This is a genomic window from Amycolatopsis sp. NPDC041971 (genome assembly GCF_055588925.1).
Window position 1 is genome coordinate 62,878 of the sequence record NZ_JBVJCE010000007.1, and the last position, 82,250, is coordinate 145,127.

Sequence of the window (82,250 nt, forward strand, 5' to 3'; positions counted from 1 at the left end):
ACCCCTCCCCTCCCCCCCCCCCCCCCCTCCCCCCCCCCCCCCCCCCCCCCCCCCCCCCCCCCCCCCCCCCCCCCGCGCCGACTGGCCGAGTTTCCCTTGAGAGGCAAGGGAATCTAGGCGGTCCGGAGACCGCCGTCAGAGAAGATCGCGAAGCCGGCGGAGGTCCTGCTTATGCGGGCAGGAGGAAGCGAACCTTCGGGCACCGCACTTCTTTCCGCGTGCAGTGGGAACAATGTCGCGGGAAATGGTTCTCCGGTGCGGAACGCGGCCGTCGAACAGCGGTAGCAGCTGGAAACCAGGCCCTCGGGCGGCCCCACCGTCGGGAGGATCCGCTTCCGGTGCTCACCCCGCGGTCCTCGCCGGTCGACGGCAAGACCTACCGGCTTCCGCTGCACGAGGGCGCCGTCCCTGACCAAGGGGAATCGAAGATGGGCTAGGCTGTACTCAGATGTTCTCAACATCTGAGTTGCCCATCCAAACGTCTCCGAACGGAACTGGTCCGCATGCGAGTACTTTTCGCCAGCCTTGCGTCGGTCGGCCACACCTATCCGCTGATCCCCCTCGCCGTCGCCGCCAGGGACGCCGGGCACGAAGTGCATTTCGCCGCGGGCGAGCACGTCCACCCGCCGCTGCTCAGGAACGGGCTCCGGCCCTTTCGCCCGGCGGATTCGTTCTACGAGATCTACGCCGAGGACCTCGAACCGGAACTGGCCCGGCTACGGCCCGACCTCGTCGTGCACGAATGGGGACTGCCGGGGGCGGCCGTCGCCGCGGAGCGCGCCGGAATCCCCGGCCTCTGGCACGGGTTCGGCCGCATGATCCCCGAAGGCATCGGGCTCCAGCAGCCCACGCGGGCCGGCGGCGCGCCTGACCGGCCACATCTCGACATCTGCCCGCCGTCTTTGCAGGACAAGGGATTCCTCGCGACGGCCGAGCGCATCGCACTGCGTCCCGTGCCCTATTCCGAACCGGCACCACGCGTCGAAGGGATCACGCGGCCGCTGATCTACCTGACGCTCGGGACCGCGTTCGGCACGCCGGAAGTACTCACCACGGCCATCGAGGGGTTGGCCCCGCTCGGCGCACAGGTCGTGGTCGCCGCCGGACGGGTCCACCCGGCGGAACTCGGCGCCGTGCCGGACAACGTCACGGTGCGGTCGTGGATATCGCAAGCGGAGCTGTTGCCGCACGTCGACGCGGTCGTGCACCACGGCGGCAGTGGCACGACCCTCGGCGCGCTCGCCGTCGGCGTCCCGCAGCTGGTCCTCCCCCAGGGAGCCGACCAGTTCGCCAACGCCGAAGCCCTGGTGGCCGCGGGCGCCGCGCTGAGCCTCCAGCCCGGCGAACTCAGCGCGGAGGCGATCACCGAACACACGCGGAGTCTTCTGCCGCACCACGGAAACACCGAGCATCGCGACGCGGCCCGTGCGATCGCCGGGGAAATCGCCCGGATGCCCTCCCCCGACGAGGTCGCCCGCGACCTGCCGAAGTGGGGCCGAGCCTAGGCCCGCCGCGTGTCGTCCGCCGGATCACGCGTGTCGTTCAGCGGATCACGCGTGTCTTCCGCCGGATCACGCGTGTCTTCCGCCGGATCACGCGAAACCGCCACCCGCGCACCGGCAGTCGACACCTAAGACACCGTTGGCCCTAACGCGCCAAACCCCTCACGGCGCCTCAGAACCCGAAGAGCTCCTGCGGTACTTCGTGCTCGTCCGGCCAGGTCAGCCAGGCGACGTCGGTCGGGCCGATGGCGCAGTTGGCCACCCGCCAGGACCGCGCGTCGTCGTCGACGTTCGTCTCGCTCTTCTTCTTGAGCAGGGCGACGTAGACGTCGGACATGACGCCATCGGCCCGCTTGTTCTCGTAGACGGTGCCGGCGTAGTACGCACGACCGGCTTCGGTGCCGCGCATCGTCCCCTGCAGGAACACCCAGGGACCGAGCCGGTCGAGCTGTTCCACGGCGACCCGGACCCGATCACCGAACTCCTGGTCGAGCCGGGCGGTGGCGGCCTGGAGTACCGCCTCCCGGACCGGGTCGCCGGGATTCAGCGACACCGGAAAGGGTCGTGCGGACGGGGTGTACATCTAGCTACCTCCCACTGGCGGGGCAGCGACGCGGCCGACGACGGCGGCCGCGTCAGCTTGCCCGGTGACGCGCTGGCGTTGTGTCGGATCAGGTCGGCGGGGTGAGGATCTTCACGAGGCCGCCACCGCCGCCCATGCTGATCTTCTGCGAACCGTCGGGGTTGACGTTGTTCGAGCCGATGAACTGGCCGTCACCCGCGTACAACACGACGTGCCCGCCGTTGTTCGAGATCACCACGTCGCCCGGTTTCGCTTCGGAGAGCGGCACGGACTTCCAGCCGTCCGCCTCGAGGTTGGCCGACAGACCCGCGACCGAGGCACTGGCCTGCCCCTTGTCGATCAGGCCCGCCGCCTCGAGACAGCCGGAAACGAAGTTCGCGCAGTTGACGTTGTTGGGCACCCACGACTGCATGGCGGGCAGTTCACCACTGCCCTTGAGGTCGCCGGCGTTGCGGCCGAGGAACCTCTCGGCGATCTTCGCCGGGTTGTCCCCCTGGGCGTCGATCGGTTTGGCGGGCCTGCCGTCGCCCTGCACCCCGGCGACACCACCGCCGCCGCCTCCGCCACCACCACCACCGCCGTCCCCGCCCCCGTAGCTGGGCGTGCTGCTCACCCGGGAGTCGACGGGCTTGGCGTTGACGCTCGACGCCGTGGTCTGGCCGTCATCGGCGGGCACCAGCTCGAGGAAACCGCCCTCGATCTCGAGGCCCAGCGGCTTGAGGAGATCGTCGATCTGCTTCTCGGCCTCGTCCAGGGCCCGCTCGATCTCGTCCTTCTTGCCGTTCGAGTCTTTTTCGTTGAGCTGCCGGAGCCGCTCGATGTCCGACGCGGCGGCGGCGATCTCGTTTTCGTTCTCGGAACCGTTCTTCCGACGCCGGGCCGAGTCGATCAGCTTGCGATTGTCCGCGTCCTTGTCCTTGGCTTCCTGGGCGAGCTGTGCGACCTTCTTCTTGACCTCGTCCAGGATTTCGGAGACCCGCTGGAGGATGTTCTTGGCCGCCTCGGCCTTGTCGCTGACCTTGTAGCTGGCCTTGCCGAGCTTTTCGAGGTGCTCGGCGACGGCGTCGGCGTCCTTGCCTTCCCATTCGCGCAGCACGTCGTCACGGAAGAGCTTGAGATCGTCGCCGAGATCGTTCGCCCTGGTGGCCGCGCCGCCGACCTTCCTCGCCTGGTCGTTGACCGCGCTCGAATTGAGCTTCTGCGCCTGCTGGGCGTGTTTGTCGATGGCGTCCAACGACTTCGGGCGGTCATGCGACGGGTCGTCGAGTGTGCTCGGATTCCGCTCCGCGGTGGTCATCGGTAAATCCCCCTGCTTCCCGTCTCAGTCCGATCAATCCCGCTCGCGGGCGCCGCCGCGGAGGGTGTGGACACCCGCGGCTTCGTCGTTCCGCATCCGCTCGGCGGCGTTGGCCAGCGCGTTCGACGCGGCGTCGACGAGCTTCACGGCGGCCGCCAGCTCGGCGTTCACGCCGCGGTGGAACCCCTTCATCGTGGTCCCCGTGCTGGCCGCGTTCTTCAGGTCGCCGAACGCGCCTCCGGGATCGCCGTCGCCCAGGTCCTTGCCCGTCCCGCTGAAGCCGTCCTTGAGCCCGCCGACCTTCTTGGCCAGCGCGGCGATCTGCTCTGGATCGAATCGGCGAGTCATGAATGATCCCTCCAGTCCCGGCGCCTGCGCGCGTGCTTGCCTGACCCACACTGTTCTACCGCGCACCTTATGAGTTCACACTCACCCGTGCGCGTCGTTTCCCGAAACGCGATGACGCCGTTCGTGTACATCGACGCATCGGGCCGCGCGGTGGTTCCCGGAAGATTTCCGTATCCGGTCCACGCGTGTCGACGACGCCCTCGGCGGGAGGATCTTACCCTCCCGGCCCCCGCTGACCACGGGATGCCGAGCCGGGTCCTGACCCGGCCGGGTCACCGGAAGAACTCGTTTCCCGGATGTTCTTCGTCCCCGACAACCGCGGCGCCGGTGGCGACGTCGACAACCACCTGCGCCATCGTCGGGGGCATCGTCGCCGCGCGCGGGGGCGTGCCGCAGTCGTGGCAGGTCGCTTGCGAACCGCTCCCGGGGGGCGGGCCGGAGTCCTAGACCAGGCCGAGTTCGCGTGCCCGGACGCCCGCCTGGAAGCGGGATTCGGCGCCCAGCGCGGCCATCAACTCGGCCACCCGGCGCCGGTAGGTCCGCACGCCGAGGCCGAGGGTCCGGGCGGCGGCTTCGTCCTTGACACCGCTGCCGAGCAGGTCCAGCACCGCGGGCGCGAGCCGCCGGATCTCGGCGACCTGCGCGTCGTAGACGGCGAGATCGGTCGCCGATCGCCAGGCCGTTTCGAACAGCGACATCACCCCCTGCACGGTTTCGGGCTGGGTGATGACGCTGTAGCCGCGTTGCCCGGCGGTGAGGTCACCGGCCAGGATCACGAGCCTGCCGTCCATGATGATCGTCTCGTTGACGTCCTCGGTCGAGACGCGGATCTGCGCGCCGAACCGGCCGCTGACCCGGGCCAGCTCCTGCGCGGAGGCCGAGTCGAGCAGCAGACCGGCCCGGTAGATCTTGCGGATCCGCAGCTCGCCGGACCGGCGCTCGGTGGCCGCGGTGAGCTCGTCCGGCCGCCGACCCGCCACCCAGGTCGCGAGGTCGTTGGCGGCGCACGCCAGCTCGGTCACGGTCGAGAACAGATGCCCGACCCGGCGGAACAGTTCTTCTTCGCCGCGCACGACGGTGACCGAATCGCCCGCCCTCGTGAGGCCGTCACCCGTCCGCATGGCCTCGATACTGCCCCAACCGCACGGCTCGCGACCAGGTGGCAGGTTGTTGCCATTTCCTGACCACCGGCGGGCCCGTCACGACGCTGATGGGTATGACGAACCTTCACGACGACGCGGGCACCTGGCGGCTCGGCGACCTCACCGTCAACCGCGTCGGCCTCGGCGCGATGCGGTTGACCGGGATGCCGTGGGACGAGAAGCCCAAGAGCCGCGAGGACGCGATCACGGTCCTGCGCCGCGCGATCGAACTCGGTGTCGACCACATCGACACCGCTTCGTTCTACTTCACTCCCCAGCGGTCGGCGAACGAGTTGATCAGCACCGCGCTCCAGCCCTATCCCGAAGACCTCGTGATCACCACGAAGGTCGGCGCGGGCCGCTCCCGCGACGGCGAGTTCTCCTTCGCGCGGCCGGATCAGCTCCGCGGCCAGGTCGAAGAGAACATCCGGCAACTCGGCCTCGACCACCTCGACGTCGTCAACCTGCGCTGGGGCTCCGGGATGGGCAAGGAACGCGGATCGCCGGCCGAACACTTCGGCGCGCTGGCCGACCTGCGCGAGGCGGGGCTGATCCGCCACCTCGGCGTCTCCAACATCGTGGCGGACCAGCTGACCGAGGCGAGGACGATCGCGCCGGTGGTCTGCGTGCAGAACCGCTACGGCCTGGCCGACCGGGAAGACGACGCCCTGGTCGACCTGTGCGCGGAGCACGGCATCGCGTTCGTGCCCTTCTTCGCCGTCACGACCTCGTTTCCCGGCGATCCCACGCCCGGCTCCGTTCCGGGCGAGGCCGAGATCGCGAAGGTCGCCGCGGCACACGACGCGACCCCGGCGCAGATCCGGCTCGCCTGGACCCTGCACCGCGGCGAGCACGTGCTCGCCATCCCGGGCACCGGCGATCCCCGCCACCTGGAGGAGAACGTCGCGGCGGGCGGCATCCGGTTGAGCGACGACGAACTGGCGCTGCTCGACACGGTCGGCCGCGGCGGGCGAGAGTGAGCGGTCGGTCCAGGTGGTCGTGAGTGGCGATTCGGGCTAGAGCCAAGAGGGTTTCAAGTACCTGCTGCGGGTGGGTCCGGACGCCGCCTTGAGCCTCAGTGGCACCACCAGCCATGGCGGCGCCCGGTAGGTCCCTTTCCCAGTACATGAAGGCCCCCTTCCTTGCGCCTAGGTACAGGAAGGGGGCCTTCATGTACCTCACCACGCAGTAGGTGCCTAGAGAGGGCTCGCTAGAACCTGAAACGTTACTCACGACCCGCTGTACCGAGGCCTCACCGGCGGATGCGGTGGTCCACGGCGACCCAGTTCGTTTCCCAGGTCGTCCCGCCGTCGGCCGAGAACGCCTGCTCGAATTTCGCCACGTCCGGACCGTGGCGGACCACGAGGAAGCGCACCTTGATCGGACGGTCGCCGATCCGGTCGTCGCCGTGGAACTCGCCGACACCGTCGCGGAAGCCGCCGTAGACCGCCGGGGTGAGCAGACCGTCGCGCATGTTGACGAAGGTCAGGCTCCACCGCCGCGCCTGGGGTTCGTACAGCCGCAGGTTGAGCGCGTCGATGCGGCCGTGCGGCCCCGAGACCGCGAACTCGAGGACGTTCGCCCGCCGGTCCATGAGCGGGCGCACGGTGCTGGTGCCGTCGAACTGGAGCCACTGGTCCGCGGAGTCGGACAGCGGCTCGGCGAGCACCCGCACCGTGGACCGCCAGGTCCCGATTTCCCAGTCGAACGCCCGCTGCCCATCGGCGCTCGAAGCGACCGAAGCGACTGAAGCCGCGGGAGAGACCGCTGTCGCGATCAGCATCAGAGCCGAAAGGCCCACTGTCAGGATTCGTTTGTATGGCACGGTCATGGTCCGACTATCCGAGCGGAGGACGGCCATGAACAAGAAGGCACCTGCGGGTAACCTTTCGCGTCCCAACCCGCTGCCCGGCTGTCCGATGGCCGCGGCGTTCGCCGCGATCGGCGGGAAATGGAAGCTGACCCTGCTGTACTGGCTCGCCCACGGCGAGTCCCATTTCGCCGGTCTTCGCCGCCGGGGCACCCCGATCACACCCAAGGTGCTGGCCGAACAGCTGCGCGAACTCGAGGCCGACGGTCTCGTCGAACGCGTGGTCACCGGGCCGGTCCCGGCGCGCGTCATCTACCGGCTCACGCCCTACGGGGCCACGGTCCTGCCCGTGGTCGAGGAGGTCCGGGTCTGGGGTGAGGCGCGTCTCCGGCGCACCCAAGGCGACGCCGCGCCGAACACGGCGATGGGGTGCGCCGAGGCGATCAGGTAGTCACTTCGCACCGGCCCGGCGGGCGGCGGTCGCGGTGGCGAGGGTCTGGAAGACCTCTTGGGTGGCGGCGAGGTCGATGCAGGCGTCCGTGATGGACTGGCCGTAGGTGAGCGGCCGGTCGGGGTGGAGGTCCTGGCGGCCCGCCTGGAGGTTGGATTCGAGCATGACCCCGACGATGCCGCGCTGGCCGTTTTTGATCTGTTCGGCGATCTGGCCCGCGACGACGGCCTGCCGGAGATGGTCCTTGCGGCTGTTGTCGTGGCTGGCGTCGATCACCACACGGCGCGGCAGGCCAGCGTTCTGCAGGGCGGTGAGCGTTCCCCGGACGGACGCGGGATTGTGGTTGGGCGCGCTGTTGCCGCCGCGCAGGACGACGTGACAGTCGGGGTTGCCGACGGTGTGCAGGATGGCGGGCAGCCCGCTGGGGTCGACACCGGGGACGACGTGCCGCGCCTCGGCGGCACGGATCGCGTCGACGGCCACGGTGACATCACCGTCGCGTCGGTTCTTGAAGCCGACCGGCATGGACAGGCCGCTGGCCAGCATGCGGTGGTTCTGGCTTTCGACGGTGCGGGCGCCGATCGCGCCCCACGAAACGGTGTCGGCGAGATAGGCCGGGATCGTGGTGTCCAGCCACTCGCACGCGGCGGGCAGCCCGCCCTCGGCGAGTTCGAGGAGCAGATCCCTGGCGATGCGCAGGCCGCGGTTGACGTCACCGGTGCCGTCGAGATGCGGGTCGTTGATGAGCCCTTTCCAGCCGCCGATCGTGCGGGGCTTTTCGAAGTAGACGCGCATGACGATCAGGAGGTCGTCGACGAACCGGCCGGCGAGGGCGGCGAGGCGGTCGGCGTATTCGAGGGCGGCGGCGGGATCGTGGATGGAACAGGGCCCGGCGATCACGAGCAGCCTGTCGTCCGTGCCGTCGAGGACGCGGAGGACGTTTTCCCTGCCTTGCCGCACCGTGTCGGCCGCGGTGGCGCCGAGCGGCAGTTCGTGGTGCAGCAAGGCCGGGGTGACCAGCGGGACCATACGGTCGATGCGCTGGTTGTCGAGTTCGACCGCGGCGATGGTTGTCATCACAGATATCCAGGGTTTCTGCCGGTACCGGGCGGGAGGGAAAGCCGGGATTTCCCTCCCCCGGACGGCGGTCTCGGGTGAATGAAGAAGCAAGCTGGAGAAAAGCCCGGCATCACTCAAGTGAGGAGATTTCCCTTACCCGGAAAATCTCCCACCATCGTTCACGCGAAACAATGGTGAAAGCCCTGTCCAACCCGATTCCCGCTGATTCAGCGGCCGGTCCAGGTCGGATCCCTTTTCTCGGCGAAGGCACGGGCTCCTTCGCTCGCGTCGGCACTGCACCGTCGACGTTCTTCCCACGGATAAGAGGTTTTGAACGCCTCTTCGAGCGGAAGGTCGAGCGAGCGCAGCGCGGCCTCCTTGATCGCGCGGACCGAAAGCGGAGCGGCCCGAACGAGGCTGTCCGTCCATTCGGCGACGCATCGATCCAGTTCGGCGAACGGTACGACCTCATTCACCAAACCGTGACGAAGCGCCGTCGCCGCGTCCATTCTGCGCCCGGTCAGCAGATATCCCATCGCCACTTTCTGCGGAAGCTGCCGCGGCAACCGGAACACGCCGCCCGCGCCGGCGATCAGGCCGAGACGGACCTCCGGCAACGCGAAGACGGCATCCTCGGAAGCGACCACGATGTCGCAGGCGAGCACCAGTTCGAAACCGCCGCCCAACGCGTAACCGTGCACCCGGGCGACCACCGGTTTGGACAGGGTGAACCGGTCGGTCAGCCGGGGATGCCCCGGCTGACCACCACTGCCGAACGTCGAGGCCTCGACGCCTTCCTCGGTCAGCCGCGCGCGTTCCTTGAGGTCCTGCCCGACGGAGAAAGCGCGATCTCCCGCGCCGGTCAGGACCACCACCCTGATCTCGTCGTCGGCTTCGACGTCGTCCCAGATCCCGGCGAGTTCCGTATGCATCCGCCGGTCCATGGCGTTCAGCACTTCGGGCCGGTCCATCGTGACGTAGGCGACGTGGTCCTTTTTCTCGTAGCGCACCCGGGTCTCACTCATCGCGAGCCCACCGCGAAACCGTCCACCTTGCCGATCACGTCCGCGCCGTAGACGCGCAAAGCCTGCTGCAGCGCGAATTCGGCCAGGTACCGGCGGAATTCCTCCGGCGGTTCCTCGGCGAGGTTCAGCATGCGCCGGTTGGCCACCACGGCTTCTCCTTCGAGCCGCGCCAGCGCGTGGTCGATCGCCGCGTCCATCTCCTCCGGCGGGACGACCTCGTCGACGATGGACCTCGCGTCCGGTTCGTCCGCCCGGAGCCGTCGTCCGCCGAGGATCACCTGCCGGGCCACCCGCGGCCCGGCGATGCGGGAAAGCCGGAAATTGGCCGCGCCGGGGATGATCCCCTCCTTCGCCGCGGGCAGGCTGAGGTACGCGTCGGACGCCGCCAGCACGTGGTCGAAGACCAGGAGGAGCTGGGTCCCGCCGCCGATGGCGAAGGAATCGACGGCCGCCATCCAGGGCTTGTCGGTCGACCGCGACCGCCACGAGCAGTCCGTGAGCAACCCGCGGAAGATCTTCTGGAGGTAGCCCATTTCCCGCCGCAGAAGGAAATCGACGAGCGGGATGTCACCGGAGCTGAGCTTCTTGAGGTTGATCCCCGCGCAGAACACCCGGCGCCCCGCGTACCGCGGATGACTCATCACCCCACCCCGCAGCAGTCCCACCCGGACGGCCGGATCGAGCAGCACCAGGTCGACCGCGGTCTCCATGTCATCGACCTGCTGGACGTCCTCGGCGTTCAGGCAGTCGTCCCGGCACAGGGTCAGATACGCGACACCGTCCCGGCGTTCCAGCCGGACCGCCTCCATCCGCAGGACACCGGTCTCGACGAACTCGGGCAGCAGCCGCAGCGCCCTGGTGGTGGGCCGCAGCATGGCGTCGAGCAGATGCGGACCGGCCTTCGGCGCGCGCAGGATCCCGCGCAGGAAGATGCCCTGGTCGATCTCGCGGCCTTCCTTCTCCGCCTGCGGACGCGACCGCTCGGCCGCCATCTGCTCCTCCGACGGCACCAGACCGGGAAAGGCGAGGGCGGCCGCCCGGACGAGTTCGCCGATGCGCAGGTACCGCGTCCGGCCACCGGTGAGTTCGTCGTAGATCTCTTCGGCGTGTGCCTCGACGAAAGCCGTGCGCGAGGCACGGACGTCGTCGTCGACCCGGTGGGCCTCCCCCGCCAGGGCCCGGAGATCGAGCCCTGGCGAATGCGTTGTCACGACTTGGCTTCCCGCCGCAAGGCCCGGTCGGCCGCCGCCAGGTGGGAACCGAGCGCCTCCTCGAAGGTGGTCGAGCCCGCTTCGAAGATCAGCTGACGGCGGATCGCCGTTTCGGGTCCGTCCGTGACCCGGGACAGCTCGGCCAGCGTCTTCGCCGGGTCGTCGGACACCTCGTCGATCAGGTCGAGGGCGAGCGCGCGATCCGCCTCGATCGGGGTGCCGACCAGCACGGCCCGCCGGATAGCGGCCGCACCCGCCTGCTGGGTGAGCCGGTAGAGGCTCATCCCCGGCCAAGCACCGCCGCCCGCCCAGGCGAGCCGCAACCGGGTCCCCGGCTCGGCGATCCGGATGTCGGCGGCGAGCAGCAGATCCAGTGCCATTCCGGCACATTCGCCCGACGACACCGCGACGGTGAGCCTGCCGAGCCGTTCGAACCGGCGCACGACACGCTCCCATTTGGAGACCAGGCCGACCGCCAGTCCCTTCGTCCAGTCGGCGGGCGGGGCGCCCGTGACGTGGACGATGACCGGTCCCGGTGCACGCTGGTCCTCGGCACGGTCGCAGAGACCGTCGATCTCCTCGACCGCCGCGGCGGACAGCGGTCGGGAGCCGTCGAAGCGCAGCACCGGTTCGCCCTTGATTTCGTTCCGCGTCACCATTGGATAAGCGCCATTTCGATTGTGGAGCCAGGCCCCATGGTCATGAGCACGCCGTAGTCCCCCGGGCGGGCGACGTCTTCGTCGGCGAGCCGCTCGTAGGAGAAGAGGAAGGAGCCGCTGGAGAGATTCCCGTAGTCACGGAGCACACCGGTGGTGTGGCGGACGTCGTGCCGGCTCAGGCCGAGGTTGACGACGACGGCGTCGATCACCTTCTTCCCGCCGGAGTGCACCAGCCAGTGGCCGATGTCGCTGCGGCGCAGGCCCGTCCCCGACAGCAGCCGGTCGATGACGATTTCGGCGTGCGCGCCGACCACGTAAGGAATCTGCGGGTCGAGGAAGAAACTGAACCGGTCCTGGTCACGGTCCCAGTCGTAACGCATCGCGTCGACGGCGTCGGTGATGATGTAGCTGGCGAATTTCAGGACGCGCGGACCCGGCACGCGTCCGTCGCCGGAGATGAGCGCGAGAGCCGCGGATCCGTCGCCGAAAAGGCTGTTGACCACCGCGGTCCGCATGGTGCCGTCGAGGGCGTAGGCGGCGGAGCACGCCTCGCTGCACAGGACGACGCCGAGTTCGCCTGGATGGGCCGCGGACCAGCCCGAAACCACGTTGAGCGCGTTCAGTCCGGCGTTGCAGCCCATGCCCACGATGTCCGAACGGCTGCAATGCGGGTCGATGCCCAGCTCTCGGATGATCAGCGCGCTCAGCCCGGGGGTCAGGAAACCGGTCGAGGTGACACAGCACAGGTGACGCAGGTCCGAAAGCGTCGCTCCGGCCGACTTGAGACAGGCTTCCAGCGCCCGGCAGCCCATGTCGACGGCGATCTTCTTGTGCTTGTCGAGGAGGTCACCCTGCGGTTCCGCCGCGCGGGCGCCGCCGGGACCCTCCGGCGGCAGGGTGAGGAAACGCCGATCGATGGCGCTGTTGAGGAAGACCGAGCGGATCTTCGGATCCTCGATGTCGAGGATTTCGAGAAGGTCGGATTGCGAGTAGGACGATTCGGAAACCGCGGTCCCCACACCGGCGAACCTGGTGATCTCGGTGAGTCCCGTCAGTGCGGAAAAGTCCTCGGCTGATTCGGCGAGAGCAGTCATCGATACATCCATCCCCAAGTTCGCAACTTGCTTCGAAGGAGCTGCTTGAACTGCGCAGCGGACATCGATCTCACCTTTCTCTGTTCTCGTTTCGGATAATGGTCCGTGAAGGACTCCTTGAGGGACTCTGGGTCCCTCAAGGAGTCCTTCACGGACAGGGAAAGTCAGGCGGAGAGCGGGACTCCGGACAGCCGCCGCTCGATCTCGCGGCTGGTGGCGTAGTCGGGCAGCAGGCCCCGCTCCCGCGCTTCGGCGAGTGTGATGGCCACCCGGTCCCGATCGGACAGGATCGGGTCGACGCCGGAGTCGATGGGCAGGCCCAGTGCGGGATCCAGTGCCGAGAGGGCGAGTTCGTTCTCCGCCACATAACCCCCGGAAAGCATGTAGGACATGACGGTGTCGTCCTCGAGCGCGACGAAGGCGTGGCCGACACCGACGGGGAAGTACATCGTCCGATGGGCCTCCTGGTCCATCAGGACCGCGTCCCACTTCCCGAACGTGGGCGAGCCGACCCGGATGTCGACCACGATGTCCAAGGCCTTGCCGCGGGCGCAGTAAACGTACTTCGCGATCCCCGGCGGAGTCACGGTGTAATGGACGCCGCGCACCACGCCTCGTTTGGACAAACTGTGGTTCGTCTGCGCCACGGGAAAAAGCGGTCCGCCGTGGGCCTCGATGAAGGCTTCCTCCTGGAACGGCGAGATGAACAGGCCCCTGTCGTCCGGGAAGACGCGAGGGGTGAATTCGAGCGCTCCCTCGACGGCGAGTTTACGTGCTTGCACAGCTGCTCCTGTGGTTGGCGTGGTCAGAGGTCGGACAGCACTTCGCGGACCGCGTGGATGACCTTGTCCTGCAGGTCCGGGGAAAGCGCCGGGTACATCGGCAGCGAGAAGATCTCGCCGGCCAGCTTCTCGGTGACCGGCAGCGAGCCGGTCTCGTAGCCGAGGTGGGCGAACCCGGTCATGGTGTGCACGGGCCACGGGTAGCTGATGTTCAACTGGATGTCGTACGCCTTGAGCCGCTCGAGGATCTCGTCGCGCCGGGGATGGCGCACCACGTACACGTAGTACACGTGCTCATTGCCGGGAACGGTCCGCGGAAGCTTCAGCTCGGTGTCGCCCAGACCTTCGACGTAGCGTTCGGCGACAGCGCGGCGGCCCGCCGTGTACGCGTCGAGCCGCTTGAGCTTACGCCGCAGGATCTCGGCCTGGACCTCGTCCAGACGACTGTTGTGGGCGGGTGTCTCGATCGTGTAGTAGCGCTCTTCCATGCCGTAGTACCGCAACCGCCGCAGCCGCCGCTCGACGTCTTCGCGGGAGGTGATGGTCGCGCCACCGTCGCCGTACGCGCCGAGCACCTTGGTGGGATAGAAGGAGAACGCGGCCGCGTCCCCGGTCGACCCCGCGATCGTGCCGTTCTGCCGGGCCCCGTGCGCCTGCGCGCAGTCCTCCAAAATGGACAGTCCGTGCTTCGCCGCGAGCTCCGTCAGCGGAGCCATGTCCACACACTGCCCGTACAGATGCACGGGCAGCAGGCATTTGGTGCGCTCGGTGACCGCGGCGGAGACCTGGCTCGTGTCCATCAGGAAGTCGTCCTCGCGGACGTCGACGAAGACCGGGGTGGCGCCGGTTCCGTCGATGGCGACCACGGTCGGAGCGGCGGTGTTCGATACCGTGATCACCTCGTCGCCCGGACCGACACCCAGCGCCTGGAGGCCGAGCTTGATGGCGTTCGTCCCGTTGTCGACGCCGACACAGTGCCCGACCCCGTGGTACGCGGCGAACTCCTCTTCGAAGCCGCGCAAGCTCGCACCGAGCACGAGCTGCCCCGAGTCGAAGACCGTCTCGACCGCATCGAGCAGGTCGAGCCGCTCCTTCCCGTATTCGGCCAGGTAGTCCCAAACGCGCGTGGTCATGAGCGAGCCTTTCCGTGAACTGGGGTGGTCAACGCGGCGACGGTGCGGCGCACGCCCTCGGACAGCGAGATCTCCGGACGCCAGCCGGTGATCGTCCGGAAGGAGGTGGAATCGATGGTGATGCTGCGAAGATCCGTCGCGGGCGCGTGGGACGGTGGTTCCACGCAGGTCACCTCCACCGGGCTCTTTCCGGTGTGCTCGGCCATCTCCTTCGCCACGAGCCGGAACACCTCGCCCAGCCGATCGCCCCGGCCGGCACCGATCAGCCAATGCCCGCCCACCAGGGAATCCGGGCTGTCCAGTGCCGCGGTGAACGCCTTCGCGACGTCCTCGACGTGGATCAGATCGCGTCGCACCGTCCCGTCACCCCAGATGGTGAGCGGCAGGCCTTCGAGCGCTCGCCGCGCCATGGCGGACACGACACCACGATCGTGGTTCGCCCCTTCCGTCGCGGTCTCACCGAAGATCGTCGGCAGCCGAAGGCTGATACCGCGCACCCGGCCATCGGCGGTGGCCTTCTTGAGGAGCTGTTCGGCCTCGAGCTTCTGCACGTCGTACGGAGTCGCCGGATGATCGGGCTCGCTCCCGTCGAGTGGTTCCCGTGGTGGCACACCGACCTGCGAGGTGGTACCGCCGAACACCACCAGCGGAGGCGTCCCTTCGCCACTTCCGAGGACATCGACGAGGTCCCGCAGCACGCCGACGTTCACGCGTTCGCCACCCTCGGTCTCGGCCGCACGCCAGCCGCCGTCTCCCAGTAGCAGGTAGACGACGGCGTCCGAACCCGCTACCGCGTCGGCGAGCGCCGCCCGGTCGGTGAGGTCGGCGGTGACGACGGTGGTTTCCGCTCGGCCGGGCGCGGGGGTGAAGTGCTTGCGCGCCACCGCCCGCAGCCGGATCGGCCGCCGGGCCAGTTCGCGCGTGACGGCCGAGCCGATGAAGCCCGACGCGCCGAGAACGGTGATCAGCTTCACGTCACGCACCTCCGTGCGGTTGTGCGGTCAAGGCGTTGATACACGCCAGGAGTGTGCGGGCCTCCACGTTGACGTAGTGCCCGTGCCGGGTGAGCGCGGTGAGCTGGGCCGGCGTGACCCAGGCGTAGCCGGGCGGCGGATCGGCCGTGTCGTCCGCCTCGACCACGAGATAGCGGGCCCGCACGTTGAGAAAACGGCCGCCTTCTTCGGAATGTATCGCCTCGTAGAGGATCCGCGACCGTGGAGCGGCCAGGACGGTGTCGAGGAAGAGCGGGCGGTCCTCCGCCGGCAGGTGCGCGTAATTGTGGGGCGTGCACTGGACGGTCGGCGCCAGCTCGACCGTGTCCACGAAACCACCGTCGACCCTGGCGTGCACGAGAACGTGCGGCACACCACCGATTTCGCGCACGAGGAACGCGACGACGCCCGGCCCGACGGATTCGAGCAACGGCTGGGTCCAGCTGATCTTCTCGCGGTTGCCGCCTTTCACCGCCACCGCCAGTACCTTGAAGTAGCGGCCGTCCTCGTGCTCGATCGCTTCGACACCTTGCTTCCAGCCGCGGACGTCCTTGAGCGGAATGCGGCTGGGACGCACGTCGTGGCGCGAACGCTCGTTCGTGAACCACGACAGGAGCTGGACGTCGGAGAGCACCGCGCCGGGAGCCGGGTCATGGTAGGGAAGACACGACAACACGCTCCGCGCGTTCATGTTGATCGTTTCGTCCTCGTACATCAGCTGCGCGATCTGGCCGAGGGTGAGCCAGCAGAAGTCGTCCCACTTCGGCACGTCGTCGAGGGTTTCGACGATCATGTTGCGATTGCTCTTCCGGAAGAACCAGGAACCCTGTTCCGCCTGGAGGACGTCGACGATGACCCGGTCGGGGTCGGGCGGGGCGAAGTACTCGATCAGTTTGACGTTCGTACCGCCGTGCGCCTTGGTGTAGTTGCTGCGGGTGGCCTGCACGGTCGGCGAAAGCTGCACCAGATTGGGGTTTCCCGGCTCCATCTTGGCCTGCATCAGGAAGTGCAGGACCCCGTCGAACTCCTTGCCGAGAATGCCGAGGATGCCTACCTCGGGCTGTTTGATGACCGGCTGCTGCCACTCGCGGTAGGGGCCGTCACCGTGCGGACCGTCTTGCTCGATCACGTGCAGGCCTTCGATGGCGAAGAACCGTCCGCTGCTGTGCACGAGATTGCCGGTCCCGTCCTGGAACCCCCACTGGTCCAGCTCCGCGAACGGGATGTGGTCGACGTGGAAGACGTTGGCCGCACGGCGTTCGGTGATCCACGCGCGGACGTCTTCGGTCCGCATGTGCACTCCGTCCGTGGTGGCCGCCGACAAGGCGATGCGATCGGCGTGGCCGCGATCGTCACGCGGGCGCACCGAGGGAGGTGGTACCAGGCGACGCAGCATCAAAGGACTTCCCGTCATCGCGCTGCTCCATGTCGTCGATCGGTCATTGGCCGGCACTGAGGAGAAACCGCGAGGGTCTCCCTGAGCACCGACGGAAGTCCCGGGCGCGTCACCGCTACGTCAGCCCCCATGCCCCGGCAAAAGGTAGCTTCGGACGCTCGCGAAGGTCCAGTTCGTCCAATTCGCTTTTCCGGATTCGGCCCGTGTGATCGGCGCTTGTTCGACGTTCTGGTTTCGTTGTCGTCCCTCCAGTCACGTGTGCCGTCCCTCAAAACACGCGTGCGGCGAGCAGGATCACGGGAAACTAGGGAATCTGTTCTTTCTGGTTCGTCGCCGTTTGCGTGCTCCAAGCCCGCTGTTCGGTCTCCCGCACTTGCTCCTCGGCGGTCTGCTCCAGCCTCTTCATCGCGAACCGCAGGATGGGCGGGGCCATCAGCGGTGTGACGATGGCGACGAGGATGACGATCGTGTAGATCTCCACGCCGAGGATGCCCAGCCGCAGACCGACGGTGGCGACCATGATCCCGATGACCCCGCGCGCGTTCAGCCCGGCGCCGAGCGCCAGTCCCTCCCACTTGTTCAGGCCGCTGATCCGCGCTCCGGCGTACACGCCGACGAACTTGCCGATGATGGCCAGCGCGAGCACCACGAGTCCCGTCAGGAGTACCTCTGGGCGGATGAGCGCGGTGAGATCCATCCGCAGCCCGGCCGTGGCGAAGAAGAGCGGTGCGAACACCGAAAGGACGACGGTGCGCAGGGGCGCGAGCTTGACCGGGTCCACCTTTCCCGCCGTACCGATCAGGATGCCGCAGATGAAAGCCCCGAAGAGGGCCTCGAGACCGAGGGCGTGCGTACCGGCCGAAGCGAGGAGGAGCAGGGCGACAACGACACCGACGGTGGCCCAGGGACCGTCGGATTGGCCTGCCATGCGCAGCGCACCCCGTGCCAGCGGCCTGCCGAGGGTGAGCGCGAAGACGACGATGGCGATCAGACAGGCGAGGGAAACGAGCACGGTGCCTGCCGTGACCGCCTGCACCGCCATCGCGCTGACGACGGACAGCAGTAACCAGCCGAACACGTCGTCGATCATTCCCGCGGCGAGCGTGAGCTGTCCGACATTGCGGTGCAACAGGTTCATGTCGATGAGGGTCTTCGCGATGACGGGGATGGCGCTGACGCACATCGCCACGCCGAGGAAAAGAGCGAAGACGGTGACGTCGGTGCCGTCGGGAATCAGCACCCGCGGCAGGACGAAACCCGCGCCGATACCGAGGCCAAGAGGAATGATCAAGCCGCCGAAGCCGACGCCCGCGGCGGCACCGAAGCGCCGCCGGACCATGCGCATGTCCATCTGCATACCGGTGAGACCGACCAGCAGCAGGACACCGATCTGGCCGACGGCGTCGAGAAGGTGGTACTGCTCGGCGACCGCCGGGAACAGCCAGCCGTGCAGCCCCGGTGCGGCCCACGCCAGCAGCGAAGGGCCGAGAATCACCCCGACGAACAGTTCGCCGACGACAGCGGGCATCCCGAACCGGGCGGCCAGGCGCCCGAAGACGACGGCGAGCAGGAGCAGCAAACCTGCCTGGAGCAAAAAGATCAGGAGACTGTGCGCGGCGATCGGGGCGATCGGCGCGGGAAGTGAGAGAAGCACCTTCCTCCTTCAGGGAAGGTCCACCGCGGAGACACCCGGCATGTGGTGGACACGAACAGAACAATGCGGCGTTCGCCATCGGGAAAGCCCGTCCGCGGCGGAGCCGTCAGCCGTACCGGACGACCCGGGTGCCCAGCCGCCGGGCCGCGCTCAGCGAGTCGCAGCCCGCCAGGCCCATCGCGTTCCGGAGTTCGACGGCGAGCAGGTCGAGCACCTGCCGGGCGCCCTCTTGGCCGTCCGCGGCCAGCCCCCACATGACGGGCCGCCCGACCAGCACCCCCGACGCTCCGAGCGCGACCGCCTTGAGCACGTCCCCGCCGGTCCGGATCCCGCCGTCCAGCAACACTTCGCAACCACCGGAAACCGCGTCCGCGATCTCTCCCAGCATTTCGATCCCCGGGACGGCGCCGTCCAACTGACGGCCTCCGTGGTTGGACACCACGATTCCGGCGGCACCCGCGTCGACGGCGCGGACGGCGTCCTCGACCGCGAGGATCCCCTTGAGTACCACCGGAAGGTCCGTATGCGCACGGACCGCCTCGACGGATTCCCAAGTGGCCGGGGCGAATTCACGCGCGGTGTGGTCGGCGACGGCCGAAAGCCCGTCGGTACGGCGATGCGCGGCCGCACCGGCGTCGAAGTTGGCCGCCGTCACCGATTCCGGCAACGCGAAGCCGTTCCGCATGTCACGCAACCGCCGTCCCATCCACGGCACGTCGACGGTGAACACGATCGCCTCGCAACCGGCGTCCTCCGCACGGCGTACGAGCTCCAGTGACCGCTTTTCGTCGCGCAGCCAGTACAGCTGGAACCACGGCCGCCCACCGACGGCCGCGATCTCCTCCAGCGGAACACTGCTCAGGGTGCAGATGGTGTACGGCACGCCGGCGTCCCGCGCCGCGCGTGCCGCCGCGAGCTCCCCTTCGGGATGGAACAACCGCTGGTACGCGACCGGCGCGACCGCCACGGGGAGTGCGGCGCGCCGGCCGAGAACCTCGGCCTCGGTGGTGCCGCCGGTCAGCTCGCGCAGCATCCGGGGGATCACGAAGATCCGCTCCAGCGCGGCGCGATTGGCCTCCAGCGAAGCCTCGGCCCCGCTGCCCCCGGCGAGAAAATCCCAGATCTCGCCGGGGAGGGCCGTCCGTGCGGCACGTTCGAGGTCGTCCAGGCAGAGGTGGGTCATCGCCGGGCGGGGCCGAGCTTGCTCTGCCCGGTGCGCTCCAGCTCGACGGCTTCGTACAGGGCCTTGATGTTGGAGCTGCCGAAGGTGCCGGCGCCCTGGCGCTCGATGATCTCGAAGAAGATCGTCTTACGCGGATGCGTGGAAGCGGTGAAGATCTGGAACAGCTGCCCGCCGTGGTCCTCGTCGGCGAGCAGTTTCGTCTCGCGCAGATCGTCCAGCGAGTGCGTCTCCAGCTCGATCCGCTCACCGAGCAGGTCGTAGTAGGTGTCCGGCGTCTTCAGGAATTCCACGCCGCGCGCGGCGAGCTCCTTGACCGCGCGGACCGCGTCCGGGCTGGTGAAGGCGATGTGCTGGACGCCGGAACCGTGGTGCTCCTTGATGAAGTCGTCGATCTGGCCGGGGTCGGCGGTCTTGTCGGGCTCGATCAGGGTGAGGGTGACCGCCCCCGAAGCGCTCTGCACGACGGTGGAGTTCATCGCCTGGGCACCGACCATGATGTGCTCTTCGAAGATCTGCTTGAACCCGAGGGCACGCTCGTAGAACGCCACCGTGGGGCCGAGATCCCCCGCGTTCAGGCAGACCGCGAAGTGGTCGATCTCCCGCAGATCCACCCCTCCCTTGCCGCGGGAGGCTTCCTCGGTGGTGTCGTTCTGGATCAGGGTGTGCACGACATCGCCGAAACCGCTGACAGTGGCCGTGACGACCGAGTCCGCGCGCTTCTCCGGCTCGCGGATGGGCTCCGCACCGCCCTTCACCGCCGCTTCGAAAGCGGCGGCCACGTCGGGAGTGCGCAGCGCGATGTCGGCCACCCCTTCGCCGTGGGTCTGCAGGTACGTGGCCCCTGGGTGGCGGTCCGACAGCGGCTCGGTGAGGACCAGCGTGATCGCGGCGTGCCGCAGCGTCACGCCGCGGTGGTCGGCCGACCGGTCGGTGGCGACGACGGAGAAGTCGTACCTGTCCATCCAGCCGGACGCGGCCGCCTCGAGGTTGGCCACATACATTTCCACATGGTCGATCTCGAAGTTCTGCGTGGTTTCTTGAGAAGACAAGACATTCCTCCGTGGAATAGATGTAATCCTCGATCACAGGATGACGCGAAGCCATTTCCGCATCAACGTTGTCCGCTTGACACTTCCGTCGACTTCCGTCCACTTCGGACGGAGGAGGATCAGCGGCCGGTGAACCGCACCGGAAGTTCCCGGTATCCCTGCACGACGACCGCGCGCAGCCAGGCCGGCTCCTTCACCATCTCCACCCGCCAAACCCGCTCGGCCACTTCCCGCAGCACGACCGCCAGTTCGAGGCGCGCGAGCGCGGAGCCGAGACAGTGGTGCATGCCGTGCCCGAAGGCGATGTGCCGGTTGGGTTTCCGTCCCGGCCGGAACGTGTCGGGATCGTCGAACACGGCGGGATCCCGGTTCGCGGCGGGAAGCCACGCAACCACCGGCGTGCCCGCTTCGAGGTCACGGCCGTTGATCGTGACCTCTCCGGTCGTCACCCGCAGCACGTGCATCGCGGGCGAGGTCCAGCGCAGCACCTCGTCCACGACGGTGTCGACGTCCGCGCTCCCGTCCCGCACTTGTTCCAGCAGTCCGGGGACGGTGGCGAAAGCATGCACCGCACCGGTGATCGCGTGCCGCGTGGTTTCGTTGCCGCCGATCAAAACGTTGTCGCAGTTGAGCAACACGTCGTCGATCGAGAGCTCGTCGTCGGACAGCAGCGTGCTGACGAGGTCTTCGCCGGGGCTCGCGCGGCGCGCGGTGATCAGTTCGTCGAAGTAGACGAGGATTTCGGTGTGCGCCTGGCGCGGCGTCATCCCGTCGAACAGTTCGTCCTCGCCGCCGAACGCGTGATTGGTCAGGTCGATGAGCATGTCCTGGTCCTCGGCGGGTACACCGAGGATTTCGCAGACGACGGCGGCGGGGATCCGCGGGCCGATCGCGGCGGCGACGTCGCACACCTCGCCCTCGGGCACTTGGTCGAGTACACCGCGCACTTCGGCGCGCACCCGCTCCGAGAGCTTCCGGGCGGACGACCTCGAAAGCAGCGGCCCGACCAGTTTGCGCAGTTTCCGGTGCTGATCCTGTTCGGAGACCACCATCATCTGGCCACCGGAGTTGTCGGGATGGGCGCGGTCGAAGCCGATCATCATTCCGTACTCGGAGGTGAACGGGGCGGAAGGGCCGAGGACCGCGGCACACGCCTGATGCGAGAACACCGACCAGAAGCCGCTGGGTGAGCTGCCCGGTTCACTCCACACCATCGCGTCTTCCGCCGCGTACGCACGCCACCGGTCGTGCCGGTCCAAAGTCGTGTACAGGTCGGGATCGCCGAGGTCGACGGCTGCCGTCGTCTGCATGAATGGTCTCCAGGTCAGGTTTGGGCGCCGTCGAGCACCTTGGCGAGCCGTGCCACTGTCGGCGCGTCGAAGAACGCCTGCACCCTCAGCCGGATCTTCAAGCGTTCCCGGATCCGGCTCACCAGCCGGGTCGCGAGCAGTGAGTGACCGCCGATTTCGAAGAAGCTGTCTTCCACGCCGACGCTGCTGACGCCGAGCACTTCGGCGAACAGTTCGGCCAGGATTATTTCCGTGGGGGTGAGCGGTTCCCGGCCCGCCGCGCGTCCCGCGTGCTCCTCTTCGGGAGTGGGCAGGGCGACCCGGTCGATCTTGCCGTTCGGCGAGACCGGCAGACTCGGCAAGCCGACGACCACGTCGGGCACCAGGTATCCGGGCAGTTGCTCGCGAAGCGGCGGCAGGAGTCGTTCGACGGGCACGCGTTCGCCGCCGGTGCCGACCACATAGGCGACGAGCCTGTTCTCGTGTTCGGTCACCACCGCCTGGGCCACGCCGTCCACCGCCAGCAGGGCGGCTTCGACCTCACCCGGCTCGATCCGGTGGCCGCGCACCTTCAGCTGGTCGTCGACCCGGCCGACGAAGACGTACTGACCGTCCGGACGCGTCCGCACCCGGTCCCCGGTGCGGTACATGCGCTCCCCCGGGCCACCGAAGGGATCCGGCAGGAACCGCTCCGCGGTCGCGGCCGCTCTTCGGAGGTAACCGCGGGCGAGGCCCGGGCCCACCGTGTACAGCTCGCCGACCTCTCCGTTCTCGACGGGCTTCAGCCGGTCATCCAGGACGTAGGTGCGGACACCGGTGATCGGCCTGCCGATCGGCGGTGTCTCCTCACCGGTCAGGGGTTCGCTCGCGGTCACCGCGACGGTGGCCTCCGTCGGGCCGTACGCGTTGATCATCACGCGGTCCACGGCCCAGCGTTTCGCGACCGGGGCCGGGCACGCCTCGCCGGCGACCAGGAGGGTCAGTCCCGCGGGCAGGCCGCCCGCCTCCTCCAGCGGTGCCAGCGCGGACGGCGGCAGCGTGACATGGGTGATGCGCTGGTCGCGCACCAACCGGGAGAGCGGCTCTCCGGGGACCAGGTCCGGCGCGGAAGCCAGGACCAGGCAGCCACCCGCCTGCCAGATCGGCCAGAATTCGGCGACCGCGGCGTCGAAGCTGGGCGAGGCGAAGGCCAGCAACCTGCTCTCCGGCCCCAGTTTCTGACGGCGCACGTAGTCGTCGGCGAGGTTCGGGATCCCGCGGTGCGTGACCAGCACGCCCTTCGGCCGCCCCGTCGAGCCCGAGGTGTAGATGACGTACGCGGGTTGGTCCGGACGCAACGGGCCGATCCGGTCCTGGTCGTCCAGGTTCGGCACGGACCCGCCCGGTTCCCGTTCCACACTCAGTACGACGGGGGCCCCCGCCACATCCTGCCCTGGCAGGCACAACAGGCAGTGCGCCGCCGTGTCGTCCAGCATCTGCCGCCTGCGTTCCTCCGGATAGTCCGGGTCGACCGGCACGTACGCGGCACCGGCCTTGTGCACGGCGAGGATCGCGATGACGAACTCGATCGACCTCGGCATCGCCAGCGCGACGAGCCGCTCCGGACCGACACCGTGCGCGACGAGGCGCCGGGCGAGCCGGTTGGCCTCCCCGTTCAGCTCGGCGTAGGTGAGCGTGGTGGTGTCCATCGCCACCGCCGGACGATCCGGCAGCACGGCTGCGGTCGCCTCGAACAGGGCGGGTGTCGTGGCCGCCGAAAGGACGGTCATGCGGTCTCTCCCAGTGTCTCGCGCGATTCGGTGCGGAGGAACCGGAGCAGCTCGCGGTTCACCGCTTCCGGGTTCTCCAGGTAGCCGAAATGCCCGCACTCGGGAATCGTGCGGTAGGTCGCGCCGGGGATCGCCGAGGCCAGTTCCAGCCCGGCGGCCGGTGGCGCCACGAGGTCGTGCTCGAACGAGACGACGTGACAGGGCACCTTGATCGCACGGTAGGCGTCGAGGCGATCCGGCAACGCGCTCAGCAACAACTGGGCCCGGACGCCCGGGCCCCAGGATCCCGACGCCGCGAACAGGTCCATCCAGTCTCCGGCGAGATCGTCGTCGGCCAGCGTCGCGGGCCCGAGGTTGTGCATGGCGCGGACAGCGGCGAGGAAACCCGGCGGCAACTCGATGCCCTGTTCGATCAGCTTCGCCTCGCCCTCGGCGAGCTCCCGCTGGACGAGACTGCTCTTGCCGCAGGCCGCCATCAGCACGACCGAATGCAGCAGTTCCGGATGGGCGAGCGCGACCTCTTGCGCGATGTACGAACCCATCGACGTCCCGATCACGCGACACGGCACCGCGTCGAGAAAGTCGATCAGGGCGGCCACATCCGCGACGAGATCTTCGATGGTGAACCCGTCCGTGCCGTCGTCGCTCGGCGGGATCCCGCGATTGTCCATGGTGATCACGCGGAAACCGGCGGCACGCAACGCGGGCACCTGATGCAGGTCCCACACCGAACTCGGCGCCCCGGTGCCGGTCAGCAGAAGAACGGGCGGGCCGTCACCACAGTCGTTGTAGGACAACCGGATCCCGTTCTCGGTTGTCATCAGCATGATGCTCCTCCGGGAATATGGCTGCTGTGCCGCGATTCGGTGGCGAGGCGGCCGGAGGTCACCGAAACCGTCCCGGCGAAAGTGTTTCCCCTCAACGGTCGCGTCCTCCCAGATGCCGTGGCGCGTATCCGACCGTACCTTCAGAGATCGAGTGTCCGGAGGATTCGGCGATGGACAACCTGAACGCTCTCGGGAAAGGGGACCGATTCACGGGAACGATCCCGGCGTCCACGGCCTTTTCTTGACACCTCAACGGCGTATGGAAATCCTAGTATTCATGGATTCAAACGGTCTGTCCACTCACTTGAACGTGGAAACGCTGCACGGATCGCTCACCGATCCGGCCATCTCGTCGATGAACCTGCTCAACGAGCTGATCGACGAATACCCTGTGGCCATTTCCATGGCGGCAGGCCGGCCGTACGAAGAGTTCTTCGACATCCGGCTCATTCACGAGTACATCGACGCTTATTGCGCCCATCTGCGCGATGATCGGAAATTGGACGAGGCCGGGGTGACCCGCACTCTCTTCCAATACGGCACCACCAAGGGCGTCATCGCCGATCTCATCGCCCGGAATCTCGCCGAGGACGAGAACATCGACGCCGCCCCCGAATCCGTCGTCGTCACGGTGGGCGCGCAGGAGGCCATGTTCCTCGTCCTCCGCACACTGCGCGCGGGCGACCGCGACGTCCTGCTCGCCCCCGCCCCCACCTACGTCGGCCTGACCGGGGCGGCGCTGCTCACCGACACCCCCGTGTGGCCGGTCCGCTCGACCGAGAACGGCATCGACCCGGACGACCTCGTCCTCCAGCTGAAGCGCGCCGACGAACAGGGCAAGCGGGTGCGGGCCTGTTACGTGACCCCGAACTTCGCCAATCCCACCGGCACCAGCATGGATCTGCCGTCGCGCCGCCGTCTCCTCGATGTCGCCGAGGCGCACGGAATTTTGCTCCTGGAAGACAACGCGTACGGCCTGTTCGGCTCCGAGCGGCTCCCCTCGCTGAAGTCGCTCGACCGGTCGGGCTCCGTGGTCTACCTCGGCTCCTTCGCCAAGACCGGCATGCCCGGCGCCCGGGTCGGTTTCGCGGTGGCGGATCAGCGGATGGCCGACGGCGGCCTGTTCGCCGACCAGCTCTCGAAGCTCAAGGGCATGCTCACGGTGAACACCTCCCCCATCGCGCAGGCCGTGATCGCCGGGAAGCTCCTGCTCAACGACTTCAGCCTCACCAAGGCCAACACGCGGGAAATCGCCATCTACCAACGCAATCTTCAGCTCACCCTGAGCGCGCTCGACCGTGCCCTCGGCTCGTGCGCCGGCGTCGGCTGGAACACCCCGACGGGCGGCTTCTTCGTCACCGTCACCGTCCCGTTCGTCGTCGACGACGAACTGCTGGAAGTCGCCGCCCGCGACCACGGCGTGCTGTTCACCCCGATGCACCACTTCTACGGCGGCAAGGGCGGATTCCACCAGCTTCGGCTGTCGATCAGCCTGCTCACGCCGGAACTGATCGAAGAGGGCGTCGCGCGGCTCGCGGCGCTCATCACGCCGCGGCTCCCCTGACCTGCCAGGGGTAGTTGTGAAGGGGCTTCCCTCGCATGCGATGCGAGGGAAGCCCCTTTTCGCGTTACCGGCGGTGAAGGCGGCGCCTTCCGCACCTTCCCGAGTACATGAAGGCCCCCTTCCTGTACCTAGGCGCAAGGAAGGGGGCCATCATGTACTTCACTGCGAGCCCCACGAACGCGAAGCTCGGGTTCACCTCACGCGGAGCCTGAGGCCGGCCCCGCGTTGGCGTCGAAGGAGTCGCCCGCGTAGTCGGAGTCGAGAACGGAGACGGAGTACGCGGCGGGCGCGGCGAGCATGGCCACGACACCGATGACCAGTCCGGCCTTCACGAGCGTGGTGGAGGCACCCTTGGCCACTCGCGCCAGCACCAGCACGACGAGGGCGACCACGCCGAGCGCGAGCGTTCCCCATTTCGCCCACGGCAGGAAGTTGGGGTAACCGGACCACAGCCAGGCACCCCAGGCCAATTCGGCCGCGAGCGCGAGCGGCAGGAGCCACGCCTGCCTGCCGCCACCCTGGTACGCCCGCCAGAACATCACGATGCCGAAGGCGGAAAGCGCGGCGATCGCGGGTGCGAGAGTGGCCACGTAGGCGGTGTGCGCGACTTCGCTCGCGCTGAAGACGACGGTGAAGGTCGCCAGCCACACACCCCACATCACCAAACCGCCGCGCACCGGGTCGGCACGTTCGGCCCGGCGCCGCCACCAGAGCCCGCCCGCCAGTGCCAGCAACGCGAGCGGGAACAGCCAGGCGATCGCGACACCGAGGTGGCCGTCGAACAACTTGTACCAGCTGAACACCGGGTCCACCCGGCTCGCGACCTTCGAGGGGTCCTCCGGAGGCGGTGGCTCACCGCCCGGCCCCACGATCACATCGCCGTTGGGCAGGACCATCACGTCACCCGGCCTCAGCTTGCTCGGGTCCCGTCCCGCCGGGCCCGGTCCCGCCTGTCCCGGTCCGGCTTCACCAGGCCCCGCCTGTCCCGGTCCGGCTTCACCAGGCCCCGCCTGACCCGGGCCCGCTTCACCCGGTCCCGCCTGACCCGGGCCCGCTTCACCCGGTCCCGCCTGACCCGGGCCCGCCTGACCCGGCCCCGCCTGACCCGCTTCACCCGGCTCGCCCTTCGAGCCGCGCAGCTTCGACCGGTCCAGCGGATTGTCCGGCGGACCGAGCACCGGCGGTCCGGCCATCCGGCCGGTGGGAGGCAGCGCACCGGGGACGTTGATCCCCACGCGCCCGAGACCGTTGTAGCCGAACACCATGGCGGCCGCGCTGTTGTTCGTGGTGCCACTGACATAGGGCCGGGCGCTGGCCGGTGTGAAGGTGTAGAGCGCGATCCACGACAACGAAACCGCGAGCGTCACCACCCCGGCGATCGCCACGTGCTTCACCCGGCGGCGCAGTTCGGTCGGCGCCGTCAGCAGGTAACCGATCGCCAGCGCGGGCAGGATCATCCACGCGGTGATCATCTTGGCCTGGAAACCCAGCCCCACCCAGACACCGGCCCAGAGCAGCGACCGGAGCCGTGCTTCCAGGACGGCGCGCTGGAACGCGTCGGCCGCCAGCACCAGGCACATGGTCAGCAGGCCGTCCGCCATGCTGTGCCCGAACATGGACGCGGCGACGGGGGTGAAGGTGAGGATCGCCGCGGCGAGCAGACCGGGGACCACGCCCGCCCATCGCCGCACGACCCGGTACATCACCAGCACCGAGATCACCCCGCCGATCACCTGCGGCAGCGCCAGCGACCAGGCGTGAAAGCCGAAGATCTTGGCGAAGACGGCCTGTACCGCGAACGAGCCGCCGAGCTTGTCGAGCGTGGCCGTCGCCTCCGGGTCCACGGCGGCGTAGAAGAACGCCTTCCAGCTCTCGGACATGCTCCGGACGGCGTCCGAATACAGCGGCGCGTAGTCGACCCGCGGCAGATTCCAGGCGTAGAGCACCGCCGCCACGAACGCGATGCCCAGCAGGGTGGGCCGGGCCCATGACGGCTGTCCGGGCGGCGAACGCCAGAGCATCCAGCGGGGTGATCTGTCGTCGGGCACGGGATCCGGGCTCGGCGACGGCAGAACGGTGAGTGTTTCGGACATTCAGCTACCTCCTGGCACGATACGGCGCCCGTGGCCGTACCGACTGATCAAGTTCTTCGGGTGGTGCGGTCTCAGCTGTCGTCGCGAGAGACGACAGGCCAGGTCGTTTCGCGATAGCCGCCGTCCGGCGAGGTCTTACGAGCATGCCCGTCCAACTGATCGAACAGATCCTTTTGCGGCCCGTTGAGCATCAACATCTGCGATGAATAGAGCTTCAGCGCTTCGAATTTCCGCGTCCGCGCCTCGGGTTCGACGGAGCCGGAATCGGGGGGACCGAGTCTGAATCCCGCCGGCAGTTCGGCCGAGCCCATGCCGAAGACCGCGTGGGGAAGGTCTTCCCACAGCCGGACAGGAACATCCTTCTCCGCCGCGACGAACAACGCGGCGTCCCGCGTGATCTCGTTGTCGACATGATGGCTGATGGCCGCACAGGTGGCGATCAGCGTCGGCTCGAACTCTTCGACGACCGCTTCGATGTCGTCCTTGACCGCGGCGAACAGATCCGGGTCGCTCTGCGAGGTCTGCCTGCTGATCGCCAGCTTCTTGCGGCCCTCCACGTTGTCGGCCAGCCATCGGCCGTCCGGGAGCTTGCGATAGATGGCGTCGAGGAATCGGCCGTGCCGATGACCGACCCCCAGCTGTTCGAGCGCGGCGATGTCCTCGTTCCGCCGGTGCAGCGGTGCGTCCTCCTCCGGCGAGAGACCCCAGATCGAGTGCATCCGCTCCGCCGCCGGCGAGTAAGGAGGCGCCGCCGTACCGGCGAACACCGTATGGACGGTCACTTCCGCACCGTCCTGCACCGCCTGCGCGAGGCCGGCTCCGAAGGACAGGACGGCGTCGTCCAGATGAGGGGAGATCGCCAGTAGCCGGAGGTCTTGAGACATAGCGTCACTTTCGCGTCAGCGGTGCCACGGGACAACAGGTGAAATCTGGACGGACCACCGGCCACCGGCCGGATCGGTGTGGTCAGAAGGAAACGGCGGCCTTCTCCCGGCTGACCGCGTCCAGCAGCCGGTCCGCGGTGACGGCGGCCCCGTCGGTGCGGATCGTTCCTGCCACGGCAGCCGCCCTCGCCCGGGTCTCCGGGGTGAGGGCTCCGGCGAGCGAGGCCGACAGGGATTCGAAGGTCGGGGCCGGACCGTCGTGTGCCACACCGATTCCCAGTTCGGCCACCCGGTCGGCGTAGTACGGCTGGTCCGTGTGCCGGGCGATGATGATCTGGGGAGCGCCCGCTCGAGCGGCCACGTGCGTCGTACCCGCACTGCCGCCGTGGATGACGGCGGCCACCCGGCCGAACAGGACCTGGAGGTTCACTTCGTCGACGGCGAGACAGTCGGCTCCCTCGTCGGGAAGGGCCAGTTCGGCCCAGCCGCGGGAAAGGATCACCCGGTGGCCCTTGGCACGGATCGCCTCGATGGCCGATGTCGCGATGTCCCCGGTCCCGATCGCGGTCGTGCTGCCGAAACCCACGTACACCGGCGGTGTTCCGGCGTCCAGGAACGCCTCGACCTCGGCGGACAGGGGCCGTTCGTCGGGCAGGATCCACGAGCCGGTCTGCACGGCGTCGATACCCGGCTGCAGCGGGGCGAGGACCGGGTCCGTCGCCAGCCATGGCCGATCGGTGTAGCCGTAGTCGAAAAGATTCTCCAACGGAGCCAGGCCGACCGAAGCCCGCCTGCTGTTGAGAGGGCCGGCGAACCGCTCGTAGAAGCGCTCGTGGCGCTGCTCCCACAGCACCCGATTGTCGGTCACGCCCGGCGTGGTCCGCTCGTCCAAGGGCGGCGCGAAGTACGAGGACGGCAGATAGACCGGGCTGTAGGCGGCGTAGTGGTAGGGGATGCCCAGCTTCTCGGCCACCGAGCGCACGGAGGCCGCAGCCGCCATCTCCCCGGTCGCGACCACCACGTCGAAGCCTTCGGCGGCCGCCGGGACGCTGTCGAACTGCATGTCGATCGCCTCGGCCGCGAACCGGCGCTCGTCCTCAGGCGACGGCGGCGGCATCCCTTCCTGCAACATCACCCGCTGCTTCACGCCGACCGGCACATGGGCGACACCGGTTTCCGCCAGCCGCTCCGCCGCGGGCGGCGGGGCGCACACCCGCACCTCCACGCCGCGTTCCCGCAACCGAACCGCCAGTGCCACCAGTGGTTCGACGTCTCCTCGTGATCCGCACGTCGACAACAACACACGCATTTCGCACCTCTGTTCCGATGGGTTTTCGACCGGGCCGTCCGGCGGTGTCCGTCAACGACCTTGCCGCTTGTACAGCGCTTGCCAGAGGTAGCTCCACGGCTGAGCCCATTCGTCGGCGACGCACGTCCAGCCGTCACCCGGCAGATAGGCCTCGACGTACTTCCGTGCCTGCGCTTCGACGGCCCGGTTGTCGTGGATGTCGATGATGTCCGTCAGCAGGCCGGTGCTCAGGGCGAGCGCGACGGCCTCCTCGCCTCGCGCGTGCGAGTCCAGGCTCTTGTCCAGGTATTTCCCCACCGGGTTGTTCACGTAGAAGTGACGGCACTGCTGGTCGATGAGGGCGAGGTACGACCGCACCGTCTCCGCGCTCATCTCGGCCATCGAGTCGATGTTGAGGCAGAGGTCGAAGTTCCGGTCCGCCAGCGTGCTTTCGATCTTGTCCACCGGCACGAATTCGACCTTGCCGTACTGCTCGTCGGTCAGTACCGCGGCGAGGTACTTCCGCGACAGTTCCAGTGTGTTCGGCAGATCGACGATGCAATACCCGGTGATCTCGTGGTTGGAGATGATCGCGTGGGCGGTTCGCCCATACCCGGCGCCGATCTCCAGCACCTCGGCCTCGTCCAGGTCGACCGCTTTCGCGATGAACTCCAGTTCCAACGCGGCCCGGAGGTAGTCCAGGTCCACCTGCTCGCCGTGATAGGTCACCGAAATCGGGTCACCCACCTCGCGATTGCGGATGCGGGTCAGTCCCGCCCACGCGTCCTGACTCAATCGGCCCGCCAGACCATAGATCAGCGTCTTCAGGAAACGCACACCGTTCGTCCGCACGTTGACCAGCGCGAGCCGGTAGTTGACCTCACTGTTCTTGAACCCGGCCAGATCGGCGATCATCTCCTGGTTGAGGTGTGCTTCACCGATCTGCTGCCACATGGTGCTGGCTTCATACGTTCGGGTGGCGTTGTCCGGTTGATCGATCATGGCCGGTCTCAAACCTTCCTCAAGGGATGAAATGGAAGCGAGGTCGTCGGGTAATGGTTCACCCGGGAACGGACGTCTTCTCCCGCTTGACCGCGTCGAGCAGCAGTTCCGCGGCCACGGTCGCCCCGTCGGTGCGGATCGTGCCCGCCACGGCCCCCGCCCGGGCGCGGGTTTCCGGCGCCAAGGCGATGGTGAGTGCCGCGGACAGCGAGTCGAAGGTCGGGACCCGGCCTTCGTGTGCCACACCGATGCCCAGTTCGGCGACCCGGCCGGCGTAGTACGGCTGGTCCGCTATCTGAGGAACCAGAATCTGGGGAACGCCCGCACGGGCGGCCACGGTCGTCGTGCCCACCCCGCCGTGGTGGACGACGGCGGCCACCCGGCCGAACAACAGCTGTTGGTTGACCTCTCCGATGGCGAGGCAGTCTTCCTGGTCGTCGATCAAGGCCAAATCGGCCCAGCCGCGAGAAAGAACCACCCGGCGGCCCTGGGCACGGATCGCCTCGATGGCCACTTTCGCGGCGTCGGCGGGAGCGTGCAGGCTCCCGAAACCCACGTACACCGGCGGTGGCCCGGCGGCCAGGAACGCCTCCAATTCCGCGGAAAGCGGCCGTTCGTCGGGCAGGGTCCACGCGCCGGTCTGCACCGCGCCGAGGTCCGTCGGTTGCAGCGGGGCCAGTACCGGGTCCGCCGCCACCCACGGCTGATCGGTGTAGCAGTAAGCGAAGATGTCCTCCACCGGCGGCAGGCCGATCTCGGCCCGCCTGCCGTTGAGCGTGTCCCCGTATCGCTTCTGGGCACTCCGGTTGTTCCGGTCCCACAGCGCCCGGATGTCGGTGCCCTCCGGGGCGGGCGGCTCGCCGATGGGCGGCGGCGGCGCGTAGTACGGCGACGGCACGTAGATCGGGCAGTGGAAGGCGTAGAAGTAGGGAATGCCCAGCTTTTCCGCCACCGACCGGACGCCGACCGCCGCGGGCAGCAGACCGGTCGTCACCACCGCGTCACAGCCCTCGGCGGCCGCCGGGATCTCGTCGAACTGCACGGTGATCGCTTCGGTCATGAACCGGGCCATGTCCTCGCGCGACGGCGGAGTCTTCCTGTCCGCCTCCGGACGCACCGAGCGGCCGACCGACACCAGCGGCAGACCGAATTCGGCCACCCGGTCCGCGGAGTCCGGAGGGGCGCACATCCGCACTTCCGTGCCGAGTTCTCGCAGCCGGACCGCCAGCGCCATCAGCGGTTCGACGTCCCCGCGGCTACCGGACGTCGACAACAAGACACGCATCACCTGGTTCCCCGTTCCGTAGGTTGTGGCACGTCACGCGGGAACAGCGGGCTTTTCCCGGCCCGCCGCGTCGAACAGCTCCGCCGCGGCCACCGTCGTCCCGTCGGTGCGGATCGTGCCCGCCACGACCGTCGCCCGTGCGCGGGTTTCCGGGTCCAGTGCCGTGGTGAGCGCGGCCGACATGGCCTCGAAGGCCGGGATCGGACCCTCGAGTGCCACACCGACGCCCAGATCGGCCACCCGGTCGGCGAAGTACACCTGCTCCACGACGTTGTCGATCACGTTGCGCACCACGATCTGCGGGACGCCCGCTTGCGTGGCCACGTACGTCGTGCCCGTGCTGTCGTGGTGGATGGCGACGGCCACCCTGGTGAAAAGCTTCTGGAGATTCACTTCGCCGACGACAAAGCAGTCGGCGTCGTCTTCGGGCAGGACCATGTCGGCCCAGCCACGGGAGGCGACGATCCGGCGGCCCTTGGCACGGATCGCCTCGATGGCCACCTTCACAGCGCCGGCGGTCGTGGCTCCGGACGAGCTGCCGAAACCCACGTACACCGGCGGCGGGCCGGCGGCCAGAAACGCCTCCAGCTCCGCGGGAAGCGGCCGTTCGTCCGGCAGGATCCACGCGCCGGTCTGCCTGGCGTACCGGCCGCCCGGCGGCGGAGCCAGGATCGGGTCCGTCGCCAGCCATGGCCGATCGGTGTAGCCGTAATCGAACAGATTCTCCACCGGTGGCAGGCCGATCCCGGCCCGCCCGCTGTTGACCACGCCACCGAAATGCTCGTCGGCGCCCTGGTTGTACAACTTCCGCCGCGCGGAGTCGTGCCACGACGGCAGATGGTCCGGAGACCAGACGGTGTAGAAATAAGGGATGCCCAGCTTCTCGGCCACCGAGCGTACGGCGACGGCGGCGGGCAGCAGACCGGACGCCACCACCGCGTCACACCCCCCGGCGGCCGCCGACACCTTGTCGAACCACTCGCCGACCACCTGGGTGACGACTTCGGGCGCACCGGGTGGCGGTTCGCCGGGCTCGCGTGCCCCCGCCCGCACCGGACGGCCGACCGGCGTCATCGGCACACCGACCTCGGCGCACCGCTCCGCGTAGTCCGGCGGCAGGCACATCCGCACCTCGGCACCGAGTTCCCGCAGCCGAACCCCCAAGGCCACCAACGGTTCGGTGTCCCCGCGAGAGCCGCACCCCGAAATCAACACGCGCATTTTCGCATCCCCTGTTCCCTCCGATCACGGCCTTCGGCGCACCATCCGAACCGCGGAGCCGTCACACGGGGTGATGCGGCAGCCACTTCATCCCGTCGGGCGAAGTGACCAGCCCGCCGGGGAAGAGCGGCACCTCGGGCTCCGCGTCCTCGCCGAGCAACGCCTTCATCTGCACCTGGCCCGCTTCCTGCATCGCCTGCTTGACCACATGCGACTTGAACATCGGCACCATGTCGTCCCCGTCGCCACCGGCCATCTCGTCCACGGCCGCGGCGAATTCCGCGCTGCGCTCGGCGATCCGGTTCGCGGCGGTCAACGCCGTCTCACCGGAGGACACGCCGCCGATCAGCTCGACGAACGACTCGATCTCGGTGTGCTGGTTGTTCGTGACCTTCTTGGCCTGCCAGAAATACGATTCCTCGTTCACGTTCATTTGATAGAACGACACGAGGAATTCGTAGAACACGCCGTACTCGCGGCGATACCGCGCCTCGAACTCGTTCAGCACGGTCTTCTCGTCCAGGTCGCCCGCGAGGACGCTGTTGATCGACCGGGCCGCGAGCAGCGCGCTGTAGGTCGCCAGGTGCACGCCGGAGGAGAACACCGGGTCCACGAAGCACGCGGCGTCGCCGATCAGGATCATCCCGGGGCGCCAGAAGGTCGTCTGCTGGTACGAATAATCCTTGCGGACACGCAGTTCGCCGTACTTGCCGGTGGTCACCCTGGTCGCGTTCGCGAGGTACTCCGAGATCATCGGGCACTCGGCGATCAGCGCGTTGAGCGCTGCTTCCCGGTCACCCTGGATCTTGTCCGCGTCCTCCCGGCGGACCACCGCGCCGACACTGGTCAGCGTGTCGCTCAGCGGGATGTACCAGAACCAGCCGCTGTCGAAGGCCACGCTCAGGATGTTGCCCGAAACCGGCTCCGGCAGCCGCTTGCCGCCCTCGAAATACCCGAACAGGGCCAGGCTGCGGAAGAACTCCGAATAGGTCCGCGTGCCACCGACGTGGGAGTACAGGCGGCTCTTGTTGCCCGACGCGTCGACCACGAAACGCGCCGACACCTCACGCTCATCGCCATCGGGGTCGGTGTACCGCAGCCCGGTGACGCGCTCGCCCTCTTCCACCACATCGTTGACCGCGCACCCCTCGCGCACGACCACGCCCTTGCTCTTGGCGTTGTTCAACAGGATCTGGTCGAACTTCGCCCGCTCGACCTGATAGGCGTGCGACGTCGAACCCGCCATCTTGGCGGAGATGCCGAAGTGGAACGTCCACGGCTCCGGACGGGCGCCCCAGCGGAACGTGCCGCCCCGCTTCAGCGGGAAGCCGGCGTTGGCCAGCTCGTCCGCGACGCCGAGCATCCGGCACACCCCGTGCACCGTGGCGGGCAGCAGCGACTCACCGATCTGATACCGCGGGAACACCTCTTTTTCGAGCAGCAACACCCGATGCCCCTGCATGGCGACGAGGGTGGCCAGGGTCGAACCACCCGGCCCGCCGCCTGCCACGACCACATCGAAATCTTCCACCGACATATCCCACCATTCCTCGATCGAGTGTCAATTCGTTGTGGCTGCCGAACATCTCTGTCTGCCGTCCGCTACCAGATGACCGGCACCTGATCAGGGCAGTCGACGAACGCCTTGCGAAACTTCACTTCTTCGATGGGCACGGCCAGCCGCAGTCCCGGGAACCGGCGCCACAGGGTCTGATAAGCCATCCGCAGCATCGACCTCGCCACGGCCGCGCCGATACAATAATGGATTCCGTGCCCGAATCCGACGTCCGAAACCGAATCCCGGTTCGCGTCGAATACATTGGGATTCGGCGTCAGTGCGTCATCCCGGTTGGCCATGAGAATGGAACAGAGGACATAATCCCCCGCTTTGATCAGCTGACCGTCGATGACCACGTCCTTGATGGCGAGGCGTGGATTCGGCTGCTGAACGGGCGACAGATAACGCACCAGTTCGGCGACCACGCGATCGGCCTTGTCCGGGCCCGCCGAAAGCAGCGGTATCTGGTCGGGATTGTCCAGCAGCGCGACGACCCCGAAGCCGATCATCCCGGCGACGGTTTCGACCCCACCGAGGATCAGCGCCGTGCACAGGCCCTTCAGTTCCTCGTCCGTGACGTTGTCACCGTGTTCCCGGACCAGCATGCCGAGGAATCCCTCGTCCGGATCCTTCCGCTGCCGCGCGATGAATCCGTCCAGGTACCGGTTGAACGCCGCACTGTCGGCCGCCCTCGCCTTGAGCCCCCGGCCCAGATCGACGTTCCGCCTGAGCCGCCGGACGAACTCACGCCGATCGTCGCGCGGGATGCCGAGCAGTTCGCACAGGACACCCGCGCCGACCGGATCGGCGAACAACCCCTGGAGATCCGCGGGCGGGCCCTCGGCCTCCACCATGTCGAGCCGATCGTCGATGAGGCTTTGGATCGCGGGTTCCATCCGGCGGATCCGGCGGAGGGTGAACTCCGGCGTCAGCATCCGCCGCAGACGGGTGTGTTCCGGCGGGTCATAAGTCGATATCTGCCCGACGAACTGGGACTCGACGTGCGCCCCGGACTCCCCTTGCGTGAACCGGGGACGCGTCGAGAAATTCTCGTGATCACCCAGGATCTTGCGGACCACGTCATAGCCACCGGCTTGCCAGACATAGTCCCTGCCCAGCTGAGCGGACGCTTCCCCGACGATGCGGAACAGCGGGCCGTGCGCCCGGAGGTCGAAATTGTCCTCATGCGGATCGCACTTCGTCCTCATTTGGAAGTTCGCCGGCTCCCGCAGGAGTGGCGCGGCCTGATCGATACCGTTCCCCATGTCGAGTGGAAGCTCCTTAACTGACCGCGAGTGCGCTTCGGCCTTATCGACCCGACCCGTCGTCGGCCCCAGTTTCATCGGTTGTCGAGCGGAGGTCCAGCGCCTCGCGTGGACGACCCGGCCGTCCGGAAACGGCCGGGGGCGATCACCACGCGACCATCAGCGAGGTCAATCCGTACGCGGGGGTGGTCAGGCGGAACATGTTCTCCTGATCCGGATCCGCGAGCTTCAGGGTGGGGAAACGCTGCCACAGCATGGTGTAGAACGTGCGCAATTCGAGGCGGGCCAGCGCGGCTCCCAGGCAGTGATGGATGCCGTGGCCGAACGCGACATGGGAAACGGGCTCGCGGGTGACGTCGAGACGTTCCGGATCAGGCGTCAGTGCGGGGTCACGATTGGCCGCGGGGAGGGAACAAATGACGCTCTCCCCTCTTTTCACCACCTGGTCCCCGATGGTGACGTCCTCCTTGGCGATCCGCGGCGTCGGGGCATAGGGCACCGTCAGATACCGGATCAGCTCGTCGACCGCCCGTTGTGCCGATTGCTCGTCGCCCCGGAACGCCTCGATCTGCTCGGGATGCCGCAGCATCGCCAGCACGCCCAGCCCGATCATCCCGGAGATGTTGTCGTCGCCGGCCAGCATCACCTGAACGCAGAAGCCCCTCAGCTCCTCGTCCGTGGCCTCGTCACCGTATTCGGCGACCACGGCTCCGATCAGCCCCTCGCCCGGGTCCTTCCGTTCCCTGGCGATCATCGCCAGCAGATAGCGGGAGAACGCTTCACCCGCGGCCGCGCGCCTCTTCTGGCTTCGGGCGGGGTCGAGATGCCCGTGGCACAGCTGCATGAACATGACGCGGTCGTCGCGCGGCACCCCGATCAGCTCGCACAACACGGCACCGGGGACCTCGTCGGCGACGAGTTCGATCAGATCCGCCGGCGATCCCGCCTGTTCCATGGCATCGAGACGCTCGGACACGATCTGTTCGATGTAGGGCCGCAGGCGCTGCATCTTGCGCAGGGTGAAACCGGGCGTCAGCTTCTGCCGCAGCCGCGTGTGCTCCGGCGGGTCGTAGTCCATCAGGTTGCCGACCAGCTCGCGCGGCCGGAAGATCCCTGCCCCGCCGATCTCGTCCCGCCGGTCCCAGCGGCGCCGGGTGCTGAACGTCTTGTGATCGCCCATCACCTGCCGCACGACGGCGTGCGTGGTGGCCATCCAGGTCGTCACGGCGTCCGCTCCGGAGCCGACGGTGACCTCCGTCAGCGCTCCGGCGGCGAGCAGTTCGTCCGCCGGGTCGAGACCCTGCCGCCGGATGTGGACCGGACGCGAATCGTCACCACTCAAGGGAAAAGCTCCTCTACTACGAGACATGGGCCAGGGGCTTGTCGAGCCGGACCACCCGTCACGGTCACTGTTCCTCGGTACATGAAGGCCCCCTTCCTTGCGCCTGGGTACAGGAAGGGGGCCTTCATGTACGTCCACCATCCGCCGGCACTACCAGTCGAGCAGGAGGGCTTCCACGTCGAACGGCGGCGGCCCCAATTTGATCTCCCGCTCCGGTTCGGCCCGCTTCAACGTGGGAAAGCGGTGCGTCAGCGCCGGAATCGCCACCTGGAACACCAGCTCGGCCAGCGGCCTGCCGAGGCAGTGGTGGATGCCGTGCCCGAACGCGACATGCGCGGGCTTTTCCCGGCCGATGTCGAACCGGTCCTCCTCGCCGGGGAAGTCGCGGCGATTCGCCGCCAGGAAAGAAGGTGTGACGGCGTCGCCCGCCTTGATCGGGCAGCCGCCGATGTTCACGTCCTCCAGCGCGACGCGCGGAGTGGTCTTCTCGTCGCTGGTCAGATACCGGACCACCTCGTCCAGCCAATCCGGGACGGTGTCCGGCTTTTCCCGCAGCAGGGCGAATTGCTCGGGGTGTTCGACCATCAGCCACGCGCCGGCCGCGAGGAAGCGGGCCACCTGATCCCCGCCCGCCCCCATGACGAACGACGCCACACCGATCAATTCCGCGTCGGTGATGTCGTCGCCGTGTTCGCGCACCACCACACCGAACAGATCGTCGCCGGGAGCACGGCGCGTGCGGCTCACGACCTGGTTCATGTACGTCCAGAACTTGTTCCCCGCCGCCACGCGCCGTTTGCCCGACCGCTCGGCCCGGCTGGCGTGCAGGGCACGCGACAACTCCACCTGGTCGTCGCGGGGAATGCCGAGGAAGTCGCAAGTCACCGTCGTCGCGATGGGCCAGCCGAACCGCGGGACGAAGTCGACCGGGCCACCGGTGGCCTCGATGGCGTCCAGTGTGGCGTCGACGATCTTCTCGACCTGCGGCCGGAATCCCTGTATCCGCCGGATGGCGAACGGGGACGTCACCATCCGGCGCAGGCGCGTGTGCTCCGGCGGATCGTATTGGGTGAGGAAACCGGGGAAGGTGAAGCCCGCCGCGGTTCCGCCGTAAAGCAGTTTGGCGCTGAATTTGTCCGAGCCGAGGACCTGCCGGATCTCGTCGTACCCCATGGCGAGCCAAGCGGTCCGTCCTTCGGGCGCGTCTTCGACGCCCAGGACGGCCATCGGGCCGTTGGCCATCAAAGCGCTCAGCTCGGGCACCGGGTCGAAGCGATCACGCCGGTGGATCGCCAACCCCAGATCGACGTTGATCTCCTCGAACGTGCCACGGACGACGTTGTTCTCTTCGATCACTGCACAGGTCCTTTCGCCTCGCCCAGCCACCGGAAGCGGAACGGGTGTTCAGGCCGGTCGGACGAGCGTCGAGCCCGTCCAACCGGCCGCCTTGAGCGGCTGGACACCTTTTCAGGCGCCGACTTCCTGGATGAGGCTCTTCGGCCGGAGATCGGTCCAGTTCTCCTCGACGTAGGCGAGGCACTCCTGACGGCTCGCCTCGCCGTGCACGCGCGTCCAGCCCGCGGGCACCTCCGCGAAGGTCGGCCAGAGGGAGTGCTGCCCTTCTTCGTTGACCAGCACGAAAAAGGAACCGTCTTCGTTGTCGAATGGGTTGGTCATCGTTGTGTCCTTTCACGTTCCGGCCGGGACCGGAGTTTCTCGGCGACGATGGGTCCAATCTGGGCCAGCGCCGCGGGTTGCACCATGTCGTAGTGGTTGGACGGGATCTCGTGAGGCTCGATGGCCCCGCTGGTGAACTCCTTCCAGCCGGCTTTCGCCACCGGGACGGGCAGATGGCCGGGACGGTCGACGGTGGCGATGAAGAGCAGGATGTCGGCCGCGGAGGGTGAAGTGGTGTGGCGTGGCCCCACCTCCCAGAGGTTGCGCATGACCGCCTCCAGCCGCGATCGGGCGCCCGCTCCCTTGACCAATTGCCCCGCGAGGTCCAGGTCCTGCCGATTCCGTTTTTCGAGCGCTTCTTCGTCACGCGCGGCCTGCTGGCTCGGCGTGCCGGTCGCGTTCCGTCCCATGTAGACGGGATAGGCGTCGAGCAGGGCGAGCAGACCGACCTCCTCCCCCGCCGCTTCGAGCAGGGTCGCGATCGCCTGCGCGATACGCCCGCCGAGAGACCAGCCGAGGAGGTGGTACGGCCCGTTCGGCTGCACGGCGCGGATCTGCTCGAGGTAGTCGGCCGCCATCTCGTCGACGCTGCCCGGCAGTGGTTCGGTCCGGGCCAGTCCTCGCGCCTGCACGCCGTAGACCGGCTGATCCGAGGGCAGATACCGCAGCAGTGGCTCGTAGTTCCAGCTCAAACCGCCGCTCGCGTGGACACAGAACAGGGGCGGGCGGTCGCCGCCGACCCGCAGCGGCAACAGGATCTCGAAGTCACCCGTCCTCACCGCGGCGGTCGACCGCCGTCGCTCGCCCACGACCACCAGGGTCTTGGCCGGCGTCTTGCGGGCGAGCAGGCCCGTGGGCAGCATCTGGTGCCCCGGCTGCCCGAACGGACAGAGCACGGTGGGCAGCTCGGCCGTTCCCGCGTCCACCGCTTGCCCCGTGACGTACAGATCGCCGACGGCCCCGGGAGCCACCGGGTTCAGCCGCTCGTCGAGCAGGAGGGCGCCGAGCGGGCCTTCCCCGGCCAGGCCCGCGACCACCGCCGGCACCGCGCCGGACCACCGCGCCGGTGCGATCACCGGACGGCCGCGTTCGGAGTCGTCGAGGAAGATGTCCAGGTCGCTGATCCGCCGCTCGGGATTCTCCGCCACCTGTTCCAGGACGCGGACCAGTCGCCTGGCCACCGATTCGGCCGTGGCCTCGTCGAACAGGTCGGCGGCGTACCGCAGGGTGCCGTCGATGCCGCCCTCGTTGTCGTCGTCGTCGAAGCGCTCGGTGAGCTCGAACGCGAGATCCAGCTCCATGGCCTCGGTCCCGCCGGGTTCGACATCGGTGCGCAGGGCGGGCAGTTCCGCCGCGTCCCACGACCCGAGGCCTTCCTCGTCCACCCACAGGCCCACCTGGAACACGGGATGCCGGGAGAGCGAGGCCGGCAGGTCCAGCAGCTCGACGACCCGTTCGAAGGGCACGTCGGGGTGCTGGGCCGCGACCTGGGCCGCTTCTTGGACCCGGGAGACGACCTCGAGGAAGGTCGGGTCGCCCGAGACGTCCGTACGCAGGGCGCGCGGCTGGGCGAACGGCCCGATCATCGGCTCGAGGTCGATGAGGTCCTCGTCCCTGGGCAGCGTCGTGCCGATCACCAGGTCCTGGCCCGCGCCGAAGCTGCTCAGCAGCATGGCGAGCGCGGCGTGCACCGACTGGTGCGTGTCCGCGCCGAGCCGCTCCACCGCCCCCGTCAGCCGGGCGTGCGCATCCGCTTCCAGCGGCACTTCGACCGATTCGGTACGCCGCGACGGGACGGCGGGCCGCGGCCGGTCGAACGGGAGCACCGTCTCCCCGTCGATACCCGCCAGGTTGTCCCGCCAGAAGACGACCTGCTCGTTGGTCAGGCTGCCCGGCTCGTCCTCGTCGGCGAGCAGCCGCCGCTCCCAGATCGCGTAGTCGGCGAACTGCAGGGTCAGCGGCGCGCGCTCCGGGACCCGGTTCTCGCGACGCGCGCCGTACGCGGCCGCCAGGTCCCGGAAGAACACGTCGATCGAGTCCTCATCGGTGAGGATGCGGTGCACCCGCAGGTGCAGCACGTGCTCCTTCTCCGAAAGCTCGAAGAGATCGCACCGCCAAGGCACCTCCCGGGTGAGATCGAAGACCAGCTCACGCTGCTCGGCGAGCAGCCCGGGAAGGGCCTCCTCGGTGGCGGGCACCGGGGTCAGCTCGACCGCCAAGGCGTCCTGGATGTGCTGGTGGACGCTCTGCGCGTCCCCGGGGAAGGTCGTGCGGAGGATCTCGTGCCTGGCCGCGACGTCACCGAGCGCCGCCGCCAGCGCGGGCACGTCCAGCCTGCCGCGCAAGCGCAGCGCGACCGAGATGTGCAGACCGGCCGTCTCCTCTCCGGGACGGGCCAGCAGCCAGGCGCGCAGCTGCCGGGCGGTGAGGGGCACCCGGTCCGGTCGTTTCGCGGCTTCCAGCGCGGGACGGGCCTTCGCGGCGAGCGCCCTCGCGACCCCCGCGGGGGTGGGCGAGGAGAACAGCTGCCGGATGGGCAGATCCGCGCCGAGTTCCTCACGGATCCGCGCGATGAGCCGCATGGCCAGCGCCGAACTCCCGCCGAGATCGTGGAAAGCGTCGTCGACCCCCACCTGGTCGACGCCGAGGATCTCGGAGAACAGCGCGCACAGCACCTTCTCGGCCTCGCTCTCGGGCGCCTTCTCCGACCCGCTTCCCGCGAGATCCGGGGCGGGCAGGACCCGGCGGTCGACCTTGCCGTTGGCGGTGACGGGCAAGCCCGGCAGGGCGATGACAGCCATGGGCACCATGTACGCGGGCAGGGCCAGTGCCATCCGCCGCCGGATCTCCTCCGCGCCCGGGTCACCGCCGTCGGAGACGAAGTAGCCGACCAGGCGCTTCTCGCCCGGCTGGTCCTCCCTCGCCACGACGACCGCTTCGACCACTCCCGGCTGGGCCGCCAGCGCGGCCTCCACTTCTCCCAGCTCCACCCGGTAGCCGCGGATCTTGACCTGTTCGTCGGTGCGCCCGAGGAACACCACCTCGCCGTCGCGGGTCCAGCGCGCCAGGTCGCCGGTGCGGTACATGCGCTCACCGGGGAGGAACGGGCACGCCACGAACCGCTCGGCCGTCAGCTCCGGTTTGGCGAGGTACCCGCGTGCCAGGCCCGTGCCCGCGATGTACAGCTCGCCCGCCACTCCAGGGGCGACCGGCCGCAGGAAGGCGTCGAGGAGGTAGATCCGGCGGTTCGTCATGGGATGGCCGATCGGCAGCTCCCGGTCGACCACGTCACCGGGTTCGATCGGGAGCCACGTGGCGCAAAGGGTGGTCTCGGTCGGTCCGTAGGTGTTCCGCACCCGCAGGCCGGGCTGGGCCCGCCGCAGGTTCTCCACGGACTGCGCGGGCACGATGTCGCCGCCGGTGCCGATCTCGACCAGGCCCTCGAAGCACTCCGGCGACGTTTCCGCGAGGGCGCGGAAGGTACCGGCGGTGAGGTGGACGAAGTTCGCGCCGCGTTCGACGGCCCGCCGCACCCCGGCCGCGTCCAGCACGCCCGGTTCGGTGAGCAGCACCCGGCCGCCCGTCGAGAGCGGCACCCACATCGCGTAGAGCGACGGGTCGAAGACGTGCGTCGCGTGCATCAGCACGCCGTCGCCGGGACCGATCTGCCAGCCCGCGTCGCCGGCCAGGCCCGCCACGGCCCCGTGGGGGATGCCCACGCCCTTCGGGGTGCCGGTGGATCCCGACGTGTACATCACATACGCCAGGTCGTCCGCGCTCGGCCGGAACTCCCGCGCCGTGGCGGCCGAAGCGCCGATGGCGGCACGCGTCTCCGGCGCGTCGAGGACGATCGCGCCCGACGGCACGACACCACGGGTGGCCTCGGTGCACAGGACGGTCGAAAGCTCCGAGTCGGCGAGGATGAACGCGATCCGCTCGGCCGGGTACTCGACATCCACCGGGACGTAGGCGGCGCCCGCCTTCCAGATCGCCAAGAACGCGATCAGCAGATCCGGTGACCGCTCCATGGCCACCCCGACCCGGTCTCCCCGGCCGACACCGCGATCGGCGAGGTGACCGGCCAGCCGGTTCGACGCCTGGTCGAGGTCGGCGTAGGTCAGGTCCGTGCCGCCCGCGTCGGTGATCGCCACCGCGTCCGGCGCCGCGGTCACCCGCCGCCCGAACAGCTCGACCACGGACGCCCCCGGTACCGGGCCTTCGGTGGCGTTGAAGTCGTCCACCACCAAGGCGTGCTCGGCCTCACTCAGCAGCGTCAGCCTGCCGACGAGGACGTCGGGCTCGGCGACGAGCCGCTCCAGCACCCTGGCCAACGCGCCGACGACCGACTCCGCGGCCGCCTCGTCGAACAGGCCACGGTCGTAGTCGAGGATGAGCGGCATCCGCTCACCGGGTCCGGTGATCAGGGTGAACGGATAATGCGACGAGTTACGTCCTCGCTTCACCGGGCGCAGGACCAGACCGGTGTCGTCCGGCCCGCCGAGCCCGGCGCGGGGGAAGTTCTCGTAAATGACGAGCGTATCGAAAACCGCTCCGGGTCCGGCCAGGGCCAGCACGTCCTGCAGGCCGAGATGCTGGTGGGCCATGAGCGCCGACTGACTGCTCTGCAGCTCGGCGAACAGGTCGACGGCCCGCCGCGCGCCGTCGAGCCGGACACGCACCGGCAGGGTGTTGAGCAGCTGACCGACCATCGACTCGACGCCGGCCAGGTCTGCGGGCCGTCCCGAGGCGGTCGCGCCGAACACCACATCGGTGCGCCCGGCGAGCTGCGACAACACGACGGCCCAAGCGCCCTGCACGACGCTGTTGAGAGTGAGGCCGTTGCCGCGCGCCAGCCTGGCCACGCCGTCCGTCAGCTCCGGGGACAGTTCGACCACCGCCGTGTGGATGTCCGGCACGCGGGCCGGGTCGGCGGGGACGACCGTGGTCGGGGTGTCCAACCCGGCGAGTTCGTCACGCCAGGCAGTCCGGGCCGCGTCCTTGTCCTGCCGTCCCAGCCAGGCGAGGTAATCCCGGTAGGACACGGTGGGCGGCAGCCCGGACGCGTCGCCGCCCGCGGCGTAGATCGCGGCGAGCTCGCGATGGATGATCGGCATCGACCAGCCGTCCGTGAGGACGTGATGAAGGGTGTGCACGAGCCGGTGGCGCTCCGGGCCCAGCCGGACCAGGTGCAGTTTCATCAGCGGCGCGACCTCGATGCTCAGCCGCTCGGCCACCTCTTCCGCGGCCAGCCGGTCCACCTCGCCGTCGGCGACGTCGTCCGGCAGCCCGGACAGATCCGTTTCACGCCACGGGATCTCGGCGTCCCGCGCGATGACCTGCACCATCTGTGCGCCGCTGACGAAGCGGAAACAGGCCCGCAGCGCGGCGTGCCGGTCCACGAGTGCCTGCCACGACGCCCGCAGGAGTCCCGCGTCCAGCGGGCCGTCGATGCCGTAGACGGTCTGCACCGTGTAGGTGTCAGGCCCGTCCTTGTCGAGGGCGGTGTGATAGAGCATCCCTTCTTGCAGCGGCGAGAGAGGCCAGACGTCCTCGACGCTGGAGCGGGGCTTCGCGCGAGTGTCGTCAACGGTCACGATCTGCTCCTTATGGCGGTTAATCGCGGGCCAATCCGGCCTCGAGTTGGTCCAGCTGGTCAGGGGAAAGGGCGACGAGCATGCCCGCCTCGGGTTCCGGCGCGACGGTGCTCTGGCCTTCGGCCGGGAGTTCCGTGACGAGCTCCGCCAGCCGTTCCGGCGTCTTTTCTTCGAACACCTGCCAGGGGGTCAGTTCCAGGCCCTTCCGGCGCGCACGGGCGGACAGCTGCATCGAGGTGATCGAGTCGCCGCCGAGTTCGAAGAAGCTGTCGTCGGCGCCGACGCGTTCCAGGCCGAGCACTTCCGCGAACAGTTCGCACAGCCGCTTTTCCGTGGCCGTGCGCGGATCCCGTCCGGAGGTCAACCCGGCGAAGTCGGGAGCCTGGAGCGCCCGATGGTCGAGCTTGCCGTTGGGCGTGAGCGGCATCTTGTCCAGCGGGACGAACGCCGAAGGAAGCATGTACTCCGGCAGTCGTCCGGCTGCCAGCTCGCGCAGCGCGGTCATCAGCGGGCCGGCGGGGGTGTCCGCCGACGGCACGATGTAGGCCACCAGTTGTTTGTCGCCCGGCCCGTCCCGGTGGACGGCGATGGCCACCTGGGAGACCCCTGGATGCTCCGAAAGCACGGTCTCGATCTCGGCGGGCTCGACCCGGTACCCGCGCACCTTGACCTGCGCGTCGGCCCGGCCGACGAACATCAGCTGCCCGTCGGTGGTCCAGCGGAACCGGTCGCCGGTGCGGTACATCCGCTCCCCGGGTGCGAACGGACTGGCGACGAACCGTTCCGCCGTCAGCCCCGGACGCCCGAGGTAACCGCGGGCGAGGCCGACCCCCGCGATGTAGAGCTCCCCCGCCACTCCCGGCGCCGCCGGCTGCAGGAAGGAGTCGAGTACGTAGTGCCGCACGTTCCGGATCGGGCCGCCGAGCGGGACCACCTCGTATCCCGGTGACAACGGGGAACTCATCGTCGAGCAGATCGTCGTCTCGGTCGGCCCGTACGCGTTGATCATCCGGCGGCCCGGCGACCAGCGGTCCGCCAGCGCGGGCGTGCACACCTCGCCGCCCGTCAGCACGCTTTCCAGGCTGTCCGGCAGGTCTTCCTCCGCGGCCAGCACGCTCGGCGACACGGTGAGATGGGTGACGCCCCACCGCCGCAGCGCGTCGCCCAGTGTCACCCGCGGCGGCATGCTCTCCGCATCGGGCAGCACCAGCGTCCCGCCCGCCAGCAAAGCCATGTACAGCTCGGAAACGATGGCGTCGAAACCGATGGCTGACAGCTGCAGGACGCGCGAGGAGGACGTGACGCCGAGGCGCTCGATATGCGCCGCGGCGAGGTTGCCGAGTCCGGAGTGGGTGACCATGACACCCTTGGGCACCCCGGTCGACCCTGACGTGTAGATGACGTACGCCGCGTCGGTCGGCGCCACCCGCGGCAGCACCACGTCGGGATCGGAAGCGGGCAGCTCGTCCAGCACCAGCACCGAACCCGCGAACCCCGAGGGCACGACCGACCGGGTGGCGGTGGTGCACACCAGCACTTCGGGTGCCGAACTCGCCAGCATCAGCTCGATCCGCTCGCGCGGGTAGTCCGGATCGACCGGCACGAACGACCCACCGGCGAACGACACCGCCATCAGGGTCACCGCCAGCTCGGCCGAGCGGCCGACCACCACGCCGACCCTGGTCTCCCGCCGCACACCCAGCCCCACGAGCAGCCGTGCCAGGGATTCCACCTCTTCGAGCAGCTCACCGAACGTCAGGCGGCGCCTGGCGTCCTCCACCGCCACCGCGTCCCGCGACCGCTCCACCTGTCCTCGGAAGAGCACCGGCAGTGCCTCGGCTTCGAACGGGACGTCGGTCCGATTCCACTCGTCCACCACCAGACGGCGCCGCTCCGGCGCGATCAGGGCGACCCGGCCCACCGGCAGCCGCGGCTCGGCCACGACCTGCTCCACGGCCTGGAGGATCGACGCGACGACCTCTTCGGCCTGTGCCCGGTCGTAGGCGTCCGGGCGGTAGATGCATTCACCGCGGATGCCACCGGCCGCGGACACCCGCATGGACAGCGGGTAGTGCCCGGTGTCGTTCGGGATCGCCGCGGGACGCATGACGAGCGCGTCGGGGGCGTCGGACGGGTTCAGCGGGGACGGAGGGTTCTCGAAGACGACGATCGTGTCGAACGCCGCGCCCTGACCGGCCAGCTGGTTGATCTCGGCCAGCCCGATGTGCTGGTGCGCCATCATCCCGACCTGACGTTCCTGCAGATCCGTCAGCATGTCGACGAACGGTTCGGCGCCGGTCAGGCGAGCACGGACCGGCAGCATGTTCATGAACAGGCCGACGGCGGACTCGACACCGGGGATCTCGGGCGGGCGCCCGGCCACCGTGGCACCGAAGACCACGTCGTCGCGTCCCGTCAGCCGGGCGAGGAGCAGCGACCAGACCCCTTGGAAGAGCGTGTTCACCGTGACGCCGTGACCGCGGGTGAACTCGACCAGCCGCCTGCTCGCGTCCTCGTCGAGTTCGAACGTGACGCGGTCGGGTTCGATGGGCGCGATGATCGAGTCCGGCGGCACGACGTGGGTCGCCTCGTCGAGTCCCGCGAGTTCGGTCCGCCATGCCTCCCTGGCGGCCGCCTTGTCCTGGCGGGCGAGCCAGGTGAGGTAGTCGCGGTACGACGTCGGGACGGGCAGGGCCCGGCCGTCGCCGCCGGCTTCGTACGCGGCCACCACGTCGGTGATGAGGAGCGGAAGTGACCACCCGTCGGCCGCGATGTGGTGCGACGCGAGGGCCAGCCGGTGCCGTCCTTCCCCGAGGCGCACCAGATGCAGTCGCAGCGACGGTGCCTGGGTCAGGTCGAACCGTTCGGCGTGCAGTTCCGCGGCGAGGCGGTCGAACTCCGCCAGCGCCTCGTGTTCGGGCAGGTGGGAGAGGTCGGTCTCCAGCCACGGCACCGCCACCTCGCGGGCGACCGCTTGCACGGCCTCGCCGGACTCGAGCTGGTGGAAACTCGCGCGCAGGGCGGCGTGCCGGTCGAGCAGGGCCTGCCACGAGGCCCGGAAGCGGGGGACGTCCAGCGGACCGTCGAGGGCGAGGGTCCGCAGGCTCGCGTAGACGTCCGGGCCGCGCTCGTCGGCGGCGTGGAACAGCAGACCTTCCTGCAGTGGCGAGAGCGGCCAGATGTCCTGCAGGCCCGGTACGGCGGCCTCGACCTCTTCCACCTCTCGCTGCGTCAGCGCGGTGAGCGGGAAGTCCGACGGCGTGTAACCGCCGGAGCGGTCATCGCCGACGTGGGCGGCGAGGCCGGTCAGCATGTCCAGCCACGCCTTCGCGAGCGACTCCGCGTCGGCTTCGCCGAGCACCCGCTCGGCCCACGTCACGGTCAGGCTGAACTCGGGTCCGTCGGCGGAGTCCAGCACGACCGCGTCGATTTCCACGACGTGACGCAACGGCGCGTCCTGTTCCGCCGTGCCGCCGATGGTCCCCGCGATCTGCCAGGGTTCCGCCGCGCCGCCGCGCCGGGCCGAGAAGCGGCCGAGGTAGTTGAACCCGATCTCCGCCTCCGGCAGCGCCGCCAGTGCCCGGCCCGTCTCGGCGTCGAGGTACCGCAGCATCCCGTAGCCGAGCCCGCCGTCGGGCACGGCCCGCACGTTCTCCTTGACCTTCTTCAGCAGGACGCCCGCCGCGTCGCCACCGGCGAGCGCTTCGGCGGTGTCCACCCCGGCCACGTCGAGCCGGAGCGGATGCACGTCGGTGAACCAGCCGACCGTCCGCGACAGGTCCAGCTCGTCGAGGGGCTGACGGCCGTGCCCTTCGACGTCCACCACGACGGCGGTACCGCCGCGCCAGTGAGCCACCGCGCCCGCCAGGGTGGCCAGCAGCACCTCGTGGACACCGCAGTGGAAAGCGGAAGTGGCCTTCTCCACGAGCACGCTCGCCCGGTCCCGTGGCAGGGTCCATGACCTGCGTCCCGCGGTCGACACGGTGTCCCGCGACCGGTCGAGTTCGCCGACCCGCGCCGGTGCTCCGTCGAGGATCCGCGTCCACATCTCGAGTTCGGTGGTGCGGTTCACCGCCTGTTCGGTCAGCGTCCGCGCCCAGCGCCGGAACGACACGTTCGACGGATCGAGCACCGGCTCCCGGCCGGCGGCCACGGCTTCACAGGCCAGACGCAGGTCCGGCAGCAGGATGCGCCACGACACCACGTCGACCGCGATGTGGTGGGCCACCACGACGAGCCGCCCCATCCGGCCGGGTCCCGCGTCCACCCACACCACCTGGACCATCTCTCCGCCGGCGGGATCCAGCCGTCCGGCCGCCTCGTGGGCGCACCGATCCGCGACCTCGTCGACGTCACCCGTACCGGCCTCGACCCGCTCGACCAGCCTGGCCGCGGCGACCGTTCCCCGGTCGGCCACGACCAGCCGGGGCTCTTCCCCGTCGTTCTCGACGACCCGGCTCCGCACGAGGTCGTGGGCGTCGATCACGGCGCTCAAACCAGCTGTCAGCACCTCCAGGGACAGGTCTTCGGGCGCACCGACGGTGACCCACTGCGCGAGCGCTCCCCGGGTCATCGCGTGGTGATCGCGTTCGATCAGCGCCCGCATCACCGGCGTCCAGGCGACTTCACCGACACCGTCCTCGGCGTCGGCCTGTGCCACCCCGCCGCGTTCGGCGATCGCCGCGATCCCCGCGGGTGTCTTCTGCTCGAAGACCTGCTTCGCGCCGAAGACGAGGTCCTCGCGTCGCGCACGGGCGGCCAACCGCATGGAGAGGATCGAGTCCCCGCCCAGCTCGAAGAAACCGTCGTCGGCGCCGACCCGGTCCAGCCCGAGGATCTCGGCGAACAGGTCGCACAGCACGCGTTCGGTCTCGGTGCGCGGTGCGCGACCGGCCTGCTTCCCGGTGAATTCGGGGGCGGGCAAGGCCGCGCGGTCGATCTTCCCGTTGAGCGTCAGCGGGAAGGTGTCCAGCACCAGCACCACGGCGGGCACCATGAAGTCCGGCAGCCGGGTCGCGAGCCGCTCGCGGACCGCGCCGGATTCCAGTCCTCGCCCCGTTTCCGCGGTCACGTAGGCGATCAGCCGCTTCTCGCCGGGACGTTCTTCCCGTGCCACCACCACGGCCTGCGCGACGCCGGGGACCTCCGTCAGCGCGGCTTCGATCTCTCCCGGTTCGACGCGGTAGCCGCGGATCTTCACCTGGGAGTCGGCCCGTCCGGCGAACAGCAGCTCACCGTCGTCCGTCCAGCGCGCCAGGTCCCCGGTGCGGTACATGCGTTCGCCGGACGAGAACGGGTTGGCGACGAACCGCCGCGCCGTCTGACCGCTGGCGCCCGAATAACCGTGCGCCAGACCCGCGCCGGCGAGGTACAGCTCCCCGGTCACGTTCGGCGCCACCGGCTGGAGGAACGCGTCGAGGACGTACGCCCGCCTGCCGTCCAGCGGCCCGCCGATCGGCAGGGTGTCCCCCGTTTCGGCCCCTGGTTCGAGGACGAGCCACGTGGCGCACAAGGTGATCTCGGTAGGTCCGTAGAGCTGACGGAACCTGACGTCCGGGCACGCCCGGCGCATCCGCGCGACCGAGGCGAGCGGCACCGCGTCACCGCCGGTCAAGATCTCCCGCAGGCCGGTGAAGGACTCCGGTGCTTCCTCGGCCACGACCCGGAAGGTCCCGGCCGTCAGGTGAACGGTGGTCACGCCGCGTTCGATCGCTTCCCGCAACCGCTGCGCGTCGACCGCCCCCGGCTCCGCGACCACGACGGCGGCACCGCTGACCAGCGGCACCCAGATCTCGACCAGCGAGGCGTCGAACGCGTGCGACGCGTGCAGCAGCACGCGATCACCGGGGCCCTGCGACCAGCCGGGGTCGCAGGCCAGTGCCGCCACGCTTCCGTGCGGTACCGCGACTCCCTTGGGCACACCGGTCGATCCCGACGTGTACATCACGTAGGCGACGTCGTGCGGTCCGAGCGTGAGCGACGGTGCCTCGTGCCGTGCGCCCGCGACTTCCGGCGCGTCCATGACCACCGGTTCGATCGCGTCCGGCACCGCGTTCCGGGTCTTTCCCACGCAGACCGCCGCCGACGCGCCGGCGTCGGACAACATCCGTTCGATCCGGTCCGCGGGATAGTCCGTGTTCACCGGTACCTGCGCCGCCCCCGCCTTCCAGACCGCGAGCAGCGCGACGAGCAGGTTCGCGCCGCGGTCCAGCACCACGCCGACGCGGTCGCCGCGCCGGACGCCAATCTCGGCCAGGTACCCCGCCAGGCGATCCGATTCCCGGTCCAGCTCGGCGTAGGACAGGGTCTGGCCGGCGTCGATGACCGCCACCGCGTCCGGCGAGGCACCTGCCCGCCGCCGGAACGACTCCACCACCGACGGCCCGCCGTGCGCTTCGCCGGTCGAGTTCCAGCGCTCCACCACCGACGCGCGTGCCGCTTCGCTCGTCACGGCCAGGCGGCCGACGGGAAGCGAAGCCTCCGCCGCCACCCGTCCGGCGATCCGCACGACCTGCCTCGCGACCTCGGCGGCCGTCTCCCGGCTGATCCGGTCCGGCCGGTAGGACACGTTGACCCGTAAGCGATCCCCGAGACCGGCGTTCATGGTCAGCGGATAGCCGGTGCCGGTCCGGGTGGCGACCGAGCTGATCTTGATCCCGCCGTCGTCGCCGAGACCGTCGGCGGTGTGCGGGTAGTTCTCGATCATCACGATGGTGTCGAAGACCGCGCCCGGCCCCGCCGCCTTCTGGATCTCCGGCAGCCCGGGGTACTGGTGCTCGGACAACGTCAGCTGGCGCGCCTGCAGGTCCTGGAGTGTCTCCAGCACCGACCGGCCGCCGTCGAACCGCACGCGGGCCGGGACGGTGTTGATGAACATCCCCACCATCCGCTCGACGTCCGGCACCTCCGCCGGCCGCCCGGACACCACGTTCCCGAACACCACATCGGTCCGGCACGCCAGCCGCGCCAGTACCAAGGCCCAAGCGGCCTGCAGGATCGTGCTCAACGTCAGGTCATGACCACGGGCGAAGTCGGCGAGGGCCCGCGTCTCCTCCTCGGACAGCGATTCGGAATGGTTGGCCGGCATCACCATCGTCTTGTCCGCGTCTGCGTCCACCACGGTCGGTTCGTCCGTGCCGGCGAGCTCGGACCGCCAAACCGCCCGGGTCGCCTCCTCGTCCTGTCCACTCAGCCACGCCAAGTAGTCCTTGAAGGACGGTGCCGGCGGAAGGTCCTGTCCGCCGCCCGCGTAGACGGTCGACACCTCGCCCAAAACGAGTGGTGTCGACCAGCCGTCGAGGATCACGTGGTGCGAAGTCACCACGAGGCGATGCCGGTCCGCGCCGAGCCGGATCAGCGTGAGCCGGAGCAGCGGCGCCCGGGTCACGTCGAACCGCTTTGCCTGGTCCTCCGCGAGCAGGCGGTCGATCTCCACGGCCGCGTCCGCCTCGTCGAGCTGCGACAGATCGGCTTCACGCCAAGGGATTTCGGCCTCGTCGACGATGACCTGCACCGTTTCGCCCGAGCCCAGCTGAGGAAAGCCCGCCCGGAGCGATTCGTGCCGGGAGAGCACTCGGTTCCAGGCGGCGCGCAGCCGTCGCGCGTCGAGCGGTCCGTCGAGGTCGAGGATCCGCTGGCTCTGGTAGACGTCGACGCCGTCCTCGTCGAAGGCACGTTCGAAGAGCATGCCTTCCTGGAGCGGGGACAACGGCCAGATGTCCGTCAGTCCCGGCGCCGTGGCCTCCAGCTCCGTGACATCCCGCCGAGTCAGGTCGACGAGAGCGAAATCGGACGGCGTGTGCCCACCGGCGCCGGGAACGGCGGCGTGGGCCGCGAGACCGGTCAGCATCGCCGCCCAGGCCTCGCCGAGTCGCTCCACCGTGGCGGGGTCGAGATCCCGGCCTTCCACGACGAGCCTCAGCCGGGGTCCGGCCGGCGTGTCCTGAACGTCCGCGCCGACCTCCAGCGCGTGGACGAGGACCATCTCCGGACCGCCGCCGAGCGACCCGTCGGTCAGCTGCCACGCGCCGTCCTCGGCGGCGCGACCGGTCCGGCCGAGATAGTTGAAGCCGATCTGCGCGGACGGCAGCCCGGCCAGCCTCGCCCGGGTGTCGGGGTTGAGATGGCGCAACAATCCATAACCGAGCCCGTCGCCGGGGACGGCACCGGCCTGTTCCTTGACCGTCTTCAGCAACTCCCCCGCCGCCGCTTCCCCGGCCGCCGCGGCGGGAAGATCGACACCGGAAACGTCGAGCCGGACCGGATGAACGCTGGTGAACCAGCCGACGGTGCGCACCAGGTCCTCACCGTCGGCGGCGTCGCGGCCATGGCCTTCCACGTCCACCAGAACCCCGGCGCCGGCGGCCACCGCACCGGCGAGCCCGGCCAGCAAGACGTCTTGAACACCACAGTGGAAGGCTCCCGGCATCCGAGCGACCAAGGCACGCGCCACGGATCCGGACAGGGTCGAGGACCACGAGTGCGACTGCCCGGCGACCGGTTCCAGCGCCGGCCTAGCGTCCTCGAGCACGGCGACCCATCGATCGAGTTCGGCCACCGTGTCTTCGCTGAAGGCCTGTTCGGTCAGCCGCCGCGCCCACCGCCGGTACGACGTCGTCACGGGTTCGAGTGCGGGGGTTCCGCCGGCGACGGCCTCGTCGTAAGCCGCCCGGAGATCCGGCAGCAGGATCCCCCACGAGACCGCGTCCACCGCCAGGTGATGCGCCACGAAGACCAACCGGCCCGGCTCGGTGTTCCCGGCGTCGACCCAGACGAGCCGCGCCACGATCCCCGCCGACGGGTTCAGCGTGCCCGCCGCCGTCCTGGCCTCGCGCGCGGCGAGTTCGCCGATGTCACCGCTGTCACCGGCGCCCGCCGCCACCCGCGTCACCAGACCGGCCGCGTCCACCGCACCCGGCGCGGCCACCATCAGCCGTCCGTCGGACTCCACGCGGACCCGAAGAAGGTCGTGCACGTCCAGCACGGCTTGCAGGGCCTTCGCGAGCGCGTCCGGGTCGAAGTTCGCCGGAGTGACGACGATGCGCGCCTGCGCGAAGCCGGGGCGCAACGCGTCATCCCCGAGGGCACGCATCACCGGCGTCCACGGGATCTCCCCGACACCTGTGCCCCCTGTGTCCCCTGTGTCCATAGTGGAGGCCCGTACCGGCTGTGCCTCGTTCGCCAGCACCGCCAGCCTGCCGGGGGTCCGGTGTTCGAACACCAGCCGCGGCGTCAGGGAGATGCCCTCGCGCCGCGCGCGGGCGGCCACCTGCATCGACGAGATCGAGTCGCCGCCCAGTTCGAAGAAGCTGTCCTCCACGCCGACCCGCTCCAGGCCGAGCACCTCGGCGAACACTCCACAAAGGACTCGTTCGGCCTCGGTCGAGGGCTCACGGCCCGCCGCTTTCTTGGAGAAGTCCGGTTCGGGCAGAGCCCGCCGGTCCACCTTGCCGTTGACCGTCAACGGCAACTCGTCCAGCACCAGCAGCGCGACCGGGATCATGAACTCGGGCAGCGTCTCGGCGAGCCGTTCGCGCAGCCGCGCCGGGTCGGCGTCCTGTCCGGCTTCGGCGACCACGTAACCGATCAGCTGCTCGTGCCGGGCGAGCACCACGGCCTGACCGACACCGGGCAGGGCGGCGAGGGCGGCCTCGACCTCACCGGGCTCCACCCGGTACCCGCGGATCTTCACCTGGTCGTCGGCGCGTCCGGCGAAGACCAGCGTGCCCTCGTCCGTCCAGGAAGCCAGATCCCCGGTCCGGTACATCCGCGCGCCGGGAACGAACGGATCGGCGACGAACCGCTCGGCCGTCAACGCCGAACGGCTCAGGTAGCCCTGCGCCACACCGGCTCCGGCTACGTACAGCTCACCCGGCGACCCCGGCGGCACGGGCCGCAGGAAAGCGTCGAGGACGTAGGCCCGCCGTCCCGCGAGCGGACGGCCGATCGGCAGCACCGATCCCGTCGGGGCACCGGGTTCCAGTACCCACCAAGTCGCGCACAGCGTGGCTTCCGTCGGGCCGTAGAGATGCCGCACCCGCACCTCCGGGCACACCCTCCGCACCCGCTCCACCGCCGCCGGCGGCACGGCGTCCCCACCGGTCAGCACCTCGCGCAGCCCGGCGATCGACTCCGGCGCCTCCTCCGCCAGCACGCGGAAGGATCCCGCGGTGAGGTGGGCGGCCGTGACACCCGCGGCCACGTAACCCGCGAGCGCCTCGCCGTCCACCGCCCCCGGTCCGGCGAGCATCAGCCTGGCACCCGCGAGCAGCGGCACCCACATCTCGAACAAGGAGATGTCGAAAGCGTGCGAGGCGTGCATCAGCACGGTGTCCCCGGGGCCGACCCGCCAGCCGGGTTCCCCGACCAGTGCCGCGACATCGCCGTGTGACACCGCGACACCCTTCGGCGTCCCGGTCGAACCCGACGTGTACATCACGTAAGCGACGTCGTCCGCGCTCACGCCGGCCGACAGGCGAGGGGCTCGGGCCACCGCCCGACGCGTCGCCGGATCGTCGAGGACGATCGGTTCGAGCCCTCCGTCCAGCACCGCGCTCCGGTACGTTTCCGCGCACACCACCGCCGCCGGATCGGCGTCGGAGAGCATGAACTTCACGCGTTCCACCGGATAGGCGGGGTCGACCGGGAGATACGCCGCGCCCGCTTTCCACACCGCGAGCAACGTCGCGATCAGATCGCGCGAGCGTTCCATCACCACGGCCACGCGATCACCGCGCCGGACGCCCCGGCCGTTCAGGTAACCGGCGATCCGCTCCGCGTGCTCGGCCAGTTCCCCGTAGGACAGCGTCGAATCACCCTCGACGACCGCGATCTCGTCACGGCGGCTCTCGACCTGGCCGTCGAACAGCTCCGGGGACAGTGTGCCCGGCGCCGGGGCGGACGCGGCACCCCAGTCGTTCACCACCAGGTCACGCTCGGCCGCGGTCGTCACCTCGACGTCGGCCACCGTGAGACCGGCCGCGTCCGTCAGGCGGCGCAGTACCTCACCGAAGCGCTCGAGGATGGAAAGCGCGGTGTCCCGGTCGAACAGATCCGGCAGATAGTCGAGTTTGAGGAGCAACGACTCGCCGGGGACGGCGACCAGTGTCAGCGGGTAGTGGGCGGCGATCCGGCCCTGGTTGATCCTGGTGACCAGGGTTTCCCGGTCGCCGGGCCCATGGTGGAACTTCTCGAAGACGATCAACGTGTCGAAGACGGCACCGGGGCCCGCCTCGTGCTGGATGTCCGCCAAACCCACGTATTGGTCGGGAATGAGGGCCGACTGCCGCTTCTGCAGATCCGTCAGCAGTTCCATGACCGGGGTGGCGCCGTGCAACCGCACGCGCACGGGAACCGTGTTGAGGAACAGCCCCACCATTCCTTCCACGCCGGGCAGATCCGGCGGGCGCGCCGACACCGTCGCGCCGAACACCACGTCGGTCCGGCCGGCGAGCCGCGCCAGCACCATCGCCCACGCGCCCTGTACGACCGTGTTCAGCGTCAGCCCCCGCCCGCGGGCCAGCTCGCCCAGCGATCGCAGGAGGGCCGAAGGCAGCCGGATTTCGACGCTCTCCGGCACCGACGGCACCCGGCCGGGATCGGCGGGCGCCACCAGTGTCGGCTCCTCGGCACCGCTCAGCTCCGCCGCCCACGCCGACAGCGACCTCGTCTTGTCCTGCCGGTTCAGCCACGCGAGATATGCCCCGTAGGAGGTCACTTCCGGCAGCGCCGACCTGTCCCCGCCCGCCGCGTACAGTTCCGACATCTCGTCGACCAGGATCGGCAGCGACCAGCCGTCGAGGATCGTGTGGTGACAGGTCACCACAAGGCGGTGCGTTTCGTGCCCGAGCCGGATCAAAGTCAGGCGCAGCAACGGTGCCTGCGCGAGGTCGAAGCGCTTCGTCCGATCCTCTTCGGAGAGCTCCCGCACGGCTTCTTCGGGGTCTTCGAGGTGGGAAAGGTCGACCTCCCGCCACGGCAGTTCCACCTGCCGGGCGATGAGCTGTACCGTCTCACCCGATTTGCGCTGCCGGAAGCAGGCCCGCAGCGGGGCGTGCCTGGCCAGCACGGCCGCCCACGCCTCACGCAGCCTTCCCGCGTCCACCCGCCCGTCGAGGTCCAGGATCCAATGTCCTATGTAGACGTCGGGGCCTTCGCCGTCGTAGACCGCGTGGAAGAGCAACCCGGCCTGCAGCGGCGACAGCGGCCAGATTTCCTCGATCCGCGACTGAGCCATCAATATCTCCCTCGATCAGCGAAGGGCTTGAAGTTCGTCGTCGAACTCAGCCTCGAATTCCTCGATCTCGTCTTTGCCCGGGTCGAGGATGGCGGCGTCAGGCAGGGTGTTTTCCCCCTGTGGAAGGATCATCCGCCTGAAGCGCCGGACCGGACAACATGTCCAAGGTGCTTTTGCCGAGCGGCGTTTCGCAGCGCGCCGAATGGGTCGTGAGTGAAAAGTGTCGTTCTGACGACCCTTTTCACTTACGGCCACCGTCACCCGGCGTCGAACTCGGCTTCGAATTCGTCGATCTCGTCACGTCCGATGTCGAGCAGGGCGACGTCCGACTGCCCTTCCACGGCGGGGGCGGCCGCTCCGCGTCCGATGATCGCCGCGATTCCCGAAGGCGTCCGATGCTCGAACACCTCCCGCGCGCCGAACGTCATCCCGTCGCGACGCGCCCGCGCCGCCAATTGCATCGACAGGAGCGAATCCCCGCCCAATTCGAAGAAACTGTCGTCCGCGCCGATCCGCTCCAGACCGAGCACCTCGGCGAAGAGCGCGCACAACGCCCGCTCCACTTCGGTCACCGGCTCCCGGCCGGAAACGAGTCCGCCGAAATCGGGATCCGGCAACGCCGCCCGGTCGACCTTCCCGTTCGCCGTCACGGGTAAGGCGTCCACCGCCACGACCGCCGTCGGCACCAGATAGTCCGGCAACGTCCCGGCGACCTGCTCGCGCAGCCGTCCCGGATCCACCTCACCGCCGGACACGACGTAGCCGATCAACCGGCCGTCACGGGCGACCACCACCGCCTGGTCGACACCGGGCAGCGCCGCCAGCGCCGCCTCGATCTCGCCCGGCTCCACCCGGAAGCCGCGGATCTTGACCTGGTTGTCGGCCCGTCCGGCGAACACCAGCTCGCCCTCGTCCGTCCAGTACGCCACGTCCCCGGTCCGGTACATCCTCCGGCCGGAGGCGAACGGATCGGCGACGAATCGCTCCGACGTCAACGCCGGACGGCCCAGATACCCCTGTGCCACCGCGTCGCCGCCGATGTACAGGTCACCCGCGACGCCCGGCGGCACCGGGCGCAGGAAGAGGTCCAGCACGTACAGCCGCCTGCCCGGCAGCGGCCCGCCGATCGGCAACGCCGGCGCGAGCCGATCTCCGGGCTCGATCGCCTTCGACGACACGCACACCGCGGCCTCGGTCGGGCCGTACGCGTGCCAGACCCGCAACCGCGGGCATACCCGCCGGACCCGGTCCACCACCTCGGACGGCACCACGTCGCCGCTCAGCAGCAGTTCGCGCAATCCCGAGAAGACCTCCGGCGACTCCTGCGCCAGCGCCCGGAACTGCCCCGCCATCATCACCACCGAGGTGACGCCCTTCGTCACGTACGCGGCGAGCCGCTCCGCGTCGACCACGCCGGGCTCGGCGAGCAGCACCCGCGCCCCCGCGCCGAGCGACACCCACAGGTCGTACACCGACGCGTCGAAGGTGTGCGGAGCGTGCATCAGCACCGTGTCACCGGGCCCGACCGCCCACCCCGGATCTCCCACCAGGATCGCCGCGGCCCGATGCTGGACCACCACCCCCTTCGGGGTCCCGGTCGATCCGGACGTGTAGATCACGTAGGCCGGGTCTTCCGCCCTGACGGGGATCGGGGCGACCTCGCCCTCGATGGCCTCGTCCACGACGATCCGCGTATATCCCGCGGGCACCAGACCCGAGGTCCCCGTTCCGCACGCCACCGCCGCGACCGAAGAGTCGGCCAGCATGAATTCCACCCGGTCCGCCGGGTAGTCCGGCGAGACCGGCACGAACGCCGCTCCCGCCTTCCAGACCCCGAGCCAGGCCGCCAGCAGCTCCGCCGACCGCTCCAGCACGACCCCGACACGGTCGCCCCGGCGCACACCCCGCACCGTCAAGGCACCCGCCACCCGGCCCGCCCATTCGTCCAGCTCCGCGAAGGACCAGACCCGGTCGCCGTCGATCACCGCCGTCGCGCCGGGTGCCTTTCGCACCTGCTCGGCGAACAACTCCAGCACCGAGGCCGCGGGCACCCCGTCGCCGGTGTCGTTCCACCGTTCGACGACCAGCTCCCGTTCGGCGTCACCGACCACGTCGAGCCTGCCCACCGGCGCCGCCGGTTCCGCGATCATCCGCTCCAGCACCCGGACAAGCCCGCGGTGAGCCTCTTCGGCCAGGGACGCGTCGACAAGCTCCGGCTGGTACTGCAGGTCGGTCTCGAGGCTCTCGCCGGGCATGACCACCAGGGTCATCGCGTACGGCGCCGCCTGGTGATACTCCCGCAGGGTCAGGCTGAGACCGCTCGGGGAGACCGAGCCCGCCGCCGGATCGGCATAGTTCTCGAATCCCACGACCGTGTCGAAACCCGCCCCGCCGAGCTTCTGGATCTCCGGCAGGCCGAGATGATGATGCGGCACCAGCGCGGACTGCCGCTCCTGCAATTCCGTCAGGAGCCCGAGGATCGACTGCCCGCCGTCCAAGCGCACCCGCACCGGCACGGTGCCGATGAACAGCCCCACGGTCTGTTCCACGCCGGGCAGCTCCGCGGGGCGCCCCGAAACCACCGCGCCGAACACCACGTCACGACGACGCGCCAGCCGGGCCAGCACCACCGCCCACGCCCCCTGCACCAGCGTGTTCAGCGTCAGCCCGTGACCGCGGGCGAACTCGGCCAGCGCGGAGGTGAAGTCCGGTGAATGCCGGATCAGTTCGCGGGCAGGCGTGCCCAACGCCGTCCCCGGCCGTTCGGGGAGCCCGAGCGACGATCCGTCGGCACCGGCCAGTTCCGCGTGCCACGCCGCTCGGGCCGCCTGCTTGTCCTGTTCGTCGAGCCAGGCCAGATAGTTCCCGTAGGAGCCCGCGGGCCGCAGCCGCGGGCCGGCACCGCCCGCCGCGTAGATGTCGAGGAGGTCCGACTCGAGGATCGCCCGCGACCACCCGTCCATGACCAGGTGATGGCTCGTCGTCACCAGGCAGTGCCGTTCCCTGCCGAGCCGGATCAGCGTCAGCCGCAGCAGCGGAGGCTTCGCCAGGTCGAATTTCCCGGCCCGCTCCTTCTCCGCGATCGAGCTCACCTCGGCCAGCGCGTCCGGTTCGGCCAGGTGGGACAGATCGTGTTCGGCCCAGGGAAGCTTCGCACCGCGGAAAATGAGCTGGACCGGCTCGCCGGACTTCCTCCGGTGGAAACAAGCGCGAAGCGCCGCATGCCGGTCGAGAAGGGCCTCCCACGACTCCCGGAACCGCTTCGCGTCCAGCGGTCCGTCGAGGAACTGCGTCTGCTGGGTCAGCTGGATGTCGGGAGCGTCCTCGGACAGGAGCGACGCGTGATAAAGCATTCCCTCCTGCATCGGGGACAGCGGCCAGATCTCCGCGAGCGCCGATCCGGCGGGCGTGGTCGACGAGTTCACGATGTCCGCCCCTCGCTGAGTTCCGCCGCTATCGCTTCGAAGCTCTCGATCTCGTCCTGGTCGAGCTCGAGAAGACCGAAATCGGAGGCGGTGTGCCCACCGGCGGCGGGGTCCTCCGCCTGCCGGGCCAGCCCGGACAGCGTGTCCAGCACCGCGCGGACCAGTCGGTCGATTTCGGCGTCGTCGAACAGGTCGCCCGACCACTCCACCATGAGCGTCAGTTCCGGACCGTCCGGCAGATCCTGGACCATGGCGTTGACATCGAGACCGTGCGGCAACCGCATACCCGGATCCATCGAACCGCCGATTTCCCCGGCCAATTGCCACGCCCGCACGTCACTCGCGTCACCGGCGACGAATCGGCCCAGGTAATTGAATCCGATCCGCGCCGACGGCAGCGCCGCGAGGACCGGTTCCGTCTCGCCGTTGAGGTACCTCAGCAACCCGTGGCCGAGCCCGTCGCCGGGTACGGCGCGCGACTGCTCCTTGACCGCCTTCAGCAACTCCCCCGCCGCCGGACCACCGGCGACCACCTCGGCGAGATCGATTCCGGCCACCTCCAGCCGGACCGGATACGTACTGGTGAACCAGCCCACCGTCCGGGACAGGTCCATCCCCTCGACGGGATGGCGGCCATGACTCTCCACGTCCACCAGCACCGTGTCCCCGCCTCGCCACCGGGCCACCGCTCCCGCCAGCCCGGTCAGCAGCACCTCGTGCACGCCACAGTGGAACACCGCCGGAGCCCGGCCGACCAGCACCGGCGTCTCGGCAGGCGGCACCGTCCACGACCGCGAACGCACCACCCCGGCCGGGGCGGGCCCTGGTTGCTCCGCTTGACCGACGATCCTCTTCCAGGCGGGCAGTTCCGCGACCCGCTCGGCGGAGACGGCCCATTCCTCGAGCAGAGCCGTCCACCGGCGGAACGACACGCCCACCGACTCCAGCACCGGCTCCCGTCCCGCGGCCACCGCCTCGCAGGCGGCGCGCAGATCGGACGTCAAAACGCGCCACGAGACCCCGTCGACGACGAGGTGATGTGCCACCACGACCACCCGGCCCACCCGATCCGGCCCGGCGTCCAACCACACCGCCTGGACCATCACCCCCGCGAACGGCTCCAGCCGTCCTACGGCTTCCCGCGCCGCGGCCTCGGCGGCTTCGGCGAGCGAGCCGCCCTCGGCCCGCACGCGGGTGACCATTCCCGTCGCGGCCACCGACCCGCGCTCGCCGACCACCAGCCGCCTGCCGCCGTCGCCGTCGCCGTCGCCGTCGACGACCCGCGCCCGCAGCATGTCGTGCGTGTCCAGCACCGCCGCCAGCCCGGCGGCCAGTGTCTCCTCCCGCAGATCCGGGGGCGCACCCGTCACGACCCACTGGGCGAACCCGGCTCCCGTGACACCGTCGCCGAACATCCGCATCACCGGGGTCAGCGCGACCTCGCCCACCCCGTCCGCGATCGCGGTCCGATCCTGGTGCGGCACAGCGGTTCCCGCCACCAACTGCGCGAGCCGTTCAGGGGTCCGGTGGTCGAACACCTGCCGTGGGGTCAGCGAAAGACCGTCGCGGCGCGCGCGGGAAGCGACCTGCATCGACGAGATCGAATCCCCGCCCAGTTCGAAGAAACCGTCCTCGACCCCGACCCGTGCCAGCCCGAGCACCTCGGCGAACACCTCGCACAGGATCCGCTCGGCCTCGGTCGCGGGCTCCCGCCCGGCCGTCTTCGAGGAGAAGTCCGGTTCCGGCAACGCCTTCCGGTCGATCTTCCCGTGCGGTGTCAGCGGCAGGGCGTCCAGCGCCAGCACCGCCGCGGGCACCATGTACGCCGGCATCCGGGCCGCGAGTTCCTTACGCAGCGCTTCCGGATCGACGTCGCCCGGCGCCACATACGCCACCAGCCGGCCGTCGCGAACGGTCACCGTGGCCTGGGCGACCTCGGGACGGCCGGACAAGGCGAACTCGATCTCACGGGGTTCGACCCGGAAGCCGCGGATCTTGACCTGGTCGTCGGCCCGTCCGGCGGAGACCAGCTCGCCGTCCTCGGTCCAGTACGCCAGATCACCGGTGCGGTACATCCGTTCACCGGGGACGAAGGGATCGGCGACGAACCGCTCCGACGTCAGCGCCGGACGCCCCAGATAGCCGCGGGCCACCCCGACGCCCGCCAGATACAGCTCACCCGTGATCCCGTGCGGCAACGGACGCAGGAACGCGTCGAGCAGATAACCGCGCACCCCCGCGATCGGCTTCCCGAACGGGATCACGTCCCCTTCCGGCGACAACGGCATGCTCACCGTCGCGCAGATCGTGGTCTCGGTCGGCCCGTAGGCGTTGATCATCCGCCGTCCGGGCGACAGGCGGTCCACCAGACCCGGCGGACAGAGTTCTCCCGCCGCGGTCACGGTTTCCAGCCGGTCCGGCAGACTGTCCACAGTGGCCAGAACGGACGGTGGCGCCTTCACATGCGTGATGTCCCAGCGTTCCAGCGCGTCGATCAGCGAAGCGTGCGGCGGCAGATCCTCGTCCGGAGGCATCACCAGCGTCGCCCCCGCCAGCAACGCCATCATCACCTCGGACACGATGGTGTCGAAGCCCAGCGCAGCGAACTGCAGGACCCGGGACGACGGCGACACGGCGAGCCGTTCGATATGCGCCATCGCCAGATTGCCCAGGCCGGAATAGGTGACGACGACACCCTTCGGCGTACCTGTCGAACCCGACGTGTAGATCACATACGCCGCGTCACGCGGTTCCAGGAGTGGCAGGTCCGCGTCCGGGGCCGCGGTCAGGTCGACCTCGTCGAGCACGACCAGCCGGTCCGCGAACTCCGGCGGCACCGCCTCCCGCGTCCTTCCCTGGCACACCACCAGCATCGGGTCCGCGCTCCCGAAGATGAACCGCACCCGGTCGGCCGGGTACGCGGGATCCACCGGGACGAACACGCCGCCCGCCAGCGCCACCCCCAGCATCCCGGTCAGCCACCACGAGGACCGGCCGACGACCAGCCCGACGCGGCGCTCCCGCCCGACGCCGCGGGCACGCAGGACGGCGGCGAGCTTCGACGCCCGCTCCCACAGTTCCGCATAGGACAGTTCGCCTTCAGCGTCGGCGACGGCCACCGCGTCCGGTCGCTCCGCCGCCATCCTGCCGATCAACACGGGCAGCGGTTCCCCGGCCGTCACCGCGGGTTCCCACTCCAGCACCGGGTTTTCGACGATCTCCGCCCGGCCGAGGAGTCCGGCCGGATCGTCGACCATCGCCCGCAGCGCACCGGTGAACCACTCCAGAACCGATTCGGCGACCGCCTGATCGACCTGCCCGGGCCAGTAGGCGAGCTGGATCTTGAACCCGTCACCGGGGATGATCCCGATGGTCAGCGGGTAGTGGGTCCCTTCGATCGTGCCCAGGTAGGTGAACTGGTCGGCGAAGTCCCTCGGGTAGTTCTCGAACACCAGCAGCGTGTCGAAGGACGCGCCCGGTCCGGCCGCCTTCTGGATCTCCGGCAACCCCAGATGCTGATGCGGCATCAGGGTTACCTGCCGGTCCTGCAGGGCGGTGAGCATGTCCACGACCGTTTGCCCACCGTCCAGTGGCACCCGGATCGGCACCGTGTTCATCATGAGCCCCGGCATCGACTCCACCCCGGCGAGTTCCGCGGGCCGGGCGGCGACCGTGGTGCCGAAGACCACGTCGGTCCGCCGAACCAACCGGGCCAGCACCAGCGCCCAGGCGCCCTGTACCACGGTGTTCAGTGTCAGCCCGTGGTCGCGGGAGAACTCGATCAACCTGGAGTGGAGCTCCGGCGGGAGGTGGACGACGCGGTAGTCGTATTCCGTGCCGGAGTCCGTCTTGGCGATCAGCGCGGGCACGTCGATGCCGGACAGTTCGGCCCGCCACGCCGCGCGTGCCGCGTCCTTGTCCTGCCGGTCGAGCCAAGCCAGGTAGTCCCGATAGGACGCGACACCCGTCCGCTCCGGGAGCCGCCCGCCCGCCGTGTAGGCCTCGGACACCTCGTTGAGGACGACCGCCACCGACCAGCCGTCGGTCAGGATGTGGTGGCTGACCACCAACAGGCGGTGCCGGTCCCCGGTCAGCCGGGCCAGCACGAGCCGGAACAACGGTGCCTTGGCGAGGTCGAACCGCTTCTCTTGTTCCTGCCGCACCAAGGCTTCGACGGCCGCGTCGGCGTCGCTCGCGCCCGTCAGATCCACTTCCCGCCACGGCAGGGTGACGTGCTTGGCGACGGCCTGCACCGTCTTCCCCGACGCGAGCCGGTGAAAACTCAGCCGAAGCGCCGATTGCCGGGCGAAAACCGCTTCCCACGCGGCTCGTAACCGGGCCACGTCCAGCTGCCCGGTCAGCTCCAGGATCCACTGACCCTGATAGATGTCGGGCCCCTGCCGGCTGTCGGACCCCTGGTCGTCGAGGGTCGACTGGAAGAGCAATCCCGCCTGGAGCGGTGCCAGCGGCCAGATCTCCTCGGCCTCCGGTGCGGCGAGCGCCAGCTCGGCCTCGTCTTCCGCGCTGAGCACGATCAGCGGGCGGGCGGCGGGCTGCTCGACCGGTACGGCCCGCGCCGCGGCGGCGGCCGCCAGCCGTGCCGGGGTCGCGTGCTTGAAGATTTCGGCGTGCGTCAAGGACAGACCGGCCTTGGCCGCCCGTGCCGCCAGGCGCATCGCGATGATCGAATCCCCGCCCAGTTCGAAGAAGCCGTCGTCGACACCGGCTCGGTCAAGGCCGAGCACGTCCGCGAACAGTCCACAAAGGATCTGCTCCAGCTCGGTGGCGGGTTCGCGGGTGGCGGTCTTCGCCGTGAAGCCGGGCGACGGCAACGCCGCGCGGTCGACCTTGCCGTTACCGGTCAGCGGCAGCGCGTCCAGGGGCATCACGACGGCCGGGACCAGGTACTCCGGCAGCACCGCACCGAGACGCTCGCGGACGAGGGCGGGTTCCGCGTCCGCCACCACATAGCCGATCAGCTGCTCGCCGATCGCGACCACCACGGCCTCGTGGACGTCCGGCTGGGCGGTCAACGCGGCCTCGATCTCGCCGGGTTCGATCCGGAACCCGCGGATCTTCACCTGGTCGTCCGCCCGGCCCGCGAACAGCAATTCGCCGTCGGCGGTCCACTGGGCGAGGTCCCCGGTCCGGTACATCCTCCGCCCGGACGCGGACGGATCCGCCACGAACCGCTCCGCCGTCAGCCCGGCCCGGTCCAGGTAACCGTCCGCCAGACCGGAACCGGCGAGGTACAGCTCACCGATCACCCCCGGCGCCACGGGACGCAGCGCCGCGTCGAGCACGGAGACCCGGCGGCCCGTGAGCGGGCGGCCGATCGGCAGCACCGTACCCAGCGCGTCCCCCGGCGCGAGCAGATGCCAGGTCGCGCAGAGCGTCGTCTCCGTCGGGCCGTACAGATGCCGGATCCGCGTCCGGGGGCTCATCTCCCGCACCCGCTCCACCGCGTGCGCGGGTACCAGGTCGCCGCCGGTCAGCACCTCGGCCAGCCCCGCGAACGATTCCGGCGATTCCTCCGCCACCGCGCGGAAACTGCCCGCGGTCAGATGTGCCCGCGTCACCCCGGCCGCGACCGCCTCCCGGAGGCGCCGGGCATCCACCGCCCCCGGTTCGGCGATCACCACCCTGGCACCCGACACCAGCGGCACCCAGATCTCGAACAGCGAAGCGTCGAAGGAATGCGGCGCGTGCATGAGGACCGCGTCTCCGGGTTCCACGGCCCACCCGGGATCGCCCGCCAGCTCCGCGACGCCGCCGTGCGGGATGGCCACGCCTTTCGGTGTGCCCGTCGAACCGGACGTGTACATCACGTACGCCAGGTCCCCCGGCCCCACCGGAACCGCCGACGCTCCGCGCGCGTCGTCGTCCGTCGCGACATCCGGCTCGATCGCCTCGATCCCTTCCGGCACGCTGTCGCGCGTCGCGGCCGAGCACACCATCAAGGACACGTCCGAGTCCGCCACCATGAAGGCCACCCGCGGCGCGGGATAGGCGGCGTCCACCGGTACGTACGCCGCCCCGGCCTTCCAAACGGCGAGCAGCGCCACCAGCAGATCCGCCGAGCGGTCCAGCATGACCCCGACCCGGCCGCCGCGGTGCGCACCCCGGCCGGTCAACCGCCCGGCCAACCGGTCCGCGAGTTCCTCGAGCCGCCGGTAGGTCAGCACCCGGTCACCGTCGACCACGGCCACCGCGCCGGGTGCCCGGTCCACCCGGCGGGCGAACAGCTCCAGCACGGTCGTGGTGGCCTGCGCTGCGGGACTCATCGTTCTCCTTCAAGAACCACCTGGTGTGCCGACGCCGCCCCGTCGCCGTTGCGCTTGACGCCGTTGCTTTCCGGCTTGGCGAACTGTGTGTGATAGAGGTCCGCGTAAAGACCGCCCTCGGCCAGCAACTCCTCGTGCGTCCCGCGCTCCCGGACCCCGCCGCCGTCGATCACGAGGATCTGGTCGGCCTCACGGATCGTGGACAACCGGTGGGCGATCACCAGTGAGGTCCGGCTGCGCAGGGCGGTCTTGAGCGCCGCCTGCACGGCGGCCTCCGACTCGGAGTCCAGATGAGCGGTGGCTTCGTCGAGCACGACGACCGTCGGCGCCTTCAGCAGCAGCCGGGCGATGGCCAGTCGTTGCTTCTCCCCGCCCGACATGCGGTAGCCGCGATCGCCCGAGACGGTGTCCAGCCCCTGGGGAAGGGATTCGATGAGATCCCAGATCTGCGCTCCCCTGCAGGCCTCGATCAGCTCTTCCTCGGTGGCCGTCGGGCGGGCGTAGAGCAGGTTCTCCCGGATCGTGTTGTGGAAAAGGTAGGCGTCCTGGCTGACCACACCGACCGTTTCACGCAGCGAATCGAAGGTGAGATCCCGCAGATCCTGTCCGCCGGCTCGAATGCTGCCGGAGGTCGGGTCGTAGAGCCGGGAGACCAGGTGGGTGATGGTGCTCTTCCCCGCGCCGGACGGACCGACGAGCGCGGTGAGGGTTCCGGCGGGCACGTGGAAGCTCACGTCGCGCAGGACGTCCGGCGGTACCTCCCCGCGTCCCCGGTCGGCCCGCAAATGCTCCAGCGACGCCAGCGAGACCTCGTCCGCGGTGGGGTACCGGAACGCCACGTTCCGGAACTCGATGTCCGGTGCCACGCCCTTCTCGAGCGCGACCGCGTCTTCGCGTTCCTCGATCAGCGGCTTCAGGTCGAGCAGTTCGAAGATCCGGGAAAAACTCACCACGACGGTCTGCGCGGTCTCCTGCATCCCCGACAACTGGGTGATCGGCCCGAACAACCGCGAGAGCAGGGACGCGATGGCGACCAGCGTCCCGAGCTGGAACGCCCCGGCGAGCACGAGCTCGCCACCGATCCCGTAGACGAGCGCCGTGGCGAGCGAGGCCACCAGTGCCATCATCACGAAGGCCATCCGGCCGTAGACGGAAAGGCTCACGCCGATCTTGCGGATCCGCCCGGCACGGTTCCGGTACTCGGCCAGCTCCTCGTCCGGGCGGCCGAACAGCTTGGAGAGCATCGCGCCCTGGACGTTGAATCGCTCGTGGAGAAGCCCTCCGAGGCCGTCGTTGGCTTCCATCAGCCGCCCGGCGCGCCGCTGGATCACCCTCCCCACCCGGATCCAGGGCAGGATGAACAGCGGCACCAGCACCAGTACGACGACGGCGACAAGCCACGACAGGTAGATCAGTTCGGCCAGCACCACGAAGACCGTGAGCGCGCTGGTCGCCGCGATCAGCAGGCCACCGAAATGCTGCTGCGCCATGATCAGGTCCGTATGCAACCGCCCGACCAGTACCCCGGTCTGCGTGCGGGTGAAGAACGCGATCGGCAGCCGCCGGACGTGGTCGAGCGCCTGCACCCGGAGGTCGTAGCTGACCCCTTCCCCGATCCGGCCGGAAATGTAGGCCGACACCAGTGCCAGCGCCGCGCCGGCCACCGCGAGCACGGCGGTCAGGCAGGACATCAGGAGCACGGTCCCCGGATCGTTTCCGACGATGCCGACGTCGACCAGTTCCCTCAGCAGCAACGGGGTCGCGACGACGACGAGCGACTCCAGTGCCGCGACGAGGACGAAAAGCGCGACCATGCCGATGTGCGGGCGGAAGTAGGTGAGCACCCGGCGCACCGTCCCGGGATGAACCTTGGTCTCCCAGGGATCGGGATCGTCATCGCTCTTCCTCACCCCCCCGTAGTTCAGCACTGCGTCCATGCGGGCACCCCTCTCACAAAACAGGTCGGCGATCTCAATCGTGCTGAATCGAGTCGATGTCCACGAGTGGGTCGAAGCGAACACTTAGGGTGGTTCGGTTCACCTGCCGCGGAATCGACGAATACCGCCGTCGAGCGGAACTTCTTCGCACTGTCCACAAGCGACGCTCAGACGGCCGTCCGCCGCCGGGTCAGCGGGATCCGCCGGGAACGGGCGGCACGTGCCAGCCATGGAACCGGAGAGCTTCGGCGAGCCTGCCGGTGTCGTCCGGGCGAACGGAAACCTCGGCGACCCCGACCGGAAGACCCGTCGAGTGCTCCAACCGGACGTCCTCGATGTTGACGTCCGCCAGCTCCGCGGCGTTGAACAACCGGGCCAGTTCTCCCGGCCTGTCCCGCAGCACCACCTGGACCACCGCGAAATCGCGGACCGGCCCGCCATGCTTGCCGGGGATCCGGCCGTGCCCCTCCACGCCGCGCCGCAGCAGATCCGTCACGTCGTCGAGGTCGCCGGACCGCAGCGCGGAGGCCGTCGCGGCGAGATCCGCCGCGATCCGTTCGAGCACCCGGGCGACCGGAAACGCGTTCCCGGCAAGGATTCTCCGCCACAGCCCGGGATCGCCGGCGGCGATCCGCGTCACGTCCCGCAGGCCCCGCCCCGCCAGGCTCAGCGCGACGTCGTCACCGCCTGCCAGACTCGCCGCGACCGCCGACGCCGCCACGTGCGGGGCGTGCGACACCAGCGCCACCGCCGCGTCGTGTTCGTCCGCGCCGACGATGACGGCCTCCGCGCCGCACAGCGACACCAGTTCCCGCACCCGCCGCAAGGCGCCCTCATCCGTTTCCGGACGGGGACAAAGCGCCCAAGGGCGGCCAAGGAACAGATCGGCGCGGGCCGCGGCCGGGCCGGACCGCTCCCGGCCGGCGAGCGGATGGCCGGGAACATAAGAGGTCAAATCGCATCCGAGCCGCTCCGCGTCGGCGATCGGATCGGCCTTGACACTGGCCACGTCGGTGTAAGCCCGCGCGGAGCCCTGTTTCTGGAGCTCGGCCAGCCGGTCCCCCACGAGGTGTGGCGGCACGGCGATCACCGCCAGGTCCACTTCCTCGCCGGTCCATTCCCGGCCGGCGCCGAGCTCCTCCGCGAGCCGGACGGCATGCGCGTCGACGTCGGACAGGTGGATCACCGCACCCTTCTCACGAAGGGCCAACGCGACCGAGGTGCCGATCAGTCCGGTGCCGACGACGAGTGCCTTTTGAACGGTCACCTCTGCTCCTTAAGCGATGCACCGTGAAGGCCTCCTCGATGGACTCGGAATCCACAAGGAGGCCTTCACGGACTCATCTCGCGGCGAGATCGGTCGCCTGGTTCTCCAGGCGGCCCGCGAACTCCGACCAGACCCGGGCGTGGTCTTTCGCGAAGCCGGCGATCACGCCGTACAGATGCGGCGGGACGCCGTGCAAGATCCTCTCCCACTCCTGCCCGTCGATCGAGTGCATGGACAGCATCCGCAGAAGGAGCCTGCCCACCTCGCTCAACCGCAGCGCCGGATCGGCCTTGAGCCGCTCCAGCACGACGAGGCGTTCCCGGTCCACGGCGCTTTCGAAGTCGGGTTCCGGCCACCGCAACGGATGCGGCTTTGCCCGTAACTTCCTGCTCCCGTCCGGGGTCGGGCTCTCACCACGCTCCAACCGGGCTCGCACATCCCGGACCGTCTCCGGAGAGATACCGACCTTCTTGGCGACCTGCCGAAGGGAAAGACCCGGATCGTTGCGGATGAGCTCGGCGGCGAGTTTCCGCCGTTCCGAACCGTCGACAGGACGGATTCGCCCGTCACGCCCGATCCTTGCCTCTCCTCCGCCTTCGCCGCCGCGCCGCCGCAGGTCGGCCACCGTGCCTGCGGAGATACCGGTCGCCGACGCCACCCGCCGATCGGACCACTGCGGATGCGTCCCGATGATCTGGACGGCCGCCCGTTTGCGATCCGCGAGGGAAAGCGGCAGACCATGCCGGATATTCGCTTCCACGGCGAGGACGAAGGCGTCGGATTCGGCGCCGTCTATGAACCTCGCCCGGATTTTCGTATCGCCTCTGACGCGCGCCGCCTTCAGCCGGTGCAGGCCATCGACCACCTGCATCGTCGGCCGGTGAACGAGAATGGGCGGAAGCTCCCACTCCGCGGACAACAGTGTCTCGACGTGCTCCGGATCCTCGCCAGACGTTCGTGGCGAACACGCGGTGGACAGCCGCGACAACTCGATTTCGACGACAGGGAGAGCGGAAAGGTCAACTCTCGTCGGATCCACCTAGCCCCCATTGAATCTTTTGTTTGCTCGACGTTTGCGATACGGCAAGGGACCCACCGTCCAAGTGCTCGGCTTCGGTGGTTGGACACCATGAACCCGTCCGGCGCCGGCTTCGGCCGCAGGGCGGGGTGTCCTCGACGGTGAGGATCCCTCGAGCACCACCGGGCAGACCCGCGCCTGTGCGGGCCGCCCCCACGGTCTCCCAGATGACCGGTGGTGCGTTTCCGACGATCTACCGAAGCCGAAGGGCAGCCTCCCATCGCCCCGACGACGATCAAGCGAGACGATCGCTCAGCGGTTCGGTCCGACCAGGCCGACATCCGTGCAGCCTGACGAAGCCGATACCCACCGCGATGCGAGGTCTCGGACGTTTTCGATCCTATGTTTTCCGTACCGGCTCAGCTCGGCGGTTCACCGGGTGAAATCCATGAATGCCTCTTGGTCGCGAGTCACCGTCGCACCCCCCATCAGTCCCCAGTGAGCGCGCACCGTGTCAGACCCAGTTGATCCACACCAACGCAGCATGGCATGAACAATCCATGTCGGCAATTGACAAACAGTGTGATTTTCGTAGACGAGACGGCCCTCAAGATCAATATCCGAAACTTTGCTTCCGGTATTGACGCGCATGCCGAACATAAGTAAAGCGGCCGCGTACACGTTTGTCCGGGCGGACGCCGTTAGACTGTTCGCAGGTGTTGTTAGGCCATCCGTACGGCCCTGTTCTCCTATCGAGACGTTCACAGCCGACGCCGGGCTCGTTCCACTTCTCGACACTTATTCACACGAACGGCCGATCCCGGATCCCATTGCCCGGTCGGCCACCGAGCCGTCCCGGCATCGCAAGCACACCAGGAGAGAACAGAAACCAACGCCGACCCGCCAAGACGAAACGCGCCGCGAAAGTCACCCGGTTGAGCGAGCCGCCGAACGTCCGGGTGAACCCGGACGACCTCACCCGTTCATCCAAATGACGAAAACTGTGCTCATGCGAGCCTCGCGAAGTGCACCGAACGGCCATTCACGGTACAGAAAGGCGATACCACCCGGCGGCGTCGACAATTCCGGAATGGACACGACGAAATGACCCGCCCACCGGGGACGCGTCGTCGCCGGTACAGTCGCCCGGTCATCCGACGTTAAACCGAATCGCCAGCGGGACCGCGTCGGTCGGGTTGGTCGTGAGTGGCGATTCGGGTTCTAGCCCGAAACGCCACTCACGACCCGCGGTCGCGGAACGGCGGCACAGCGCAGCGCGAACGCCCCTTCGGACCCCGCCGTAAACGCGCCGATCAGGGATCGAGGTCCCTGGCGACGGCGCGCATGATCTCGGCGATCTGCTTGGTGTTCTTGCGGTCCGGGTAGCGGTTGCGCCGCAGGTCCGGCTGCACCTTGAGCTCGAGCAGCTTGATCATGTCCTCGATGAGCCCGTGCAACTCCTCGGCGGGGCGGCGGCGCGCCTCGGCGACCGAGGGCGGCGGGTCCAGTAGCCGGACGGAGAGCGCTTGCGGCCCGCGGCGGCCGTCGGCGACACCGAACTCGAGGCGCTGCCCGGCCTTGAGTCCTTCGACGCCCTGTGGCAGCGCGGCTTTGCGGATGTAGACGTCGGCGCCCCCATCCTGGGTGACGAAACCGAAACCCTTCTCCGCGTCGTACCACTTGACCTTGCCGGTCGGCACTTCCCTCACCAGTCCTTTGCTGTCCTGCTCACAACGAACGCGCCCGGGGCGTACCCAGGGCGCGCGTCCCATAAGCGTATCTCGCCACATGCCCTGTGGAGAAGCGGATACCGGCGGATACCCTCTGCTTCATGGAGCCCGCAGTAAAGGAGGCCGCTGTGGCCGTCCCCGAAAAGCCCGGCAAACCCATCCTGATGCGCGTGGGCATCGGGCTGTTCGCGCTCGGCATGATCGCCGTCACAGCGGTGTTCGTCCTGTTCGCCGCCGGTCTGGAGAACCTGCCGGTGTGGCTGTCCGCGGCGGCGGGTGTCGTCACTCCGCTGGGGCTGGCCCTCGGCCTGATCGCCCTGGTTCGCGAAGCTCGCCGAAAGAGCTGAACCAGCCGGGGAACTCGGTCAGCGAGTCGAACACCACGTCGGCTCCTTCCGCGAGCAGTTCGTCCTTGGTGCACGGGCCCGTCGTGACCCCGATCGGGACGGCGCCCGCCGCCAGCGCGCCGCGGATGTCGCCGAGGTGGTCCCCGACGTAGACGCGGGCGCCGTGCTCAGTGAGCGCGGCGGCCTTCTCCGTCGACCACAGCTCTCCCACCAGGACGTCGACTTCGAGTCCGAGGGCGTCCAGGTGGAGTTTCGCGTTGGGCCCGTATTTGCCGGTGACGACGACCGTGCGCCCGCCCGCCTCGCGGACCGCGTGCAGTGCTTCGGCCGCGCCGGGCAGCGCGACCGTCACCGGCACGACGGTCTCCGGGTACATCGCGCGGAACCGCGTCACCAGTTCGGGGATGCGTTCTTCCGGCGCCCCGAAGCCGCGCAGGCTGTCGTCGAGGGGCGGGCCGAGGTTGGCCGCGAAGAACTCGCCGTCCAGCGGCAGCCCGGACTCCACGCCGAGCGCGTTCATCACCGCGACCATGCCCGGCCGCGGATCGATCAAGGTCATGTCGAGGTCGAACCCCACGGTGATGCCCACGCGATCACGGTAGCCGCCACCACCGACTGATTTACATCGGATGGATGCTCGTCAACTTCTTTGACATCGATGTGATCTGTGTCAAGGTGGAAGTGTGGGCGAGATCACGAGCTTCTCCGATCGGACCAAGGCCTCCCTGCGGGAGGCGCTGCTCGACGCGGCCACCGAGCTGCTCACCGAGCACGGCTTCACGGCCCTGCGCATGGCGGACGTCGCCGCGCGCGCCGGGGTGAGCAGGCAGACCGTCTACAACGAGTTCGGCAACAAGGCCGCGCTCGCCCAGGCCGTGGTCCTCCGGACGACGTCGGAATTCCTGGAGGGCATCCGGCTGCGGGTGCGGGAAGCGCGGGACCTGCGCGACGGGATCCGTGAGGCGGTGGTCTACACGATCGAGCACGCCCGCGAGAACCGGCTCGTCGCCACCACGCTGGGCACCGAAGCAGGCGAGGACCTCCTTCCCCTGCTCACCACCAAGGGCGAACCGATCCTGACCGCGGCCACCGAGGTCGCGGCCGGGCAGTACCGCGAGTTCGAGCCGTCGCTCTCGCCGGAGTCCGCCGCGCTGCTGGCGGAGACCGTCGTGCGGCTCTCCCTGTCCCATCTCGTCATGCCGACGCATCCGGCCGACGAGGCGGCGGCTTCCGTTGTCGCCGTGCTGGCGCCCGCGATACGGGCGCTGACCACCGATTCGAAGGGGACGTCATGACCGACACGCTTTCCGAGCTGCGGACCGGTTTTTCCTCACTGCGCAAAGGCGGGCTGAACTGGGACTCGTTCCCGCTGCGGTTGTTCGTCAAGGGCAACGACAAGTTCTGGAACCCCGCCGACATCGACTTCTCCCGTGAACGCGAGGGCTGGGACACCCTCAACCCGGAGCAGCGGCGGTCGGCGACCTATCTGGTGGCGCAGTTCATCGCGGGCGAAGAGGCCGTCACCGAAGACATCCAGCCGTTCATGCGGGCGATGTCCGCGACGGGCCGCTTCGGCGACGAGATGTACCTGACGCAGTTCTGTTTCGAAGAGGCCAAGCACACCGAGGTGTTCCGGCGTTGGATGGACGCCGTCGGGCTCACCGGGGACCTGCACTCCTACGTCGCGGAAAATCCCCACTACCGCAAGCTTTTCTACGAAGAGCTGCCGCGGTCCTTGCGCGCGTTGGAAGACGATCCCAGCCCGCTCAACCAGATCCGCGCGAGCGTCACCTACAACCACGTCATCGAAGGCAGTCTCGCGCTGACCGGGTACTACTCGTGGCAGCTGATCTGCACCCAGCACGACATCCTGCCGGGGATGCAGGAACTGGTGCGCCGCATCGGTGACGACGAACGCCGTCACATGGCCTGGGGCACCTTCACCTGCCGCCGTCACGTCGCCGCGGACGACTCGCTGTGGGACGCGGTGCAGCAGCGCATGGGCGAATTGCTTCCCCACGCGCTCGGCATGATCCAGTGGGTGCAGGACCAGTTCGAGGAGATCCCGTTCGACAACGATCCGGAGGAGATCATCCAGTACGCGGCGGACCGGGCACAGCGGCGCCTCGGCGCGATCGAGTCCGCGCGCGGGATGCCGGTGGAGCAGATCGACCTCGACTATTCGCCGGAGAACCTCGAAGAGACCTTCGGCGAAGAAGACGCGAAGGCGATCGCCGAGGCTGCCGCCAACACCGCGGCCTAGCGCGTGAAGGCCTCCTTGCCTCGGTTGAGCCGAGGCAAGGAGGCCTTCACGCGTGTTCGGAGGTCACCCCGCGGCCAGTAGAGAGCAGGGCGAGAACTCTTCCGCTTCGCTCGAAGTGTCAGGCGTGCTTGGTGGCGGCCGCTTCATCCAATCCGAGAATGCTGATCGACTCCGCCCGCATCTCGACCTTGCGCACCTTTCCGGTGACCGTCATGGGGAATTCGTCGACGACATGGACGTAACGCGGGATCTTGTAGCGCGCCAGCTTCCCCGCACAGAATTCCCGCACCGCTTCGGCCGTCAGCGGCTCCGCGCCCTCGCGCATGCGGACCCACGCCATCAGTTCCTCGCCGTACTTCACGTCCGGGACGCCGATGACCTGCGCGTCGAGAATGTCCGGATGGGTGTAGAGGAACTCCTCGATCTCGCGCGGGTACAGGTTCTCGCCGCCGCGGATGACCATGTCCTTGATCCGGCCGGTGATGTTGACGTACCCGTCGGCGTCCATGATCGCGAGGTCGCCGGTGTGCATCCACCGCGCCGCGTCGATCGCCTCGGCCGTCTTGTCGGCCTGCTCCCAGTAACCGAGCATCACCGAGTACCCACGCGTGCAGAATTCGCCCGGTTCGCCGCGCGGCACGGTCAGCCCGGTCTCCGGATCGACGACCTTGACCTCCAGATGCGGCCCGACCCGCCCGACCGTCGACACCCGCCGCTCCACCGAATCGTCCGCGCGGGTCTGCGTGGACACCGGTGACGTCTCGGTCATGCCGTAGCAGATCGACACCTCCGCCATGCCCATCCGCTCGATGACCTGCTTCATCACCTCGACCGGGCACGGCGAGCCCGCCATGATCCCGGTGCGCAGCGAGGACAGGTCGTGGGAAGCGAAATCCGGGTCGGCCAGTTCGGCGATGAACATCGTCGGAACCCCGTACAGGGACGTGCATTTCTCGGCCGCGACGGCTTCGAGGGTGGCCTTCGGCTCGAACGCGGGCGCCGGGATGACCATGCACGCGCCGTGGGACGTCGCCGCGAGATTGCCCATCACCATGCCGAAGCAGTGGTAGAAGGGCACCGGGATGCAGATCTTGTCGGCTTCGGTGTAGTTGCAGAGTTCGCCGACGAAGAAGCCGTTGTTGAGGATGTTGTGATGGCTGAGCGTGGCGCCCTTGGGGAAACCCGTGGTGCCAGACGTGTACTGGATGTTGATCGGGTCGTCCGCGGAGAGCCCGCTCTGGCGCTTGGCCAGCGCCGCGTGGTCGGCTTTGCCGCCGATCTCCAGCAATGACGGCCACGCGGGGCCGTCGAGCAGCACGACGTGTTCCAGCGCCGGGCATTTCGGCCCCGCTTCGGCGATCATGCCCGCGTAGTCCGAGGTCTTGAACGAGTTCGCGGCCACGATGAGCTTGATCCCGGCCTGGTTCAGCACGTACTCGAGTTCGTGCGAGCGGTACGCCGGGTTGATGTTGACCAGGATCGCGCCGATCTTCGCGGTCGCGTACTGGACACAGGTCCACTCCCACCGGTTCGGCGACCAGATGCCGACGCGGTCGCCCTTGGCGATCCCGAGGTCAAGCAGGCCCAGCGCGAGCGCGTTCACCTCGGCGGCGAGTTCGTTGTAGGTCCAGCGTTTCCCGGCCGCCCGGTCGACGAGCGCGTCCCGGTCGCCGAAGGCGGCGACGGTGCGGTCGAAGTTGTCCCCGATGGTGTCCCCCAGCAACGGGGTGTCCGAGATTCCCGATGCGTAGCTGCGCTGATGGGTTCTCGGCGGGGAAGCGTGCCTCGAAGCCGGTACTGCGGGGGCGTCGGGCATGGAGACTCCTGCGTTCGGCGGCATCGACGCGTCGAGTCTAAGAACGCGGCGTGACGGCGGCCACCTGCAAGTGGAGACCACCTCAGGGGAAACCCGGAGGCCGGGTCCGGCCGTGCCCGATATCGTCGGCAGTATGCGCCTCTACATCGTCGACGCCTTCACCTCCGAAGCCTTCGCCGGTAACTCCGCCGGCGTCGTGCTGCTGGACTCGCCGGGCGACGCGGGCTGGATGCAGTCGGTCGCCGCCGAGTTGAAGCACGCAGAGACGGCCTTCGTCGAGGTCGGCGGCGAAGGCCGGAAGTCGCTTCGCTGGTTCACGCCGGAGACCGAAGTCGACCTGTGCGGGCACGCGACGTTGGCGACCACGCACGTCCTCGGTGGCGAGCAGACCTTCACGACGAGAAGCGGCGAGTTGCGCTGCCGCGCCGAAGACGGCTGGGTGTCGATGGACTTCCCGTCGGATCCGCCGCGTGAGTCCGACGACGACCTGTCGCCGATCCTGCCGGGCGTCTCCTTCGAGTACGTCGGGCGCAGTAAGCACAACCTGTTCGCGGTCGTGGACGACGCGTCCGTGGTGCGCTCGCTCACACCGGATCTGGCCGCGCTGCACGCGCACTGGAACGGACGGCTGATGGTCACCGCCCCGGGTGACATCGACGGGATCGACTTCGTCACCCGGTTCTTCGCGCCCGGCGTCGGCATCGACGAAGACCCGGTCACCGGCTCCGCGCACTGCGTCCTCGCGCCGTACTGGGCCGCTCGCCTCGGCCGGGGCAAGCTCGTCGGCGAACAGGCCTCGGCCCGCGGCGGCATCGTGCGGATGAGTCTCGAAGGCGACCGCGTCCTGCTTTCCGGGCAGGCGGTCACCGTGGCCAGCGGGGAGTTGCACGTCTGATGCGCCTGATCCTGAACGTCGTCTGGCTCGTGCTGTGCGGCCTGTGGATGGCACTCGGCTACGTCGTCGCCGGCGTCATCTGCTGCGTCCTGATCGTCACCATCCCGTTCGGGCTGGCGTCGTTCCGGATCGCGGCCTACGCGCTCTGGCCGTTCGGCCGCACGGTGGTGGACCGCCGCGACGCCGGGGCCCCGTCGACGATCGGCAACGTCATCTGGTTCGTCTTCGCCGGGCTCTGGCTCGCCATCGGGCACGTGCTGACCGGGGTGGCGCTCTGCGTCACGATCATCGGGATCCCGCTCGGCGTGGCGAACTTCAAGATGATCCCGGTCTCGCTGATGCCGCTGGGCAAGGAGATCGTCGAGCTGCCGTAGCGGGCTCAGTCCTCGGGCTCCCACGGCAGCGAAACGATGAGGCAAGGACCGCCGACGAACAACCCGCCGTCGATCCCCAGCGCCTTCCCGCCCGCGTAGAGAAACGGCCCCTCGATCTGCGCGGGGTGGATGCCGAGCTGGTCGGCGATGACACTGTGCCCGTGGACGATCCGCTCGCCGCCAAGCCGGTCCATGAGCTGCTGCGCGACGTCGGCGCCTTCGGGACCGCGGAAGGCGTAGCGCGTGGTCATCCGCCGCCATACGTCCCACCAGGCCTGGATGTCGTTGCCCTGGAGGATCTCGCGGCCACGCGCGTTGATCTCGTCGATGTCCTCGCCCCAGCCGAGGTACTCGAGCGTGTCCGAATGCATCAGCAGGTGGTCCGCGGCCAGCGTCAGCATCGGGCGGGAGGTCAGCCATTCGATGTGCTGCGGGGTGAGCCGGTCCTGGTCTTCGAGCAGTCCGCCGTTGATCTCCCAGCTCCGGGCGAAGCTGCGCGGCCCGAAGTCGGACGGCACCTCCGTGTCGCCGAAGTGGTACATCCCGAGCAGCAGGATCTCGTGGTTGCCCAGCAGCGTCCCGCAGCACCCGCCGGCCGCGGCGGCCTGCCTTTCCAGCCGCATCACCAGGTCGATCACGCCGACGCCGTCGGGCCCCCGGTCGACGAAGTCGCCGAGGAACCACAGGGTCGCTTCGCCACCGCACCAGTCGTCGTCGGAGTCGAGCAGCCCCTTCGCCCGGAGCGCCTCGGCCAGCTCGTCCCGGTGTCCGTGCACGTCACCGACCACATAGGTCGGGGACGTGGGCTGATCGTCGTGCATCGTCTGACGATAAGCCCTCCGCATGGGGATGTGCCGCTCAGCCTTCGCCGAAGGGGTCGCCGGTCCGCCCGACCAGATCGGCGATCGAGTCGATGATCTTGGTCGGCCGGTACGGGTAGTGCTCGGCGCTCTCCCGCGAGGAGATGCCGGTCAGCACCAGGATCGTCTGCAATCCGGCTTCGATTCCCGAGTGGACGTCGGTGTCCATCCGGTCGCCGATCATCAGCGTCGACTCCGAATGCGCGCCGAGCCGCCGCAGCGCCGAGCGCATCATGAGCGGGTTCGGCTTGCCGACGTAGTACGGCGAGCGGCCGGTGGCCTTTTCGATCAGCGCGGCGACCGAGCCGGTGGCGGGCATCGAGCCCTCGATGCTCGGGCCGGTGGCGTCGGGGTTGGTGGCGATGAACTTCGCGCCACCCTCGATGAGCCTGATCGCGCGGGTTATCGCGCTGAAGCTGTACGTGCGCGTCTCGCCGAGGACGACGTAGTCCGGGTCGCGTTCGGTCAGCACGTAGCCGACCTCGTGCAGCGCCGTGGTGAGCCCGGCTTCGCCGATCACGAACGCCGAGCCGTTCGGCCGCTGCGACGCGAGGAACTTCGCGGTCGCCAGCGCGGAGGTCCAGATGGCCTCCTCGGGAATGTCGAGACCGGTCCGCTCGAGCCTCGCCCGCAGGTCGCGCGGGGTGTAGATCGAGTTGTTGGTCAGCACCAGGAAGCCGATGTCGTTGGCACGCAGTTCCTTGAGGAACTCGTCCGCGCCGGGTACGAGATGCTCCTCCTGGACCAGCACGCCATCCATGTCGCTGAGGTATGTCCAACGGCGCTCGTTCATACCTTCAATTTAGACAGCCAGGCGAAGCCTGTCAGTCGAGGGCGGTGATGGGCGGGGTCCGGGCCTGATGATCGGAGACGGCGTGAACGGCCACGGACGCCGCCTTGACCGAAAGAGCGACCGGTGTCCCGGGTTCGAGCGCCAGTTCGGCGACCGCGGCCGGGGTCAGGTCGGCGGCGAGGCCAGCCGCCCAGTCGGCACCGCGGGTCCGGACGCGGATCACCGGTCCGTGTGGTTCGAGCGCGTCGACGAATCCCTCGACGGTGTTACGCGGGCTGCCCCGGTGCTCACCGTCCCGCAGGTACACCGCGACGGCACTGGGGGCGAAGACGGCGACGGCCGCCTCGTCGGCGACGACGTCCGCCGCCGGGATCCCGGCCAGCGACAGCCCGCCTGACGTGCGCAAACCGCCCTCGGCGGCGATACCCGCCACCAGGTTGAGCCCGGCGATCCGCGCGGTGAACGCCGTGCGCGGCGCGGAGAGCACCTTGCGGGTCTCGCCGCGTTCGACGATCCGGCCGTCGCCGAGGACGGCGACGTGATCGGCCAGCGCCAGCGCGTCGAGCGGGTCATGGGTGACCAGCACGGTCGGCGGTCCGGAACGCAGCACCCGCCGGAGCAGGCCTCGGATCGCGGGTGCCGCGTCGACGTCCAGCGCGGCGAAGGGCTCGTCGAGCAGCAGAAGTCCCGGCTCGGCCGCCAGCGCCCGCGCGATCGCGACCCGCTGCGCCTGCCCGCCGGAGAGTTGCGCGGGCCGCCGTCCGGCCAGTTCGAGCGCGTCCACTTCGGTCAGCCACTCTCGCGCGAGCCTCGTCGCCTCGGCGCGCCCGGCCCCGGTCGAGCGTGGCGCGAAGGCGACGTTGTCCAAAGCGGACAGATGCGGGAAGAGCAGGGCGTCCTGAGACAGCAGGCCGATACCGCGCGCGTGCGGCGGCAGGCCCGCCAGCCCCCGGCCGCCGAGGGTGATCCGCGCCCGGTCGGGCCGGAGCAGACCGGCGAGACAACCGAGCACGCTGGATTTCCCAGACCCGTTCGGGCCGAGCAGCGCGAGCACACCGCCGTCCGGGACTTCGAAGCCGACGTCCAAGGTGAACTCGCCGCGCCGAAGGGCGATCTCCGCCGAAAGGGTCACGACCGGACCCCTTCGAGCGCACGCGGCCGGGCGAGCGCGATCACCGCGACGGCGACCAGGATGAGCAGCAACGCGAGCGCCACCGCGCTGTCGACGTCGACCTCGGCCTGCGTGTAGACCTCCAACGGCAGGGTCCGGGTCACCCCTTCCAGGCTGCCGGCGAAGGTGATCGTCGCGCCGAACTCGCCCAGCGCCCGCGCGAAGCTCAGCACGATGCCCGAACCGAGCGCGGGCAGCAGCAGCGGCAGCGTGACGCGGCGGAACACCGTCCACGGCTTGGCGCCCAGCGTCGACGCGACCCTTTCGTACCGGTCGCCGGCACCGCGAAGGGCTCCTTCGAGGCTGACCACGAGGAACGGCATCGCGACGAACGTCTGCGCGATGACCACCGCGGCCGTGGTGAACGGCACCTGCTCACCGGTCAGCGTGGTCACCAGAATGCCCAGGAAACCCTTGCGGCCCAACAGGTACAGCAGTGCCAGCCCGCCGACCACGGGCGGCAGGACCAGCGGCAGCAGCACCACCGCGCGCAGGACGCGGACGCCACGCGCCCGCGAGCGCGCGAGCACCACGGCGAGCGGGACCCCGAGCAGTACACAGGCCACAGTGGACAGTCCGGCGGTGATCAGCGAGAGCTTGAGCGCGTTCAGCGAGGACGCCGAGGCGATGAGGCTCGGGAAGCGGGTCAAGTCCGAACGCGCCAGCAGGCCGACGACCGGCAGCACCACCAGCGCCAGCGCGCACACCGCCGGCGGCCACAGCACCCACGGCACCCCGGCGCAGGGGGGGGGGGGGGTGGGGGGGGGGGGGGGTGGGGGGGGGGTGGGGGGGGGGGGGGGAGGAAGA

General features: G+C 69.2%; 52 protein-coding genes and 3 pseudogenes. 10 read left to right on the plus strand and 45 right to left on the minus strand.

The annotated features are described in order from the left end of the window. Positions 1-503: 503 nt before the first annotated feature. Positions 504-1,505, plus strand: a complete 1,002-nt coding sequence (locus tag ACZ6DT_RS16335) for a glycosyltransferase (protein ID WP_465595045.1) — start codon at positions 504-506, stop codon at positions 1,503-1,505. Here the strand turns inward: ACZ6DT_RS16335 and ACZ6DT_RS16340 are convergent. From ACZ6DT_RS16340 to ACZ6DT_RS16360, 5 genes are all read right to left on the minus strand, one after another. Next, positions 1,502-1,630, minus strand: a complete 129-nt coding sequence (locus ACZ6DT_RS16340; RefSeq protein WP_465595048.1) for a hypothetical protein — start codon at positions 1,628-1,630, stop codon at positions 1,502-1,504. The two genes, ACZ6DT_RS16335 and ACZ6DT_RS16340, sit on opposite strands and share 4 nt — an antisense overlap. Before the next feature lie 44 nt (positions 1,631-1,674). Further along, positions 1,675-2,085, minus strand: a complete 411-nt coding sequence (locus tag ACZ6DT_RS16345) for a hypothetical protein (protein WP_465595051.1) — start codon at positions 2,083-2,085, stop codon at positions 1,675-1,677. An 88-nt stretch (positions 2,086-2,173) separates the two neighbouring features. Then, positions 2,174-3,382, minus strand: a complete 1,209-nt coding sequence (locus ACZ6DT_RS16350; RefSeq protein ID WP_465595054.1) for an NlpC/P60 family protein — start codon at positions 3,380-3,382, stop codon at positions 2,174-2,176. Between the two features lie 33 nt (positions 3,383-3,415). Then, positions 3,416-3,730 (minus strand): hypothetical protein, encoded by a 315-nt coding sequence (locus ACZ6DT_RS16355; RefSeq protein WP_465595057.1) that lies wholly within the window; start codon positions 3,728-3,730, stop codon positions 3,416-3,418. A 443-nt stretch (positions 3,731-4,173) separates the two neighbouring features. Next, positions 4,174-4,851 carry a DNA-binding response regulator gene (locus ACZ6DT_RS16360; RefSeq protein WP_465595060.1) on the minus strand — a complete coding sequence of 226 codons (678 nt, stop codon included), beginning with the start codon at positions 4,849-4,851 and terminating at the stop codon, positions 4,174-4,176. A 95-nt stretch (positions 4,852-4,946) separates the two neighbouring features. On the opposite strand from ACZ6DT_RS16360, the gene ACZ6DT_RS16365 reads away from it, so the two are divergent. Then, positions 4,947-5,852, plus strand: a complete 906-nt coding sequence (locus ACZ6DT_RS16365; protein WP_465595063.1) for an oxidoreductase — start codon at positions 4,947-4,949, stop codon at positions 5,850-5,852. A 272-nt stretch (positions 5,853-6,124) separates the two neighbouring features. On the opposite strand, the gene ACZ6DT_RS16370 is transcribed toward ACZ6DT_RS16365, so the two are convergent. Further along, the gene (locus ACZ6DT_RS16370) at positions 6,125-6,703 is read right to left on the minus strand and encodes a hypothetical protein (protein WP_465595066.1); all 579 of its coding nucleotides are present in this window, start codon (positions 6,701-6,703) and stop codon (positions 6,125-6,127) included. Between the two features lie 28 nt (positions 6,704-6,731). Here ACZ6DT_RS16370 and ACZ6DT_RS16375 point away from each other — a divergent pair, with 28 nt between their 5' ends. Further along, positions 6,732-7,133 carry a winged helix-turn-helix transcriptional regulator gene (locus ACZ6DT_RS16375; protein WP_465595069.1) on the plus strand — a complete coding sequence of 134 codons (402 nt, stop codon included), beginning with the start codon at positions 6,732-6,734 and terminating at the stop codon, positions 7,131-7,133. Here the strand turns inward: ACZ6DT_RS16375 and ACZ6DT_RS16380 are convergent, their stop codons facing one another. From ACZ6DT_RS16380 to ACZ6DT_RS16450, 15 genes are all read right to left on the minus strand, one after another. Beyond that, positions 7,134-8,210: a 3-deoxy-7-phosphoheptulonate synthase gene (locus tag ACZ6DT_RS16380; RefSeq protein ID WP_465595072.1), complete on the minus strand. Its 1,077-nt coding sequence runs from the start codon at positions 8,208-8,210 to the stop codon at positions 7,134-7,136. A gap of 209 nt (positions 8,211-8,419) precedes the next feature. Beyond that, on the minus strand, positions 8,420-9,217 hold the full coding sequence (gene dpgD / locus ACZ6DT_RS16385; protein ID WP_465595075.1) for an enoyl-CoA-hydratase DpgD: 798 nt from the start codon (positions 9,215-9,217) through the stop codon (positions 8,420-8,422). Continuing rightward, positions 9,214-10,428, minus strand: a complete 1,215-nt coding sequence (gene dpgC / locus ACZ6DT_RS16390; RefSeq protein ID WP_465595078.1) for a (3,5-dihydroxyphenyl)acetyl-CoA 1,2-dioxygenase DpgC — start codon at positions 10,426-10,428, stop codon at positions 9,214-9,216. Before dpgC ends, dpgD begins: the two co-directional genes overlap by 4 nt. Then, the gene (gene dpgB, locus ACZ6DT_RS16395; RefSeq protein WP_465595081.1) at positions 10,425-11,087 is read right to left on the minus strand and encodes an enoyl-CoA-hydratase DpgB; all 663 of its coding nucleotides are present in this window, start codon (positions 11,085-11,087) and stop codon (positions 10,425-10,427) included. The genes dpgC and dpgB overlap by 4 nt, the downstream gene beginning before the upstream one ends. Next, positions 11,081-12,181, minus strand: a complete 1,101-nt coding sequence (gene dpgA / locus ACZ6DT_RS16400) for a 3,5-dihydroxyphenylacetyl-CoA synthase DpgA (protein WP_465595084.1) — start codon at positions 12,179-12,181, stop codon at positions 11,081-11,083. Before dpgA ends, dpgB begins: the two co-directional genes overlap by 7 nt. Before the next feature lie 164 nt (positions 12,182-12,345). Then, entirely contained in the window at positions 12,346-12,963 is a 618-nt protein-coding gene (locus tag ACZ6DT_RS16405; protein WP_465595087.1) for a dTDP-4-dehydrorhamnose 3,5-epimerase family protein, read from the minus strand. 23 nt (positions 12,964-12,986) lie between these two features. Further along, entirely contained in the window at positions 12,987-14,096 is a 1,110-nt protein-coding gene (locus ACZ6DT_RS16410) for a DegT/DnrJ/EryC1/StrS family aminotransferase (protein ID WP_465595090.1), read from the minus strand. After that, positions 14,093-15,070, minus strand: coding sequence for an NAD-dependent epimerase/dehydratase family protein (locus tag ACZ6DT_RS16415; protein ID WP_465595093.1), 978 nt, complete (start codon positions 15,068-15,070; stop codon positions 14,093-14,095). The genes ACZ6DT_RS16410 and ACZ6DT_RS16415 overlap by 4 nt, the downstream gene beginning before the upstream one ends. A gap of 1 nt (position 15,071) precedes the next feature. Further along, a complete protein-coding gene (locus ACZ6DT_RS16420) occupies positions 15,072-16,484 on the minus strand; it encodes an NDP-hexose 2,3-dehydratase family protein (RefSeq protein WP_465595686.1) in 1,413 nt (470 codons plus the stop codon). A gap of 304 nt (positions 16,485-16,788) precedes the next feature. Next, on the minus strand, positions 16,789-18,138 hold the full coding sequence (locus ACZ6DT_RS16425) for a cation:proton antiporter (RefSeq protein ID WP_465595096.1): 1,350 nt from the start codon (positions 18,136-18,138) through the stop codon (positions 16,789-16,791). Positions 18,139-18,244: 106 nt separating this feature from the next. Next, on the minus strand, positions 18,245-19,321 hold the full coding sequence (locus tag ACZ6DT_RS16430; RefSeq protein WP_465595099.1) for an alpha-hydroxy acid oxidase: 1,077 nt from the start codon (positions 19,319-19,321) through the stop codon (positions 18,245-18,247). After that, positions 19,318-20,370, minus strand: a complete 1,053-nt coding sequence (hppD, locus tag ACZ6DT_RS16435) for a 4-hydroxyphenylpyruvate dioxygenase (RefSeq protein WP_465595102.1) — start codon at positions 20,368-20,370, stop codon at positions 19,318-19,320. The genes ACZ6DT_RS16430 and hppD overlap by 4 nt, the downstream gene beginning before the upstream one ends. Before the next feature lie 119 nt (positions 20,371-20,489). Continuing rightward, positions 20,490-21,680: a cytochrome P450 gene (locus tag ACZ6DT_RS16440; protein ID WP_465595105.1), complete on the minus strand. Its 1,191-nt coding sequence runs from the start codon at positions 21,678-21,680 to the stop codon at positions 20,490-20,492. 14 nt (positions 21,681-21,694) lie between these two features. Continuing rightward, complete coding sequence (locus ACZ6DT_RS16445) at positions 21,695-23,428, minus strand: amino acid adenylation domain-containing protein (RefSeq protein ID WP_465595108.1); 1,734 nt, start codon at positions 23,426-23,428, stop codon at positions 21,695-21,697. Beyond that, entirely contained in the window at positions 23,425-24,255 is an 831-nt protein-coding gene (locus tag ACZ6DT_RS16450) for an alpha/beta fold hydrolase (protein ID WP_465595111.1), read from the minus strand. The genes ACZ6DT_RS16445 and ACZ6DT_RS16450 overlap by 4 nt, the downstream gene beginning before the upstream one ends. A gap of 277 nt (positions 24,256-24,532) precedes the next feature. Here ACZ6DT_RS16450 and ACZ6DT_RS16455 point away from each other — a divergent pair, with 277 nt between their 5' ends. Together ACZ6DT_RS16455 and ACZ6DT_RS16460 are read left to right on the plus strand one after the other, a co-directional pair. After that, positions 24,533-25,819 (plus strand): aminotransferase-like domain-containing protein, encoded by a 1,287-nt coding sequence (locus ACZ6DT_RS16455; RefSeq protein WP_465595114.1) that lies wholly within the window; start codon positions 24,533-24,535, stop codon positions 25,817-25,819. A gap of 770 nt (positions 25,820-26,589) precedes the next feature. Next, positions 26,590-26,865, plus strand: a pseudogene (locus ACZ6DT_RS16460) (hypothetical protein); the annotation flags it as partial. A gap of 306 nt (positions 26,866-27,171) precedes the next feature. On the opposite strand, the pseudogene ACZ6DT_RS16465 reads toward ACZ6DT_RS16460, so the two are convergent. From ACZ6DT_RS16465 to ACZ6DT_RS16550, 18 genes and pseudogenes are all read right to left on the minus strand, one after another. Next, a pseudogene (locus ACZ6DT_RS16465) lies at positions 27,172-27,912 on the minus strand (ArnT family glycosyltransferase); the annotation flags it as partial. 71 nt (positions 27,913-27,983) lie between these two features. Further along, positions 27,984-28,796, minus strand: coding sequence for a PIG-L deacetylase family protein (locus ACZ6DT_RS16470; RefSeq protein WP_465595117.1), 813 nt, complete (start codon positions 28,794-28,796; stop codon positions 27,984-27,986). An 82-nt stretch (positions 28,797-28,878) separates the two neighbouring features. After that, on the minus strand, positions 28,879-30,105 hold the full coding sequence (locus ACZ6DT_RS16475) for a glycosyltransferase (RefSeq protein ID WP_465595120.1): 1,227 nt from the start codon (positions 30,103-30,105) through the stop codon (positions 28,879-28,881). A gap of 51 nt (positions 30,106-30,156) precedes the next feature. Then, positions 30,157-31,086, minus strand: a complete 930-nt coding sequence (locus tag ACZ6DT_RS16480) for a putative sugar O-methyltransferase (protein WP_465595122.1) — start codon at positions 31,084-31,086, stop codon at positions 30,157-30,159. A 58-nt stretch (positions 31,087-31,144) separates the two neighbouring features. Continuing rightward, a complete protein-coding gene (locus tag ACZ6DT_RS16485; protein ID WP_465595124.1) occupies positions 31,145-32,371 on the minus strand; it encodes a glycosyltransferase in 1,227 nt (408 codons plus the stop codon). Positions 32,372-32,404: 33 nt separating this feature from the next. Continuing rightward, positions 32,405-33,592: a glycosyltransferase gene (locus ACZ6DT_RS16490; protein WP_465595126.1), complete on the minus strand. Its 1,188-nt coding sequence runs from the start codon at positions 33,590-33,592 to the stop codon at positions 32,405-32,407. Positions 33,593-33,653: 61 nt separating this feature from the next. Next, positions 33,654-35,129, minus strand: a complete 1,476-nt coding sequence (locus ACZ6DT_RS16495; protein ID WP_465595128.1) for a tryptophan 7-halogenase — start codon at positions 35,127-35,129, stop codon at positions 33,654-33,656. 65 nt (positions 35,130-35,194) lie between these two features. Then, on the minus strand, positions 35,195-36,415 hold the full coding sequence (locus ACZ6DT_RS16500; RefSeq protein ID WP_465595130.1) for a cytochrome P450: 1,221 nt from the start codon (positions 36,413-36,415) through the stop codon (positions 35,195-35,197). Between the two features lie 145 nt (positions 36,416-36,560). Then, the gene (locus ACZ6DT_RS16505) at positions 36,561-37,757 is read right to left on the minus strand and encodes a cytochrome P450 (protein WP_465595132.1); all 1,197 of its coding nucleotides are present in this window, start codon (positions 37,755-37,757) and stop codon (positions 36,561-36,563) included. 150 nt (positions 37,758-37,907) lie between these two features. Continuing rightward, entirely contained in the window at positions 37,908-39,110 is a 1,203-nt protein-coding gene (locus tag ACZ6DT_RS16510; protein ID WP_465595689.1) for a cytochrome P450, read from the minus strand. A 114-nt stretch (positions 39,111-39,224) separates the two neighbouring features. Beyond that, positions 39,225-39,434, minus strand: a complete 210-nt coding sequence (locus ACZ6DT_RS16515) for an MbtH family protein (protein ID WP_276367472.1) — start codon at positions 39,432-39,434, stop codon at positions 39,225-39,227. Further along, positions 39,431-45,028, minus strand: a complete 5,598-nt coding sequence (locus ACZ6DT_RS16520) for an amino acid adenylation domain-containing protein (RefSeq protein ID WP_465595136.1) — start codon at positions 45,026-45,028, stop codon at positions 39,431-39,433. The genes ACZ6DT_RS16515 and ACZ6DT_RS16520 overlap by 4 nt, the downstream gene beginning before the upstream one ends. Positions 45,029-45,047: 19 nt before the next feature. Beyond that, a complete protein-coding gene (locus ACZ6DT_RS16525) occupies positions 45,048-57,263 on the minus strand; it encodes a non-ribosomal peptide synthetase (RefSeq protein WP_465595138.1) in 12,216 nt (4,071 codons plus the stop codon). A 257-nt stretch (positions 57,264-57,520) separates the two neighbouring features. Continuing rightward, a pseudogene (locus ACZ6DT_RS16530) lies at positions 57,521-66,942 on the minus strand (amino acid adenylation domain-containing protein). Positions 66,943-66,968: 26 nt separating this feature from the next. After that, positions 66,969-68,909, minus strand: a complete 1,941-nt coding sequence (locus ACZ6DT_RS16535; RefSeq protein WP_465595141.1) for an ABC transporter ATP-binding protein — start codon at positions 68,907-68,909, stop codon at positions 66,969-66,971. A gap of 190 nt (positions 68,910-69,099) precedes the next feature. Then, complete coding sequence (locus tag ACZ6DT_RS16540; protein ID WP_465595144.1) at positions 69,100-70,176, minus strand: prephenate dehydrogenase; 1,077 nt, start codon at positions 70,174-70,176, stop codon at positions 69,100-69,102. A 73-nt stretch (positions 70,177-70,249) separates the two neighbouring features. After that, a complete protein-coding gene (locus tag ACZ6DT_RS16545) occupies positions 70,250-71,215 on the minus strand; it encodes a helix-turn-helix domain-containing protein (RefSeq protein WP_465595147.1) in 966 nt (321 codons plus the stop codon). Between the two features lie 1,292 nt (positions 71,216-72,507). Next, the gene (locus tag ACZ6DT_RS16550; RefSeq protein ID WP_016337551.1) at positions 72,508-72,894 is read right to left on the minus strand and encodes a cold-shock protein; all 387 of its coding nucleotides are present in this window, start codon (positions 72,892-72,894) and stop codon (positions 72,508-72,510) included. A gap of 131 nt (positions 72,895-73,025) precedes the next feature. Here ACZ6DT_RS16550 and ACZ6DT_RS16555 point away from each other — a divergent pair, with 131 nt between their 5' ends. After that, positions 73,026-73,271, plus strand: a complete 246-nt coding sequence (locus tag ACZ6DT_RS16555) for a hypothetical protein (RefSeq protein WP_465595150.1) — start codon at positions 73,026-73,028, stop codon at positions 73,269-73,271. Here ACZ6DT_RS16555 and ACZ6DT_RS16560 read toward each other — a convergent pair. Beyond that, positions 73,207-73,860: an HAD family hydrolase gene (locus tag ACZ6DT_RS16560; RefSeq protein ID WP_465595153.1), complete on the minus strand. Its 654-nt coding sequence runs from the start codon at positions 73,858-73,860 to the stop codon at positions 73,207-73,209. The two genes, ACZ6DT_RS16555 and ACZ6DT_RS16560, sit on opposite strands and share 65 nt — an antisense overlap. A 94-nt stretch (positions 73,861-73,954) precedes the next feature. On the opposite strand from ACZ6DT_RS16560, the gene ACZ6DT_RS16565 reads away from it, so the two are divergent. Continuing rightward, on the plus strand, positions 73,955-74,566 hold the full coding sequence (locus tag ACZ6DT_RS16565) for a TetR/AcrR family transcriptional regulator (RefSeq protein ID WP_465595156.1): 612 nt from the start codon (positions 73,955-73,957) through the stop codon (positions 74,564-74,566). Next, positions 74,563-75,534 carry a R2-like ligand-binding oxidase gene (locus ACZ6DT_RS16570; RefSeq protein ID WP_465595159.1) on the plus strand — a complete coding sequence of 324 codons (972 nt, stop codon included), beginning with the start codon at positions 74,563-74,565 and terminating at the stop codon, positions 75,532-75,534. The genes ACZ6DT_RS16565 and ACZ6DT_RS16570 overlap by 4 nt, the downstream gene beginning before the upstream one ends. Before the next feature lie 118 nt (positions 75,535-75,652). On the opposite strand, the gene ACZ6DT_RS16575 is transcribed toward ACZ6DT_RS16570, so the two are convergent. Then, entirely contained in the window at positions 75,653-77,350 is a 1,698-nt protein-coding gene (locus tag ACZ6DT_RS16575; protein WP_465595163.1) for an AMP-binding protein, read from the minus strand. A gap of 133 nt (positions 77,351-77,483) precedes the next feature. On the opposite strand from ACZ6DT_RS16575, the gene ACZ6DT_RS16580 reads away from it, so the two are divergent. Together ACZ6DT_RS16580 and ACZ6DT_RS16585 are read left to right on the plus strand one after the other, a co-directional pair. After that, a complete protein-coding gene (locus ACZ6DT_RS16580; protein ID WP_465595692.1) occupies positions 77,484-78,245 on the plus strand; it encodes a PhzF family phenazine biosynthesis protein in 762 nt (253 codons plus the stop codon). Continuing rightward, on the plus strand, positions 78,245-78,619 hold the full coding sequence (locus ACZ6DT_RS16585) for a YccF domain-containing protein (protein WP_465595166.1): 375 nt from the start codon (positions 78,245-78,247) through the stop codon (positions 78,617-78,619). The genes ACZ6DT_RS16580 and ACZ6DT_RS16585 overlap by 1 nt, the downstream gene beginning before the upstream one ends. Positions 78,620-78,624: 5 nt before the next feature. Here ACZ6DT_RS16585 and ACZ6DT_RS16590 read toward each other — a convergent pair whose 3' ends face one another. Genes ACZ6DT_RS16590 through ACZ6DT_RS16605 form a run of 4 tightly spaced genes read right to left on the minus strand, consistent with a single transcriptional unit; the run spans position 78,625 to position 82,168 of the window. Continuing rightward, positions 78,625-79,440 (minus strand): metallophosphoesterase, encoded by an 816-nt coding sequence (locus ACZ6DT_RS16590; RefSeq protein ID WP_465595169.1) that lies wholly within the window; start codon positions 79,438-79,440, stop codon positions 78,625-78,627. Positions 79,441-79,477: 37 nt separating this feature from the next. Further along, on the minus strand, positions 79,478-80,272 hold the full coding sequence (locus tag ACZ6DT_RS16595) for an HAD-IIA family hydrolase (protein ID WP_465595172.1): 795 nt from the start codon (positions 80,270-80,272) through the stop codon (positions 79,478-79,480). Between the two features lie 31 nt (positions 80,273-80,303). After that, a complete protein-coding gene (locus ACZ6DT_RS16600; protein ID WP_465595175.1) occupies positions 80,304-81,404 on the minus strand; it encodes a sulfate/molybdate ABC transporter ATP-binding protein in 1,101 nt (366 codons plus the stop codon). After that, on the minus strand, positions 81,401-82,168 hold the full coding sequence (locus ACZ6DT_RS16605) for an ABC transporter permease (RefSeq protein WP_465595178.1): 768 nt from the start codon (positions 82,166-82,168) through the stop codon (positions 81,401-81,403). The genes ACZ6DT_RS16600 and ACZ6DT_RS16605 overlap by 4 nt, the downstream gene beginning before the upstream one ends. Positions 82,169-82,250: the final 82 nt, after the last annotated feature.

Coding starts and splice junctions, on each gene's coding strand:
- ACZ6DT_RS16590 (WP_465595169.1), bottom strand. CDS start 79,440: ATGCACGACGATCAGCCCACGTCCCCGACCTATGTGGTCGGTGACGTG.
- ACZ6DT_RS16495 (WP_465595128.1), bottom strand. CDS start 35,129: ATGTCGGTGGAAGATTTCGATGTGGTCGTGGCAGGCGGCGGGCCGGGT.
- ACZ6DT_RS16370 (WP_465595066.1), bottom strand. CDS start 6,703: ATGACCGTGCCATACAAACGAATCCTGACAGTGGGCCTTTCGGCTCTG.
- ACZ6DT_RS16365 (WP_465595063.1), top strand. CDS start 4,947: ATGACGAACCTTCACGACGACGCGGGCACCTGGCGGCTCGGCGACCTC.
- ACZ6DT_RS16420 (WP_465595686.1), bottom strand. CDS start 16,484: ATGCTGCGTCGCCTGGTACCACCTCCCTCGGTGCGCCCGCGTGACGAT.
- ACZ6DT_RS16480 (WP_465595122.1), bottom strand. CDS start 31,086: ATGATCGATCAACCGGACAACGCCACCCGAACGTATGAAGCCAGCACC.
- ACZ6DT_RS16485 (WP_465595124.1), bottom strand. CDS start 32,371: ATGCGTGTCTTGTTGTCGACGTCCGGTAGCCGCGGGGACGTCGAACCG.
- ACZ6DT_RS16500 (WP_465595130.1), bottom strand. CDS start 36,415: ATGGGGAACGGTATCGATCAGGCCGCGCCACTCCTGCGGGAGCCGGCG.
- ACZ6DT_RS16410 (WP_465595090.1), bottom strand. CDS start 14,096: ATGACCACGCGCGTTTGGGACTACCTGGCCGAATACGGGAAGGAGCGG.
- ACZ6DT_RS16360 (WP_465595060.1), bottom strand. CDS start 4,851: ATGCGGACGGGTGACGGCCTCACGAGGGCGGGCGATTCGGTCACCGTC.
- ACZ6DT_RS16555 (WP_465595150.1), top strand. CDS start 73,026: ATGGAGCCCGCAGTAAAGGAGGCCGCTGTGGCCGTCCCCGAAAAGCCC.
- ACZ6DT_RS16450 (WP_465595111.1), bottom strand. CDS start 24,255: ATGCTGATGACAACCGAGAACGGGATCCGGTTGTCCTACAACGACTGT.
- ACZ6DT_RS16445 (WP_465595108.1), bottom strand. CDS start 23,428: ATGACCGTCCTTTCGGCGGCCACGACACCCGCCCTGTTCGAGGCGACC.
- ACZ6DT_RS16375 (WP_465595069.1), top strand. CDS start 6,732: ATGAACAAGAAGGCACCTGCGGGTAACCTTTCGCGTCCCAACCCGCTG.
- ACZ6DT_RS16430 (WP_465595099.1), bottom strand. CDS start 19,321: ATGACCCACCTCTGCCTGGACGACCTCGAACGTGCCGCACGGACGGCC.
- ACZ6DT_RS16525 (WP_465595138.1), bottom strand. CDS start 57,263: ATGGCTCAGTCGCGGATCGAGGAAATCTGGCCGCTGTCGCCGCTGCAG.
- ACZ6DT_RS16470 (WP_465595117.1), bottom strand. CDS start 28,796: ATGTCTCAAGACCTCCGGCTACTGGCGATCTCCCCTCATCTGGACGAC.
- dpgB (WP_465595081.1), bottom strand. CDS start 11,087: ATGGTGACGCGGAACGAAATCAAGGGCGAACCGGTGCTGCGCTTCGAC.
- ACZ6DT_RS16570 (WP_465595159.1), top strand. CDS start 74,563: ATGACCGACACGCTTTCCGAGCTGCGGACCGGTTTTTCCTCACTGCGC.
- ACZ6DT_RS16585 (WP_465595166.1), top strand. CDS start 78,245: ATGCGCCTGATCCTGAACGTCGTCTGGCTCGTGCTGTGCGGCCTGTGG.
- ACZ6DT_RS16335 (WP_465595045.1), top strand. CDS start 504: ATGCGAGTACTTTTCGCCAGCCTTGCGTCGGTCGGCCACACCTATCCG.
- ACZ6DT_RS16355 (WP_465595057.1), bottom strand. CDS start 3,730: ATGACTCGCCGATTCGATCCAGAGCAGATCGCCGCGCTGGCCAAGAAG.
- ACZ6DT_RS16455 (WP_465595114.1), top strand. CDS start 24,533: ATGGATTCAAACGGTCTGTCCACTCACTTGAACGTGGAAACGCTGCAC.
- ACZ6DT_RS16490 (WP_465595126.1), bottom strand. CDS start 33,592: ATGCGCGTGTTGATTTCGGGGTGCGGCTCTCGCGGGGACACCGAACCG.
- ACZ6DT_RS16535 (WP_465595141.1), bottom strand. CDS start 68,909: ATGGACGCAGTGCTGAACTACGGGGGGGTGAGGAAGAGCGATGACGAT.
- ACZ6DT_RS16575 (WP_465595163.1), bottom strand. CDS start 77,350: ATGCCCGACGCCCCCGCAGTACCGGCTTCGAGGCACGCTTCCCCGCCG.
- dpgD (WP_465595075.1), bottom strand. CDS start 9,217: ATGAGTGAGACCCGGGTGCGCTACGAGAAAAAGGACCACGTCGCCTAC.
- ACZ6DT_RS16350 (WP_465595054.1), bottom strand. CDS start 3,382: ATGACCACCGCGGAGCGGAATCCGAGCACACTCGACGACCCGTCGCAT.
- ACZ6DT_RS16345 (WP_465595051.1), bottom strand. CDS start 2,085: ATGTACACCCCGTCCGCACGACCCTTTCCGGTGTCGCTGAATCCCGGC.
- ACZ6DT_RS16580 (WP_465595692.1), top strand. CDS start 77,484: ATGCGCCTCTACATCGTCGACGCCTTCACCTCCGAAGCCTTCGCCGGT.
- ACZ6DT_RS16475 (WP_465595120.1), bottom strand. CDS start 30,105: ATGCGTGTGTTGTTGTCGACGTGCGGATCACGAGGAGACGTCGAACCA.
- dpgA (WP_465595084.1), bottom strand. CDS start 12,181: ATGACTGCTCTCGCCGAATCAGCCGAGGACTTTTCCGCACTGACGGGA.
- ACZ6DT_RS16380 (WP_465595072.1), bottom strand. CDS start 8,210: ATGACAACCATCGCCGCGGTCGAACTCGACAACCAGCGCATCGACCGT.
- ACZ6DT_RS16595 (WP_465595172.1), bottom strand. CDS start 80,272: ATGAACGAGCGCCGTTGGACATACCTCAGCGACATGGATGGCGTGCTG.
- ACZ6DT_RS16515 (WP_276367472.1), bottom strand. CDS start 39,434: ATGACCAACCCATTCGACAACGAAGACGGTTCCTTTTTCGTGCTGGTC.
- ACZ6DT_RS16440 (WP_465595105.1), bottom strand. CDS start 21,680: ATGCAGACGACGGCAGCCGTCGACCTCGGCGATCCCGACCTGTACACG.